The sequence below is a fragment of the Bacillus cereus group sp. MS39 genome, from assembly GCF_040448665.1.
Lineage (GTDB): Bacteria > Bacillota > Bacilli > Bacillales > Bacillaceae_G > Bacillus_A > Bacillus_A wiedmannii.
Window position 1 is genome coordinate 173,014 of record NZ_CP123058.1, and the last position, 115,343, is coordinate 288,356.

The window sequence follows — 115,343 nt, forward strand, 5'->3', positions numbered from 1 at the left end:
TGCAGGTATTGTAGATGGTGGTGCGACGGGAGTAGGTGTTGAATCGACTGTAATTGATTGTACGAGCGAGGTTCCAACGATATTACGCCCAGGTGGAATTACGAAAGAACAATTAGAAGCGGTAATTGGTACTGTTTCTTTAGATCCGGCTTTAAAGGACGAGAAGGAAAAACCGAAATCACCTGGAATGAAATATACACATTATGCACCGAAAGCGCCGCTTAGCATTGTTGAAGGTTCACGTGAATTTATTCAGCTTATTGTGGATAAGAAAAAGGAAGAAGGGTTTAAAGTAGGTGTATTAACGACGGAAGAATATCAGCATGTATATAGCGCGGATGTTGTATTATCTTGTGGTGTTCGAAGCGATTTAGCTAGCGTTGCGACTAAATTATATGATGTACTTAGAACGTTTGATGCAAGTGAAGTGGATGTTATTTTTAGTGAATCATTTCCAAATGAAGGAATAGGGAATGCCATTATGAATCGCTTAACGAAAGCAGCAGGACATCAGATTATTACTGAATCATAAGGTACGATTAGCAAACAGAATATTTCTCCTCGGATAAGCATATTTTGAAGTAGCACGTCCGAGGAGGGACATGAATGACGTTTGAACAGCTAATACCTTTAACAATTATGGCATTCGCCTTAGGGATGGATGCGTTCTCGGTGAGTCTTGGTATGGGAATGATGACCTTAAAGGTAAGACAAATTCTGTATATCGGTATGACGATAGGGATATTTCATATTATCATGCCATTTATAGGAATGATATTAGGTCGCTTTTTATCAGAACAGTATGGAGACATTGCGCATTTTGCAGGTGCTATTTTATTAATTGGACTAGGATTCTATATTATATATTCATCTATTTTGGAGAATGAAGAGACTAGAACGGCCCCTATTGGAATTAGTTTATTCGTATTTGCATTTGGCGTTAGTATAGATAGTTTTTCAGTAGGCCTTAGTCTTGGTATTTACGGGGCGCAGACAATTATTACGATATTACTTTTTGGATTTGTTAGTATGTTATTAGCGTGGATTGGTTTATTAATTGGTAGACATGCAAAAGATATGCTCGGTACATATGGTGAGATAGTAGGTGGTATCATTTTGGTTGGATTTGGATTATATCTCCTTTTTCCTATATAATTTTAAATAGGAGGGAGTTATGAATAAATTATTGGAATGGTATATTCGATTTTTAACTTTTTTCCCTAGGTGGTTAAGACGGCTTGTTATTTGGGGTATTATTTTGCAAATTTCAATTTTAGGTTGGATGAAGTTAATTCGCGAATGGTAAGATAGTTCCTTTCTGTGCATAGTTTTATTTATACTATACTGATTACACTAAAAAATTATAGATATAGAAAGGATGAGATAAATGACGAGATTGAAGCAAGTTTTTGGTATTATTATTAGTTTTTTTGTTTTTTGGTTTAGTATGCTCGGTGTACAAATGTTTGCTGAGTTTTTAGATATTGAGTCATTGAAGTTTGTGGCGGGAAAAACGGAGGCAGCGCGTGCCTTTTATTCTCCATATCCGTTTATAATCGTTTTTCTTATTACATTGCTTTCCCTATATTTCTTAGTAATTAAGCTTGGGAAACCGAAAAAAGAGAAAGTACCTACTTTAGAGGAAAAAAAGGAAGAATTACAATGATAAAATCCCTTGCTAAATAGCAGGGGATTTTATGTTTGAGTGATGGAAGGAATCGAGCCGCTTCCGCTTTTAAACTGGTCTTACCAACTCGAATTGTTCGCCTAGTTTAGCGTAGTTGTGTCCTGCTAGGCGGCTTACTGGTTTTAGTCCTTCTGCATGAATGCGGCCGTTTTCGTATAGGTGTTCTGCGACGTGGAAACGAACGACGCGTCCGATTAGTAGATCGCAAGCTGGTGAGTCTTCTGTTCCGCCAAGAGGGATTGCGCGTTCTAGTACGCATTCCATTCGAATATTAGCTTCTTTCACACCTGGAACGGAGATGACATCACTTTCAATTGGTGTTAGTTTTGCTAGTTCAATTTCACTTTCATTTGGCGGGAGGTTAGCCGCTGTTTCGTTAATTGCTTCTACGTAAGATTCATCAGAGATATGTACGACAAATTCACCTTTTTCAATTGCGTTTCGGGAAGTGTCCTTTCTTTCTCCGGCTTTTCGTTGTACAGAAACTGAGATAAGTGGTGGATTAGCAGCGACAATATTGAAATAGCTATACGGTGCTCCGTTTAATACGCCGTCTTTTGTTACAGAAGTAACGAATGCGACAGGGCGTGGAATGATACTTCCCGTTAATAATTTGTAATTCTCTTTTTCCGTTTGTTCATTTGGATTAATGGATAACATGCGTAAAATCCCCTTTCTAAATATGACGACTTATTGTTTGTTTACAAGATGTTAGTGGAAAACTCCTGCTGAAAATAATATTTTTATTACATAAAAAGAACTTACTTCATTGTGATTGAAGTAAGTTCCGTCTAAATAATCTCGAATTCAAGATAAAAATTATAATAAAACGTATGCACCAGGTCCGATTAAAGCTACCCCGATAGCAACGGCGATTAACATTAAGTTGTATTCATATCCGTTTTGGGTTACCCAGTAACCATTTTTCCCGTGAACAGTGAAGATTGCCATTAACATTGTTCCGACGATAAATAATGAACCGATTGCAGTGAAAATACCTGATGCGAATAAGAAACCACCTAATAATTCAGTTGCGCCAGCCATAAATGCCATAAATACACCAGGGCGTAAACCGATTGATTCCATCCAGCCACCTGTTCCTTTTAAACCGTAACCACCGAACCAACCAAATAATTTTTGAGCACCATGACCCATGAATGTAATACCTATAATAAGACGAATAATAAGAAGACCGAAATCCATCATTTTTGAAACCTCCTAAAAGTTATTAACTTACCTTATGTAAGTAATAATAAAATAGTTACTTACTTTAGTCAAGCGTATTTTGAAAAAAGTTTGAAAAAAATTTTACAAATTAAAAACAAAAAACAAAATGTAGTAAAGACCTCTAGACAAGTTGGGTAAAAAAAGAGAAAATATAAGTAGAAGTTAACTTCTTATTGTTATTCAGACAATCAGAATTGACTGGAATTTTGCAAAGAGCTACAATAAGAGTCTATTAGTAATGACGTAATTTATTTCGAAAGCGTTTTTACAGTATAATATTCGAAGTATGAAGTCTTACATGTATCCCGAGTTTTACTAGGGATTGCCCTATAAACTTTTAGGTAAATTATGAGGAGGACTATCCTATGTTTAAAAAATTATTCGGTTTTGGTTCAAAAACAAATGAAGAAACAATCGTAGCTCCATTAACTGGAGCAGTGAAAAATATTGAAGAAGTACCAGATCCAGTATTCGCTGGTCGTATGATGGGTGAAGGTGTTGCAATCGATCCTACTGAAGGTGTAGTTGTATCTCCAGTTGATGGTGAAATCGTACAGTTATTCCACACAAAACATGCTGTAGGAATTAAAGCGAAAAACGGTACAGAAATTTTAATCCACGTTGGATTAGAAACTGTAAAAATGGAAGGCGAAGGTTTCGAAGCTCACGTTTCTGAAGGCCAAGCTGTAAAAGCTGGAGATAAATTAATCTCATTCGACTTAGAATTAATCCGTGAAAAAGCGAAAAGTACAATTACCCCAATTGTTATTACAAACACAGATGCAGCTGAGTCTATTAAAACAACTGTAGGTGTAACAGCTACAAAAGGTTCAACAGAAGTAATGAAAGTTACAATGAAATAATTATTGTATAAGAGGAATCCGTTTCATATGAAATGGATTCCTTCTTTTGTTTTGTAGTACGCTTGCTATGTATGTTAAAATACTCTAGGCACTTGGAAATAGGGTTTCACATATATGTGGATAAGGCGCATTTTTCTTAGAAAAAATATAAGAGAAATGCGCCTTTCGTATATTCACATTTCTTTTGTTCTATTCTTATGTACGTTATGATGAAAGATAGGAAAAAGAAGAAAAGGGGTGGGTTTGGATGGAACGAGTGTTATTTATTTGCACTGGAAATACATGCCGTAGCCCGATGGCTGAGGCGTTACTTCGTCATCATGGAGAAGGGAAGTTTGAAGTGCAATCTGCTGGTGTTTTCGTCTATCCGGGAAGTGATGCGTCGATATATGCAAAGGAAGCTTTAGCTGAAAAGGGAATTACAATCGATCATGCTTCGCAACAGATAAATGAAGCTTTGATTGATTGGGCAGATATTGTAGTAACAATGACGGAAAACCATAAGCAAATTGTACTTGGGCATTATCCGAGTGTTGAAAAGAAAGTGGATACATTATATGGAGTAACTGAGGGGGTAAGTAAGGATATTTCAGATCCATTTGGCGGTTCACTTTCTATTTATAAAGAAACGTTAGAAGAGATGGAAAAACTTGTACAAACTTTACTGAAAAAACATTCAGAAGGTTGATGTTTCGTGTATAATACGATATTGGAGATTACTTCGTTCCGTTAAGGTAACGAGTGAGAAATGAAGATAATTGATTGAAACTTTGGAGGGGTAAAAATGAAAGTAGTAGTAGCATCTGATCACGGCGGTATGAATATCCGTAAAGAACTTGTAAGTTTATTAGAAGAGTTAAATATTGAATATATTGATTTAGGTTGTGAATGTGAAGCTGGTTCTGTTGATTACCCTGATTTTGCGTTTCCAGCAGCGGAAATGGTAGCGAATGGTGAAGTAGATCGTGGTATTTTAGTTTGTGGGACGGGCATCGGTATGTCAATTGCAGCAAACAAAGTAAATGGTATTCGTTGTGCATTAGTTCATGATACTTTCAGTGCGAAAGCAACGAGAGAGCATAATGATACGAACATGTTAGCAATGGGCGAGCGTGTAATTGGTGCAGGTCTAGCACGTGACATCGCAAAAATTTGGTTAACAACTGACTATGAAGGTGGTCGTCATGAAAACCGCGTAGGAAAAATTAAAACATACGAAACAAAGTAATAGATTCTAACTAGAAGTAGTATGAAATATAATTTGGTGAACCAACCTGTGAAAGGAAGAGGCGTAATGACAGAAATCGTAAAGGTAAGAGAACAGTTACAAATTTCGCTTGCTGATTTCCAAGAACAAGCTTCATTACAAAGTGGTCAAATTTTTGTAGTGGGGTGTAGCACGAGCGAAGTGCTAGGAGAAAGAATTGGGACATCAGGAACGATGGAAGTAGCAGAGGCGATTTTTTCTGAGTTAAAACAATTTCAAGAGCAAACAGGTATTGAGTTGGCGTTTCAATGTTGTGAGCATTTAAACCGTGCTTTAGTAGTTGAGAGAGAGTTGGCGATGAAATATCAATTTGAAATTGTAACAGTTACGCCTGTTAGATCAGCAGGTGGTGCATTAGCAACATATGCGTATCACAATTTGAAAGATCCGGTAGTAATTGAGTTTATTAAAGCAGATGCAGGAATGGATATTGGTGATACATTTATCGGTATGCATTTAAAGCATGTAGCTGTTCCGGTTCGTATAGGTGTGAAGGAAATTGGAAGTGCGCATGTAACGATGGCAACAACACGTGGAAAACTAATTGGTGGAGCACGTGCTGTTTATGCGGCGAAGGAAGAGACTATAACTTGCCGTTAGACATGAAAAATTATAAAGTCGCATAATAGCTTTATATCGAGAGATAAAAGGTATGTAGTCTGACTTTATAATAGAAGAAAGAAAAGACCGATTTTCGGTCTTTTTTTTCTTTTATGATATAGAAAGTCATGTTAGAATGTAGTTGAAAACATGAAGGTTCGAAAGAATTACAACCTGAATTTTCGTTTTTTCTGAATAAATGAGAAAAAACTATTGGGAATCGATGTAATTCGTTCAGAAAAGGGGGATTTTGGTGGATCATTTAAAACGTCAAGATGAAAAGGTATTTGCTGCAATTGAGGCAGAACTAGGAAGACAGCGTTCAAAGATTGAGTTAATTGCTTCAGAAAACTTCGTAAGTGAAGCAGTAATGGAGGCGCAAGGTTCTGTTTTAACGAATAAGTATGCTGAAGGATATCCTGGAAAACGCTACTATGGTGGCTGTGAGCACGTAGACGTAGTGGAAGATATCGCACGTGATCGCGCGAAAGAAATTTTTGGTGCAGAGCATGTAAATGTTCAACCACATTCTGGTGCACAAGCGAACATGGCAGTATACTTTACGATTTTAGAGCAAGGCGATACAGTACTTGGTATGAATTTATCTCATGGTGGTCACTTAACACACGGAAGCCCTGTTAACTTCAGTGGAGTACAATATAATTTCGTAGAATATGGTGTGGATGCTGAATCTCACCGTATTAATTACGATGATGTATTAGCAAAAGCGAAAGAACATAAACCAAAATTAATCGTTGCAGGTGCAAGTGCATATCCTCGTGTTATCGATTTCAAACGATTCCGTGAGATTGCAGATGAAGTGGGTGCATACTTTATGGTTGATATGGCACATATCGCTGGTTTAGTAGCTGCTGGTTTACATCCAAACCCAGTACCACACGCACATTTCGTTACAACGACAACACATAAAACATTACGTGGTCCACGTGGTGGTATGATTTTATGTGAAGAGCAATTTGCAAAACAAATTGATAAATCAATCTTCCCTGGTATTCAAGGTGGTCCACTTATGCACGTAATTGCCGCAAAAGCTGTTGCATTTGGTGAGACGCTACAAGATGATTTTAAAACATATGCACAAAATATCATTAATAATGCGAACCGCTTAGCTGAAGGTCTTCAAAAAGAAGGACTTACACTTGTTTCTGGTGGAACAGACAATCATTTAATCCTGATTGATGTTCGTAACTTAGAAATCACAGGTAAAGTAGCAGAGCACGTATTAGATGAAGTTGGTATTACAGTGAACAAAAATACAATTCCATTTGAAACAGCAAGCCCATTTGTAACAAGCGGTGTACGTATCGGTACGGCAGCTGTAACATCTCGTGGTTTCGGTTTAGAAGAAATGGATGAAATTGCGTCACTTATTGCTTACACATTAAAAAATCATGAAAATGAAGCTGCATTAGAAGAAGCAAGTAAGCGTGTAGAAGCGTTAACGAGCAAATTTCCAATGTACACAGACCTATAATAGATTAAAGAAGACTGCTGAGACATAATTGTTTTGGCAGTTTTTTTTTTGGACATATATTGTTCTTTAAGTATGTATACAAATGATGAATAAATTTTGGCGATATAATGAAGGATACAGCTCCCATAATTGGTAAAGATACTAGATAGATTCATCGTAAAATCATGATTTTGCCAAATTTGCCCTTGAATATTAGTAGCGTTTTCTTTACAATCGTAAATAGTGTAAAAAAGCGTGCAAACGCATGAATATCATCTAAAGGAGAGATTCACATGGGAAAACTGTATGTATTTGATCACCCGTTAATTCAACATAAGATTACATATATTCGCGATAAGAATACAGGTACGAAAGATTTTCGTGAATTAGTGGACGAAGTAGCAAGTTTAATGGCTTTCGAAATTACTCGCGATCTTCCACTTAAAGACATTGAAATTGAAACACCTGTAAGCAAAGCGACAACAAAAGTGATCGCTGGTAAAAAGCTTGGTTTAATTCCGATTTTACGTGCAGGTTTAGGAATGGTTGATGGAATTCTGAAATTAATTCCAGCAGCAAAAGTAGGACACGTTGGTTTATACCGTGACCCTAAAACGTTGCAACCGGTAGAATACTATGTGAAACTTCCAACGGATGTAGAAGAACGTGACTTTATCGTACTAGATCCGATGCTAGCAACAGGTGGTTCTGCAGCTGAAGCAATTAACTCTCTGAAAAAGCGCGGTGCAAAACAAATTAAATTAATGTGTATCGTTGCAGCTCCAGAAGGAGTAAAAGTAGTACAAGAAGAACATCCTGATGTTGATATTTATGTAGCAGCATTAGATGAGAAATTAAATGACCACGGATATGTAGTACCAGGTCTTGGTGATGCTGGTGACCGTTTATTCGGAACGAAGTAAGACAACTGACGAGAGGGGATTCCCCTCTCGTTTTTTTGTTCCGAGTAAGTAGGGGAGGGAGATAAATATACAGGCTATATACAACATAAGTTGTATACACACCACATATAATATAGAAGTCTTACGTCTAGCAAACACTATATATGGAAGGGGAGCGTTATATTTTAAAAATATAATAGTGACAAACTTGTGAACATTATCTTCTATTATAAATAGAAAACTGTTAGAAATTGCATATCTATAACCAGTATTTAGAAGGGTAACGTTTTCATTTTTGGGAGGAAATACCTGATACTCAAATTTTTTGATTTTTTACGATTTCTCGTTGACACTGTTAATACCCTATTGTATGCTAACAACGGGGATAGATGGTAGGGCTTTCAGTGACAAAAATACATCTATTCCGTGACGAAAATGTAAACTTTTTATTTTGTATAGGATTTATGCAAAAAAATGAGTTATTATTAACACATCGTGAATGAGGGTTACATATTGGAGGGATGAATCCTTGCAAAAAAACGATCGCAGCCATATAAAAGCTTATGCTTTAATGTCAGGTATTCTTGCTCAGTTAGTCGGTTCTATTCTTATTGGAATCTTTGGTGGGCAGTGGATTGATAGTAAGGTTGGAACGTTTCCATTGTTTCTTATTATAGGGTTATTACTCGGATTAGGAACAGGGATATACGCAATGATTCGACTCATTCGACATTACTATTCGGGAGAGCAATGATGATAGACGTACATGGACTTGTCCAAAGACAAAAGAAATATATGTACTACTTGCTTGCGCTTCTAGCGCTAGGATGGGGATTCACCTCTTACAAGGATGTATTTCTTGGACTGATTATCGGAACGATTTTCAGTTTTCTTAGTTTGCGCATCATTGCACGTAGAACAGACAAGCTGTTGGATCGCGTAACAAATGGAGAAAACGTGAAGTTTAAGGCGACAGCGGTAAGTACATATTCGAGATTCGCCACGATTGGGTTATTAATTTTATTTGCAGCCAAATATCAAGAGTTAATTGCGATGTGGGGCCTAGGTGTAGGATTGCTGACAGGATATCTTGTCATGATCATAGATTTTCTTTATTTAGAGTATAAGAGCAGGGAAGAGAGGTGAATTACTAGTGGAACACGGTAAATTAGTTGAATTTCTAGGTTTAACGTTCGATTTGTCATCAGTTATGATGGTTACTGTAGCAGCAGTTATTGTTTTCTTAATCGCTGTTATCGGAACTCGCAGTTTAGCCCTTCGCCCAACCGGGATGCAAAACTTCATGGAATGGGTGTTTGACTTCGTGAAAGGGATTATCAATAGTACGATGGATTGGAAAACAGGTGGACGTTTCTTAACGCTTGGCGTTACGCTTATCATGTTTATCATCGTATCGAACTTCCTTGGTTTACCATTCATGTATTCAACAGTTGAGGCTGGCGAACATATTGCATGGTGGAGATCACCAACGTCTGATCCAGCAGTTGCATTAACATTAGCCGTGATGGTAGTTACCCTCACCCATTATTATGGAATTAAGATGAAGGGTACGAAAGAATACGTAAAAGGTTATTTCCAACCTATGAAATTCTTATTCCCATTAAAGGTTATTGAGGAGTTTGCTAACACATTAACGTTAGGTCTTCGTTTATTCGGTAACATTTATGCAGGTGAGATCTTATTAGGATTACTTGCTAAGTTAGGCGGGGCATCATTCCTTGGAGCATTAGGTGCGCTTGTACCAATGTTAGCATGGATGGGATTCAGTGTATTCGTTGGATCAATCCAGTCATTTATTTTCGTTATGTTAACGATGGTTTATATGGCTCATAAAGTAAGCCATGACCATTAATATAATTTAAGTAAGAAAAAATTTATTTTTTTATAATACAAAGGAGGACAAATTAAATGAGTTTAGGTGTAATCGCAGCTGCAATTGCAATTGGTTTATCAGCATTAGGTGCAGGTATTGGTAACGGTCTTATCGTATCACGTACAATCGAAGGTGTTGCTCGTCAACCAGAATTAAAAGGCGCACTTCAAACAATTATGTTCATCGGGGTTGCTTTAGTTGAGGCACTTCCAATCATCGGTGTAGTTATTGCATTCATCGTAATGAACAAATAAGGGAGACTCCCCTTACATAGATGGCGAAGAGTGTTTTTCCGAACTTTCTTCGCCATTGCTTTATGAACGAAACGTATGTCTTTTTTTTTCATATGATCAATTTAGATATTTTGAAGGGAGTGAATCCTTGTGCCAACTTTATTATTAGGGGCTTCCATTCCATTTGGAACGATTGCTTATACATTGTTCATTTTCTTACTTCTATTAGTAATGCTACGCAAATTCGCGTGGGGTCCTTTAATGGGAATTATGAAAGAACGTGAAGAGCATGTTACTAATGAAATCGACGCTGCAGAAAGAAGTAATGCTGAAGCGAAGAAATTAGTAGAAGAACAACGTGAAATGTTAAAACAATCGCGTGTTGAAGCACAAGAGTTAATCGAAAGAGCGAAAAAACAAGCTGTAGATCAAAAGGATGTTATTGTTGCTGCTGCGAAAGAAGAAGCAGAATCAATTAAAGCATCTGCTGTACAAGAAATTCAACGCGAAAAAGAGCAAGCGATTGCTGCTTTACAAGAACAAGTCGCTTCTTTATCTGTTCAAATTGCTTCTAAAGTAATTGAAAAAGAGTTAAAAGAAGAAGATCAAGTTAAGTTAATTCGCGATTATATTAAAGAAGTAGGAGAAGCGCGATGAGCAATGGGATTGTAGCAAAACGTTATGCTGTCGCTCTTTTTAAAATTGCAAAAGAAAAACACGTATTAGAAATGTTTGAAGAGGAATTACGCCTTGTACAAAACGTTTATGTAAAGAACGAAGACCTACATAGCTTTTTAACGCAACCGAACATTTCAAAGGAACAAAAGAAAACGTTTCTTGCAAACGTATTCGGATCTGTTTCTGAATCTATTTTAAATACGTTATATATTTTAATTGATAACAAACGCATTGATATTTTACCTGAAATTGCAGATGAATATGTTGTTCTTGCTAATGAAGAACGTAACGTAGCCGACGCAACTGTATATTCTACTCGTCTTCTATCAGAAGAAGAGAAGCTTAACATTGCAGAAGCATTTGCAAAGAGAACGGGAAAAGATGCAATTCGCGTAAAAAATGTTGTAGATGAAGATTTACTAGGCGGCATTAAAGTACGTATTGGAAATCGCATTTACGATGGAAGCTTACAAGGAAAATTAGCACGTATTCAGCGTGAATTAATGAAGAATAGATAGGGGTGAAGCACATGAGCATCAGAGCTGAAGAAATTAGCGCACTGATAAAGCAACAAATCGAGAACTATCAGTCTGAAATCGAAGTTAGTGATGTTGGTACAGTTATCCAAGTTGGTGACGGTATTGCGCGTGCTCATGGTCTTGATAACGTTATGGCTGGTGAACTTGTAGAGTTCTCTAACGGCGTTATGGGGCTAGCACAAAACTTAGAGGAAAACAACGTAGGTATCATTATTTTAGGACCTTACACAGAAATTCGTGAAGGTGACGAAGTTCGTCGTACTGGTCGCATTATGCAAGTACCAGTAGGAAAAGAACTAATCGGTCGTGTTGTAAACCCATTAGGTCAACCAGTTGATGGTTTAGGCCCAATCAATACAACAAACACTCGTCCAATCGAAAGTCCAGCACCAGGTGTAATGGATCGTAAATCTGTTCATGAGCCACTTCAAACAGGTATTAAAGCGATCGATGCTCTTGTACCAATTGGCCGTGGTCAACGTGAGTTAATCATTGGTGACCGTCAAACAGGTAAAACAGCAGTTGCACTTGATACAATCATTAACCAAAAAGATGAAGATATGATTTGTATCTATGTAGCTATCGGACAAAAAGAATCAACTGTACGTAACGTAGTAGAAACACTACGTAAGCACGGTGCATTAGATTACACAATCGTTGTAACTGCATCAGCTTCTCAACCAGCTCCATTATTATACTTAGCTGCTTATGCTGGTGTAACAATGGGTGAAGAGTTCATGTACAATGGTAAACACGTATTAGTAGTATATGATGACTTATCAAAACAAGCAGCGGCTTACCGTGAGCTTTCATTACTATTACGTCGTCCTCCAGGTCGTGAAGCATATCCAGGGGATGTGTTCTACTTACATTCTCGCTTATTAGAGCGTGCAGCAAAATTAAGTGATGCAAAAGGCGGCGGTTCTTTAACTGCACTACCTTTCATCGAAACACAAGCAGGGGACGTATCAGCTTACATCCCAACAAACGTAATTTCTATTACGGATGGACAAATCTTCTTACAATCTGACCTATTCTTCTCTGGCGTACGTCCAGCGATCGATGCGGGTACTTCTGTATCTCGTGTAGGTGGATCTGCTCAGATTAAAGCAATGAGTAAAGTATCAGGTACACTTCGTCTTGACCTTGCATCTTACCGTGAGTTAGAAGCGTTCGCTCAGTTCGGTTCTGACCTTGATAAAGCAACTCAAGCGAAACTAAACCGTGGTGCTCGTACTGTTGAGGTATTAAAACAAGGATTACACAAACCATTACGTGTAGAGAAACAAGTTATCATTCTTTACGCTTTAACACGTGGATTCCTAGATGATATCCCGGTAGTAGATATCACTCGTTTCGAAGAAGAATTCCATGCTTGGTTAGATTCTAATGCGACTGACTTATTAGAAGAAATCCGCACAACTAAGAAACTTGCGGATGACGACAAATTTGCAGCGGCAATTAACGGATTTAAAAAAGTATTCGTAGCTTCTGAATAATAAAAGCGGAAGCGGCTCGTCCTGAATGTGAGGGGGGTGGAGCTTCTGACGAAGAGGCGGTCTTTGTCTCGTAGGAAGAAGTGAAGCCACCGAACATTCAAGCCGCTGGAGCTAGATAATATATAAAAGGCATCTCAAAATTTGAGATTGCTGACGGTTATGTAAAGGAAAAGAGTAGGTGCACCTATTCTTTTCCTTCAATCATGAGCAAGAATATCTTGCAACGTAGATTAGGAAGAGGATTCTTACTAATCGTGCCAACTTCTGGAAAAAAGGTGGTGAAAACCTGTGGCATCTTTACGCGATATAAAAGCGAAGATTACCTCGACAAAGAAAACGAGCCAAATTACGAAAGCGATGGAGATGGTATCTGCATCTAAGTTAAACCGTGCAGAGCAAAATGCTAAATCTTTCGTTCCGTATATGGAAAAGATTCAAGAAGTAGTAGCGAGCATTGCGCAAGGAAGTAAAGGGATTAATCACCCAATGTTAAATTCGCGCCCTGTAAAGCGTACAGGGTACATCGTTATTACATCTGATCGCGGACTAGCAGGTGGTTATAACAGTAACGTATTACGTACAGTAAGTAACGTAATTCGTGAACGTCATAATATGGATTCAAACCAATATTCAATTATTGTGCTTGGCCGACTAGGACGTGATTATTTAAAACGTCGCGGCTTTAACATCATTGATGAAGTAGTTGGATTATCTGACCACCCATCATTTACTGATATTAAAGACCTTGCTTCTCGAGCAATTGCGATGTTCGCAGATGGTGCTTATGATGAGCTGTATATTTACTACAACCATTACGTAAGTAAAATTTCACAAGAAGTAACGGAAAATAAAATTTTACCGCTTACTGATGTGGCGTCTGACAAACCGACGACAGCTTATGAATTCGAACCTTCTGAAGAAGAAATTTTAAAAGTATTATTGCCACAATACGCAGAAAGCTTAGTGTACGGTGCATTACTAGACGGTAAAGCAAGTGAACACGCAGCGCGTATGACAGCAATGAAGAGTGCTACAGACAACGCAATGGAAGTTATCGATTCACTTACACTTTCATTCAACCGTGCGCGTCAAGCAGCGATTACGCAAGAGATTACGGAAATCGTTGGTGGAGCAGCAGCGTTAGAATAGTATTAAAAAGTGGAAGCGGTTCTTTCAGGAGAACTGCGAAAGCTACACTAATAAAAAATTAAAAGCCGACTTCTCTTAGAAAGCTGGCTAATTAAAAGAAAGCTAGGAGGGAACCCGATGAATAAAGGGCGCGTTACGCAAATCATGGGTCCGGTTGTAGACGTTAAGTTTGATGGCGGAAAGCTACCAGAAATCTACAACGCCCTTACGGTAAAACAAAGCAACGAAAACGGAACAAGCATTAACTTAACATTTGAAGTTGCACTTCATTTAGGTGATGATACAGTTCGTACAGTTGCAATGTCTTCCACAGATGGACTTGTTCGTGGCACAGAAGTAGAAGATACTGGTAAAGCAATCTCTGTACCAGTTGGTGATGTAACACTTGGTCGCGTATTTAACGTATTAGGTGATGCAATTGACTTAGATGGTGAAGTTCCTGCGGATGTACGTCGTGATCCAATTCACCGTCAAGCACCTGCATTCGAAGAATTATCTACTAAAGTAGAAATTCTTGAAACTGGTATTAAAGTAGTAGACTTACTTGCTCCTTATATTAAGGGTGGTAAGATCGGTCTATTCGGTGGTGCCGGTGTAGGTAAAACTGTATTAATTCAGGAATTAATTAACAACATCGCACAAGAACACGGTGGTATCTCTGTATTCGCTGGTGTAGGTGAGCGTACTCGTGAGGGTAACGATTTATACCACGAAATGAGCGATTCTGGCGTAATTAAGAAAACTGCGATGGTATTCGGACAAATGAATGAGCCACCTGGAGCACGTCAACGTGTTGCATTAACAGGTTTAACAATGGCTGAACATTTCCGTGATGAGCAAGGACAAGACGTACTATTGTTCATCGATAATATCTTCCGTTTCACGCAAGCAGGTTCTGAAGTATCTGCCCTTCTTGGTCGTATGCCATCTGCGGTAGGTTACCAACCGACACTTGCAACAGAAATGGGTCAATTACAAGAGCGTATTACATCTACAAATAAAGGGTCTATCACGTCTATCCAAGCGGTATATGTACCAGCCGATGACTATACGGATCCAGCACCAGCTACAACGTTCGCTCACTTAGATGCAACAACAAACTTAGAGCGTCGTTTAACACAAATGGGTATTTACCCAGCCGTAGATCCATTAGCATCTACATCTCGTGCACTTTCTCCAGAAATCGTAGGAGAAGAGCATTATGAAGTAGCTCGTCAAGTACAGCAAACTTTACAGCGTTATAAAGAGCTTCAAGATATCATCGCTATCTTAGGTATGGATGAGTTATCTGAAGAAGATAAGTTAGTTGTACATCGTGCTCGTCGTATTCAATTCTTCTTATCTCAAAACTTCCACGTAGCTGAGCAGTTTACAGGTCAAAAAGGTTCTTACGTACCTGTAAAAAATACAGTTAGCGGATTTAAAGAAATTCTAGAAGGAAAATATGATGACCTTCCAGAAGATGCATTCCGTCTTGTAGGTGGTATTGAAGAAGTTATTGAAAACGCGAAGAAAATGATGGCGTAAGGCCTTAGGAGGGACGAATTATGAAGACATTTCCAGTCAGTATTGTAACTCCTGATGGACCGGTTTACGAAAAAGAAGTAGAAATGGTAAGCGTAAAAGCAGAGAGTGGGGAAATGGGGATCTTACCGGGTCACATTCCAACTGTTGCACCATTAAAAATTAGTGCAGTTCGTCTGAAACATGGTGGACACACTGATTATGTAGCAGTAAGCGGTGGCTTTATCGAAGTTCGTCCAGATAAAGTAACTGTATTATCATCATCTGCTGAAGAAGCAAACCATATCGATATCCATCGTGCAAATGAAGCGAAGCGTCGCGCTGAACAACGTATGCAAGATAAACAAGCACATGTTGACTTTAGACGTGCAGAAATGGCATTACAACGTGCTGTGAACCGTTTAAACGTTTCCGATATGAAATAAAAAATCCGTAAAGGCTTTGCCTTTACGGATTTTTTTGTGTAGTTCATGGATAATTTTACAAAAATGGTATACTTATATTGATGCTTGTATAAGTAGAGAATGTACAACAATTTATAAAGGGGATGAATAAATGATCGGTGAAATGAAACGAGAAGCGTTGCACTCTTTAAAGGGAAAATGGGGGCTAGGTGTTGGATCAACGATTTTATATTTTATTTTAAGTTATGTTGTTTCAATGGCTGCAATGCTTATAATGTTAATTCCAGGAATTATTATATTTTTCTTAGTTGTTAGCTTAACTGGATCAGTTGAAGAGGAAACGATGTCAATCGGAGCAGGTATTACATTTGGTATTTTTTATTGCATCATAATAATTTTGAGTAACGCATCGTATGGAATTACATCATACGGTTATACAAATGTATTTTTACAGATTAGTAAACGAGAAGGTGCTAAAGTAGATCACTTATTCGAAGGATTTCGTGGCTTTAAAAGAATGATGAAAACGATGTGGGCAATGCTTGCGATTTTATTATATACAGGTACATGGATTCCAATGTTGCTAGTAGCCTTATTCGCATTTTTCGGTGAAGAAGGAAATACGTCGTTTACTATCGCTTTCTTTGTACTATTAGCTATTTCAATCGTTGTTATGATTGTGATGTATTTTTCTTATGCGATGACGTACTATGTAATGATTGAAAATCCAGAGTATAGTGTGTCACGAGCAATGAAAGAAAGTAAGCATCTTATGAAGGGACATAAGTTAGATTTGTTTCTTTTATGGCTTAGTTTTATAGGATGGGGTATTTTAGCAATTCTTACACTTGGAATTGGTTTTCTTTGGCTTAGCCCGTATATGAGTACAACGACAGCGCATTTTTATCGTTATCTTTCAAAAGACGAATTGTAGTAGGAACATGCTATACTAATAGAGTTATTACGTATAGGAGGAACAATATGATTAGTGATTTAAAAGGAGAAGCGTTAGATTCATTAGAAGGGAAATGGGGATTAGCTGTCGGGGCAACATTACTGATTTCGATTCTTATTTTAGCTTTTAGCTTTAGTATTGATTTCATTTTCTCTCAATTTTGGGATTGGAAAGAAGTAAATAACTCACTTTCAGTAGACGTTATTACAATATTGATGGTAGGTCCATTAACGCTAGGTGGTTATCATTTAGCGCTACATATCATTCGTGAAAAGGAAGCGCGTATTGGGCATATATTCAGATGGTTTACAGAAGTAAGTAAGTTTATAAAGTCATTTTTATTATATATAGTAGTGAACATTTATATTTTCTTATGGTTTTTACTATTTATTATTCCAGGCATTATTAAATCATTTTCTTATGCGATGACGTACTTTATAATAAATGATCATCCTGAGTATTCCATAAATCAAGCTATTACAGAAAGCCGTCGTATGATGGATGGACATAAGATGGAGTATTTCATTTTATGTTTAAGCTTTATTGGTTGGTTTATATTAAGTTGTATTACGCTCGGGATTGGATTCCTATGGCTAATTCCATATTTTTATACGACGTCAGCAGCTTTTTATGAAGAAATTGCAGAGGAGTATTACGAGAAAACAATTCCGACACTATAAAAACACCCAGTATGAGCTATTGGTTCATACTGGGTGTTTTTTGTAGAAATTTTATAAATTGATGACTAGTAAGTGGTTTACTGAAATAGTAGCCTTGCATATATTTACAGTTGTTCTTTTGTAGAAACTTAAGTTGTTTTTCTGTTTCAATTCCTTCAGCAACGACAGAAAGGTTTAAAGTATTTGCAAGGGAAAGGATAGTGGAAACAATAGCTCGTTCCTCAGGCCGATGATCGGCTAGTTGTGTAAATTCTCTCGGTACTTTTAATGTATCTATAGGGAAAATTGATAAATAAGCGAGAGAAGAATAGCCGGTACCGAAGTCATCAATGGACGTTTGAATACCATATTCCTTTAATTGTTTTAGTCTTGATAATGTTTCTTTTTCGTTGATCATTGCAATTCGTTCTGTTAGCTCAAGTGTTACATGCTTTGGATCGACTTTAATGTCTGTTAGTATTTGTGAAATGTTCTCGATTAAATGATCTTGCTGGAACTCTTTTGCAGATAAGTTCACACTTATTTTTAAATCTGTGTAGCCGAAAGTATGCCATATTTTTAACTGGCGACAAGATTCTTTTAATACCCAATGACCGAGTGGAATGACTTGAGGCGTCTCTTCTACAATTGGAATGAACTCACATGGCGGAATGTCACCTAGGAGTGGGTGTTTCCAGCGTATTAATGATTCAGCACCAATAATCTTTTTCGTCGTAATATCAATTTGTGGTTGATAGACGAGATAAAACTCTTCGTTTACTAAAGCGAGTGGTAAATCTTTTTCAATTCGAGCTTTTCGTTCCATTTTTTTATACAATTCTTTCGTGTACAGAGAGCTACCATTTTTCCCTTTATTTTTTGCTTCGTACATGGCCATATCAGCATGCTGTAAAATGGACAATGGATCTTCACCTGCTTCAGGATATATTGCAATCCCGATGCTCGGTGAGATTTGTAAATGTTGACTTTCAATTTCGAATGGTTCGTTCATGGCTGCTACAATCGTATCAGCCATTTTTTTTACATCGGGTCTTTTTTTATAATTTTCGATAAGGATTGTGAACTCATCCCCAGCTAGCCGGGCGAGCTTCATATTTGGTGTCGATAGTCTTTCTAGTCTTTTTGCTACGGCAATTAATAGAAGGTCTCCTACCCTATGACCGAGGGTATCATTAATAACCTTAAAGCGGTCTAGGTCGAGAAACATAACAGCAAAAGGCCTTTTTGATATTTCGGATCGAGCAATTGCTTGTTCTACATATTGATGAAATGCACGGCGATTTGCAAGCTCTGTTAAAGTATCATGATATGCTAGAAAATTAATTTGTTCTTGTTGTTGTTTGCTTTCCGTAATATCTTTAATCATTAAATAAACACCAGAAATATGATCCTTTAAAAAGATAGGAACTGCTGTAACATGCAAGTAGTAAATATCCCTATTTTTATGATATGCCCGTACTTCTAAAGAAATAGATTTCCCCTTTTTTACCCGATGAAAGGCACTAATGATTTCTTCCAAATCTTCTTCATACATAAGTGAATAGTAAGGTTGATTTAATAATTCATTCGTTTGATAACCGAGCAAAGTAGTACCAGCGTTATTCACTTTGAGAAAATTACCGTACAAATCTAAGGTGAAGATTGGATCTGGATGATGCTCATATAAAGATTTAAACATCTGTTGGTTATGATATAGTTCATTTTTTTGTTCTACTAAATCTTCTGTACGCAGTTCAATTTGTTTTTCGAGTTCCGAGTTGAATTGCATTTGGGCTAGTAATAATATTTTATTTTGTTTTCGAACTAAACTATGGCGTATGAGAACGAAGGAGAAAGTTATTATAAGCCCGATTACTACAATAGGTGCAAAAACATATTCAACTAGTATAAAAACAATAAGCATTACTACAGAAATATAAGGTAATGACAATCTGATCGATTCCCCAAGTTTAGGTGTTAATAGTACTTGCTCTTGTTTTTCAGGTTCTTTTGTATGCAGAATACAGGCGATTGCTACTAGTACTAAAGTTACTTGATAGAGAGGAGTAACTGTAAACATAGAATACTCGGGTGTGAAGTATTTAATATAAGCATAAATCGCATCTGTAGTAGCATATAAAATTAAAGCACTGCCAAGAAGCGCACCAACTTTTTTGGATAATAAGGATAATGGCTTGAATAACAGATTGATTCCTATGAGAAGAAAGAGCAAATCGGCCATTGGATAGGTAAGTTGAACAAATATGTCGATATAGGATGTTGAAGAAACGTGAATGGTGCGTTCAATAAGTAAGTAGTAACTTAAAGTGAATTGTGCTGTAACAATAATACAAATATCACATATCATAAAAAGCTTTTCTAATAAATCGCGGTTATAGATGATTTCATATAGAAATGCAAATGCAAAGCTAATTAAAAAAAGTAAGTAAAAAAAATCGGACGGATCAACGAATGTATAGTAGTCCTTTAAAATTAAACGTTGATAGGCAACGACCATATCACCAATGAAATAAGAGAGGGTTCCAACACATAAAATGGTCCAAAATAAACGAGGTAACCCTTCTTTTCTATTTGAAAAATAAAGTATATAACTACAAGCGATAATATCAATGAATAAGGTACTCATTCCAATTAATATTTGAAAAGGAAATGAGTATTCATATAGAAAAGGCATTGCCACGTAATGAATCGCTATAGATAACAATATAATGCTTATAAGAATACTTACATGTGTTTGTTTTTTCATTTATCTCACCCACGGTATATACATATAAATTCCTCTTTTTATTTTTTATTGTTTCTTGAAACATATATATAATTTCTATACTTATTTTACACAGATATAGCGAGTTATAAAAATAGATTTTAATAATTCTCGTTTCGGTCCCCAATATATCGACATAGGAATTTGAAGTTTGCTATAATGATTAAAATAGTTGCATTATTTAGAAAAATTTAAAAATAATAATTACTGCAACTAGGACATATTGTTTACTAAGTGAACTTGTTCTTAATTCAGGGGGGAGGGTTTCACAATGGCAAGTGTATATGAAAATAGTTATATGATCGTTTTGATTTTCTTGCTATTAGGTATATTGCTGCCGGTAGTGGCTCTTACATTAGGAAAGATGCTGCGTCCAAACAAACCAAGTGCAGCGAAAGCGACGACGTATGAGAGTGGGATTGAGCCTTTTCATGATGCAAATATTCGGTTTCATGCTCGTTATTATATTTTTGCTTTATTGTTTGTCATCTTTGATGTAGAAACTTTATTTTTATATCCATGGGCTGTTGCATATGACAAGCTCGGTTTATTTGCACTAATTGAAATGCTCATCTTTGTTGTAATGTTGCTAGTTGGATTAGCGTATGCTTGGAAAAAGAAGGTGTTACAATGGTTATAAATTTTGAGGAATTACATCCAAATGAGCGGGCGGAATTAGAACGAAATATCTTTTTTTCTACATTGGAGCAGTTAAAAGGATGGGCACGAAGCAATTCTTTATGGCCGATGACATTCGGACTGGCATGCTGTGCAATTGAAATGATGGGAGTAGGTTCATCACATTACGATTTAGATCGATTTGGGTCATTTTTTCGGACATCGCCAAGGCAATCGGACGTTATGATTGTGTCGGGAACAGTAACGAAGAAGATGGCTCCTATTGTTCGGCGTTTATACGATCAAATGCCTGAACCAAAATGGGTGATTGCAATGGGATCTTGTGCGACAGCAGGTGGCCCATATGTAAATTCATACGCTGTTGTGAAAGGTGTGGATCAAATTGTACCAGTTGATGTGTATATTCCTGGTTGCCCACCCAATCCTGCTGCTTTAATTTATGGAATTAATAAATTGAAAGAAAAAATTCGTTACGAGGCAAAGACGGGAAAGCAGGTGACGAATAAATGAGTGATCCAAATAAAGACCTAGAGGATTTGAAAAGAGAAGCGGCTAGGCATGCGAAAGAAGAGGCGAGAAAGCGTCTCGTTGCGAAACATGATGCGGAAATAAGTAAACTTGAGGAAGAAAATCGAGAAAAAGAGAAAGCGCTACCAAAAAGTGATGGTATGACTGTGGAAGAAGTAAAACGACGTGCAGCAGCAGCCGCAAAAGCAAAAGCGGCAGCATTAGCAAAGCAAAAAAGAGAAGGAACAGAAGAGGTAACGGAAGAAGAAAAGGCAAAAGCGAAAGCGAAGGCAGCAGCAGCCGCAAAAGCAAAAGTGGCAGCGTTAGCGAAGCAAAAAAGAGAAGGAACAGAAGAGGTAACGGAAGAAGAAAAGGCAAAAGCGAAGGCGAAGGCAGCAGCAGCCGCGAAAGCAAAAGCGGCAGCATTAGCAAAGCAAAAAAGAGAAGGAACAGAAGAGGTAACGGAAGAAGAAAAGGCAAAAGCGAAGGCGAAGGCAGCAGCAGCCGCGAAAGCAAAAGCGGCAGCATTAGCAAAGCAAAAAAGAGAAGGAACCGAAGAAGTAACGGAAGAAGAAAGGGCCAAAGCGAAGGCGAAGGCCGTGGCGGTAGCAAAGGCAAAGGCAGCGGCTTTAGCGAAGCAGAAGGCCTCGCTAGGTGATGGGAAATCGGGAGATGAAAAGGCGAAGGCAATTGCAGCAGCGAAGGCAAAAGCGGCAGCAAGGGCGAAAACAAAGGGCGCTGAAGGTAAAGCGGAAGAGGAGCCGAAGCAGGAAGAGCCATCCGTGAATCAGCCGTATTTAAATCAGTATGTTGAAGTTATTAAGGGGAAAATTGGAGAGGATACGTTAGTAGATTCCTACATTAATAAACTTTCAAAAGACGTGCCAACTCTTGTGGTGGAGCCCTCAAAATATTATGAAGTAATGGAGTTACTGCGATTCCATGAGGGACTTGCTTTTGATTATATGTCAGAGCTACATGCGACGGATTTTGTGACACATATGGAAGTGTATGTTCATTTATTTTCATATGGAAAGAAACAGTCAGTAGCGGTGAAGGTGAAGTTGGATAGGGAAGCACCAGAAGTAGAGTCGGTTGCAGCGCTTTGGAAAGGAGCGGACTGGCCAGAGCGAGAAGCGTATGATTTGCTCGGCATTGTATTTAAGGGACATCCGAATTTATCACGTATTTTAATGCCTGATGATTGGATAGGGTATCCGCTTCGGAAAGATTATGAACCGTATGATGTGGAGGTGTAGCTTATGATCCGTACGGAAGAAATGCTTTTGAATGTAGGGCCTCAGCATCCGAGTACGCATGGTGTGTTCAGGCTTGTTATTAAGATTGACGGGGAAATTATTAAAGAAGCTACACCAGTTATTGGATATTTGCATCGCGGGACCGAAAAGATTGCCGAGAGCTTACAGTATACGCAAATTATCCCTTATACAGATCGAATGGACTATTTATCGGCCATGACGAATAATTACGTCATTTGCCATGCTGTAGAGACGATGATGGGGCTTGAAATCCCGGAGCGGGCCGAATACTTACGAGTACTTGCAATGGAGCTTGGAAGGATTGCGAGCCACCTCGTTTGGTGGGGGACAAATCTTCTTGATATAGGAGCGGTCAGCCCGTTTTTATACGCTTTTCGTGAACGAGAGATGATTATAAATTTATTAAACGAATTATGCGGTGCCCGTCTTACTTTTAACTATATGAGAGTCGGGGGTGTAAAGTGGGATGCGCCGGACGGTTGGATTGAAAAAGTGGAAGAGTTTGTTCCGTATATGCGAGAACAATTGGCAGGTTATCATGATCTCGTTAGCGGTAATGAGATTTTCTTAAATCGCGTAAAAGGCGTTGGTATATATAGCGCGGAAGAAGCGATTTCGTATTCTTTAAGCGGAGCGAATTTGCGGTGTACCGGAGTAAACTGGGATCTTCGCAAGGATGAACCGTACTCCATTTATGATCGTTTTGATTTCGATATTCCTGTTGGGAGTGTGGGAGATGCTTGGGATCGTTACGTTTGCCGCATGCAAGAGATTGAGGAGTCATTAAAAATTGTTGAGCAAGCTGTCCAGCAGTTCCCGAAAGACGGAGCTGTGCTAGCGAAAGTGCCGAAAATCATTAAGGCGCCTAAAGGGGAAGCGTTCGTCCGTATAGAATCGCCGCGAGGAGAGATTGGTTGCTATATTGCTAGTGATGGAAAGAAAGAGCCGTACCGCTTGAAGTTTCGCAGGCCGTCTTTTTACAATTTGCAAATTTTACCGAAGTTATTGAAAGGTGAAAACATCGCCAATTTAATTACGATTTTAGGTGGAGTTGATATTGTACTTGGGGAGGTTGATGGCTAATGATTGAAACGCTCTTACAATCACCTTCAAGCTGGACGAATTTCTTCATTTTTTTCGGATTAGCGGTGCTTCTATTATTTGCAGTCCTTGGCTTCGTTACATATGGTATTTTGGCAGAACGAAAAGTAATGGGTTTTATGCAAGGGCGGATTGGACCAAACCAAGTTGGGGGCCGGTTCGGTTTACTGCAAACGGTAGCTGATGTTTTAAAACTATTATTGAAAGAAGATAGTATTCCGAAAGCGGCAGATAAACCGTTGTTTATATTAGCGCCTGTCATTGCATTCGCACCGGCATTTATGGTGCTTGCAGTCATCCCGTTTACTGATAAATTTCAGTTCGCGGATATTGGCGTAGGCTTACTGTATTACATTGCTGTTTCTGGCATTACGACGATTGGTGTCGTAACCGGAGGATGGGCATCCAATAATAAATATTCCCTTTTAGGAGGGATGCGTGCGGCGGCGCAAATGATTTCTTATGAAATTCCGCTCGTAATGAGTGTAATTGGCGTCGTTTTGTTAGCTGGTAGCCTGAATTTAAATGAAATTGTAGCGGCACAGGAGAATGTTTGGTACATTTTCGTGCAGCCAATCGGTTTCGTCGTTTTCTTAATCGCGGCGGTAGCAGAGTTAAATAGGACGCCGTTTGATTTACCAGAAGCAGAATCGGAACTTGTTTCTGGATATCATACGGAATACTCAGGGTTTCGATGGGCGTTTTTCATGCTTTCAGAGTACGTATATTTCTTCGGAATGTCATCTTTAATTACAGTGCTCTTTTTAGGCGGATGGAATCCAGTTATGTTCCTTGGATTTATCCCGGGATCGGTATGGTTTGCTTTGAAATTTAGCAGTGTAGTCTTTCTATTAATTTGGTTCCGCGTTACGTTTCCGCGTATAAGAGGTGACCAGTTAATGGAGTTTGGCTGGAAAGTATTATTGCCAATTGCACTTGCGAATATTTTCTTAACGGCATTGATTAAGGAGTTATTCTTCTAATCTATGAGGGGGGTGCCAGTAAGAGATGAAAGGACTATTTAAAGGATTAAAATATACATTAAGCAATTTGAGTAAGAAGAAGGTGACTTACGATTATCCGAATCAACCGTTGCCGTTGCCAGACCGCTTTCGAGGTATTCAAAAGTTTTATCCGGAAAAGTGTATTGTTTGTAACCAATGCTCCAACATTTGTCCGACAGACTGTATTCAGTTAACAGGAAAAAAACATCCGGATCCTACGAAAAAAGGAAAAATTATCGACACGTACGATATTAATTTTGAAATTTGTATTCTGTGTGATTTATGTACAGAAGTTTGTCCGACAGAGGCGATTGTTATGACAAATAACTTTGAGCTCGCGGAATATTCACGTGATGATTTATTTAAAAATTTGCAATGGCTTGACGAAAACGACGAAAACGTCAGGAAGGAGAATAAAGCATGAATGGCGAGTTTGTAGCATTCTTTATACTATCCTTGTCTGCAATTATCGGCGGTGTTCTTATGTTGAACTTAACGAAAGTCATGCATATGATGCTAGCTCTCGTTCTGACATTTCTTAGTATCGCAGGTTTGTACTTTCTTTTATCGGCCGAATTTATCGGAGTTGCACAAATTTTACTTTACTCCGGTGCGATTACAATTATTATGATTTTTGGCATTATGTTAACGCAACATAACGCAGAAAATGAATTGCGTCTTACTCTTCGAAAATGGATTATCTTCTTTGCGGTTGTAGCATTTGGGGCAGTTATGTATTTCGCTGTTAACAATATTGATTTTGCAAATGAAAGCACACAAGGAAGTTTACCTCTCCATGAAAAAAACACACTTCAAATCGGTACACTTCTCTATTCGAAATATATTATTCCATTTGAGTTAACCTCAGTTATTTTACTTGTAGCACTTGTTGGCGCGATTATACTTGCGAAGAAGGATGAGAAAGAGGAGGATTCCAATGAGTAGTGTTCCAGCTTCTGCATATTTAACGCTTGCGATTATTTTGTTTTGCATCGGTTTGTTTGGAGCTTTAACGAAGCGAAATACAGTGATTGTATTAGTTTGTATTGAATTAATGCTAAACGCGGCCAATTTAAATTTAGTCGCGTTTAGTAAATTAGGTTTGTTCCCAAATTTAACAGGGCAAATTTTCTCTCTGTTTACGATGGCTGTAGCAGCAGCGGAGGCGGCGGTAGGACTCGCCATTTTAATTGCTTTGTATCGTAATCGTACGACGGTTCATGTAGATGAAATGGATACGCTCAAAGGATAACATTGTGACCGAAAAGGGGGAAGGAAACAATGATCGATTATGCATGGCTCATACCGCTTTTCCCGCTTGTTTCGTTTTTTTTATTACTTATATTCGGGAAGAAAATTAGAGAAGGAAGCAGTGTACTTAGTATTTTCCTCGTCTTTCTCTCCTTTATATTTGCGGTACTTGTATTAGTAGAACGGTTTTCGAAAGTAGGATTGAAGCATAAGTGGGTATGGCTTAGAACGGGAGATATTGATATATCATTTGGCTTTGAAGTGACTGCATTAGGGGCTTTAATGCTGTTTATCGTTACACTTGTGAGTTTACTTGTACATGTGTATTCGAAAGGTTATATGAAAGGTGATGAAAGATTACCAACCTTTTATGCCTATTTAGGGCTCTTCACATTTGCAATGCTCGGGCTCGTTATATCACCGAATTTATTACAGCTTTATATATTTTGGGAGTTAGTTGGCCTTGGTTCATTTTTACTCATCGGTTTTTATTTCTTTAAAGAAGAAGCGAAAGCTGCTGCGAAAAAGGCTTTTATTATGACTCGTATTGGAGATGTCGGTTTATTTATTGGGATGATCTTACTTTTTTGGCACGCGGGTAGTTTTGAATATGACGCAATATTTAGGGCGATTCGTACGGGTGATCTTACCCCTACGATGATTACAATAACAGCGATATTAATTTTTATCGGGGCGATGGGGAAGTCAGGTCAGTTCCCGCTTCATACGTGGTTACCAGATGCAATGGAGGGGCCTACGCCTGTTTCGGCACTTATTCATGCGGCGACGATGGTCGCAGCTGGCGTGTATTTAGTGGCGACGATGTTCCCGCTATTTTCAGCAAGTGCGGTGGCGATGCAGACAGTGGCAATCGTTGGAGCTTTCACGGCAATCTTTGCGGCTTCTATCGGTCTTGTACAAACGGATATAAAGAGAGTGCTTGCTTATTCTACGGTTAGCCAGCTAGGTTATATGATGCTCGCATTAGGATCTGCTGGTTATGTAGCTGGTGTTTTCCATTTAACGACACACGCCTTTTTTAAAGCGCTACTATTTTTGGCGGCAGGAAGTGTCATTCATGCAGTGCATACGCAAGACATTAATAAAATGGGCGGTTTACAGAAGAAGATGAAAGTAACGGGTGCACTATTTTTAATCGGTACACTTGCAATTAGTGGGGTTCCGCTCCTTTCTGGTTTCTTTAGTAAAGATGAAATTTTAGCGGTGACTTGGATGAATGGCAATTACGTTTTATTCATATTAGCAGTAATTGCAGCATTTTTAACAGCATTCTACATGTTCCGGCTCTACTTCCTTGTCTTTACTGGGGAAGCAAAGACAAAGGAAGATGTGCATGAATCGCCCCGCGTTATGACGTATCCGATGATCGTCCTTGGTGTTCTCGCCGTAGTGGCGGGTTATATGAATACACCATGGTTTGGGACATTCCTCGGGGATTGGCTTACGAAAGATGTAGCATTTAAAGTGCGAGAGGCACATGGACCAGTTTGGATTATGCTTGTTGCGACGCTCGTTTCCTTGGCTGGGATTGCTCTTGCATATTTCATATATGGCAAGAAATCTATTTCTAGAGATTGGGCTGGGGGCGATGGAACACCTCTTTATAACCTTTTGAAAGAAAAATATTATGTGGATGAACTATACAATATGACGGTGCTCCCTATTACGAAGGGAATCGCTCATGTGCTTCGCTTATTTGAGGTGTATGTAGTCGAAGGAATTGCCGTTTTAATAGGGAGTCTAGTTAAAGGGATAAGCGGACTCGGTTCTAGACTCCAAAACGGAAATGTACAAGTGTACGGCACTGTAACAGCTGTTTCGCTTGCAGTACTCGTCATTATTTTGCTCTATACGGGAGGGGATTTACGATGAATGATTTGTTATTAACGTTCTTCATTTTTTCCCCGCTTTTAGGAATTCTCTTACTTGTATTAACGCCAAAAAAAGAATCGCGTACTGTGCGAGCGCTTGGTTTATTTGGGACGGCGCTTCCATTTGGAATCGCTATCGTCCTCGCTTGTACATATGCTTCTGGAAAGAGTTTGTCGCTATTCGATGAAAAAGTGGAATGGATTAAATTTGGGGATTTTGCAGCGGTGGATAAAAGATGGTTTTCCATTTATTACGAGCTCGGCATTGATGGTTTATCGCTCGTTATGATGGTGCTGACAGCCCTTCTAGCGATGCTTGCAGCAATTGCGGCATTTACTATTAAAAGAAACTTGAAAGCCTTTTATATGCTGCTACTCATGTTAGAAATAGGGATGTTCGGCGTCTTCGCTGCTCAAAATTTAATGTTGTTCTTTATCTTCTTTGAAATTACGTTGCCGCCAATGTTTTTATTAATTGGAAAGTGGGGGAAATTGTCGAGTGAAAAGGCTGCTTATAGTTATTTAATATATAACGGTATTGGCTCCGCTATTTTACTCATCGTTTTCTCAGTTTTATTTGCAAAAACAGGTACAACAAATATTACAGAGCTTAAAGAAATATTAACGAGTGTAGGTGCTGGGGGAGGAATGGCTGTCTCAAGTAGCTTACAGTTCGGATTGTTTCTTGCCATAATGATTGCTTTTGCGATTAAACTACCCGTTTTCCCGTTACATCGCTGGATGGTCAATGTGCATATTGAAGCGCATCCGGCTGTAGTTATGCTTCACGCGGGCGTTTTACTGAAGATTGGGGCATACGGTATGATTCGTTTCGGAAAGGGGCTATTCCCGGAATACTTTCGCGAGTTTGCAACGCTTATTGCGATTTTAGGAGTCATCAATTTATTGTACGGAGCCTTCTTAGCGCTCATCCAAACGGATTTTCGGAAGGTGCTTGCTTACTCTAGTATTTCGCATATGGGCATCGTATTAATGGGCCTTGCGGCGTTAAATGCACCAGGTATACAAGGGGCACTATTCCAAGTTGTCTCTCACGGTTTAATTGCAGCCTTACTCTTTTTCTTACTGGGCGTTATAGAACAGCGCTTTGGAACGTCGGATATTACAGCGCTTGGCGGACTCGCAAAAAGTGTCCCGGTACTTAGCGGATTCTTCTTAGCAGGAGGAATGGCCTCGCTTGGATTGCCAGGAATGTCTGGATTTGTTAGTGAGTTTCTTGCCTTTCTCGGTTTATTCCAAGGGGAGCCAGTCATTGCTGCAGTCGGTGTACTTGGCATCATTTTAACCGCTGTATACGTATTGAGAGCAACGCTTCAAGTAACTTTTGGTAAGAAAGAGTGGGAGGCGAAAGCTGATATACACGGATGGGAGTATGTCCCTATATTGCTACTTATCTTCTGCATTATTGCAATTGGAGTAATGCCAGAAATACTAGGGGATCCGCTTCAAAATACATTGAAAACATTGGGGGTGAAGTAGGATGGATATGAATACGTTACTTAGCTTATCATGGCATCTCATGGTGCCAGAATTCATTATTCTCGGAGCTGCCATCCTTCTTTCCATATGTGATTTGTTTTTTAAGTTGAATCATAGATATGTAGCGCTTAGTGCAATCGCAGCCGTCATATTAGCAATCGTGTCGTTAATCACGCTATACGGTGAACCGACAGGAGATATTTTAAATGGATCGTTTGTGTTAGATGGTTTTTCAAAAGGGTTTAAAACGTTGTTATTAGGCGGAGCGGCCCTCATCTTATGCACCGCCATGAGCGATGATAAGAAGAATCCAATTGAAGATAAGGGAGAATATTATTACTTATTTTTAATGGCACTTCTTGGGGCTATGTTTATGGCTTCTAGTATCGACTTCATTACACTTTTCGTCGGTTTAGAATTGCTTTCACTTTCTTCATATATTTTAGTAGGAATACGAAAAAGGAACCGTGCGTCAAACGAGGCGGCCATGAAATATGTCATTAACGGAGGAATTGGAACGGCAATTACGCTCTTTGGAATGAGTTATTTATACGGTATTACAGGATCAACTAATATCGTGGATATGCAAAAAGTATTCGCAGGGGAGCTTGCTGGTGGTATTCAGTTATTGTTAGCTCTCGCATTTCTACTATTACTCGTTGGACTCTCGTTTAAAATTGCGACAGTGCCGTTTCATATGTGGGCACCAGATGTGTATGAGGGAGCGGCTACACCTGTTACTGCTTTTCTCGGGACGATTTCTAAAATTGCTGGATTCTTACTCATTATTCGTCTGTTTCTCATGGTTTTTGCAAGTGTATCGGTGCAAGGAGACATGCAATCTTTATACGGACGTATGAGCATATACATTGCAGTACTAGCGAGTATTACGATGATTATTGGAAACGTAATAGCGTTAAAGCAATATAACGTAAAACGCCTATTTGCCTATTCGGGAATCGCACATGCGGGGTATTTACTCGTTCCGCTTGTAGCATTATCACCATTTACGATGGATAGCATGTGGTTTTACATGCTTGCGTATATGCTTATGAATATAGGCGCATTTGCAATTATTCACGGCTTAATCTTACAAAGTAACAAAGAAAACATTACCATTTTTACCGGATTATATAAGCGATCGCCATTTACAGCGATAGTGATGACGATTTTTATATTATCGTTGGCCGGGATACCAGGAACAGCTGGTTTCATCGGGAAAATTAACATCTTTTTAGGTGCACTGCATGTAGAGCCAGCTCATTACGTACTAGCTTCTATTATGATGGGGACGACAGTCATCTCATTCGTATATTATTTCCGTATTCTACAGCAAATGTTTTTCCGGACGGGAGGAGTGGAAGAGAAAATTCGTTTGCCATTGAATATAAAGGTTGTTATGAGCCTTTGTGCAATCTCGATTGTAATACTAGGGATTATGCCGATGATTGGATACAATTTCTTTTATGAATATTTTCCATTAATGAAGGATTTCTTCTTCTTAGGGAACGTGGTACAATAGTGAAAATAAAAGGTGTGGAGTTGTTACTCTGCGCTTTTTATTTTGTGTGAATTATAATTGAAAATGCATGTAGGTATATGTTTTTTGAGAGCAAATTATGATGTGAAATGTAAGATGCTTATTTGTATTTGAAAAAGTGTGGCGCCTACTTATTATGGTATCGTTTTTATAGTATTTCGTAAGTAGTAGCTGGGTAAAAAGGGGTCGATTTTTTGGCACATCTTTTAGGGCAACAAGCACTGATTGCCATTGTTTCGCATTTATTGTTTATTACCATTACGTGGTGGGCCTTACAAGGTGTTCACATTGAGCGTTTAATGAAGTCTGGAAAGGTGATGCAGACGCGAGTGTTACTCATCCTAATTACAATTGCAATTGGGACATCTGTAAGTAACTTTTTCCTTGATTATTTAGGCTATTCAAAGAGTTTAACGTATTTAGTAAAGTAAGTGTATAGAACCTCATATCTCCGTTAACAATGGGGATAGGAGGGGATGAAATTGAAGCTTAAAGCCATTCTTATTGTTGTGATAAGTGTTGTTTTATTTTTGGTTGGATATAGAGAGATGAAACCGATCAGCGATGAACAGAAAATGGAGAGCATGATTGCAACTTTAGAGAAAAATGATGCTAAAGTAGAGAAGTGGTCATGGTTAGCGCGAGAAACAAAAACAATTTCTAATATACATATGTTTCAAAAGTTGTTAAACGATGTGAAGGACAAGGCGAATATTCAAAAGTGGGAATTAGAGCAATCTCCAGATGGATATAAAGCTACATCCTATAAAAAGTTTTCTTCTTATGAAGAACGAGTAGTAGTAACATGGAGTAAGGAAAATACTAAAGAAAACACTTTCATTATTTTTGAAGTAAGCGGGGCGAAATGGGACCCGAAGTACATTCAGAAAACAAATAAAATTTTTAGTGAAAAACCTATAATTTACACTTGTGTTCAAGGTGTACTGAATGATAAGATTGAAGGTGTTTTGCAAAATAAAACCAATCAGTTTTTGAAAGATCTTTCAGCAAGAGCGATCGAACAGATAGAAGAAAGAGCATTTGTATCAGTCTCCGCATACAATAAAAAGTGGGATGACGCTCTTTCAACAAATAGAGAGAAAATAAATGTGCAAATAGCAATACGTTCTACAGACAACAAAGATACAATTGTGGTTGGCACACCGATCATAACTTCTGAGTATTGAGTGAATAGATACTGAAAAAAGGACACGGAGGGGAATAATTTGGAAAAGATCATCGTCCGTGGCGGAAAGCGGTTAAACGGCACAGTGCGTGTTGAGGGCGCAAAAAATGCTGTATTACCTATAATCGCTGCAGCCCTATTAGCGAGTGATGGAAAGAATGTACTATCTGAAGTACCAGTTTTGTCTGATGTATACACAATTAATGAGGTATTACGTCATTTAAATGCTGAAGTCGTATTTGAAAATAACCAAGTAACAATCGATGCTTCTAAAGAACTAAACATTGAAGCACCATTTGAATATGTACGTAAAATGCGTGCATCTGTTCAAGTAATGGGACCATTACTTGCACGTAACGGCCGTGCTCGTATTGCACTTCCTGGTGGATGTGCAATTGGTTCACGTCCAATTGACCAACATTTAAAAGGCTTCGAAGCAATGGGAGCAAAAGTACAGGTTGGTAATGGTTTTGTTGAGGCATACGTTGAGGGAGAACTAAAAGGAGCTAAAATTTATTTAGACTTCCCAAGCGTGGGCGCGACAGAAAACATTATGTCTGCAGCTACATTAGCAAAAGGGACAACAATCCTTGAAAACGCAGCGAAAGAACCAGAAATCGTTGACTTAGCTAACTTCTTAAATGCGATGGGAGCGAAAGTACGCGGAGCTGGAACTGGAACGATTCGTATCGAAGGCGTTGATAAATTATATGGTGGAAACCACTCTATTATTCCTGACCGTATTGAAGCGGGAACATTCATGGTTGCAGCGGCAATTACTGGTGGAGACATCTTAATTGAAAATGCTGTACCTGAACATTTACGCTCAATTACAGCGAAAATGGAAGAAATGGGTGTTAAAGTTATTGAGGAAAATGAAGGTGTACGTGTTATCGGCCCAGATAAGTTAAAAGCGGTTGATATTAAAACTATGCCTCACCCAGGTTTCCCAACAGACATGCAATCACAAATGATGGCATTATTACTACAAGCTGATGGAACAAGTATGATTACAGAAACGGTATTCGAAAACCGCTTTATGCACGTTGAAGAATTCCGTCGTATGAATGCTGATATTAAAATCGAAGGTCGTTCTGTTATTATGAACGGTCCAAATAGCTTACAAGGTGCTGAAGTAGGCGCAACTGACTTACGTGCTGCTGCTGCATTAATCTTAGCTGGTTTAGTATCTGAAGGTTACACTCGTGTAACTGAGTTAAAGCATCTTGACCGTGGTTATGTAGATTTCCATAAGAAATTAGCTGCATTAGGTGCAACTATTGAACGTGTAAACGAAAAAGTAGAAGAAGTGAAAGAACAAGAAGTTTCTGATCTTCACGCTTAATTGAAATAGTCTCTACGTCTTTTGACGTAGGGACTATTTTTTTGGGTTATTACTGTTATAGTCAATAAATTCTATACTTATGCACGTACCAGTAAAAATATTTAGAAAATTTTCGTTTTAGCTGGTTCCCCTTAAGTATGTTCTAAAAGAAAGAGTTGTTCCATAAGAATGAATGGAGTAAAGCTTTTGGATATTGGGGGAAATAAGATGAAATTTTCAAAGCCACTTTTTATCACAGTAGCGCTTCTAATAGCGCTCGTTATCATTGTACCTGCTGCTCTTGTTATTCCGTTTGCGAAAGCAAAAGTAGGGGAAGAAGCAGCTTCTAAAACTCCTCCAGCGATAGAAAGTATACCAGCTCCAGGGAAAGTGGATACAGCGGTTCAAGTTGCTGTATATCGTGATCGGCAAAAGAAGGTAGAAACATTACCTGTGGAGGAGTATGTGACCGGTGTAGTAGCTTCTGAGATGAATGCCAGTTTTGAAATAGAGGCGCTAAAGGCGCAGGCATTAGCAGCGAGAACATTTGTGGTACAGCGTATGCTAAGCGGAGGTAAGAAAAACAATGCGGACGTGACCGATACGGTGAAAGATCAAGTGTACAAAAGTAAAGAAGAATTGAAGAAACAATGGGGCAATAACTACGAAAATAATTTGAAGAAAATCGAAGAAGCCGTTTCGAAAACCGCAGGACAAGTTTTAACGTACGATGGAAAACCAATCTCAGCATCCTTCTTCTCAACGAGTAATGGCCGGACAGAAAATGCAGCTGATTATTGGGGAAATGATTATCCGTATTTAAAGAGCGTAGATAGTCCGTGGGATCAAGCCTCTCCAAAATTTACGAGCGAGCAAACCTTTACAGTAGCTGACTTTCAAAAGCGTCTCGGTGTGAAGGTGTTGGCAGACGGGAAGGTTGGGAATATTAAAGATCTTACGGAAGGAAAGCGAGTAAAAGATGTAGCATTTCAAGGGAAAACATTAACAGGAAAGCAAGTTCGTGAAAAGTTAGATTTACGCTCTTCTGACTTCACATGGAAACAAGAAGGGGATAAAATCGTCGTTACAACGAAGGGATTCGGTCACGGCGTTGGCATGAGCCAATACGGAGCAAATGGCATGGCAGCGGAAGGAAAAAAATATACAGATATCGTTGCTCATTATTATAAGGGTGTCGAAATAAAGTCGATGAATGATTATGAAGGAAAGTTAATGGTGAAGAAGTAGGGGGAAAAGAAACCGTTCCAAGAGGTATATTGGGACGGTTTTCTTTTGTTAGTAGATAGGTTCCTTATCGAATCGTTGATATATTAAAAAAATCGTCAATGTTCAGTGGTGACAGAACTCTGTTTAAAGGGCCCATGGATCGTTGGAAGCTATTATAAGGATGAACGTACAGAAAAGAATCAATGAAAGACGGTTGGCTCTATACAGGAGACATTGTCATGGTTGATTCGGAAGGATGTATTAAGATTGCTGATTGTACGAAAGACTGAATTAAAAGTGGAGGCGAATGGATTTCTTCCGTAGATTTAGAAAATGCCTTAATGTCGCACGATAAAGTGTTAGAAGCATCTGTTGTGGCGGTGCCGCATGAAAAATGGCAAGAACGTCCCGTTGCTTGCGTTGTATTAAAAGAGGGACAAGCAGTAGAAAGGGAAGAGCTGTACGCTTTACTAGAAGCAGAATTTCCGAAATGGTGGATGCCAGGTGATATTTTATTTATAAACGAAATTTCGAAAACATCTGTAGGGAAATTCTTAAAGAAAGCGCTGCGTGATCAGCTCAAGACGTATATAGAGCAAAACTAGAGAAGAAGGCTATCCTTTCATTTGGATAGCCTTCTTTTTATGATACTTCATAAAATATCTAAATCTTCCATTAATTGTTTGGTATAATAGGATAAAAAGTATTTGGGGGAGACGGAATGGCACTACTGGAGTTGAAACAATTAGGAAAAACGAATCAGTTGCCGGCAGTTGAACTGAAGGTTGAGAAGGGACAATGTGTTGTTTTGCAATGTAATAACCATACAGCTAAAGTGTTGCACCGCATCATTATTGGTGAGGAAGAAGCTTCAACTGGTAATGTGCTATTTGAAGGTGAAGCGATTGGAAAGAAACATTATTCCCGCATCGGCTTTTGTTTCTTGAAAGATGAGGCATATGATCGTTTGAAGGTAAAGGAATACTTCAAGTTCTTAATAGGACTGTATGAATCAAATATGAGCACAGAAGAAGTAGTGCAATATGTCGGTCTCTTAGATAAGCTAAACGTTAAAATAGAAAAACTATCATTTTCAGAGAAACGTCGCCTTCATATCGGGCGTGTTATGATTCATAATCCAGACTTAGTTATTTTGGAAGAGCCAGAGCAAAATGTAGATACAGAGAGTACGATTATTATTCGAAAAGCGATTATGAAAATGAAAGACCAAGGAAAGGCGATTTTTATTACATCATCTTTCCTATCGGACGCCCTTTCGTTAACAGAAGATGTATACATATTAAACAATGATGGCGTGAAAAAAGTAGAAATCGAACAAGAAGAAGTGGAAGAGGTGGATGAAGAAAAGGTTGTTCAAATGATTCCGCAAATGAAGTTAGAAAGAATACCAGCGAAAGTGAATGATAAAATCATTTTACTTGATCCGATGGAAATTCATTTCATCGAAACGCAAAACGGAGTGACACATATTCATGTGCGTGAAGGTGATTTCGTATGTGCATTAACATTAAGTGAACTAGAAGCGAGATTAACAGGATTCGGGTTCTTTAGATGTCATCGCTCGTACCTTGTGAATTTACAAAGAGTGCGAGAAGTGATTACGTGGACTCGTAACAGTTTTAGTTTAATTTTGGATGACGAAAGAAAAAGTTCAATTCCGTTATCGAAAGGACGAATGGATGAATTAAAAGGTGTGATTGGGCTATAAAAATTGCTCCAATAAGCTTAAAATACGATTCATTCACCGGTAAAAATACTCCTTTTACCGGTATTTTACTGCGTAACTCCTTTGTTTTTCATATGATTGAGTCAAGAAAAGCGAAACAAACAAACGAAAAGCGCTAAAGCGACTTTCATCTATAAAAAGAAAAACAAAGGGGATGACGAGATGACATTGGCAATTGAAATGAAAGATGTAATGAAAAGTTTCAACGAAAAAACGGCACTTCGAAATGTAAATATTGAGGTGAAGCAAGGAGAAATTTTTGGATTCCTTGGACCGAGTGGATCTGGAAAAACAACAACAGTAAAGATTTTAACTTCTCAATTGCTGCATAGCGTTGGAACAGTGAGGGTACTAGGTAAAGATATTACAGGACCAAGCAGCATCGATTATAAACGAATTGGTATTTTAACAGACAACAGCGGTTTATATGAAAGACTTAGCATTTATGATAACTTACTATTATTTTGCGATTTATACGATTGTAAAAAAGAACGAATCGATGAAGTGCTAGCGCAAGTGAATCTATTAGATGATAAAAAAACATTAGTAAAGAAACTATCAAAAGGGATGAAGCAACGCGTTACACTAGCAAGGGCAGTCCTCCATAAACCAGATATCCTCTTCTTAGACGAACCAACATCTGCACTCGATCCAGTTAACGTACAAAACATTCATAAAGTCTTAAAAGATTTAAATAAAGAAGGAACGACGATTTTCTTAACGACTCACAATATGGAAGAAGCAGAGGCACTTTGTAACCGCATCGCCTTTCTATGTAGCGGAGAAATTGTAGCGCTTGATACACCAGAAAACCTTCGCTTACAATACGCGAAAGATCAAATACAAGTCGTATTAACAGATAAGAAGAAAGAAATAGTGCAAAAAGATGAATTAGGTGCAAAACGTATTTCAGAATGGATGAAAAAGGGCGAATTACTATCGATTCATTCACACGAACCAACGCTAGGCGATATCTTTATTGAAGTTACTGGGAGGGGATTATAATGACATTTTCAATGAGACGATTTTCAGCTATTTTCCGGAAAGAGGTTCAAGATATTAAAGCAAATGCATCAGTGCTTGTAATGGCGGCAATGCCAATTGTATTTTCTTTTGTTTATCAGCAGATGAGTGGACCGAAAGAGCAAATAGCTAATATGGTAACTTTAATGGCCTTAACGATGATAGGAAGCTTTGTTCAAGCAGCTTTAATTGCGGAAGAAAAAGAAAAACACACGCTACGTGTAATGATGTTATCGCCAGCATCATCGTTAGAAGTGTTACTAGGGAAAAGTGCATTAACAGGTCTTATTACATTCGTAATTTGTATTAGTAACTTTGCTATTTTAGGGGTAATGAAGGGGAATATGGTTTTAATCGTTCTATTTTTACTTGCTAGTATATTTTTCTTCCTTATGTTAGGTACGGCGATTGGGTTAATAGCTAAAACAACGGCGTCAACATCAGTAGTAGGTATGCCGATTCTATTTATTTTTCTTCTAGCTCCAATGTTAGGTGGATTTATTAAAAGTGAGTTTGTAAAAAAGGCAATCGATTTTCTTCCAACGAAACATCTTGCAGATGCAATGCCGAAGCTATTGGCTGGAAAAGGTTTTTCAACTGTTAGTGGCGATTTAATAAATATTATAATTTGGTGCGTGCTTTCAATTATTCTTTGCATTGTAGTTTACAAAAAGAAACAAATGGACTAAAAACTGAGCCGAAACGCTCAGTTTTTTCTATTTTCTATCATTTCCTCGGAAATTTTACAATTCCTATACATATTTTTACAGATTTTGTCGAAAAGTAATTAGTTATACGTTGTATAGGATACGTGAATATTGTTCAAAATGATTGCTGAGGTGATGATGGAATGCGAGGAAGAAATAATAAAAAGTCGCAAAAGGTAGTACATTTATTTCAAAAAAGATGGGTGTTTCCGGCACTATACATTGCTTGTGCAGCGGTAATTTTAATGGTTGCGCTATGGTTCCAAGGAGCTAATCCGAAGAAGACTCCGAACCATGATCAAGCAACACCGTATACACAAACGGAAGATCCAGCAGTACCAGTAACGAAATCTTCAGAAGTAGTGAAAATGCCAGCAGCCGCGAATGCGGAAGTAGTCGTACAGAAGAAATTCTATGAAGATGCAGCAACTGAGGCGGAACAAGAAAAAGCACTTGTCTTTTATAACAACACATATTCCCCAAATAAAGGAATTGACATTGCTGCGAAGAATGGAAAAGAATTCAATGTAGCTGCTGCTTTAAGCGGTACAGTAACGAAAGCTGAAAAAGATTCACTTCTTGGTTATGTTGTAACAGTTGATAGTGGAAATGGTGTAGCAGCTTCTTATCAAAGCTTAGGCAGTGTGAAAGTAGAAAAAGGTGCACGAGTTGTACAAGGTGAAGTATTAGGAAAATCCGGTCTAAGTGCAATGAATAAAGAAGCAGGTTCTCACGTTCACTTTGAAGTACGTAAAGACAACGTGGCTGTGAACCCTGAGCGCTACTTAAATAAGTCAGTAGCAGAAATTAAAGCTGATGCAGGTGCTGCAAAAGCAACGAATGCTTCTGGTAAAAAAGCTGATGACAAATCTCAAAAAGAAGAGAAGTCAACGAGCACGAAACCAGAAAATAAAACAGAAGACAAGTCTCAAAAAGAAGAGAAATCAACAAGCGGTTCGACTAGTGACAAAAAAGAAGAGCCGAAGAAAGAAGAAAAATCAACAAATGGTTCTACAGAATCATCTAACAGTTCTTCTTCACAAGAATAAGAAAGTGAAAAAATCAGTTCTCACTAGGAGAGCTGATTTTTTTACTTTTACCCCGCATTAACGGGGCAGTAAGACCCCTATTTCAAAATTCAGTGAAAGCTAAGAAGTTAGGTTAGGGGCAACTGCCCGTAAAAGCCCGATTGGTGAAGGCTAATAATCAGTGGGGGTGTCCCCCACTGATTAAAGTTTCATTTTATATAAAAATACTCAATTTCGAGAAAAAAGTTGCAATAACAAGGAAAAATGACGAGATTCTCGAATATATATTACAAAAGGGAGGGGATACTGTGTCATTTTTGTTTGTTCTGTCGACTGCTATTATTTTATTGTTTGTTTTATTCACTTTATATTATTATATCGCCGGTAAGAAAGAGGTTCCCCACCATCAATTGTTAGAAGAAGAGTTGGAAAGAGAAGAATGACGCCTTTTATGAAGGCGTTATTTTTTTATTATACTAGACGTATTTGTTGTTATCCTTATATAAAAATATTATTAAAAGTAACAACATTAGTTTTTTATAATACAAGTATCGAATATCTTTTGTTATAATTTGGTGTAATGTATTTAAGGAGGAGTAAGAATGTTAAAAAAAGCGATCGTCCCATTATTTTCTACAGTATTATTGATTTCTGGATGTGGAAATGAACCGTCTAAAGTGGATACGAAGGACAAAGTGGAGCAAAATAAAAAAGATGAAAAGAATAAAGAAGCTAAGCCTTTAGTAATTAATGAAGTGAAGATTAATAAAATAAATGAGAAGACATTAAAGGTTGATACAAAAATAGAGGGGGAGGGAGTAGAGTACGCTTATAATATTCATAAGAATAAAGAGGTTATCAAAAAGATAGGTTATCAATCAAATCCTTCTTTAACATATGATATAGAGGGATCTGGTACATATAGAGTTAAAGTATATGTAAGAGATAAGAATGGAAAAATGAATTCAAGATTTACAGAAGAAATAAAGATGGGTAAATAATGCTCATTTATTTTTTGAATGAAGCTGAACTAATATAACATATTAAACTTATATAGGGTTAAGAATATATTAGAAAAGGATTGATTTTTTTAGTGAAAATCAATCCTTTTTTTATGTTTAGCTAAAAGTAATAAAGAATGAATAAGTGTTTGTCGATTTATATGGTTATTCTAAATAGTATTGAACGTCAATAACAAAGGTTAGTCTAAGAAAAAGCTATGTAAACGGTCTATACAGGGGTTAGATATATTTTCGTCCTTAAAAATACTCAACTTGTAGCATATATCAGTAGTGCGGGCAATACAATGGTATAAACCAAAGCAAAGAGAGTGTTTGAGGTGAGAAATCGTGAATCATTTCATTATAAATCCAAGAATGTTTAACGCTTACAAACAGCACTCACATTTACTTCTTAGTCGTATGCAGCGAGGCTCATTTCACACTTCTCACATCCAATTTAGGGAGGCGAGTGGTGTGCACGATTACATCAAAGAGAGAACTATCAAGATTGGTAAGTATATCGTGGAGACAAGAAAGACAGTGCGTGTCATTGCAAAGGAATTTGGGGTATCAAAGAGTACAGTCCATAAAGATTTAACGGAACGTCTACCAGAAATTAATCCAGAGCTCGCAAATGAAGTGAAAGAAATTCTTGATTATCATAAGTCTATTCGTCATTTAAGAGGCGGAGAAGCAACAAAGCAAAAGTATAGAAAAGAAGATGTAGAAAAGCCGGTCCGTCAATAAATATGCGATCGCAAACATTCCGTTTCAATTCGGTAATATTTTTCAGAAGAATTCTTTTTGCGAATATTACGTTTCTGTTAAATTTATGATAAAATCAGAAATTAGGTGTAAAAGAATTCGGGTGTAACCTGATTTTGAATATCGAGGAGGAAATGACGGGAATGTTTGCGCGAGATATCGGAATTGACCTAGGTACGGCTAATGTATTAATTCATGTTAAAGGCAAAGGTATTGTATTAAATGAGCCATCTGTTGTGGCAATTGATCGTAACACAGGTAAAGTATTAGCAGTAGGTGAAGAAGCAAGAAGTATGGTGGGACGTACACCTGGTAATATTGTAGCAATTCGTCCGCTTAAAGATGGTGTAATCGCAGATTTCGAAATTACAGAAGCAATGTTAAAGTATTTCATTAACAAATTGGACGTGAAGAGCTTCTTTTCAAAACCTCGCATTTTAATTTGTTGTCCAACAAATATCACATCTGTAGAACAAAAAGCAATTCGTGAGGCTGCTGAACGTTCAGGTGGTAAAACAGTATTTTTAGAAGAAGAACCAAAAGTAGCCGCAGTTGGTGCTGGTATGGAAATCTTCCAACCAAGCGGTAACATGGTTGTTGATATTGGTGGAGGTACAACGGATATCGCTGTACTATCTATGGGTGATATTGTTACCTCTTCCTCTATCAAAATGGCTGGCGATAAGTTTGATATGGAGATCTTAAACTACGTTAAACGTAAGTATAAGCTATTAATTGGAGAACGTACTTCAGAAAATATTAAAATTAAAGTTGGTACAGTATTCCCAGGTGCACGTAGCGAAGAGCTTGAAATTCGCGGACGTGACATGGTAACGGGCTTACCACGTACAATTACAGTATGCTCTGAAGAAATTACAGAAGCACTAAAAGAAGACGCGGCTATCATTGTACAAGCTGCAAAAGGCGTACTAGAGCGCACGCCACCAGAATTATCTGCGGACATTATCGACCGCGGTGTTATTCTAACAGGCGGAGGAGCTTTATTACACGGTATCGACATGCTTCTAGCAGAAGAATTAAAGGTACCAGTATTAATTGCTGAAAACCCAATGCAATGTGTTGCGGTTGGTACAGGCATTATGTTAGAGAATATCGATAAATTACCACGTCGTGCGCTAAGATAGATTAAAGAAGACCTTTGCAGAACTTATTAAAAATTAAGTTCTGCAGGGGTCTTTTATTTGGAATAAAAGAGAACTTAAAGAAAGTTCTGGATTTATAAAAGTGTTTAATTCAAAGATAATTCATAGTATCCTATATTAAGGGAATAAATCTTACTTTTTAACACTGTTTTTTGAAAAAGTAGAGATTTATAATACATAAAATTAAAGAAACTGGCATCATAAGGTGACTGGAGATTATTTTGAAATGAAAAAGATTTTAATGATAACACAAAATTTTTACCCGGAAATTGGCAGTGCTGCGAATAGAATGAAGAATATATATTTAGAATTGAAAGAGCGAGGGTATGATGTAACTGTTTTAACATCAGAACCTAGTTATCCTAATCGTAATTTATATAAAGATTTAAGCTATTGGGACGATAAGAAAGTGGAAGAGGATATAATACGTATTCAGCCAAAAACAAGAAAGTATACTAGAAACCTTTTTCGAAGGTTAATTTTATATATAGAAATTGCTTTTAGGTTAATATTAAGTATTTGTAGAGATAAAGAGAAATACGACTATATTTTTGTGTCTACACCATCAATTTTCATTCCGATAGTTGGAATTTTTGCCAAAAAACGAAAAAAAGCAAAATTGATTTTAGATGTTCGAGATTTATGGCCAGATTCTTTCGTTGGAATTGGCTTTTTTGATAGTAAAATAATATTAAAGTTTGCTTACAAGTTAGAGCGCATTATTTATCATGCTGCAGACCATATTATTATCAATAGTAAAGGTTTTTTTGCTTATATTAAGGAAAAGGGTATTGCACCTCAGAAAATTTCGTTTATGCCAAATTCATTGACAGAAGAAGAACTATCCATGCCAATGAAGAAAAAAAATAGTGATGTTATTACTGTTATTTATACAGGGAATATAGGATTAGCCCAAAATATTAAGAAGTTAGTTGAAGTAGCAGAGTACTTAAAAGAGTTTAAGAATATTAAATTTAAAATTATTGGATATGGCTATAAAAAAAATGATATAAGTGAAGCTATTGAAAAGAATACCCTCCCAAACATTCAATTAATTACACCTAAAAATAGAAGGGATACATTAACCGAAGTTATGTCGGCAGATATAGCTTATGTTAGTTTGGTTGAAGAAGCTGCCTTTAACAAGGTGTTGCCAGGGAAAATTATTGATTATATGAGTATGAGTAAGCCCTTGATTGCGAGTGTTGATGGTTATGCTAAAGAAGTAATTGAAGAAGCTGGATGTGGAATGGTCGCTAAAGATCGTACAGTTGCTGAACTAGGAGAATTAATAAAAGTATTAGTGCAAGACAAAAAGTTACGGGAGAATTTAGGAAGTAATGGTTATCAGTATGCGTTTAGGATGTTACGTTGGAAAAAAAATATTGAAACACTGATTCAAGTTTTGGAGGAAGAAGATGGCGCAACAAAGAGTGTGCATGTTTGTTTGGAATCATTTCACAAATGATGCACGTGTATTGAGAGAATGTACAGCATTGGTGGAAAATGGATATGGAGTAGATTTAATCTGTATTCATGATTGGAAGCAGGAAAAGCTTTTAATGCAGGAACAACATCAAGGTGGTTTTACGGTAACTCGTGTGAAAAATAGAGTAATATTATTGCAAAAAGTTTTTGGGTTAGCAAGACGTGTTAAAAGAATAGCATTTAAAAATATTATTACAACATCTATATTCAGTCTCTTTATGTTGCTGGGGATTTGGAAATTCCCTTTAATAACAATGGGCTTAATACTATTAATGTTAGTACTTTCACAAAGAAAGGTAGCTACTTTGTTTGTGAGAGGAGCAATTTTCCTTAGAATGATTCAAGCTGGCTTGAGGCATAAATATGACATATATCATTCGAATGATTTAAATACCTTACCGCAAGGATGGATATGTGCAAAATTATTAAGAAGAAAAAAGCTGATTTATGATTCTCATGAAGTACAGACGAGTAGAACAGGTTATAACAGTAGTATTTATGGGCTTATGGAGAAGTTTTTCGTAAGGTTTTGTGATGTTATGATTGTAGAAAATCATACAAGAGCAAAGTACAATGAGGATTTGTATGGGTTTTATCCGAAAGTGATTCATAATTATCCATTTCTTTCTCATCCCGAACATAGTAAAACAATAGATTTACATGAGACTTTAAATATTTCACGCGATGAACCAATATTAATTTATCAAGGAGGAATTCAAATTGGACGTGGTCTTGATAAATTGATACAGGCGGTTCCTTTGTTTAAAAAAGGAGTTGTAGTATTTATTGGGGATGGTCGAATTAAATCTGAATTACAACAAATGGTACAAGAGATGAATTTAGAAAAAAGGGTGAAATTCTTACCAAAAGTACCAGTGCAAGAATTAATATATTACACTAAAAATGCATATTTAGGGTTTCAATTGTTAAATAATATTTGTTTTAATCACTATTCAGCGTCTTCTAATAAGTTGTTTGAATATATGATGAGTGGTGTGCCAGTAATTGCATGTAGTTTCCCTGAAATTCAAGGTATAGTTGAAAAAGAAAATACAGGAGTATGTGTTGATTCTCATGATCCCACTTCAATTGCAAATGGTGTAAATTATTTATTAGATTATCCAGAAAAACGCGAAGAAATGGGAGCAAATGCTTTTAATGCGAGATATATATATAATTGGGAATTGGAAAAAAAGCTTTTAATTCAAATTTATAAAGAAATACTTGATAAAAGTGTTAAGTAAATGAAAAAAGTTTATAAGAGCAAGTCACAGGGAGGAATTAAATAAAAATATGGAACAGGTAATTTCTGGTAAAAATAAGGAAGCGGCTATTTATAAAACAGCTAATACTACGGAATGGGTCTGCCGAAATATTACAGGGAAGAAAATACTAGATGTAAATTGTCAAAAAGGAGACATTTCAATTTCGCTTGGGAGAGAAGGAAAAGAAGTTTTTGGGATGGATGCTTCAAGTGGTTTGATTAATTATGCCAAAAAAAGACTTCATAAGGAATCTAATGATATAAAGAAACACGTGAATTTTAAGGTTGCTAAATTTTTAGGTTATCGTTTTAACAAACGTAAGTATGATAGTATCATTTTAGAAAATATAAAGAATTTAGATGTAGTTATTAAAAAAGCTATGCAATTATTAAATAATCACGGGACAATAATCCTTATAATCTCAAATGAAATGCATGAGTCAATAGATGATGAAAGCTATTCTTTAACTAATTTGTTTCAATTATTGGAAGAAGGTTTAGTAATTAATGATATTGAATTTTTTGGAGAATTAATGGGAGTAATTTTAAGCAAAAGTAGTGAAATATCTTGTGAAGCTTTATCTAATAAAGACGTAGTTAGAAAATTCGCGGATAATTATGTTGAGATTTTAATAGAAAAAAAAAGACAGGTTGATAAACTAACAAAGAAAGTATCCAATCTAGAGTTAGCAAATCAGGAACTTATAGATGCTAAATCTTCAAACGAACGTCTGCAAGAAGAGAATAAGCTATTACACAAGCGAGCGCAGGAACAAAAAGATTTCTATCAAACATTCAGTAATGACTTAGTGGAAAAGATTAATATAATTAATAAATTAAATAATATGATGGAAACTCAAGATACAGAAATTAAAAATTATAAAGAAACTCTCTTTAAGGCAGAAGATAGCATAAAGGAATTGCAAAAAAAATTAGAACATAAAGCTATGGTATTGGCAATTTCAAATAAAACAATTGCAGAAAAAGGAAATGAGATTAATGCATTACAACAGGCAATGAAGGGACAATCTTTAGAGTATGAAGCTTTAAATGAAAAAGTTATTTTTGCGTATAAGGAACTCACAAAAATGAGAAATATAATTTTAGAGCAAAAAGAAGCTACAATTGATTCACGTGAAAAAACTATAGGAATGCAAGATGAATTATTAGAATCCTATAAAAAGGAAGAAAAGTTACTGAAAAGCTATCAAAAATTATTAAATGAGCATGAAAAAATTTCAAAGAAATATCAGGCTTTAAGTCATTCAAAGTTGGGGAAAGCTACATTATCTTATTGGAAATGGCGTAAAAAGTGATTTTGGAGGTAAATGATTTGAATAACGATTCAATAAATCAGAGATTAAATAATATAAAAAAACGAAAAAAAACACTTCAATATGATATTATGTCTGAAACAAAATTATTAGAAATAGAAAAAGAAGAATTGCAATTATTTAAAAAAGAGTTATTGATCAAAGAAACAAAGACAAAACACTTTGAGAAAAATTCTATTTCTAATATTCAAGCTATAGAAACTCCAAAGGAAAAAGTAAAAGAGAAAGATAGCGAAGTTGAATATATTGAGTATCGTGATGAAAATTGTGATAAGGAATATTTCAATAGAATTAAATTCATGCTGGAGGAGCTTCCTGAGAGTGATGGAAGCAAATTTTATCCGAAAGCAAATGTGAATATTGGTATTATTGCGGATGAATTTTTATATAATTCTTTTAACGGTATCGCTAATTTTATCTATATTACACCTGAAAATTATCGAGATTATGCAAATAAATTAGATGTCTTTTTTATTGCAACGACTTGGAAAGGTTTAAATCTAGAATGGAAGGGTTTAGGTAATCCTAAATCACGTAAACGCCGTGAACAACTATTTGAAATTATTAAAGTATACAAAGAAAAAGGCGTGAAAGTTGTTTTCTATTCTAAGGAAGATCCGGTTAACTATGAACGGTTTATTGAAATAGCTCAAAATTGTGATTATATTTTTACTACTGCTGAAGAAGTTGTAGTGAATTATAAAAAGGATTGCGGAAATGAAAATGTAAATGTCTTAAGTTTTGGAGTAAATCCAATTTATCATAATCCAATAGGAATTAAAAAGTTTACTAAACAAAAAGAAGTTTTATTTGCTGGTTCTTGGTATGGAAAGTATCCTCATAGGCAAGAAGATACAAGAATGATATTCGATGGAATTATTAATGGAGAAGCAGGTATAAAAATTATTGATAGAAACTATGAGTTGAACAATGCTCAATACTTCTTCCCGAAAGAGTATACAAAATATGTTTCTCCTTCTATTGAACATGGCTATTTACAGAAGCTACATAAGCTATATGATTGGGCTATTAATTTGAATTCTGTAAAGTATAGTGAAACTATGTTTGCGAATCGCGTATATGAATTACAAGCATTAGGTAATATTCTCTTATCTAATTATAGTACCGCTATTAATAATAAATTTCCTAATGTATTTTTAGTTCATGATAAAAATGAGGCTCAGGATATATTAAATGGTTTTACTGAGGAAGAAAAATATAAGCATCAAATGTATGGTGTTCGTAAAGTGATGTCGAGTGAAACAACATTCCACCGTTTAGAGCAATTATTAGATACTATAGGTTACCCGTATGGGAAAGTTTTAAGAAAAGTTGCTGTAGTGGTTAAAACGAAATCTAGGCGTATTCAGAAAATGTTTGGAAAGCAAACATATCCAGATAAAGATTTAATTTTAGAAAGTGAATTTAATGAAAAAATCAAAAAACAGTATGATTTTGTAGCATTCTTTAGTGAGGATAAAGAATATAGAGACTTTTATCTGGAAGATATGATTAATGCATTTAAGTACACGAATTGTAATTACATTACAAAGGAAGCTTATTATGAAAAGGACATACTTGTATCCGGTGTGCAACATGACTATGTTACAACAATGTATGATAAAAATAGAACGGTATTTTGGGCTGAGGTATATGATGCAAAAGAATTATTAAGAATGACAGGTGCCGTAGAACTTCCGAATGGTTATAGTGTAGATTGTTTTGAGTTTAATAATCGTCCTTTAAAAGAGCAAATGCAAACTGAGAAGGATTATAAGTTATCTGTTATTATTCCTACATATAATAATGGTGATTATTTATTAAATAAATGTTTTAATAGTTTAAAACGTAGTAGTATATTCAATGATATGGAAATTATTATTGTTGATGATGGTTCAACTGATAATTATACACCCCAAATTGTTAGTCGGTTGACGGAGGACTACGGCAATGTTAGTTCTTATTTCTTTAATGATGGAGGAAGTGCTAGTGCTTCACGTCCACGTAATAAAGGATTTGAATTATCAACAGCACCATACATTACTTATTTAGACCCTGATAATGAGGCAGTAAATGATGCCTATCGAAAGCTTTATGATGAAATTAATAATAGTGATTATGATTTTGTTGTAGGGAATATATTCCGTTTGTCAGATAAAGCTATGCGTTTAAATTACTATAGAACAGTTGTCCAACATAATAATAAACAAGATACAATAGTAGGAAATACAAAAGAACTATTAATTAATAGTAAGTTTAAAGCTGCGAGTATTCAGGCGCTAGTAGTAAGAAGGGAAGTTATTGCTAATAATTCATTAAGTATGGTTGTCGGAGCAGCTGGACAAGATACGTTATTCTTCCATGAACTAATGTTGCATTCAGATAAAGTTAAGGCTGTTAACTTGGACGTACATGTTTATTACGCCGCTGTTTCGGGATCAACAGTAAATAGTATTTCAAAGAGATTCTACGAAAAATACTATGCTTTAGAACAGCGCAGAGTAGAGGCACTTAGAAGGCATGGTATTTTAGAGGGGTATCTAGAAAGAAGATTTGAGTATTATTTTAAAAATTGGTATTTAACCAAATTGCAAAAAGTTAAAAAGGACGAAGCAATAGAGTCAATTAAAATCATTGCTAAGATATTTAATTTGTATAAGGAAGATGTAAAATTAAAGGATCCTGATCTTATTCGCTTTGCAAAGTGGTGTGAGCATAAGGATTATATATCAATAAAAGAAAAATATGCAATTTTATAGTATTTTTATATAAAGATATAAGTTTGTTAACTTATATCTTTATTATTGTAATTAATAAGGATTTATAAGAAAGGAAGGTTTTTTGTGGAATATAATGTAAAACTAAGGGGATTGAAAACGAATCAAATTATAAAGATTTATAAAACATCTAAAGATACTTTAAGGGTCGCTAATCTTATTTTGGATAATAAATTTCACTTTTTTAATAGTTTGGATGTAATTGACTTTAAGGAAGGGATAGACTGGAACTATCGCCACCATACAGCACCAGATACATACCAATTATATATGCATGCTTTAAATGTTCTATGTCACTTATTAAATGCTTATGAACAAACAAATGATGAAGAGTATTTGGAAAAATCCAGGGAGATTTTCTTATCCTGGATAAATTATGAGAAACAAAAACCTAATAATAAAATGCTTTGGTATGATCATCCGACAGCTTATAGAACGCATAATTTGGTTTACTTAGCTTTAATAGCGAAAGAAAAATTACCTATTGAAGAAAAAGAGTATATTGAATTGTTGGTTACACATGGTAAATACCTTTTTGATGATAAAAATTATCATAAAAATAATCATGGAATTATGATGGACCGCGCCTTAATTATGTTAGGGATTATTTTAGATCATCCAGAATCGAATAGATGGATTGAAAAGGGAATTTGGCGTTTAAAAGATACATTTTATTTTAGTTATAGTCAACAAGGTGTACATTTAGAAAATTCTCCAGAGTATCATAGAATTGTAAGAAATTTATACAAGTCGATTGAAAATTTCTTAAATAAAAATGATTTAACTTTAGGTGAAGATGTAGTTACAAGACTGGAAATGTCAGATGAATACTTCAATTATATTGTAAAGCCTAATGGACTAACACCAGCTATTGGAGACTCAGGATTACTCCCGATAGGTGCACAAAATAAAATTTATGATAGTTTCCATGATCAAGTAGCTGGTATTACTGTCATGCAATCAAAAGATGAAGATAATCCAGAAAACTCCACTTGGTTATCGTTTGTCTGTGGATATGGTACTACCACGCATAAGCATTATGATGACTTATCAGTAAATATATTTTACAAGGGACACGACATTCTGGTTGACCCTGGAAAATATAGTTATGGACGTTCACCAGTAAGAAGTTATGTTATTTCACCACAAGCGCATAATACTATTGCTTTTCCTAATGAGAGGTATGTATTTGATAAATCTCAAGGTGTAAATCGAAAAATCAAAACAACTTCATTTGTTTCGACAAATAAAATGGATATGGTTCAAGGAATAAATGGAGGTTATAAAGATACATTATTTAAGCGAACGGTCATATTTTTAAAACCTAATTTGGTAATTTTTTTAGATGAGATTATAAGTGAAAATAGTGTAAAGGTATCACAATACTTTAATTTAGCTCCACATATAGAAGTAAAAGAGGTTATGGATTCAAAAATCCAGATAATTAGTGATAATGAAATTATAGAATTTGAGCAAATTAATGATGTAGATAGTGTGAATATTCATAAGGGACAAGCTAATCCACCTAAGGCTATTATTTCTGAACAATTTGGGAAAACAACAGAAATAAATCAGTTGGAATTCTCAAAAAATGTTAATTCTGACTATCTTCTTACTGCTATTAAACTTGGAAAGGAAGCTATTGATAGCTTTAATTTTGCGAGCTTTGATAAAATAAATCGTCTTATTTCTATCGAAATGAGTAATCAAAACATTCAATTCTATGTTTAGAAATAAGATGATTTATAATAAAGAAAGAGCTACTTTGACTATCATTTTAGGCCAGGGAAATATGATTAGGCCCTTTAAGAGGTTAGAGTCATTCAAGGGATATATTGTACGGGAAATTTATGATAATTCGCTAAACATACATAAAAATATAATCCTGCAAGGGTAAAAAATAAAGTTAAAGAGGTATGAGTTTAGAAGAGTACTGGCTTTATCCTTAAAAATGGCTTAATGAAATATTTCATTAAGCCATTTTTAGATTTAATTTTTTAAAAAGTAATATTTTATATAAATCAAAGGTTTTACATTGTACTTTGCAAATAATAGATACACCCAAATTTTATTCTTGATAATTAAGGTTTTACTTTATAAATATAGTATAATGTTTTTTCCAAATCTACTGGATTGTGATCTAGTTCTTTATCAAAATAAAAATCAAAATGTACTTGTTTAAAATTAGTAGTTTCATTTAAAGATTTTAATCCTGATATAAAAGGAGTTACATGATTTTTCATATCATGTCCACAAGCAATATTTTGTAAGTAGTAAATATCTGGAACGTGACTCAATTTTTTATATAGCTCTAAAATATTTAAACGTTCTGGGAATTTTTTTAATATTTCTCCTTTGCTTAATTGTGGATGTGAAAATTTAAATAAACGATTAACATGTGATTCGTAGTAATTACTTACAACTGTTTGAGGGTTGTTTACTAGAACTTTTGCTCCTTTAATAAACCCGCCGAGTGCCAGAGACATAAATCCTCCACCAGAACTTCCGTAAAATAAGACATGTTGAGACTTTATAGAGATTTTGTCCATTACGATTTGGATAATATCAGCAATGTCTTCTAGGTAAAATTTATCTGTTGTACCATGTCCCCACCCAAGATTCATTGGCCCTAAATATAATGTAGGATCATTATAAAAAATGGTTGAATCTTCGAAGTGATCAATCCATGAATGTCTTTGGAAAACAGGTGGTTTCATTTTTTGAGGATTGTATGCTCCAGAACCAAATACAAGTAAGTTTGAAGCATTTGGTTTTAAATTAATAAAAAATTCATATTTGGTGTTATTCCAATTTACTGTTAAGATAAACGGTTTGTTGTATATGAATTCTGATTTATATAATTCCTCATATTGTACAATTATATTTGTATAGTCTTTGAACAAATTTAATCAACCTTTCATTTTTTATTGATATGGGACTTTTTATCATAACTAAGTATACCGATATTTAAAAAACTAAAGCAATATAAAGTTGAAATTTGTCGAGGTTTAATAATTTTAATAATTTATATATTATTAAATATAGATAAAAAGTATATATTACATAATTTTGGAATTGTTTTTTTTTGGGTGATTATTGTCAGATTTATAGACTTATGACATTTAATTTGATTTAATAAATAATAGTTAACAAAATTGATATAATAATTTTATGGGGGTTATAAAAAGTGAAAATATGTACAATGGGCCTAGGCTATATTGGACTACCGACTTCAGCAATGTTTGCACAATATGGGGCAGAAGTAGTTGGAGTAGATATTCATCCAGAGGTAGTAGATAAATTAAACAACGGTGAAATACATATTGAAGAGCCAGGTCTTGGAGATGTAGTAAAAAAGGTTGTTACAGATGGGAAGTTTCGTGCGTCTTTAACACCTGAAGAAGCGGATGCTTTTATTATTTCTGTTCCAACACCAAACCATGATGATGAACATAAGTCTTGTGACTTAACATATGTTTTAACAGCTACAAAACAAGTATTACCATTTGTAAAAAAAGGTAATGTTATCATTGTAGAATCTACAATTGCACCACGTAGTATGGATGACTACGTAAAACCTTTAGTAGAAGAAGCTGGATTTACAGTTGGTGAAGATATTTATCTTGTTCATTGTCCAGAACGTGTTCTGCCAGGGCAAATTTTACATGAATTAGTATACAACAACCGTATTGTTGGTGGTGTTACTCCTACTTGTGCAGAAGCTGGTGCTCGTGTATATGGTGTATTTGTCCAGGGAGAGATCATAAAAACAAATGCGAAAACAGCGGAGATGTCCAAACTTATGGAAAACACATTCCGTGATGTAAATATTGCGCTTGCAAATGAATTAACAAAAGTTTGTAATTCATTAGATATTAACGTATTAGATGTAATTGAAATGGCTAATAAACATCCACGTGTAAACTTGCATTACCCAGGTCCAGGCGTAGGAGGACATTGTTTAGCAGTTGATCCATACTTCATTGTTGCAAAAGCCCCTGAATTAGCGAATATTATTAAACTCTCTCGAGAAACGAATGTTTCTATGCCACAATATGTAACTACGCAAGTAAAAGGTTTACTTAATGGTATAGAGTCTCCAAAGGTAGCAGCGTTTGGTGTTACATATAAAGGAAATGTTGATGATATGCGCGAAAGTCCTGCAATGGATGTAATTGATTTAATTCGTAACGAAGGAATTACAGTTGCAGCACATGATCCTCATGTAGAATCTGATTTCTTTGAACTACATTCAGCAGAAGAGGCTGTTAAGGATGCGCATTTAATTTTAATTTTAACGGACCATAGCGAATTTAAAACATTAGATTATGGAAAGTTAGCCCCTAGTATGAAACAAGCATTGGTATTTGATACACGCAACTGTGTGCAGGCAAATACAGATAGCAATATAAAAATCATTAATTTCGGAAATGTATATGAAGAAGTAAAAGGAAAAGTGGTTACACCATGAAATCGATAAAAACCATATTATCGGAGCAGCTTCAATATGCATATTTAATCCGTAGATTATCAATGTATGAATTAAAGAAAACATATGTAGCTAATATGTTGGGGATAGTATGGGTGTTTTTAAATCCTATAATTCAAATAGGTGTTTATTGGATAATATTTGGTTTGGGAATTCGAGGGGGAGCGCCGGTTAATGGCGTTCCTTACTTTGTTTGGATGATATCTGGTTTAGTTCCATGGTTTTATATAAGTTCATCTATTATACAAGGATCAAATTCTATTTATGCTCGATTAAGTGGAGTTTCTAAAATGAATTTTCCATTAAGTATTATTCCTTCATACGTGATACTTTCTAGATTATATACGCATTTGATATTAATGATGTTGTTAATCGTTATTGTTATCGTTAATCAAGGGATCAGCTCGGTGCATTTTCTAATATTAATCTATGGAATGTTATCTTTAACAATTTTTTTAATCGCGCTATCCTTTATTACTTCGACATTATCAACAATTGTAAGAGATGTTCATTTGTTAATTCAGTCAGTTACGAGAATGCTTTTCTTTATAACACCTATATTATGGGAACCTAAAGAGAATATGCCACAATTATTTTTAAGCTTAATGAAATTAAATCCTTTTTATTATGTGATAGAATTGTATAGAGAAGCATTAGTATATAATTCGACTTCTATTTTGTTCTCTGTTTATACATTATATTTTTGGGGAATCATTATTTTTATGTTTACTGTCGGCTCCTTGCTTCATGTGAGATTTCGTAGGCAGTTTATTGACTATTTATAAAAGGTGAATGATTGAATGAATTATAGAGTTAGATTTTCAAATGTTACAAAAAAGTATAAGATGTACAATAAGCCTTTAGATAAGTTGAAGGATTTATTTTTTAAAACTTCCAATGGAGAATATCATTATGCTTTAAATAATGTTTCGTTTGAAGTCGAAGAAGGAGAAATAGTTGGTATTATCGGTTTAAATGGTTCTGGAAAGAGTACGCTATCAAATTTAATAGCGGGAGTAACGATGCCCAGTAAAGGGACGATTGATATTAAGGGATCAGCAACATTAATTGCAATCTCATCTGGATTAAATGGTCAGTTGACGGGGCTTGAGAATATTGAATTAAAAGGTTTGATGATGGGTCTTAAGAAAGAGGAAATAAAGGAGATTACTCCTAAGGTTATTGAATTTGCGGAAATTGGTAAGTTCATTCATCAACCTGTTAAAACTTATTCAAGTGGTATGAAGTCTAGGTTAGGATTTGCGATTTCTGCACATGTTAATCCCGATATTTTAGTAATTGATGAGGCGCTTTCTGTAGGTGACCAAACATTTACAAAAAAATGTTTAGATAAAATGAATGAATTTAAAGAACAAGGGAAAACAATATTTTTTATTAGTCATTCGATTTCGCAAGTGAAAAGTTTTTGTACAAAAGCATTATGGATTCATTATGGACATGTGAGAGAATACGGAAATATTAAGGAAGTAGTTACTCATTATAATGATTTTTTAAAAGAGTATAATGGGATGAATAAGGAAGAGAAACAACGTTTTCGTGAAGAACAGATGATGCAGTTTCAACATGGGCTTTTACAAGAAGCCGCTACTGTGGAGTCGCATGGAAATTATGGAAAGCGTAATTTAAATCGTCCTAAAAGAAAAAAAGGCGTAATGATCGGGTGTTGTTTGGCTATGCTAGCAGGAATAATATCGACAGGTCTTTTTTATACGGGGATATTTTCAAAGAACAGAAATAATGTTGAGGTAGAAAATATTACTTCAAGTAAAAAATCGATTGAAACTACACCATTTGAGAAATTTTCAACTTATATAGTGAATAGTAATGAAATCAGTATTCGTGAAGAAGCGGATGCAAGCAGTAAACGATTATCTGTAGCCAACTTCGGGGATATTTTTAGTATATCTGATAATAATAAAAGCGAGAAAAAAGATGTTGAATGGATACAAGTTACATTATCAAGTGGTGAAATTGGATGGATAAGCACAAAGTTTATTGAACCATTTAAATCGAATAATAACATAATCGAGGATGCCAAGTTAGCAGATGTAACTGCGTTGTTAAAACGTGTATATGGAGGGAATATGGCAAGTGCCCCTACTTATTTTGGTAAAACATTAAATGAGTTAGAGACAACTTATCCTCAACCTTTAAATCCATTACCAAGTATGATGGGAAAAACGATTGTTAAAGATGGAAATATTCAATTTGGCATTTCACAGGATAAGGTAGTGGAGGTTGTATTCCAAGATATTTCAATGTCGATTGCAAAGTTACATGAATTATTAGGAAAAGAAAGCCTAAGTAATGATGCAGAGAAAAACTACTTCTATGAAACAACAAGTTACTATATTGCAGCCCGTTCAGATCAGACACATAAAGAAATTCAATCCATATCGATTGTAAAGAAATGATTAATAACAAAAAGAGCCAAATCGCATATGATTTGGCTCTTTTTTATTTACTTATTAAAGTGTTGTAAAATTGCTTCTACAATACGCTCTGATGCACGGCCATCACCGTAAGGATTAGATGCTTTTGACATCTTATCATGAGCTTCTTTATCTGATAACAACTCATCAGCAAGACTAAAGATTGTCTCTTCGTCTGTTCCTGCTAATTTCAATGTACCTGCGTCAATACCTTCTGGGCGCTCTGTTGTATCACGAAGAACAAGAACTGGCACGCCAAGTGATGGTGCTTCTTCTTGAACACCGCCAGAATCAGTTAACATTAAGTATGAACGAGCTGCAACATTATGGAAATCAATTACATCTAGCGGCTCGATTAAATGAATGCGGCTATGATCGCCTAAAATATCATTCGCTGTTTCACGAACAACTGGGTTCATATGAACCGGATACACAACTTGTACGTCTTCATGCTTATCAACAAGACGTTTAATTGCACGGAACATATTACGCATTGGCTCTCCTAAGTTTTCACGGCGGTGAGCTGTCATAAGTACAAGACGATCGTTTCCAAGTTTCTCTAGTACAGGATGACTATATGTTTCTTTTACAGTCGTTTTCAGTGCGTCAATCGCTGTATTTCCTGTTATGAAAATGCGTGACTCATCTTTATTTTCTTTCTGTAAGTTCGTTGCTGATTTTGTTGTAGGTGAGAAATGAAGATCTGCCATGACGCCTGTTAATTGGCGATTCATCTCTTCTGGGTATGGAGAATATTTATCCCATGTACGAAGTCCTGCTTCAACATGCCCTACTGGAATTTGATTGTAGAAAGCAGCTAAACTTGCAATAAATGTTGTCGTTGTATCACCATGTACAAGTACAATATCCGGCTTTGCTTCTTTCATTACTTTATCCAAACCTTCTAAACCACGCGTTGTAATATCAATTAAAGTTTGGCGGTCTTTCATAATATTCAAATCGAAATCTGGCGTAATTCCAAAGATACTTAATACTTGGTCTAACATTTGACGATGTTGCGCTGTTACAGTCACAATCGACTCAATTTTTTCTGGATGTTTTTGCAACTCTAACACAAGAGGTGCCATTTTAATTGCTTCTGGACGTGTCCCGAAAATTGTCATTACTTTTAAACGTTCAGTCATTTTATTGCCTCTTTCCTTTACCAATTAAAAATCTGGTAGTATTGTTACTGTATTATTATACATGAAAGTTATAAGGAAAAGGGGGCAATCACTCTTAATAGAGGATATTGAAATTTAATTGAATGGCATTTTTGTATAATGAAATCGAAGAGTACGAGAGATATTGATAGTAGATTGATTTTGTGAAAGCCATGTTAATAAATGAAAACCGTGTATAAAAGTGATAACGATAAGATAGCGTATTTTTTAATATTTTTATTTTAATGTTAAAATATAGTAATTTAAAGAAAATAGGAGATAAAAAGAGAAAATGCTAATAATTATCCTGAAAAAAAACAAAAAAGGTGTAATATTAGGTTTTTCTTTCAAGATTTTCTCCTATATAATGATTTATGAATACGACATTAAGGCTTAATATATTTGATATAATTTGCCTTTCCCTAACTTGGGTATACACTCTTTTCAACCTCCGTGTCAGTGATAATACATATTGAAAAGAGTGTATACATTTTTTTATTTAGAAGAGAAATCTTGACATCCTTTTTTATAATGACAAATGAGATTTAAAATGGGATAATGATAGTATAACTTCTGGTGGTATGACCAATCTTGTGTAAGGAGAGAAGTGTATGCTAGATATTCAACAAATTAAAGAAATAATTCCTCATCGCTATCCATTTCTACTAGTGGATAAAGTTTTAGAAGTAGAAGAGGGAAAGCGTGCTATTGGGATAAAGAATGTTACAGCTAATGAAGAATTTTTTAATGGACATTTTCCAGATTATCCTGTAATGCCAGGTGTTTTAATTGTGGAGGCTTTAGCGCAGGTTGGCGCTGTTGCTATGCTGAAAAAAGAGGAGAATCGTGGTCGTTTAGCATTTTTTGCAGGCATCGATAATTGCCGTTTTAAACGACAAGTCCGTCCAGGTGATCAGCTTCGTTTAGAAGTTGAAATGACGCGTATACGTGGAGCAATTGGAAAAGGAAAAGCAATTGCTACTGTAGATGGTGAAATTGCTTGTGAGACAGAAATAACGTTCGCTCTTGGAGATAAAAAAGAATAGTAAGCGTAAAATGTTTTTTATACAGATAGGTGGATACCAGGCTGAGTTTGTAGCCTTGTGTTCACCTATTTTATTTGCAAGTAGTAATATGTGATTTATTTAGCAAAGGGATTTAGTAGTAGGACTACTTTAGACTATTCATAAGAGCTTTAATTAAACAAGTAAAGGGTAATTTTGGAATAACAAGAAGGCAATTTATATAAATTTGAAGGTATTTATAGTGTGATGAAAGAATAAAGTAAAGGTAGGAATTTATACATTAAATTGTTAAGTGTATAGGGGGCAGAACTTTAAAAAAATTATAAAAGTTCACAGCGATTTCATAAGAAAAACACACCTTTTCAGTAAAAGAAATATAAAATAAGTTTATCAAAATAGAGAAAAGAGATGATGAATGTGAAGCTATACGAGGTTTTACATGATTATGAGAATGGAAAGTTTAAAGAAGGCGATATGTTTTTATATCAAAATAATCCAAGGATGATTGCAATTTTTAAATCGGGTAATTTTGTTTGGAGCGATGACCATATAGCTGTTAATTGCAAAGATATTTCAAAAGATATTTGGTATATCAGAGAAAAGTAGTGAAGGGCTAAAGGTACTATGCATAGGGGTTCATTCGGGTTAATTATCTGAATGTTAAGTTATTTTTCTTTAGTATGCGTGGAACAAGGGATTTATATAAATATAGAAGAAATCCATCTTAATGCGAGAGGATGGCCAAACTGAAAAATAATTAGAAATAAGAAGTGTGAATCTTTTTGTTTTATGGGGAAATTACACTTATATGAATATAGAAGATAATAAAAAACTTCATCATTTAATTGATGGAGTTTTTCTTGTTTTGATGGAAAATAATAATTGCTCTTTTTAATTTATCTTTTATTTTTAATCAAGAATAATGTAATATAGTGGGGAGTATGAAAATAGATATATTATTTTAAAATTTTGATAAAGAGGGTAAAGGTATGAAAAAGAAAATTTTATTTTGGGTACTCGGTATTCTTGGGGTACTAATCATAGGTGGAGGAATTTATGCCTATAATGTATATTCTTCTGTATCTAATACATTAAAGGAAGTTCATAAACCTTTAAAACGTGATCAAAACAACAGTGACGTTGGAGAAAAAGTTAGCAAGAGTGAACCAGTGTCAATTTTATTACTAGGGGCAGATGAGCGCGGTGATGATAAAGGACGTTCAGACTCTTTAATGGTAATTACATTAAATCCTAAAAATAACTCTATGAAAACAGTAAGTATTCCTCGTGATACTTATACAGAAATTGTTGGAAAAGGTAAAAGCGATAAAATCAATCATGCTTATGCATTCGGTGGAGTAGATATGTCTGTAGCGACCGTAGAAAACTTCTTGAATGTTCCTATTAATTATTATATTGAAGTGAACATGGAAGGCTTTAAAGATATCGTTGATGCAGTCGGTGGGGTAGATGTAACTAATGATTTAGAATTTACGCAGGATGGGCATCATTTTGCGAAAGGGAATATTCATTTAACAGGTGACCAGGCTCTAGCATTCACACGTATGCGTAAACAAGATCCACGTGGTGACTTTGGTCGTCAGATGCGCCAACGTCAAGTGATGCAAGGTGTTATCAAAAAAGGTGCAAGCTTCTCTTCTTTAACAGGTTATGGAGATGTATTAGCAGCAATTCAAAAGAATGTGAAGACAAACTTAACGCAAGATCAAATGTTTGATATGCAAAAGAACTATAAAGATTGCTTGAAAAATAGTGAGGATATCCAAATCCCAGGTGACGGTCACAAGGCTGCTGATGGCATTTGGTACTACTATGTTCCAGATGCAGCAAAACAAGATTTAACGAATAAATTAAGAGCGCATCTTGAAGTAACTAAGTAATAACCCAGCTCATTTAGACAGAGTTTGGTTTCCCAAGTGCTAAAGGCCATGAAGTTTGGGCATAATATGTAACGGATTATTTCGTTGCTAAGTAATAAAGGTACACAAAAGGTATACGAGCAATCGTATACCTTTTATAATTAAGAGAGTGAATAAGAAATCCTAATATATGTAGGAGGACGACAATGAACTCAATTCTAATCTGCGGCGGAGCTGGTTATATCGGTTCTCACGCTGTGAAAAAATTAGTAGACGAAGGTTTATCTGTAGTAGTAGTAGATAACTTACAAACTGGTCATGAGGATGCAATTACGGAAGGTGCGAAGTTTTATAATGGAGATCTTCGTGATAAAGCATTTTTAAGAGATGTTTTTAAACAAGAGAGTATTGAGGCGGTTATGCATTTCGCAGCTGATTCTTTAGTTGGAGTTAGTATGGAGAAGCCTCTTCAATATTACAATAACAATGTGTATGGTGCACTTTGCTTATTAGAGGTAATGGATGAGTTTAAGGTAGATAAGTTTATTTTCTCTTCTACTGCGGCAACGTATGGTGAGGTAGATGTAGACCTTATTACTGAGGAAACGATGACAAATCCAACGAATACATATGGAGAGACGAAGTTAGCAATCGAGAAGATGCTTCATTGGTATAGCCAAGCTTCTAATTTACGTTATAAGATTTTCAGATACTTTAACGTGGCTGGTGCAACTCCAAATGGTATTATTGGGGAAGATCACCGTCCAGAGACGCATTTAATTCCTCTTGTGCTGCAAGTGGCGTTAGGGCAACGTGAGAAGATTATGATGTTTGGTGAGGATTATAATACACCAGATGGTACTTGTATCCGTGATTATATTCATGTTGAAGATTTAGTGGCAGCTCACTTCTTAGGGCTTAAAGACCTACAGAACGGCGGAGAGAGTGATTTCTATAACTTAGGAAATGGTAATGGTTTCAGCGTGAAAGAAATCGTTGATGCAGTTCGTGAAGTTACAAATCATGAAATTCCAGCTGAGGTAGCACCACGTCGTGCAGGAGATCCAGCACGTTTAGTTGCTTCTTCTCAGAAGGCGAAAGAGAAGTTAGGATGGGATCCTCAGTATGTAAATGTGAAAACAATCATTGAGCATGCTTGGAATTGGCATCAGAAGCAACCTAATGGGTATGCTAAATAAAATATAATAAGTGAAAGAGAGGGTATCGTCGTTCAACATATGTTCGACAATACCCTCTCTTTTTTTATAGGATTTTTGCTATACTAAACTGTACTATAATACGGGATGGAAGGAGGAGAATAATGAAAATACTTGTAGTTGATGATGAATCGAGTATTCGTAATTTGATTCGGATGCAGTTGGAGATGGAAGGATATGAAGTGCTCACGGCGGCTGATGGAAGAGAAGCTTTAGAGAAATGGAATGAAGGACCGGATGTACTGATTTTGGATGTTATGCTTCCAGATACAGATGGGTATGAGTTGCTTCGCTTGTTCCGTGAGAAGAATAGGGATATTCCAGTGCTCATGTTAACTGCAAAGAGTCAGATGAATGATAAATTGCTTGGTCTGCAGCTTGGTGCGGATGATTATGTGACGAAGCCATTTAATTATGCCGAGCTTATTCTTCGGATTAAGAATATGACGCGGCGTGTGAAGAAGGCAGAGGTAACGGTAAGTCATGAAGTAATTGGAGCAGGAGAGATAACGATTTGTCCTAAGGAAAGAAAGGTACATGTTAGTGGACAAGAAATTCAGTTAACGTACCGAGAGTTTAATTTATGTCAGTTGTTTGTTTCAAATCCGCAGCGTGTATTTATGAGAGATGAGTTACTTGAGAAAGTATGGGGGTTTGAGTATATCGGAAATACGAGAGCGGTTGATATTATGGTGCAAAGACTGCGGAAGAAGCTAGGGAATAGCGGGGAATATATTAAGACGATTTATGGCGTTGGCTATAAACTAGATTGTTAAGTGGTGATGGTATGTCTTTAAAAAGGAATATGGTGTTTGGAATAGTGGGACTGTTAATCCCGATTTTTGTTCTTTTGTACGCAGTTGTTTATATTACGTTAGAAAAGAATATGTATCATAACGCGGCAAATTCTTTAGAAAAGTTAAGTGTAGAAGCACAAATTTATACGATGAATTATTTAGAGAAGGAAGCAGAGGTGGAGACACTCGGTCCGAATTCACTTTTAATTGCTTCGTATTTAGCAAAGCGCATGGATGTACGTGTACAGATGATTGGGAAGAATGGAGATGTTGTTGCGGATACGCAAAAGGGAGCACTTCTTCATCGGAACATTGATATTGAGAGCTCTTTGAAGGGGAAGAAGTCTTATGTTTTTGAAGAGGGAGATCCAGCTCCAATTCTTTTGTTTTCAAGCCCAGTTTATTATGGAAACGATGTCATCGGAAGTGTTCGTTTTATAAATGAGTTAACGGGTGAGAAGGAAGTTTTAACAAATGTTGGTTGGACGTTTTTAATGACGTCTCTTTGTCTAGTAGCTGCAGGTATTTTCTTTGCAATTCGTTTGGCGAAGTCTCTTCATAAGCCGATTGATCAGTTAAGACAAATGGCAAGGCGGCTTGCGAATGGGGATTATAAAAGCAAGATTGAGCTAAATGAATATGTGGAAATTGCTCAGCTTTCAGCATCTTTTAATGCGATGGCTGATGGAATTGAACTGCATATTAAGCAATTGAAAGAGGAGAAAGAGAAGCAGAAAGATTTCTTAGACCGCATTACGCATGAGTTAAAAACACCGTTAACGGCGATTATTGGCTATGTGGATTTAATTCCGAAGTTAAAGGCGAAGGAAGATGTAAAAGAGAGCCTGCGATATGTGGCTGTAGAGAGTGAGCGTTTATTATCACTTGTAGAGGAATTACTTAAGTCTTCAAAGTACGGGACGAGTACGTTTGAAGTATCACCTACAGTTGTGAACATAAAGGAATTAGCAGAAGAAGCAGTTTCAATTGTGAAACCTCGCCTGCAGAAATTCGAGATTGAAGTGATAAATGAGTTAACAGATGTACATGTTGTTGCAGATTTCGATAAGACGAAACAGATCTTCCTAAACGTACTTGATAATGCGATAAAATATAGCGATGCTACGCAAATTCGTATGAATGTAATTGTAAATGAACGTGAGGCAAAGGTTTTTGTTCATGATGATGGTATTGGTATAGATGACAGTGTACTTGCAGAGTGGAATGAATCGCCAGAAGGGAAAGTGCTTCCTTCTAGTTACGGGAATGGTTACGGTTTGTATATTTGTCAGGAGATTATGAATAAGCAGGGCGGAAGTATGCGAATTGAGAGTAGTGAAGAAATAGGCACTACAATATTTATTACATTCTTGCTTCCGAGACGGATGGAAGACATAAAAAACTTGAAAGCGGTTAAATGATACATTTATGAAACAATTATGCGGTATTTTCGAAACAACGTTTTTTTATCTTGGAGGTAGGCAGAAATGAAAAGGCTATCATTTCAAATTCTTATGTTTGTCCTTTGTATAATCGTTTCTCTTATTTTGTTCTATGTGATGGAGAAGCAAATATATAATCGAATCACAATAGTGAATGACAAACAAACTGTTTTACAAAGAGTGAATGAATCCCTGCCTACTGAAATGAAAGTTAGGCATGAAAAGTGGGGAGAAATTGTTATAACGGATGAAGTTCGTTTGCATACGATTGTTTCATTCTTTGACCGAATTCAAATAGAACCGAGAGAAGCTAATAATCAAGAACAAGTATTTACTGGAGAAGTAACGTACTTGAATGGACATAAACGTACTTTTGCAGTAGGTGACTTGTTCCAGTACGGGGCTGATATGTACGGAAAGAATGGTACGGACCCAATGATTTCAGCATTTCAAACGTATTTGTTAAGCCTGTATTACACACCAGAACGTATTAGTGATTTTTTTGCGTCAGCACAGGATGTCATAGTACGCCAAGGTGATGTAGAACGTGCGATGAATCTTACGCACATACTTGATTCGATTCGGTACGCAAAGCAAATTACAGATTACGGAGAAATACAGAAATTATTACAATCACAGAATGAACCGATTGCTTATATTACCGCTTATAAAACAGGGAAGCGTATAAAGAATGAGCGAGAAGACATTCTTACTATTTCTGTGTATCCATCGTACTTTGTTGTGCAATATCTCGGCGATAATAACGGGAATGTTATGTATATGAAAAGCTCCCTCGCAAATTTATTTGTAAAGGAGAATGTGTCATGAGAAAGATAGCCTTTTTCTTCTTTTTGCTAGTAATTGGAGGAGCGATGTCTAGTTGCTCTCGAGATACAACCTCTATTAAATATAATAAAAGTGGTCTCCCTGTTTTGGATGATCGTCATCTTGTTGCGTATGTAGCAGCCCGCGAGGAAGTTGGTGAAGCTTTGCTATCATCATTTTGTAAACCACGCGGCTGTACGTATGAATTTATTCGTCTTTCGACAGAAGAGCTTCTTCGGAGGGTAGAAGAGGAAGCTGGAAATCCGAAAGCGGATATTATTATTGGCGGTACGGTAGACGCGCATCAAATGATGAAGCAAAAAAATCTATCTATTCCTGTTACGAGTCAGCATGCGAACCGTATTTCAAAAACTGTTAAAGATAAAGACGGTTATTGGTACGGTTATGAAGTGGAGAAGCTGGCAATTGCGATCAATAAAGAGCGGTGGAATGAAGAAATAGCACCGCTCGGACTTCCTTATCCATCAAGGTGGCAAGATTTATTAAATCCAGTATATAAGGGAAAGATTGTAATGCCAGATCCAAATGTCTCAGGAACAGCATATACGTTTTTTCAATCACTTATTGATACTTTAGGTGAAGTGGAAGCGAAGGAATATGTGAAGAACCTTGCAGGGCAAGTTGGTGAAGTAACGGTGAATGGTTACATACCAGTAGAGCTTGTTGCGAGCGGTGAGTATATGATAGGCATCAATTTCATGGGAGATCAGAGAATGCTTCAAAAACGAGGCTTTCCAATTGTAAGTATTGTACCTGAGCAAACAGGTTTATCTGTTAATGCGATTTCGAAACTAAAACGTGCACCGAATGGTATTATTGCGGATTTATTTATTGATTATTGTTTATCAGAAGAAGCGGGTCACATTTTAGAAAAAGTTTCGTTTGGCGTACCAACGATGTTTGCGAAGAACGAGAAAGAAATAGAAGGACAGCCGGTTAGAAGAACGAACCAAAATATATCAAATAGCGGAATAATCGAGATATGGAATAGACAGCGTCTCTCTCAGAAGTGAGAAAAGGAGACAAAATATATGTTTAAATGGCTCAAGCCAGCACCTGCAATTGAGAGATTGCCAGCGGATATGATTGATCGAGTATACAAATTATTACGTATTCGTGTATTGATGGGAATTTCAGTTGGGTATGCTGCTTATTATTTAGTTCGTAGTAACTTTAATTTATCTACTACATATTTAGTAGATGAGTTCGGATTTAGCACGACACAAATTGGATTATTAGGCGCAGTAATGGCTGTTGTTTACGGACTTAGTAAATTCTTTATGGGTAATTTATCGGATAAAGCATTTGCTCAACGATTTATTGCAGTAGGTTTATTTTTATCTGGGCTTGTTAATATTTGTTTCGGTTATGCATCTTCCTTTGGGATGATTTTAACATTACTTGTTCTAAACGGTATTGTACAAGGTATGGGAGCACCACCTTGTAGTATTGTTATGACGAAATGGTTTTCAAAGAAAGAACGTGGCACGAAAACAGGTCTTTGGAATATTTCACATAACGTTGGTGCACTACTTGTTCCACCATTCATTGGAATTGGTGTAGGTATTTTCGGTGAAAGCCATTGGCAAGGCGGCGTATTTATTTTCCCAGCGATAATCGCTATGGTAATTGCAGTTCTAGTATGGATTAATGCGAAGGATACGCCAGAATCTGAAGGTCTTCCGCCAATTGATGAATATCGTAATGACTATGAAGATCTTGAAAAAGCAGATAATGCTAATAAGATGTCACCAAAAGAAATTTTAATGAAATATGTAGTGAAAAATAAATTTGTTTGGTTTTTATGTATTGCGAATGCATTTGTTTACTTAATTCGTTTCGGTGTTATTAACTGGGTACCAATTTACTTAACAACAGTGAAAGGTTTTACAAAAACAGAAGCGCATTTTGCGTATTCAATATTTGAAACAGCAGCGATTCCAAGTTCTTTAATTGTCGGCCTCTTAAGCGATAAATTATTCAAAGGAAAACGTATGCCATTATGTGTTATGAGTATGGCTGGGGTTGTTGTTGGAACAATCGTCTATTGGCAGGCAACTAATATTATTGTTGTGAGTGTTGCAGTTTCTATTATCGGTTGTTTAATTTATGTACCACAGTTCTTAATTGGTTTAAGTGCGATGGAATTAGTACCGAAATTTGCAGTAGGTACGACAGTTGGTATGTGTGGTCTGTTCGGTTATGTTGGAGGAAGTTTCATAGCAAACGCAGCAATTGGTATCATTGTTGATCGTTCTGGCTGGGATGGTTGCTTCATGTTACTGTTAGCAGGTGGCGTATTAGCAACGATATTCTTACTGATTGTTCAAATGGGACATGAGAGAAAAGCTTCTAAAGTTGCGTAATATTTTGTCTGAAAAGCTATCCAGTTGTTATATTGGATAGCTTTTATATTAGCAAAAATAAAAAGTATGTAAAATTGCAGTTTTATGTGTAAGTGATTTTTGTTAATTAGTATAATTTTTTTAGGTTTAATAAACCAATCATGTACATAGTTACACCGAAAAATATACCGCCGCAACTCCAAAGCCCAACATCAAATAAAGAAATAGAGATTTCTTCTGAACCTACATAGGGAAGGATATAATTCATAAAAACAAACATTTGAAAGCCCCAAAGTACACCTGCTTTTAAGCCCGCTTTTCTTAATTTTTTCTTATGTTGCAAATACTCTTCTTTTGTTGCACATTCAGTCTCATTTAAACCTTTTTTCTTAAGCTTAAATGTTAAATAATTAGCATAAATCATATTAGATAGAAAAACTAATATAGTTCCTATAGATATTGTGTGGTTCATAGTATCAACAAGTAACATAATAAGCATTACCAACATATTTAACCACCATAAACCAATTCCAGCTACAGATAATTCTTTATTGATTTCTTGTTTTTGATATTCATCTCTCTCACTCATTGTTCCAACAAAATTATTATAAACTCTTTCTTTCCATTCAATTTTCATCATTTAATCTCCCTCCCAAAATAGACTGTTTAAATCTGTTTTTAGTGCTTTTGCTAATTCGATACATAAGGCTAAAGAGGGGTTATATTTATTGTTTTCAATTAAGTTTATTGTCTGTCTCGCTACATTAACTTTTTTAGCTAATTCTAGCTGCGATAGACCTTCAGATTTTCGATATTGTTTAACGTTATTCAAATATAAACCTCCTATTAATAATTGTAGACCTCGTGCATTAGAAATGTCATTTATATATGACATTTTATAATTGAATAAATGAAATGTCAAATATATGTGACAAAAATGATAATGGTGCAATTAGGAAAATGATTTTAATAATTTATCTTGGTAAGGAGTTTATTAATAAGGAATGGCTTTTCTTATATTAATATAACCTTTCCTTAAATCTATCTTAAAAGACAAGATGTCATATTTCTAATCATTGGAATTTTTGTTACAATATAAATGGATGTGTAAAACTTTGTAAAAAGAATGTAATAATATGTAATTTGTTTTCAGAAAGTTTTATACAATTTTTATATTAAACTATTAAGTTATAAAGGGAGAGAGAATATGGTACCAAATACGGTTCGTACTCCAAACAAGAAGAAGAAATGGATTATTATCGGGGTTATTGCACTAATTGTTATTGTAGCAGCAGTTAATATTTTTATTATGCAAGGCAAGAAGAAGGGGGCAACAACGGCTGATGCTGTGAGCTTTGAGAAGGTAACGGAGCGAAAGCTTAATAATACGAAGTTAATTTCTGGTCAGGTGAAGCCTGGGAATATTGAAAGTTTTTATGCAGATCCAACTAAAGGAAAAGTGAAAGATATTGAGGTAAAAGAAGGACAAGAAGTAGAAAAAGGTGCGAAGCTATTCTCTTATGATAATGAAGAGATTAATTTACAAATGAAGCAAGCTGAGCTTGATCAGAAGATGGCGGATATGCGTTATGATCAAGGAAAGAAGAAAATTGATTCGTTGAAGAAAGAAATTAAGAAGGCAAAGGATAGCGGAGCTGGGAAAGAAGTAACAGATCCGATGGACGAGCAAGTAAGTGAGTTAGAGATGGCGCAAAAGACAACTGATCTTGAGAAGGAAAAAGGGAAGTTGCAGAAAGAAGAGTTAAGTAAAAAGCAGAAAGAGCTTACGATTTATAGTAACTTTACTGGTGTCGTTCAAAAGTTAGATAAAGATGCGGCGCAAAGTTCATCTCAAGCGTTAGGTGGTCAAGGGAAAGCATTTTTACAAGTGGCGTCTAAAGAACCATTCCAAATTCAAGGGACGTTAACTGAGCTTCAAAAGTCACAAATTCAATCAGATCAAACATTTACTGTAACTGCGAAAGCAAATAATAAGAAGAAGTGGACAGGTAAAATTACAGAGGTAAGTGAATTCCCAACGAGTGCAGAGATGGCTCAAGCTGGTGGTATGGGTGAAGCGACTCAAAATATGTCCCAATATACATATAAAGCAAGTCTTGATAGTCAAGATGGTTTATCTCCAGGTTATCATGTTTCATTGCAAGTAAATTTAGAGAATAAGACGATGATTGCTGTTCCAACTAAGAGTATTGTAGAAAAAGCTGATGATGCATTTGTTTATATTGAAGAGAAAGGGAAGCTTCGTAAACAAAATGTGAAAAAAGGTTCTACTGATGGAGATTGGACAGAGATTGTTGAAGGCGCAAAAGTGGGGCAAAAGGTGGTTAAAAATCCTTCCGACGACGTGTATGACGGAATGGAAGTGAAAGAGAAATGATTACGTTAAATAATATTGCTAAAACGTATTATCAAGGAAAGTTGGCAGTGCCAATCTTACATGATATTAGTGTAACGATTCAAAGCGGTGAGTTCGTTTCGATTATGGGACCGTCTGGTTCTGGTAAATCAACGCTTATGAATATTATCGGTTGTTTAGATCGTCCAACAGAAGGCGAATATATGCTGAATGATGTGAATATCTTAACAGCAGACGAGTCAAAGCTTGCTTTAATTCGTAATGAATATATCGGTTTTGTGTTTCAGCACTTTAATTTGCTGCCGCGTCTTTCAGCAGTAGAAAATGTTGAACTTCCGCTCGTATATGGTGGGGTGAAGAAAGCAGAGCGTCGTCAAAGGGCTCTGGAAGCGCTTAGTAAAGTCGGTTTGTCAGATAGGGTTCACCATTTACCGAATGAGTTATCAGGTGGACAGAAGCAGCGTGTAGCGATTGCAAGGTCGATTGCGAATAATCCAACGTTCATTATGGCCGATGAGCCTACAGGCGCGCTTGATACGAAGTCTGGTGAGCAAGTTATGGATATTTTCACGAAGCTTAATGCAGAAGGTACAACAATTGTTATGGTTACGCATGAAGAGGAAGTAGCAGCGTATTCTTCCCGCCGCATTGTACTGCGAGACGGGAAAATTACAGAAGATAGAAGGTGTGCGGTATGAGTTTACTAGATAGTATAAAAATTGCCCTATCTTCTATTTTAGCTCATAAACTGCGTTCAGCTCTTACGATGCTCGGTATTATTATCGGCGTTGGTTCTATTATTACTGTCGTTGCGATTGGGCAAGGCGGGGAAGCGATGCTGAAGTCGAAATTCGCAGGTTCTGGTGGTAATAACCTTATGCCAATTCAATTTAAACCAGATATGAATGATGAGTTTGCTATAGGCGGATTTGAAATACCGAAGTTAACGGAAGAGGATATTTTAGAAGTAAAACAAGTGAAAGATGTTTCACATGTTATTACGACAAATTCGACGACAGAGATACTAGATGTAAATGATAAAAAAGCAAATCTGAATGTTATTGGTCTTGATAATGAATATTTTGCGGTTAATAAAGTAAAGGTCGTAAAGGGACGTACTTTAAATGAATCAGATATTTCTCATGCAAATAACGTTGTGATGATTAGTACAAAAACAGAAAAGACGTTATTTAAGGACGTAAACCCAGTTGGGCAAATTATTGAGATGAAAGGACAACCGATGCAGATTGTCGGTGTGTATACATCTGATAATGAGTTTATGGGATTTGAAATGGAAGAAGCGTTAATCCCCCTTACATTATGGCCTGTTTTATTCGGAACAGATGATATTCAAAATATCGCAATTCAAGCTAAAAATGTAGACGATTTAGAAGCAGCTGGGAAACAAGCTGTTGATGTATTAAATAGTCGTAAGCCAAGTGAAATTCCAGGTAAATATGAACTAGTGAATTTAAAAGAATTCCAAGAAAATGTTTCTAAAGTAACTGGTATTATGACGATGATTATCGGTGGTATTGCGGGTATTTCATTAGTCGTTGGTGGTATTGGTGTTATGAACATTATGCTCGTATCTGTAACGGAGCGTACGCGTGAAATTGGGATACGTAAAGCGCTTGGGGCAACACGTAGTAAAATTTTATTACAGTTTTTAATTGAAGCAGTTATGTTAACGCTTCTAGGTGGTTTGATCGGAATTGGTCTTGGATATGGCGGGGCATATATCGTTTCCACATTTGCGAAATGGCCACCGCTCGTTTCATGGGAAGTTGTCGTTGGTGGCGTATTATTCTCGATGACACTCGGTATTATTTTCGGATTAATTCCAGCAAATAAAGCTGCGAAATTAGATCCAATTGAAGCATTACGTTATGAATAAGTTAGTAGTGTAATAGAGAGGGAGCTCTCTACTACACATTACCGTTCTAGTGGGCGGTTCGTAGCCTCTATGTTGAGGAAGTGAACCGCCCGTTAGAACGGGTTATATAAATAGAAGGAGGCGTTATAATGGAAGCTAATGTGAATACGCAAAAAGCTGGTGGAGAGAAGCCATCATTGTTTGGAATGATTACTTCTCCTGGTTTACAGTTTGAGAGAATGAAGACGACTGAGAAAGTTTGGGGTATGTTCTTCATAGTGGCGCTATTACAAGGACTTGTGGGTGGTTTAAATTCGTATATTACGTATACATCACCTGAGATGATTGAAATGCAAAAGAAATTAGGTGGTGCACTTGCAGAGCAGGGCTCGCTTGTATCAAATGTAATTTCTAGTACGATATGGGGAATAGTAGGTGTTATGATTGCAACATTAGTTGTTGCAGCTATTTATAAAGTGTTTATGATGTTTTACGGGAATGATACTTCTTATAAAAAAATAGTAATGATTATTGTATACGCGGATATTATTGTTATTATTGGTGGACTCATTAATGGTATTATAGCTTTAATTTTAGGTGCTGCACCAACTGCGTATACAAGTTTAGGTCCGTTATTTGAGAAAGGCTCACTTGTATATGGCATCGCTAATTCAATTGAAGTGTTCTATTTATGGAATTTAGTTTTAATTTGGTTAGGATTACAAGTTACAGCAGGATTAAGTAAAGTGAAAGCAGCTATTCCAATTATCGTTTTATTCATTATTAAGGCGGTATTCTTAGCTGCGATTGTTGTATTGATGGCAAAGTTTTTACCTGGTTTGCCGGTATAATATGATTGGACTAAAAGGTGACTCTCCCAAGAGTCACCTTTTTTATTTTTACCCTTATTTCAAATAAGACCAGCAGAATTTCAAATTCTACTTCGTGTAATTTCAAATTTCGGTGGTAGTATTTGAAATTACTCACAGTGAAATCGCTTCTTTATTTTTATATTGTGAAGGTACCGGCGGAATAACAAAGAGGTATACCTTTTAGAAACAGGTACTGTGTGAAGCCAACGACTTTTACAGAGACAGTTGTTTTGTATGAAGGAATGATTGTAAATCAAATAAAGAAGTTAGGTATTTATCAAGATCATGAAGAGTATTATCAATGTGGTTTAATTGGTCTTTGGCATGCGTATGAAAGGTATGATGCGGAGAAGGGAAGTTTTCCTGCATATGCAGTTATAACTGTGCGTGGTTATATATTAGAAAGATTGAAGAAAGAATTTGCAGTGCAAGAAAAGTGTGTATGTGTAGGGGAATATGAGGATATCTTCCATGTTGAAGATATTGAAATGAGAGCAAAGGATTTTATGAGTGTATTAGATGAGAAGGAGAAGTATATTATTTTCGAACGTTTTTTTGTAGGGAAGACGATGGGAGAGATCGCTAGCGAGATGGAAATGACCTATTATCAAGTGAGGTGGGTGTATCGGCAAGCACTTGACAAAATGCGAAATAGTTTAAGAGAATAAATATGATTATAAGAATGGAAGGCAATGGATATTGCTTTCCATTCTACTTATTCTGTTAAGGTAGTAAATGTAATAAGAGGTTTTTAAATTGTAGTGAATCTTGCATGTTCATACGTGATAATACGTATCCAGCTTTTAATAATTGCTGTTTTAACTTATGGGGACTGATATGTATTGTTGTAGTAGTGCCATTTGAAAAATGAATGTTAGCTTTTTTACTCTTTTTGAAAAATTCTATGTCATGTATATGGTTATAAAATAACCATATACAGTTTGGAGAAGAAGGAGATTCTGTCGGAAAAGCACAAATATATTCTCGATGATTAATCGGAATTGGGACATTTTGTTTAAATTTAAAGTTTGTTTGGACTGCATTACGTCTACCTTGATAAGTAGAGTGAACATTGGTTAGACAAGATTGCTTGATGAGTTGGAGCGCAGTTTGACAGGAGTAAAGATGGTTCCCGCTACTGTCAATAATTTTGGTGCGATAATAAGGGTGCTTGTAAGGTTCCAGCATCATTGTAGAATTAGAAATAATAATATCATTTTCTTCATTCATAAATTTGATTCCTCCCTTATAAATGATAGTAATACCAAATATAATTATATACGAATTAAGTAAATTAATTGTTAATATTCCGTTTCATATTGTAAATTTTGGCTATTCGTTTACAATCAATAGATGTTAGTCTTTCTAATTTGCATCGCTTGTACATATATATGAAAATAGAAAAGAGTAGGCGGTGAGATAGTATGAAGAAAAAGTATATTATTATGGCTCTAGTTGTCGTGCTTCTAGTATATTTAGCAAATAGTAATCCGAGTAAAGGTGAATATACGGATTGGGCAGCGAAGCAGTTTATGAAACGTAATGATGTAAGTAAGAAGCTAGACGAAGTTCAAAAGGAGAATGAAGAGGGTCTCCTTGGCGATTTAGCATCGGCTGGTAAGAAGTTGGCGAAAAAATATGTTGAGCCACAAGTTGGATTATTAATCGAGAATTATACAAAGCGAAATGATTATATTTTCTTCTCAACATATACGACCGAGTTTGATATAGGCGGAGAACATTATAAATATGTATGCGTCGGTTTTTCAAAAATCTTTATTCCGATTGAAATGCCGAAGAAAAAAGACGAATCTGCAAAATGATGCAGATTCGTCTTTTTGTTTATAAGTTAATTGGAACTTCAGATACATTCTTTTCTACGAGACGGGCTCCTTTTTTTCTGGTATTTTCATTAATTGATGAAAATACAGATGAGGCAAGGATGGTATCCATTACTTGATTTACGACTTGTGCATCGACGGGTGTGATCGGTTTTTCGATAGAAAAAACAACTGTTTTTCCATCTTCTTTCGCGAAAATTAATTCTAGTACTTGCATACTTTATTTCCTCCTTTTTATTTATCCCGCTATATTGCGGGCAGGGTAATTGGTGTTGGTTCATACTTAGCGGGGGATGAACATCCCCCCACTGAGTAAAGTTTAACCTTATAGGGTAGAAAGATCTGATGTGCTAACAAGTTGTATAGCGTGAAGCGGTGATGCTTGTAAAGAAGCAAGAGCACGTGCTACGTTTTGTACTTGCTCTAAGTTTGCGTTTGTTTTAACACGCTTAAATTGTTTTTGCTTAAAAGCTGTTTTTCCGTTCTTATCTAATCCACTGTTTAAGACAAGACGTAAAGTTAAGTCCGTTACGATTGTTTCGACTGCCATGTTTATCACCCCCTTTCACTTTATAAATAGGGTGCAAATGTCATGTTTTGGCGTGAAATTTATTCTTTTTTTTGGTACGCTTAAAAGACTAAGAGAGGGGTTTCGGAAGAATGAATCGTAAATGGTTATTTTGGATTCCTGTTTTACTATGGATGGGGTTGATTTTCTATTCCTCGGCACAACCATATAAAAAGCAGGATATGCGTTCGGATATTGAACAATATGTAAATGTTGAGTTTGTGGAAGAGCACTTTTCGTGGGTATCTATCGATTATGGTGGTGGTACACCTGTTAGCATTGCAAATAAAGGTGTAGGCGGATTTATTGAGTTTTTCCTTCGTAAAGGTGCTCATTTTATGGTGTTCTTTATGCTCGGTGCATTGACGTATTACGCTTTTCATCGATTGGGTTATTCGAGAAAAAGGTGTTTTATATACGCTCTCCTTTTCGTTGCGGGATATGCAACATTTGATGAAATTCATCAATGGACTACGGGAGATCGTACACCGATGTGGCAAGATTCATTATTGGATACGTGCGGCGGATTAACAGGGATTATAATAAGTAATTGGTTTTGGAATAGAAGAAGGAGCTAATCTTTTGAGATTAGCTCCTTCTGTTTATACACCAAGTAATTCTTTTAGTTCATCTGTAGATAGTTCGGTCATCCAACTATCGGTTGTAATGACGGCATTGTTTAAGGATTGTTTTCTTTCTAACATTTCATCAATTTTCTCTTCGAGTGTCCCCGTTGTAATAAGTTTATGAACGTGAACGAAGCGTTTTTGACCAATACGATATGCGCGGTCTGTTGCTTGGTTTTCTACAGCTGGATTCCACCAACGGTCGTAGTGAATGACATGGTTGGCAGCGGTTAAGTTTAAGCCAGTTCCACCTGCTTTTAACGATAAGATGAAAATGTCATACGTTCCGTTTTGGAACTGCTCGATCATTTTGTCACGTTCCTTCTTCGGTACACTACCGTTTAAGAAGAGGACGCGCTGACCGAAATGTTCTTCTAACACATTTTTTAGCATGTTCCCCATACCGATGTATTGTGTGAAGATTAAACAACTTTCATTTTGATCTTTTATATTTTCAATTAGTTCCATTAGCGTGCTCGTTTTCATGGAACGTTCGATGATGTCTTTTGGTTCTGTTTCTTTTAAATAAAGAGCAGGATGGTTACAAATTTGTTTAAGTTTGTTCAGCATGAGTAATATAAATCCGCGTCTTTCAATCCCGCTTAATCCTTCTACATTTTGCAATGTATCTTGAACAAGTTGTTCATATAAGGAAGCTTGTTCACCAGTAAGTGGACAGTACGCTTTCTGTTCTTGTTTATCAGGCAAGTTTAATGCGACGGTTTGATCTTTCTTCGTACGACGCAGTAAAAACGGCGAGATAAAACGTTGAACTTGTTGGATTTTTCCTTCGTCACGGTCCTTTTCAATTGGTGAGACGAAGCGGCGCTGGAATTGTCCTAAGCTGCCGAGATATCCATGATTAATGAAGTCAAAAATAGACCAAAGCTCGGCAAGTCGGTTTTCCATCGGTGTACCGGTTAAAGCGATTTTGTGATTTGCTGGCAAGTTTCGTACTGCTTTCGACTGTTTCGTATGTGGGTTTTTAATATTTTGTGCTTCATCCAAAATAACAGCATCCCAGCATAACGTACTAAGTTCTTCTTCATCAAGCTGAGCTAATGCATAAGATGTTAATACAACATCTGCTGATTGAAGGAAGTCTTTAAATGATTCGCCCTTCGCTCGGTTACCTCCATAATGTAACTGAACACGTAAATTTGGTGCGAAACGCTCAAATTCTTTTTGCCAATTTCCAAGAACAGATGTCGGTGCCACGATTAAAGCAGGGCCTGTTTGGAGATTGTTCTCTTTTATATATAGTAAGTAAGTGATCGTTTGAATGCTTTTTCCAAGTCCCATGTCGTCAGCTAATAATGCTCCGAATCCAAGCGTTCTTAAATATAATAACCACTCAATGCCATGTTGTTGATACGGACGGAGTGTTGCGTTTAGTGCAGAAGGGACATCTACTTTTGGAATATCTCCAATGTGCAATAGTTTTTGGAATAGCTCTTCATAATATCCATCTAGCTCGATTTCAATATCGGTAAATGGACTATCTTCTTCTACAATTTCTGTTTCAGCAGTGTTTGATAAATGTTGCTGAAGGACATCTTTCATTTCTAGTCCATATTTATCGGCACGGTTCATAAGCTTTCGTACTTCTTCAATAAAGGCTGGATCCAGTCTCATCCATTGACCATTTATATTGAATAACCGTTTGTTTTGTTCAACGAGTTCGAAAAATTCGCTTTCGGATAAATCAATGCCGTTCGTTGAAATGCGCCAGTCAAAGTTAACGAGTGTATTCATGCCGAAGAAAGATTGCGTTTGCGTAGCATTTTGCTTCAGCTGCACACGTAATTTTGGTTTTGTCGCTTTTAAATTTTGCCACCAGGATGGCAGTAAAATCGTAATACCTGCAGCGAGTAATTCGTTACTTGCTTCTGTTAAGAAGTTCCACGCTTCTGTTTCAAAGAGCTCACTTCGGAATGTATCGCCTTCTTTTAACCACGGTACGAGCTTACTGAATCCTTCTTGTGTTTCAAGAATACGTTCTTCATAATCGTGCCATCGTTTTGGCAAAGAATCGATACTTTCATATACATATATGCGATGTGCCCCGCGCTTTGGTGTAACAATTGTCTCAAGCTTCCACATTTCAAATTCTTCTTGTGGCTCTTGTAGCCGTAGTCCGATTGTAAACGGAAGGTCATCTTCAATGTAACCAATTTTTCGAAGCCAATCTTCTTCATGTAGTGCTGCATCCAATTGTCTTTTCGTAAAGTCGTAATGTTCATAAAGTCTCTTGGCATCTTCCCATCCATCGTTTGAACGGTTATCTTGTAATATGCTTTCATTTACCGCGGCCGAGAAAAGAGATGCCAATGTGTCATCTTCGATTGGGGTATTTTGCACTTTCCAAGATGGTTGTTTGGGCCAACGCTCCATATCAGGTACGAAGCTACCGCTTGTGAAGGCATCCCATAATTCGTTCGCATCTTTCGTAAGTGCTGTAATAGGGCCATTCATTTGAATATGGGCAAAGGAGTTCATCGGTTTATTAGCGATGTATTCAAATGCTTGTGCGTTTGTTAGCATAACACCTTGTTTTCCTTCAAAGGTCGCTTCTTTTAGAAACGTGCCGTAGAAGGAAGTGGAATGCCACGTAAATGCATTTCGTTTCCAACTTGTTACGGATAATGGAGTACCGCTGTCATTTTCTCCCCAAAGGAACCAACCTTGACTAACGTGCTGGAGCCTAATTGTTACTTCAGTTTGATTGATCATCGATTAATTTTCCTTTCCGTAATTCCTCTTGTAGTGCACGCAGACGTGAATGTAAGTTTGCGATGTGGATAATGAAAGCATCCCATTCATCAGTGCGCTTTAATCGTTTATATAATGTACGTAATTTCTTTAAGTAACGAACTGCACGTCTATATGATTTGCGGTTTCGCTCTTCAATGGCCTCGGTAGCAGCAAGGTGATAAAGAGGAAGGGCTGCTTCTGGTGCTTCCTTTTCAATATCTTTCAGCGGCTCTTTCAAAAGTTCAATTGCTTCAAACCCATGTAAGAGCTGAAGTTCTGCCCATGTACGATATTGCTTTTTCGCGAGTACGTATTGCTCATAGTTTGCGAAACTATATGGTAGTAGCTCTTGCAAAATCATTTCGAGTCCGGCTTGTTCATTTGTATGGGTTGCATACGTTTCATACATGATGACAAATAAGCGAACGATATCTTTTATGAAAATCGTATTTTCGTGCTCATGTATCGTTTTCTTCACTTGTTTATACGTAAAGGAAAGCCAGTTTTTCGCACGATCCCACTGCATTGTATTTAATAGCTCTTCTAACCAATAGAAGTACAGACTTACAACAGAAGCAGGCTGTTTTTTTAGTAAGTCCATCGCTAATAGGTCTTCGTCATTTAAAAAGAGTAGGTGAGAAGATGCTAATGCTTTGGAAAGTGGATTGATTTTCGTATCGATTCGCTTTTCTTCTTCTTGCAGTTTCTCTTTATTGTGTAAGAGTTCACTCCATATGTGACGATAAATAAAAAATCTTTCTTGCGTATAGGCATCGGTGGAGAAGAATACTTCGTGAACGAGACGAGCTGTTTCTTGCAAAATTGCTTCAGACTCTGAAGGAATCGCTTCTGATTGTAAGTCCCGAACGATGGATTCCACTTTATCTACAAATAAGCGAACGACGTTAACAGGCTGGTGATAAGAATACGTTTTATTTGCTTCGAAGTCCTGAATTTCTTCTAATAATTTTTGAAAGCAATAAAGCGCTGCGTGTAGCCTGAACAACTCATGTATCGCAACGATACGCGGAGCTTTCCGCTCGAGTTTCGTATAGAAGTCTGTAAAAATACTCATAAGAAAATACATTTGTTTATAAGTAAGCCGAGCTTGTTCTTTTTTAAATGATTCATATTCGTTGTCAAAATACGATTGCCAACTTTTATAATCCGTTTCTTCAAACGCTGATGATTGCAATACTTGTCTTGCAGTTCGAATAGGAGGAAGGGAAGGTTTCGTATTATTTTTAAATAAAGTTAATACATCTCCTACTTGCCCGAAACTAGATGCTGCAGATAGTAAAACAGCGAGCATATGCTCACATTGCGTTGGTGCAAAGCAATCGCAATAGCTTTCAGCGACGTTACGAATCGGGATATGGACGCTATATACGCTGCCTGCAGCATCTACAGTTCCTGATAGCGTATAACCATCAAAGTCAACGTTGTAGACAACACCACTACGATATAGGTGCCGAGCTGTAGCGACATGTTCCTGATCAGCTGTTTGCTGTGGATCTAGTCCTTGAACGAACTCATTCGCAATCATCATAATTTCATCTTTCGTAATTGAGTGTTGCAGCATAATATTCCTCCGTACACATATTTCTTTCCTTTACCATTATAAACAAAAAATGCTCAAAACAGAAAAAATGAAATTTGGATTATCATATTGTAACTGTGAATGGAGGTGGAAAGGTGTTTTTCAATATTTTTGAACGGCATCTTTTTTGTAGTTTACTTCTCTTGTCAATCTTTGTCAGTAAATCGATATTTCGTGTCGAACCGTTAATATATTTTTCTCTACTCATGTTTACGAAGGGAAAATAAAAAGGATATCACTTAGCCGAAAAAATTCGACGAGGTGATATCCTTTTTTACAATTATGAGCGCGTTTCCTTTAATATCGCTTGCACATATGGATCATGTAATATTTGTTCTATAATTGGTAACATGTTTTGTTCGAATGGAATATCGATAGGAAATGGCTTTTGTGAGCCGGGTTTGATTCCATATTGGACAATTTTGTAATGTGTATTTTCTTCAAAGCTGAGCACAATTAATCTATATCGATTGTCATCGCCAGCGAGTGAAAAGTCAATGGAAGTAGCGTCGTATGTTACTTCATCTTTATATATATACGGTTTTGGTGTACCGATCCAGTCTACTTTTGCTTGTACATTCATGAACATAACCTCCTTATAGTTATTATAAAAAAATAAAAGCCAGCTCTCAACAAAGAGAACCGGCTTTAGCATTCATTGGTTATTTTAAAATTTTCACTTTAACAGTTTTGCGTCCCCATTTTTGAGCAGCGCTATCTGATCCAAGTAGAATGTCGATACGGTTACCTTTAATTGCACCGCCAGTATCTCCAGCGATAGCTTCTCCATAACCTTCAACCCATACTTTAGATCCTAATGGAATTACTTTCGGGTCAACAGCGATCATTTTCATGTTTGGGTTCGCTGTTAAGTCATGACCCATTGCAGTTAATACACGGCCACCGTATGTGCCACCGTTTTCGCTTGGGTGAGCTGTATATGCTGTAGCTACAACTGTTAACTCACGACCACCAGAAGGTGTGTTAGTTTCAGCAGCTTTCACAGCAGGCTTAGCAGCTGGTTTTGCTTGTGCTGCAGGTGCTTGCGCTTTAGCTGGTGCTACAGTTTTAGCAGGAGCAGGTTGTTCTTGTTTCTCTATAACAGGTGCTGTACCTGTTAAGAAAGGAACGTGAACATAAGCTGTTTTCCCGTTATATTCAAATTGTAACCACTCATTTTGTACTTGGTTCGTTGTTTCGATCATATCGTCTTTCTTCAACGTTCCAAGAATTTCTGAGTTTGTGTTCGTTTCAGCACGTACGTTTAATACGTTAGCTGTTACGTAGTAGATGCTTTTTGTAAACTCTGTACTTACGAATGCGTCTTTACCATCTAAAGTGATTTTTGACCATCCGTTCTCTGTATTTTGAACATCTATTTTATTCCCGTTTAGTAATTTACCGACAACTTTTGATTCCGTAGTAGGGTTTTCGCGTACATTTAGTACGTCTGTTGTTACAACAGTTTCTGCATTAGCAGATGATGTGAAAATCCCAAGACCAAAAACTGCTGCTGTTGCTATTCCAATTAATTTTTTCATGATAGCCTCCATTGCGTTTGTTTTCGTGTCCTCATTATAGCAACAGATTTTTTCGGATTTGAGGAAAACACACAATTACAAACCATTCGTAATCAGTCGTTAACATCCTGTAATATAGCAAAAAATATAAGAAAGCGTTTTTCATTCTATATGATTAGTAGGTTTCTACTTATATTCAAAATATTTAATACAACATATTGTTTTCGGCGTAAATAAAAATATTACAGGAGTATTACATAATGTTTACTAAACGGTTACATTCCTTGAGTATTTTACCGTTTTATGGGTAATATAGTTATATAAACATAAACATTTCGTTTGTGAAACTATAAACACGTGCTATATACTAGCAAAAAAACCGCATAATTGTTACAAACAGAAAGGGTTGCAAGGAAGAAAAATGCCCTTTTTTACATCTGTAACACATCCTTTTTTGGGAAAACACATTCCCCATCCGCATTTTTCTCGCACAATTTGACAGCAGTATTTCGATCTTATAGCTCTTGCAGAGTAAAAAGATTATACGGAAGGTAAGGCTGTCCATAAGAATTCTAGTTGGTGAAGGTGAAAGTAAGAAAATCACCGTAAAATTATAGTTTTCTATCCGATTTTACATATCGGAATTTATGTTATTTACAAAAGTGAAACCTACGAAGGGGGATTTGATGAGGAAACTGACAAAAACATTCATCGTTTCATTAACATTATGTATTGCATTTACAATTTGGGGGATTATTCCCGAATCTATTATGGGAAAAGGTAGCTTAGGAAATGTAACAACCGCAATTCAAACTGCACTAGTTAGTAAGTTTGGATGGTTCTATATTATTTCTGTTTCTATTATTTTAGGTGTGTCTATCTTTTTAATTGTTTCGAAATACGGTTCTATTCGTTTAGGTAAAGATGATGATGAACCTGATTATAGTTATATGACATGGTTTGCTATGCTATTTAGCGCTGGTATGGGTATCGGTTTAGTTTTCTGGGGCGTTGCTGAACCATTAAACCATTTGTACGCACCTCCGTTTGGAGAAGGTGCAACTGAGGAAAGTGCGCGTCTTGCATTACGTTTTTCATTTTTCCATTGGGGATTACATCCGTGGGGACTATATGCATTTGTAGCGCTGTGTATTGCTTACTTTACTTTTAGAAAAGGAAAAGCAAGTACAATTAGTGCGACAGTAGGTCCGTTATTCAAAGACGGGGAACATGGACGTATTGCTCATTCATTTGATGTGTTAGCTGTTTTTGCAACTGTGTTTGGTGTCGCAACATCATTAGGTCTTGGTGCGAAACAAATTGCTGGTGGTGTTAGTTATTTAACATCTATCCCGAATTCATTGCCGACACAGTTAGTTATTATTGCAATCGTAACCGTGTTATTTATGTTATCTGCGCAAACAGGTCTTGATAAAGGAATTAAATATTTAAGTAATGCGAATATTATTTTGGCGTTTGCACTTATGATTATTGTATTATTTGCAGGTCCAACAAACTTTATTATGAATTACTTCACTTCAACAATCGGTTCTTATATTCAGGAATTGCCAAGCATGAGCTTCCGCTTAAGTCCATTAGATGAAGGTGGAAACCAATGGATTCAGTCGTGGACTATCTTCTATTGGGCATGGTGGATTGCATGGTCACCATTTGTAGGTACGTTTATTGCCCGTGTTTCACGAGGACGTACGATTCGTGAGTTCGTTATCGGTGTGTTACTCGTACCGACTGTAATCGGTGCGCTTTGGTTCTCTGTTTTCGGCGGGACGGGTATTCATATGGAGCTGTTCGGCGATGCACATATCTTTGAAAAAATTAAAGAGATGGGGACTGAAGTAGGATTGTTCGCTATGTTTGATCAGATGGGAAGCTTTGGATCAGCTTTATCTGTGCTAGCAATTCTTCTGATTTCTACATTCTTTATTACATCTGCAGATTCTGCGACATTTGTTTTAGGGATGTTAACGACACATGGTAGTTTAAATCCGCCGAACCGCATTAAAATGGTTTGGGGTATCGTTTTAGCCGCACTAGCTTCTATCTTATTATATGTAGGTGGATTAGAAGCCTTACAAACGGCAGCTATCATAGCAGCATTCCCATTCGTCTTCGTTATTTTCTTTATGATGGCAGCATTATTTAAAGAGTTACAAAAAGAAGGACGTATGAAGCGTCATTAATAATAGAAGGAAAAGGAGCTGATTATGTATCAGCTCTTTTTTATATAGAAGGAATTTTAACTGCAAGTCAGGGAAATAAAATACTTTACTATGTAAGTAGTATGCCTTTTATACGAAGATAAATCGATACATTTCGACAATGTTCGATATCTTGCGGATTCTATTTGTATTTTTGACAAAAAATTGTCGGAAATGTGTTGTCACGTTTATTTATATGTGCTATATTATTTCCTGTAAGCGATTTCAAATAGTTTTAAAGCGCATTCAAGGGGGACATCTAGAATAATGAAACGTTACGAAAGAAAGTGGAAGCATATTTGTTTGAAACGTGTGGCACATCGTAGTGTCCAAGAAAGCACGGAACCTAAGACTGAAACGCGCAAAGAACAGCAAGAGAAGCAATTGGTTCTACAAAAATAGCAATCACTTTTTCGTATATAAATGAAGGTCAATCGTTCGTTGGGGGATGGACGTGAAATTACTTTCAGCTAAGGGGTATTGTCTGATATATATAATTTATACGGCAATAAATCAGCACAGAGCATACGGCGCTCTGTGCTGATTTTTATTTACAAAATAAAAATCAGTGGGAGAACTCCCACTGATTAAAGTTTTACTTTTCTTTTTTGAATCGAACTGTTTTATCCCAGCCAATGACTTGTTTCTTGCTCTTTGCACGTAAGTATAAAATTAAGCTGCGAATGAATAAGTACGTAAAGAGCTGTGCGTACGTAAAGTACATGATAACACTAATAAAAATATTAGTTGGTGTAAAGGTTCGTTCCACACTCTGGGCACTAAATAATTGAGAAACATATGTAATATATGCGACATACCACATAAATAGTAGCGGAATGCTATATTGAATTTGGAATATCCCGAGTAACCCAATTACAAACCAAACGTTCGAGATGATTAAGAATAGCCAAAATACAACATACACTAAAACTTGTTGTAAGGAATGGACGAGAAGTTTTCCTTTAAAGAAACTTAAGGAAGAAAACATTTTTTCTAAAATGTACAAGTTCCCTTGGAGCCAACGTGTACGCTGCTTAATAAGGATTTTTAAATGCTCAGGTTCTTGTTCCCATGTAATCGATTCTGGAACGATCGGTAAGAGATAGCCTTTTTGTGTAATTCGTAATGTTAATTCAGCGTCTTCTGCAATTGCATACGGGTCATAGCCGCCAAGTTCTTCTAATGCAGAGCGACGAAGAAGCATATTTGTTCCTGTTAGTGAACCTGTTTGGAATAGTAACCAGCGTCCTGATTGCATAAGGAGCTGGAAGATTTGAAATTCTAATGAAATCATTCGTGTTAGCCAGTTTCTGTTTTCATTTACAGTACGAACGTGACCAACAGCTCCAACAGCATCCTCGGTTGTTTCAGCGTGTTCTACAAGCATTCGCAGTGCATGTGGTTCAGGCTGGTTATCTGCATCATACACACAGAAGTATTCACCATCTGAAATACTAAGACCATAGTTTAATACACGCGATTTCCCTTTTGGTTCACCCGCCGGAACACGAATGTGACGAATATGAGCATAAGCTTTGTCAAAATCGTCACCAATTTCAGGTGTCTCATCTTGAGAGTTATCGTTTAATAAATAAACAGTTAGTTTACCTGGATATTCAATCTTTGCCATCGCCTCTAAAGTATCTTTAATAACGACCCCTTCATTGTGGGCTGGTATTAAAATGTCGACGCTTGGATAATGTTCTAGCGTACGATCTTTTCGTTTACTATTTCGGTGAACTAAACCTGCGAGTGTTAAGAAAGAATAGTAAACAAGTAAGGCAGAGAATAGAAAGGCTGTAAAGATAAGTATATACTTAATCGAAAATGTGATACTAATCCAAAAAACGAGTACGCAAAACAGAAGGAATAAAAGCAGTATAACGAGTGTCATCATAATAACGTCTTTCCTTTGTTCCCAATTTGCTCGCGTGAAATTTGTATATCTTGGATCGCTTCAGCAGCAAGCCATTGCTCCATTTTTGGCTTTAGACGGTTCATTACAATGTCAGCACCGGCTTCATTTGTGTTTTGTAATAAAATAACTAGCTTATTATTATCGTATTCAGCAGCAAGATCAAAGTCATCTCTTATCGTTTCAACTAATAATGAAGCTACACGGTTCATAACACTTTCCTTTGTATATTTACTAAAGGAATTGAAATCAAAGTAAATAATAACACCTGTTTCATTACGACGATTCATTGCAGTGATTAATAATGCTTGTCGTCTTTCGAATTCTTGTCTTGTTAATAATTTTGATTCTCCAATGTATTGTTCTAATATTCTCACACGTTCGGTTAATTCTTTATTTTCATGAATAACCTTCTTTAATAAATGAGTGGAGATATATACGATGAAGAAGTTTGCTGCCATTAGGAAGTGAGTAATAATGTATTCCCATTGTTCTGATGTACTCCATAAGTAAAGCCATGCTTGGTAGAACAGATAGAATACCGAAGTAATGGTTGCTAATATAAAAAGAACAAATGCGGTTTTATCAGTTAATAATAGAAATAGTACATTAACAATTACATATATAATTGTAAAAATGAGAGCATGCTCATATTGCGTTACATGTACAGTTGTAAAATAAAATAAAATTTGTAAAATCCACATAGAGAGGACTTTATAGAAGTTATTTTTCACAAAACTTTCCTCCTTAAAGGTAATTCAATTCATGCAAGGATACTTGTAGTATGCGCAATTATTAAGAAATAGACCGGATGACTAGGTTATTTTGGAGAGCAACAACAAGTAGTATCTCTCTTTTGCAAGAAAAAATAAACAGACTTACTAATTATTGTATCATAATGTTCTTATATTTAAGCATAAAGTATTTAATATATACCGAAAAAATATACAACATATAATAAAAAGCCCCCTCTTTAGAAAGAGGAGACTTTGCGTCATTTTATAGGAACATCATACCTGCAACTGCTGCATTTAAGAAGTTTGCTAATGTACCAGCGATAACTGCTTTAATCCCTAACTGTGCAATTTGTTTACGGCGAGTAGGAGCTAACGTTCCTGTTACACCTAATTGAATTGCGATAGAAGAGAAGTTTGCGAATCCACAGATTGCGAATGTTAAAATTAAATTTGTTTTTGCAGAGAACTCTGCCATGTGTGGTCCTAAGTTTGCGTATGCAACGAATTCGTTGATTGCAAGTTTTTGACCGATAAAGCTTGCTGCTTGTATAGCTTCACCAGGAGAAACACCGATTAAGATTGCAAATGGTGATAGTAAGTAGCCGAAGATTAAATCAAGGCTCAGTTTAATATCGAACCAAGAACCAACCCATCCTAATAAGCCATTTAATAAAGCGATTAATGCGATGAAAGCCATTAACATTGCTGCTACGTTAATAACAAGTTGCATACCTTCAGATGCACCACGTGCAGCTGCGTCAATAACGTTTGCATCTTCACGTTCTGTAGAAAGTTCAACGTTATTATCTACTTTTTCTGTTTCTGGCATAATTAGTTTCGCGATTAATAAACTTGATGGAGCTGCCATAATTGCTGCTGCTAATAAGTGTTCTAACGGAATACCCATTGCTGCATAGCCGACAAGAACTGATCCGGCAACAGCTGTCATACCGCTTACCATAATAGTGAAGAATTCACTATTTGTTAAACGTGCTAAGTAAGGTTTAATTAAGATTGGAGCTTCAGTTTGTCCTAAAAATACAGTTGTTACTGAGTTTAAACTTTCTGCTTTAGAAGTTCCAAGAAGTTTACTTAATGCGCCACCAACGACACTAACAAATCTCTGCATAATACCGAAATGATATAAGATTGCAACTAATGAACTAATAAATACGATTGGAAGTAGTGCTTGAATGAAGAAAACAAATCCCCAAGGGCCTTTTGCGTTGACTAAATCCCCAGCAACGAACTTAATTCCCTCGTAAGAAAAATTAATTAATCCTTGAACGCCATCTGCAGCGTATTTTAAACCTGCTTTTCCGGCATCCCATCGTAATACGATAAATGAAAATGACATTTGTAATGCTAGCGCGATTAAAATTGTGCGCCAATTAATAGCTTTGCGGTTGGAAGATAGTAAGAAAGCAATTGCTAATACTCCAATCACGCCGCCAATTCCCCATAAAAGATTCATGCAGTGTATGCTCCTTCCTCATAGTAAAAAAAGTGTATAAACCAGTTGTCTATACGTTTACGAATATAACATCTTAAGTAACTTATCATAATGGACATCGGAGGTCAAACGTCTAACGAAAAGTTTAAATAAAAAGAAAATTCTTTAAAAAAACACATATAAAATGATTAAACATGAAATAGGTTATGTTTTTTATGTAAAAATATACATTATGATAACGTTATGGAGTGTTTTTGTAGAATATAGTGTATGAAATAGGGAAATAGATACATTATTTTTTCGGGGATATAGGTGACATATATTAAAAAGAGCCTTCTAGTAATCTAGAAGGCTCTAAAAATATAACTTAAGGTGCTTTCGTGTATCCTAAGAAATGGCTCTTCCAATAAGAGTTACTTAATGAAGCGATTGCTACACCTTTATCTCCGGCTTGGATAAATGATCCGCCTCCAAGGTAAATACCCATATGAGAAGGACCTGCTTTATAAGTATCTTTGAAATAAATTAAGTCACCTGGTTGTGGACTTGAAGTTTGTGGTAGGCTACTCCAATATCCTGCAACACTTTGACGACTAATGTTATGACCAAATTTCTTAAATACGTGGTAGATGTAACCACTGCAGTCAACACCAGTAGCAGAAGTACCGCCCCAAACGTACGGTACGCCTTGCATTCCTTTTGCATATGCAAGTATGGAAGAACTGTCGCCGCTATTATTACCTGTATTGTTATTGTTATTATTGTTATTATTGTTATTTTGGTTGTTGTTAGGCTTATTATCTACTGCGCCACCAACTGGTGTTTTAGAAAGGTAACGTGTTCCGATGTAACCAGTTTGACCGTTGTAGTTAATTTTGCTCCATCCAGAGTTTTCAGAGATTACTTGAACCTTCTGTCCTTGTGGAAGTGCCCCTATGATTCTATAATTTGTACCTTCGCCGCTACGTACGTTTAAGGCAGAAGCATTAATGTAGTAGTTGCCAATTGCACCTTGATCAGGTTGTTTTGGCTGTTCAGGAGTAGCAGTGCCACCTTTAACGAATTTTACAAACTCGCTACTAACGAAACCTGTTTTTCCTTGATAGTTTACTTTAAACCAACCGTTTTCAGATCCAACTACGTTTAATGTAGTCCCATTTAACACGCCACCAATTACACTATGGTAAGCAGCAGGGCCTGTACGAACGCGTAGAGATGTTGCGTTAACAACGTAAGTACCACCAGTTTGAACGGTTACATTATTATTTTGTTCTTGTTTGTTACCTTGTGTAACGTTGTCGCTAGAACCGCCTTTTGTTACGTAGTCTTTGCTTACGTAAGCAGCTTGTCCAGCGTAATTGATTTTGAACCAATCTTGAACTTCGCCAACAACTTGTACGACTTGTCCTTTTGTAACAGACCCTACAGTTGTGTGAGAAGTGCTAGGACCTGTACGAACACGAAGGGAAGATACATTTACTGTATAGTTTCCGCTTGCTGGTTTTACAGATTCTTGGTTGTTATTATTCGTATTGTTGTTTGAAGAACCTGCATTAGAAGAAACACCAGATACGAATTCGCCACTTACATAGCCAACTTGTCCATTATGGTTGATTTTCACCCAACCATTTTCTTGACCAATTACGTTTAATGCTTGTCCTTCATATACACGTCCTGAAACAGAACTAGAAGTGTTAGGAGCGGTACGTACACGTAATACATCAGCAGTAACTTTATTGTTTCCACCTGTTGTACTTACATTGGAATTGCTTGCACCATTTTTTGATACAAATTCACCGCTAACAAAGCCTGTTTTTCCATTAATGTTAATTTTGAACCAACCATTTTCTTCGCCAATCACGTTTAGTGATTGACCGTTATAAACGCGAGAGATGATGTCGTGAGAAGTACTTGATCCTGCACGAACATGTAATACACTAGCGTTTACCGTATAAGATGAGCTGTTTGATGCAGAAGCTTGGACAGTTGTAGCAGCTTTTTGTGTATTTTGTTCAGGGGCAGCTTGAACACTATCAAGTGTAGGTGCTGCTCCTCCTGCTACAGACACTGCCGCAAGACCGGCAAGGTATTTTTTCATAATTTGTCGATTCCTTTCTGTCTGTAATGTAGTTAAGAAATATTTACCAACTGTTAAAAATTCTAAAGAGCATGTCGATTACTGTCAAGACTTATGCGGGAATCTGAATATGACAAAAAGATTACAAGAAAAAATCAAGGCATAAATTACACCTTGATTTCCATTTAAATACATATATTGAATGTAGAAAGGTTAGAAATTATTCGTGTTTAAGAAGATGACATATTGGATTGTAACAAGCTTTGAGAAAAGGATCTTTGCAACATTTTTGTGATAGGGCCAACTTGACCATCTTGGATGGCAGTTCCATCAAGGTGAGTCATCGGCAAAATTTCAATCGTCGTTCCTGTAAAGAAACATTCATCCGCTTGATAAACATCGCGAATGCTAAACAGTTCTTCTTTTACCGGAATGCGAAGGGTTTTCGCTAAAGAAAGGACATACTGACGAATGATGCCATTTAAAATAAGGTGATTGGCTGGATGTGTGTAGAGAGTTCCGTTTTTTATGAGAAAGAAATTAGAATAGCTTCCCTCAGTTACAGTACCATTTCGTACGAAAAGAGCCTCTTTACAACCTTTACGTTCAGCTTTCGTAGCGGCTAATACATTGGGTAATAAATTTAATGATTTGATATCACAGCGTAGCCAGCGCGTATCTGGTTCTGATATAGCACGTACACCATATTCAATCCATAACGCTGGTCTTTCTTTCTTCGTAATATAGGCATAGATTGTAGGAGGGACGTCATATGAGAATGTGTGGGTACGAGCTTGTACACCACGAGATACTTGTAAATAAATCGTTCCATCTTCGTAGAAATTATTATTTTCAATTAGTTTGTAAAGTAGGATAATAAGTTCTGCTTTTGAGAAAGGGAGTGATAATTCTATTTCTTCCATGGAGCGATATAATCTTGTGATATGCGGATCTAATAAGTGAAAGTTTCCTTTATATAGGCGAATAACTTCGTAGACACCATCTCCAAACTGCAAGCCTCTTTCTTCAAGTTCTATGTACGCGCGATGTTTTGTTGTATCAATAACTGCATCATTCCATAGTACAAATCTTTCATATGCCAATTTCCGTCCCATCCTTTCGTAAGTGCATAAGTAAAGTGAAGCTTTCATTCGGAATAAAAATCACTATAGTAATTTCTATGTGAGTACTTCTTTACATATGACGTATATGTATTTGTAAATGGTAGAGAAGTAGTAATGATTTACAGCATTTTGTATATACAAATTCGAAAATGAGAAATAAGAATCCTGCTTTTGAATAAAAAAAAGCAACATTCTGATGGAATGCTGCACAAGGAGGGTAGCTATCTTTCATAGGGACATCGTCTTATTGAATGTTTTGTGTATGGAAACAAAACATAGTGAAAGACAATTATAAGAAAGTAGAAATAAACGATTCATATATTTCTTTAAGGGATCTTATTACAGATGAGAGATAAGAAATATATAGAACCTTGCTTACATATTTTATTATAGAGATGTTTCATTAATTTTATGTGAATATTTGGTAAAGGTTATGTAATGTTAAAGTTAATGAATATAAGTGATTGTATGGAGAAATATAAAAAAAAGAGGCTGAGATTACTCAGCGCTCTTCTTTTCTTCTTTAATAGCTGTCTTTACTTCACCAGTTTTGGTCTTATTACTTTCAGAGAAGCGAAGTAAGTCACCTTCAATGATTTTGTCAGACATGTTCAATTCATTTTGGGCACGATCAATGAGTGGTTGAGATTCTTCTTTTGGTAATTGTACAACTTCGCTAGTAGTACGGTCGTAGAATGTACTGTTCGTGTACATGTACTTATCTGTAATGAAGCTACCGTCACGAAGAACAACGAATCCTTTATTATCAGGTGAGAATACATCATGACCAAATTGAACTTGATTCGTAGAATCTACACCAAGTAAGTTTAGAATTGTTGGTTTAATGTCAATTTCACCAGTTGGTTTTGAAATTGTTTTACCTTCTTTTTGACCTGGAACGTGAATAAACATCGGTGTTTTTTGTAAGTTCATATGGTCAAATGCAGTGATTTCTTCTTTTCCTAAGAACTGTGCCATTGCACGGTTATGGTTTTCAGAAATACCGTAGTGATCACCGTAGAATACGATAACTGAGTTGTCGTAAATACCTTCTGCTTTTAGACGTTCAATAAAGTGTTTCATTGCTTCGTCTAAATAGCGAGCAGTTACCATGTAACGGTCAAATACGCCATCACCAGAATTGTATTCATCGATTAATTTCGTGCTGTCATCATAAGTGAATGGGTAATGGTTTGTTAAAGTAAGGAAGCGAGTATAGAACGGTTGCTTCACTTCTTTTAACATATCGATAGATTGATCGAAGTATTCGATATCTTTTAATCCCCAATTCAATTTCGTTTCTGGCGTAATCTTGTAGTCAAGCTCGTTGTAGTAACGATCATAACCAAGTGCCGGATACATAATGTTACGGTTCCAGAATGTTGCGTTGTTCGCGTGGAATACTGATGTATGGTATCCTTGCTCACGTAAAATTTCTGGAGTTGCTGTATATTCGTTATTACCGTGTGTGAAGAATACAGCACCACGGTCTAGTGGATACATTGAAGTATCTACTAAGAATTCAGCATCAGATGTTTTTCCTTGCCCAGTTTGATGGAAGAAGTTATCAAAGTAATAACTTTCTTTCGTAAATTGGTTTAAGAATGGTGTAACTTCTTGTCCGTTAACTGTTGCACCAATTAAGAATGTTTGTAATGACTCAAGAGAGACAACAATTACGTTTTTCCCTTTTGCCGTACCAAACATATTTGGATCTGGTTTGCTTTGCGTTGTTTTTACGTAGTTCTCTGTTTCCTGTAATTTACTACCGTCAGCAAAAGCTTTTTGTGAACTTGATTTTGCTTGTAAGCCAAGATCATACACTTGGTGTACATATAAACCTAAGTTTTTAACAAGCATAACGCGGTCGAATGAACGTGTTAATAGTTCAGGACGCTCAGCTTCTGCAAGTCCTAAGTTTGCGAAGAAAATAGCAACTGTTGACACGAAGTATAGGGAACGCATTGGGCGTGCTACACGTTCTGTCGGTGCAAAATTCTTCATCTTCTTCAATAAAATGAAGAATACAATAATATCAGCAAATGCAAGGATAATTTTGTAGTTAAACAATTCTTTCACACTAGAACCTAAACTTCCAAAGTTAGATGTTTGTCCTAGTACTGGTAAAGTAACGAAGTCATTGTAGAATCCGTAGAACATTACGTTACCAACAAGAACGATTGTTAAAACAAAATTAATTCCAAGTGCTATATAGTTACGTTTTTTCCCTTTTGCAAATAATGCAAGACCAACAAGCAGTAATGATGCTGCTAATGGGCTAAGGAATAAAATGAATTCTTGCATGAAAGATTCAAGTTTTAAATCAAAGCTTGTGCGTGTAATAAGATACGTCTTCAGCCATAAAGCTAAAGCTACGAATACAGTGAAACGCACATTTTGAAATTGTGATTTCAAGGTTTCTTTCATTCATTTCCACCCTTTCTCTATCAGGCTTGGTCGATTTTGGAGCGAAAAATGCTAAAATAAAAAATACATAGTTTTCTTGGCCATAATTAGAGGTTCTATATTCACCCATATACGACTATAACTATGCATACCCTTTTGGTTTCTTGTGCTGCTCATAAGCATAACGTCATTTCTGTATTATACAACAAAATTCATTTCTGAGAAACACTATAACATTTTACATTTTTTGTATGAGATTTGTCACTACCAGAGAAAACTTTAACATTCGTTTATATGTCCGTCAACTAGAAAATATAACAAAGGTAGAGCAGAATGTTAAGTGAAAGTGAAAATTTTCTTGTTGAGAAATAAGAAATGACAATGGGTGAGTGGTTATCTAGAAACCTATTATATGAAGGGAAGTATGTAAAAATTAACGAACACTTGTTCTTTTTTCGTTTGTTTGTTACAATGAAAGTTCATTGATAGATTATGTGTAATTTTGATGAACTTTTACTGATAACATATTGTAGCTTATTTCTTTAAAAAAATAGGGAGGCTTTTACATGGAACAAAAATTTTCAGTTGAAGCGTTTTGGAAGAAAGCAAAACATGTTGCAAAGCAAGCGGGACAGTCGGTCATTTATGCAAGTTTATTATTGTTTTATGTTTTGCAAAGACCTGATGTTCCAAAGCGAGTGAAAATTATTGTGATTGGAGCACTTGCTTATTTTATTGCACCAATTGATGCCATCCCAGATTTCATTGCTGGAGTTGGTTATACAGATGATTTAGGGGCGTTAATGGCTGCTCTATTACAAGCGTCGTTATACGTCAATGAAGAGGTGAAAGATAAGGCGCGAGTGAAGTTGGCAGAATGGTTTGGTTCGGATATAGACACATCCTTTATCGATCAGAAATTAGATCAATAGGTGAGAACTGTCATATGGTGACAGGGCGAACGTAAGCGAGGAAGTGCATTATGCCATCAGGAAGAACGCATACGAAAATAAATTTAATATCCCTTCCGGTTGTTTTGTTTATGCTCTTTTCGTATGGATTAACAAACTTGGATTTTTTATTAACTTTTGCAATTGGCTTTTTAGTAGGTACTTCATTTTTAACGCCGGATTTAGATACATATAGTAATGCGTATAATAAATGGGGGTTCCTACGTATATTTTGGTATCCGTATAAGAAGGTCATGCCGCATCGCTCCTTCTTTACACATACAATTATACTTGGTGATGTGATTCGTATTGCATACATGTTAATTGTATTTTCTCCGTTTTTATTCCTATTAAATATAATCGTGTTTGACGGGAATTTAATAGAAATTGCGAAGGAACATGAGGTTGAAATTGTAACGTTCATAATGGGAATTGTTGTGGCAAGCACGCTTCACATTATAGCGGATAAAGTGAATACGCGCCGCAAGAAAATGATGAGAAAAAAGAAGAAGCGCAGAAGATAAAAAAACCGTCCCAAAAGGTATTTTGGGACGGTTTTTTCTTATTAAAAGATTGTCGTATTGCCGATAAAATTTCATTTATTATGATGCGTGCTGTTTTAATCAAACGTTTGTTTAAACTTAAGCTTTCAGCACTTTAATACCTTTTACGATGTTCCAAATGAAGTAGTATAAGCTAATAATTCCGCAAATACATAAGACAATCATTGCTCCAATTCCAAGTGTTACATCTGGCTGGTCAGATCCGATACCCATAATTCCTAGAATAGTTACGCCGATGAATGTAGCGATACTTGGAATAATGTGTGTCCATAGAGCACGTTTTGCATGTGGTTTTGTTTCAGCATCGCCTACAATCCAAACGATAATAGGGAATAAGATAGGGGCAAATAGTACACTAAAGTATGATAAAGCAGCTAATATTTTGTTTCCATTCATATATATCACCTCATGAATAATGTCTGTTGTTATACTATTATTATGCAATAGTTTTGGCAAGCTTTCTATCGATGAACATTACAGGAACGTGACGATTTTGTAAGATTTCCTGTTAAATAATAAAATTTTCAAAAAAATCTTTTTAAATGAAAATTGTTATGGTAGAATTAATGAAAACGTTTTCTTGGGCGTTTTTTTATTTTAGACTTAAAGGTATGATGACCTGATAGTCTATTGATGAGGTTATTCTATTTAAAAGGGGATTCTTTAGGGGGAGAGAACAATGAACACATGGACACAAGTTTATGATCCGTTCGGAAATATTTGGATTTCGGCAGCGGTCGCACTTATTCCGATTATCTTTTTTTTCTTAGCTTTAGCAGTTTTCCGCATGAAGGGGTATGTGGCAGGATTTATTACAGTTGTACTTACAATTTTAGTGGCTTTATTCGCTTATAAGATGCCGTTCACGATGGCGATGGCAGCGACGGGATATGGTTTCTTATACGGACTATGGCCAATTGCTTGGATTATCATTATGTCGGTATTTTTATATAAAATATCTGTGAAAACGGGTCAATTCGATGTGATTCGTGCATCTGTATTATCCATTACGAATGACCATCGTTTACTCGTTATTTTAATCGGTTTTTCATTTGGAGCATTTTTGGAAGGGGCAGCAGGATTTGGTGCACCAGTAGCAATTACGGCAGCACTTCTTGCAGGTCTTGGGTTAAATCCTTTATATGCAGCGGGTCTGTGTTTAATCGCAAATACGGCACCAGTAGCGTTCGGAGCGATGGGAATTCCGATTACAGTTGCTGGACAAGTAACAGGTATTGATCCACATAAAATTGGACAAATGGCTGGACATCAATTACCGTTCTTATCATTATTTGTTCCGTTCTTTATCGTATTTTTAATGGATGGATTTAAAGGAGTAAGACAAACATGGCCGGCTCTATTTGTAGCAGGTAGCTCATTTGCAATTACGCAGTTCATTACAGCGACGTTCTTAGGACCAGAACTTCCGGATATTACGTCAGCACTTGTAAGTTTAGTGAGTTTATCGCTATTCTTAAAAGTTTGGCAGCCGAAAGAAATCTATCAGTCTAAAGAAGCAAATAGTGAAGTAGCAGCAACGGCGATATCTATGCCAAAACTAACGGTAGGAAAAGTAGTAAAAGCATGGTCTCCATTCATTATTTTAACTGTGATGGTAGTCATTTGGAGCCAAAGTTTCTTTAAAGCATTATTTGCTTCAGGCGGTGCTTTGGAAAGCCTTGTGTTTAAGTTTGAAGTTCCAGGCTTACACAATTTAGTAATGAAAGCAGAGCCAATTGTAAATAAACCGACGCCTTATGAAGCAATCTTGAAATTAGATATTTTATCAGCGACGGGAACAGCAATTTTAATTGCTTGTATCATTTCTATCTTTATTTTGAAAATGAGTGCAAAAGATGCAGTAGTAACATTTAAAGAAACGTTAAATGAGCTTAAGATGCCAATTCTATCTATCGGATTCGTATTAGGATTCGCGTTTATCGCAAACTATTCTGGTCTATCTTCTACATTAGCATTAGCACTTGCAGGAACTGGCGGACTATTCCCGTTCTTCTCACCATTCCTAGGCTGGATCGGTGTATTTTTAACAGGGTCCGATACGTCAGCGAATGCACTGTTCTCGAATTTACAAGCGATTACAGCGCAGCAAGTCGGTGTATCTGAAGTACTTCTCGTTGCAGCAAATACAACGGGCGGCGTAACAGGAAAAATGATTTCTCCGCAATCGATTGCAATTGCTTGTGCGGCAGTTGGACTTGCTGGAAAAGAATCAGATTTATTCCGCTTTACAGTGAAGCATAGTTTATTCTTCGTAATTATTGTTGGTATTATGACGTATGTACAGGCATATTATTTAACGTGGATGATTCCATAAACAACAAAAGAAATAAACTTTGCATTTTTCAGATTATCGTGTATGATGGGAAAGTATTGAAAATTAAATCAGTGATAAACTAGGGGTGCCTAACGTATGCGTAGGCTGAGAGAGAAGCGTGTGAACTTCTTAACCCTTTGGACCTGATCTGGCTCGTACCAGCGTAGGGAAGTTAACGGCTTTACATAATGATGTCTTTATGAGCCAGGTCCTTATTTTTTTATGGACCTGGCTCTTTTTATTTTGGCATACGCTGGCCATATCTTGTCCTTGTCACGTACAGGGGGGCAACAAAGGTTATGAAACAGTCTGTTTCAGCTGAGCAAATTGAATTGAAATCGAGTTTACCAGGAAGTAAGAAAGTGTATGTGGATGGACCACGCGCGGGTATGAAAGTGCCGATGCGCGAGATTGAACAAAGCGAAACGAACGGTATTCCGAATCCGCCAATTCGTGTATATGATACGAGCGGTCCTTATACAGATCCTGCGTATAAAGTGGAACTGGAAAAGGGATTGCAGGCGCCGCGCCACTCTTGGATCCTGGAGCGCGGAGATGTAGAAGCATACGAAGGGCGCGAAGTAAAACCAGAGGATGACGGTGTGAAAGTGGCTTTGAAACATACGCCTGTTTTCCCGCAAATGGATCGTCAGCCGCTTAGAGCAAAGCAAGGTGGAAATGTTACGCAAATGCATTATGCACGTAAGGGTATCATTACGTCTGAGATGGAATATGTTGCGATTCGTGAAGGAGTAGAGCCTGAGTTTGTTCGTAAGGAAATCGCGGAAGGTCGTGCCATTTTACCAGCGAATATTAACCATCCGGAAGCAGAACCGATGATTATCGGCCGTAACTTTCACGTGAAGGTCAATGCAAATATCGGAAACTCTGCTGTATCTTCTTCAATTGCAGAAGAAGTAGAGAAGATGACGTGGGCAACGCGTTGGGGTGCGGATACGATTATGGATTTATCTACAGGTAAAAATATTCATACGACGCGTGAGTGGATTATTCGTAACGCGCCTGTACCAGTTGGAACTGTACCGATCTATCAAGCGCTGGAAAAAGTAAACGGAATTGCAGAAGATTTAACGTGGGAAGTGTATCGTGATACGTTAATTGAGCAAGCGGAGCAAGGCGTTGATTACTTTACAATTCACGCTGGCGTATTACTTCGTTACATTCCGATTACTGCAAAGCGTACGACAGGTATCGTTTCACGCGGTGGTTCAATTATGGCACAGTGGTGTTTATTCCATCATAAAGAAAACTTCTTATACACTCATTTTGAAGAGATATGTGAAATTATGAAGCAGTATGACGTTTCGTTCTCTCTTGGAGATGGATTACGTCCAGGTTCGATTGCAGATGCAAATGACGAAGCACAGTTTTCTGAGCTTGAAACACTTGGTGAATTAACGAAGATTGCTTGGAAACATGATGTGCAAGTGATGATTGAAGGACCTGGGCATGTACCGATGCATTTAATTAAAGAGAATATGGAGAAAGAGCTTGATATTTGTCAGGGCGCGCCGTTCTATACACTTGGGCCGTTAACGACAGATATTGCACCAGGTTATGACCATATTACATCGGCAATTGGAGCGGCGATGATTGGCTGGTTTGGAACGGCGATGCTTTGTTATGTAACGCCGAAAGAACATTTAGGTTTGCCGAATAAAGATGATGTTCGCACGGGGGTTATTACGTACAAAATTGCTGCACATGCAGCTGATCTTGCGAAAGGGCACAAAACGGCTCATCAGCGTGATGATGCACTTTCAAAAGCTCGCTTTGAATTCCGTTGGCGCGATCAATTTAATTTATCTTTAGATCCTGAACGTGCGATGGAATATCACGATGAAACATTGCCAGCAGAAGGCGCGAAAACGGCTCATTTCTGTTCAATGTGTGGACCGAAGTTTTGTAGTATGAGAATTTCACATGATATTCGTGAATATGCGAAAGACAATGATTTAGAAACGACAGAAGCAATTGAAAAAGGGATGAAAGAGAAAGCGAAAGAATTTAAAGACACTGGTAGTCATTTATACCAATAATACGTTACACCTCTTTACTTGATTGATCACACTGTAGTACCTAACTTAAATATAGAAGAAGCCCCCTTTGCTAAGACGGTAGCAAAGGGGGCTTCTATTTTCTATAAGGCGAAGAATAATTGTACCCAGTAGTATAAGAGGAATAATGTGACGGCTGTTGTGAGTGGGATTACGATGAGAGATACGCTTAAATAATCTTTCCATTTCACTTTAATTTTGTTTTGTCTTAGGATATACATCCAAATGAGGGAAGCTAGCGTACCGATTGGTAATAATAGTGAACCGATGTCACTACCAATAATGTTTGCCAGGTAGATAGTTTTTAATGTGACTGGGTCTAGTCCCATTTCTGTTAATGTGATTGTACCAATCATAAGTGCAGGGTGATTATTGAAGATGTTAGAGAGGATAGATACAAGTCCGCCCATTGCAAAGCTAGCATAGAGTAGATGCTGACTTACAACTGGCTCAAGCCAATTTACAAGTGCTGTTGTTAATCCTGCGTTGTGAAGTCCGTAAATAATGACATACATAGAGAAAGCGAAAATTAAAATGTGCCACGGTGTCTTTTTCAAAATATCGACTGGGTTTGTTCGTAAGTAGTACCATCTCCAGATGAGAAGAACGAGTGAACCGAGTACAGCAACAATTTCGATTGGAATCGATAAGAAGGATGCAACGAATAGAAGACAGCGCATAAGAAAGACGAAACCTAATACTTTTAACATGAATTTTGTACGTTTTTGTTTCGTATTAACAGATTTTGTTCCTTTAAGTGGATGGAAGTTTTTTGTGAAGAATATTTCTTCGATATCATATGAAGAAACAGGTAATCTTTCTGGTAGTTTTTTCTTTAAAACTGTGTACATAAGCCATGACATAAACAATAGTCCTAATGTTGCAGGTACAAACATCATAGCAGTATGCATGTAAAGAGTCATATTAACGATATTTAATGCGATTAAGTTTACGATATTACTTACACCAATTGGTGCACTAGATGCAGTAGCGATTAAAGCACCACTTAATAAATAAGGAATTTGTTGATGTGGTTTTAATTGAAGGTTTTTTAGAAGAAGAATTAAAATTGGAGTTGTAATTAAAATACTACCGTCGTTATTAAATAAAAGAGTCATAAGAAAACATAATAATTGAATATACCAGTATAGACGGCGACCAGAGCCTTTTGCTAAATTTGCAAGTTTCGCTGCGGACCAGTGGAAGAAGCCGAAGCTTTCTAATATAACCGCCATAACGATGGTCGCTAATATTGTTATAGAGGCACCGCCAATTTTACTAATAATATCTATGACGTCTGGTCTTGATACAAGTCCAGTAATCAAGATAATGCCAGCGCCAATTGCTGCCGGCCAAGCCTCATTTAAGCCACGGGGTCGCCAAAAGATAACAATCATCGTTAAGAAGAATACAATAATAGTAATCCATATTTCAATGCTCATATTTTACCTACCTTTCTAATTTTCCTTAAACCAATGTAGCTTGTCTCAAGGTCTGTATTGGTAGTATATTCAGCAAAAAATAAGAAGAACTAGGCATATAATGGAATGAAGTGAATATGTGTTTTTCAAGCGAAAGGACAAGTGTCACGAATAGTGAAATAACTATTATGAGAGGAGTCTATAAATTAGCGTGGCAGTAAGATAGTAAATGAAATTTATATGGGCGATTATGGAGATATATTGGTGCAACTTAAAATATATCAACGATTTTTAAAATATATCGACTTATCAACAAAATATGACAAAAGGAGCCCATCCAAAATGCCTTTTGGAACAGACTCCCCCGAATATATTATTTTTCCTTCAAAAAAGTTCGATCCTTCAAGAATAAATTCCAGAAGAAAATAAATCCTGGTAGTAAAATTGCGATTCCAATTGCGTATAGGATAAGCAATGCATAGAATGTTTCTGTCGTTGTAAAACTTGTAAATACAGTTACATCAGGATAAATGATATAAGGTAAATGCGCGACACCGTAAGCGTAACTTGCAAATGCATATTGAGCGACGACCGCTAAAACGGCAATGCGAGGGTATCCTAGTGTGCCATACTTCTTGTTTGTCCACCAAAGAGAAGAGTACCCGATAACGAATAAAACGATAGAAACTGTAAACCATGGGAATTGCTTTATGAGTCCTTGCATAAGCCAGTGTGTTTCCGGGTCCATTACAACGAGGGCGATAATCGCCGTAACAAGTGTTGCAGGACCAAGTATGATGGCGTTTCTTCTGTAAATTCTATACGAATCTTCTGAACCTTGCTCTCTCGCAAAATCAGCAAGAAAGAGAGAGGAGAGAAATAGTTCCGAAGTTAGCCCAAAGAACATATAGCAGTAGATAACCGGGCTAGAAAGAAGTTTTCCATACAGGAGTACTTCTTTTCCTTCAGAGATTGTAATATAAGCCCCCTCTGTAACGGGTAAAACAGTAATTAATAAGGCTGGAATTAAGAGCCCAGTAATACCTGAAATCACCCGAAGGAGGAATTGATACTTTGGCAGAGAGTAAGCAAATACCATGAATGTACTGCGAATTGCAATGAGTATTAAAATTAACATAACTGGCACGAACATCACTGTTGCAAGGGTGAAAGCAGCTTTCGGAAAGAAACCGAGAAAAGCGACAACGACAAAAACGAGAAATGTATTTGTTACTTCCCAAGTTGGTGATAAGTATCGATTGGCAAGTTTGGCAGCGAGCGTTGGATGTTTTGCGTATACCATGCCCCAAAAACCTGCTCCAAAATCGATGGACCCTAATATACTGTATACGAAAATAAGAGCCCATAAGATGATGATTGCAATACTTTCCTCATGCACGAGAATCGCCTCCTTCGTGATGTAAATCATTTGTAAGCGGATGTTTCTTAAAGAATGTCCGTAGTACAAAAACTGTTAAAATGCCGAGTCCAATATATAAAATGATGAATAGAATAAATAAAGGACCGACAAAATCAGCGCGTGTAGAAGCGTCGACTGTCCGTTGCATACCATAAATGGTCCATGGTTGACGACCACTACAGCTGAAAATCCACCCGAATTCAATACCGAGCATCATAATTGGTCCACATGCTGCAGCTCCCCAAAGAAGCCACTTCGGTAATTCTGCACCTTTTTTTCGGTAAACAAAGTACCAATATAAGAGGGCGATTGCTGCAACTGCAAAAGTAAAGGCAGCGGTGCCGACCATTAAGTTGAATAGTGTATGTGTGTAAAATGGTGGCCATGTTTCTTGTGGGAATTCCTTTAGTCCTTTTACGACGGTGCTAGGGTCGAGTCCCACTAGTAGGCTAAGCATGTTCGGAATTTCTAGTGCATAGTTTAGTTCAAGTGTGTTAGGGTCTACAACTCCGCCAATTGATAACGGTGCATGTGATGTCGTTTCAAATAAAGCTTCAGCAGATGCAAGCTTTTCAGGAGAATGCTTATGTAAGGCAATCGCCGATTCGTGTCCCGAAAGCCACATCGTAGCACCTGTAATAAATGTCACGACGAGTCCTAACAGTAGTCCCTTTTTATGATAAGCAATTTCGCGTTTACTTAAGTTCTTCTTTAATAATTTAAATCCAGCGATAGAGGCAATGACGGCAGCTCCAGTTGCATAGGCAGTAATAACAACATGAAATGCGCTTGTACCAAAACTCGGATTAAAGAAGGCTTTCCATGGATCAACGTTAAAAACTGATCCATCTGGTCCCATTGAAAAGCCCGCGGGTGTATTCATCCATGTATTTGCTGATGTAATAAGCACGGCGGATGCCGTGGCACCAATCATGACGAAGAATAGCGAGATTAATCTCATGAATGGAGGTAGTTTGTCAGCTGCATATACATAAATAGACATGAACAACGCCTCTAAAAAGAAGGCGAAAATCTCAATTTGAAAGGGAACAGAAATAACCTGCCCAACAATTTTGGCAAAACCAGGCCAAAGAAGTGAAATTTGCACACCAACAATTGTACCAGTTGGAATTGCTACACCGAGAAGGATGGCAAAAGCCTTCGTCCATCTTTTCGCCATAATGGCGTAATCGGAATCTTTCTTCCAGTGATAGAGTATTTCACTTATAAAAATCATTAATGAAAGTCCGACACCAAGTGTTGCAAAGATAATGTGAAATGCTAATGAAGAACCAAAAAATGCTCTTGCTAATGTTACCGTATCCATATGTAAACTCCTCTTCTTTTTGCCATTATTTTCTGATTGAATTGGAAGATTTATTCAGAAAAACTACCAAAAATATATATGTATTTAAAAAGTGGATATGGTAATATAATGTTTGAATATTCTAAATAGAAAGAAGTTAATGTTTAATAATATTTTGTTTGTTTTTTAGTAAGGAATATTTTATAATCTTTTATGCGAACATAAGTTCTGTTTTTCGAAGTGAAGAAGTTTATGTGAAATGGAGAGGATGTTTTATGTATCCTGAAGTCATTAAAAAGATGGCATTTTCAAAAGAGCATAGAGATTTATTATTGAAGCTGTATAATAAAGAGATTACGCGTCGTGAATATGATCGACTTGTGGCATCGCTATATAGACCTTCTAAAGAGGCTTGTGAGGGATAGAGGCAAGGGAGACAATCTAATAGATTGTCTTTTTTAATTTTACGTATGTTCTGGTAAAATTAAGGCTAGCCTTATTAGGGAGGTGAAAAGATTGCGGAAACGTTTATATATAGGGATTGGAGTTATTCTCTTAATCGCTTTAGGTGGAATTGTATTTTGGTCAGCTTTGCAAGGAAACCGTACGGAACATTTTATTTTAAGACATATGGTAAATGAAAATGGGACGCTTGCTACATATCGTTTAGCAGATACAAAGGCAGGTACGGGTGAAGCGAAGGGCCGTGAAGCTTTATCAGAATCGGCAGGACTGTGGCTACAATATACATTGGATAAAGACGATCAAGCGTTATTCGATGAACAAGTTAAGGTTATTCAAAATAACTTTGTACATAAGGACCAAATTGTTTTATGGAAAATCTCTGAAAAGGGAGAAGTGCAGTCAGCTACAAATGCACTTATAGATGATCTTCGTATTATAGAACAATTATATCGTGCTTATGAAATGTACAAGGAAGAGCGTTATAAAAACTTGGCAGATCAATTGAGTGACGCTGTAATTCGTTATAATAAGAAAGATAATTATTACGTCGATTATTATGATGCAGATGCAGGGAAACAAAATAATTTTGCAACGACATCATACTTAAATCCGCACGCATTCTCGTATATGAAAAAGTACGGGAAAGTTTCTGATCAGCAATATCAGGAAGTTGTTCAATTTTTAGCGGATTATCCAAGGCATGGCTGGGCATTCCCAAAAGAGTATAAAGAAGATGGTACATTTACGTACGATAAAGAAGTGAATCTTATTGACCAATCATACGTTGCATATCATCGAAGTTTAGGTGGCCTTTCATCAGATGCTTATTTGGAATTTATCAAGAAGAAGTTCCAGGAAGATGGAAAGCTATACGGTCGTTACAATTTAGAAACGGGAAAACAAACTGTGAATTATGAATCGCCAGCTGCATACGGACTAACGATCTTGTACGTACTACAAACAGGTGATACAAAGTTTGCAAAGGAATTATATGATCATATGGCCACATTCCGAAATAACAATATATTTAGTAGATATTACGGTGGATACGTAACAGGCGAAAATAATAATACGCACATTTTCGATAACGTATTGCCGCTTTTAGCGGAAATGGAATTGGAGAAGAGTAAGAAATAGAAGGTGCCATCCTCTGGAGATGGCACCTTTTATTTTTTACTAAGTCGATATAATTTTACGTTCTAATACTGGAGAAGTAGTCAATTACGAATTTACGAAATTGCTGAGCAGTTTTCGATAAGTAGCGTTTCTTCGACCAACTCAATCCGATAGTCCGCTCGCAATTGGGTTCAATAATACGTAACTTATTTAATGCTAAAGTAGAGTTTTTTAATAAAGTTAAACTTGGGACAAAGGCAATGCCGAGACCTTGCTTAATAAGGTCGCTAATCACGGTTGGTTCATCTACTTCAAAAGCGATATGTGGAGTGAAGCCAGCTTCTTTACAAAATTTATCCGTTAAGTGCCGAAATCCGTAACCAGTGTTCATACTAATAAATGGTTCGTCTTTTACTTCATGCAGATGGATACTTTCGCGTCCTGATAAACGATGACCTGAAGGGACAACTAAGAAAATTTCTTCTGTAATAAGTGGTTCCCACATAATTTCCTCGCCTTCAATTGGCACAGAAGAAATGCAAAAGTCAATTTCTATATTATCTAGTTGTCGCTTCATAGAAGGAGTAGATGCGAGAAATTGCTGGAATCGAACGTTAGGATGTTCTAGTAAAAAAGAGCCGAGTAGTTCTGGTAATATTCTCGGGATAGAAACTGCCAGTGTAATAGAGCTTTGTTGTAATTCAGCTAAATCTTTAATTTCTCTTTCGCCTTCACTTAATTCATGAAAAATGCGCTCTACTCGTTTTAAAAATACTTTTCCAAAAGAGTTTAATGTAATCTGTCGACCTTGGCGATCAAATAACGGGACGCCTAAGTCCTTTTCTAATCTAGCAATTGTTTTGCTAAGCGAAGGTTGTGCGATATGTAGTTCTTCAGCGGCTTTTGTCATATGTTCTAATCGTGCGACTGCCTGAAAGTATTTTAGTTGAAGAAGTTCCATTTTGACTCTCCTTTCTATAGACCAAAAGGAATGAATTGATAATTAAAGATGTATTATACAGTATGAAAATGGGCGTGTATAGTAAATCTGTTAAACCATTCGAAGGGTGTTAAATTAGGAGAAGGAGTATGTTTCATGAAGGGTATTAAACTTATATTTAAAGATTGGAAAGCGATGTGGCATCATAAACATGGACGTATCGCTTTAATTTTTTTATTAATCGTTCCGTTAATTTATTCAGGATTCTTTTTAGCTGGATATTGGGATCCGTACGGACGATTAGATAAATTACCTGTTGCAATTGTAAATTTAGATAAAGGTGCTGCGATGGATGAAAAAACAATTCATGCAGGAGAAGATTTTGTTAAAAATTTAAAAGAGAATAAGGAACTAGCTTTTCATTTCGTATCAGAAAAAAATGCTGATGAAGGGTTAAAAGAAGATAAGTATTATATGGTCGTTACGATTCCAGAGGATTTCTCTAAAAAGGTAAGTACACTTATGGATGAGAAACCAGAGCCAGCGCAGCTTCGGTACAAAGTAAATCCAGGTAAAAACTTTGTAGCAGCGCAAATTGGAACGACAGCTGTCGAAAATATGAAAACAAAAATCTCAAATAGTATTACGAAATCTTATACAGAAGGTGTCTTTTCAAAGTTTCAAGACTTAGCACAAGGATTGAGTGATGCAAGTAACGGTGCTGAGAAGCTGCATGAAGGAACGACAGATGCAAGAAATGGAGCAAATGAGCTTGCAGGTGGTATTCATCGTTTAAGTGACGGGACATCGAAATTGAAAGAGGGAAGTGACAAGCTTGCATCCAGCCAATCTGCCTTAACAGGGGGAGCAAATGAGCTGAGTCAAGGAGCAAACTCACTTTATAGTGGTATGGAGTTATTAGCGCAAGGTGAAAAAACATTACAATCAGGAGTTAGTGAATTAAGTGCTGGTACAAATGAATGGGTGAATGGAAGTGAGAAGCTTGCTGAAGGGCAAGTAAAAGCGGATGATGCAGCTAATAGTGTAAAACAACAATTAGAAGAGTACGTGAAAAGTCATCCGGAAGTGCAGCAAGATCCTGCTTTTCAAAAACTCGTTGCTACTTCTAACGGATTAGCTAAAGCAACAAACGCTTTAAATGGTGGCCAACAACAATTGACACAAGGTGCGAAGAAGCTTGCTGACGGTCAGAATAAGATTGAAGAAGGTATGAATACATTCGGAGTTAAGTTAAGCGAAGCTACTGCTGGAATGAAAAAGATAGCAGATGGTGCTGCGAATGTAGCTAATGGATTTACGAAGTGGGGAAATGGATTTACAACATTACAAGAAGGTGTAAATCACCTTGCGATTGGCGGAACAGAGCTGAATCATGGTGCTGATAAGTTAGCAGACGGACTTGTTAAACTTGACGATGGTGCGAAAGAACTTTCTACGAAATTAGGAGAGGGCGCAGAGAAGATAGCGGACGTTCGCAATGATGATACACGCAATACGATGTTCTCAGAGCCGGTTCAATTAGTGAAGTCGACAGTTTCTGATGTGCCTAATTACGGTTCAGGTATTGCACCATATTTTTTATCGCTTGCATTTTATGTTGGCGGAATTATGGCATCAAATATTTTACCTCTTGGTCGTAGACAAAATATGAAGGTAAGTGGAACGGTACATTTTATTAATAAACTAGGATTAGTATATTTAATTGGACTTATTCAAGCATTACTTGTAGATGTGGTTGTGCTAGGAGTTATGAAATTAGAAGTTGCAAGTGTGCCACTCTTTGTTTTATCAAGTATCGTTATTTCCTTTACGTTCATGACATTTATTCTTATGCTAGTAACGGTATTTGGTCTTGTTGGAAAGTTCTTAGCAGTAACGCTTCTCGTCCTGCAATTAGCGACGAGCGGGGGTACTTTCCCAGGAGAATTAAATATAGCTGTTCTTAGCAAAATTGGACAGTTTCTCCCAATGTCCCATTCTCTTAGAGGATTACAAGATGTTATCTCTTTAGGGGATTGGTCGCAATTACAAACGCAAATTTTAATATTGTTATGCTATCTCGTTATTGCTGGCGGAATTGCTTGGATCACGAGTCATATACAACATAGGGAAACGAATGCAGAACAAGTTTCTTAAAATGAAAGAAGCTATCCGTTTTTTTAGGATAGCTTCTTTTTTATTTACGCTCCATTACCGCAAAGTAATTGTTTTCATTATCAGCAAAGTTGAATGCTCTACCTGTAGGTAAATCTACAACTTGTCCAACTGTAACGTTTTTCTCAGAAAGATCTTTATACAGTTGATCTAAGTTGTTAGAGAAGAACATAAGTGAAGGTGTATGTAAGTTTAACTCAGGTTGCATCTTTGCAATTAACGCTTTATCGTGAAGGACAATGCTTGTGCCTGCTTCTTTTGACGGCGCAATTTCAATCCAACGAAAACCTTGTCCGTTATTTTCTTCCGCAATAATTTGGAATCCTACTGTCTCAGTCCAAAATTGTACTGCTTCATCTTGATTATTTACATATAGCATAATTTGTCCAATTTGATTAATCATAGGTGTGTCCTACTTTCTTTTCGTGTATGGAATTCTATTATATCAAAGATATGGTTTGAATACCTTTTCGTGATTTTTTCGAAGTACAATCTTAGCCCACTTCACATTTGTCGTCGGGGAAGGTCCTGTAATCCACGTATGAAGTGGTAGTGTACTGCAAATGACCATTGCTGAAATCGAGATTGTGGCTGTCATTGTAAATAATAATAGGCTATATAATATTGTGTTTTCTTGCAGTGTGAACAAAGAAAGGAATTTTGTACATAGTTGCAAGAAGAAAAAGTGAGCTAAATAAGCACCATACGTATAATTCCCGATAAATCGTAAAGCTTTATATAAGAAACCGCGTCTCTGTACGATTGTAATAGAAAGCACGTAAAGTATGATAATTTCGCATACGATATATAAAAACATAGACGGTTTTAAATAAGTCGAAACGGTTAAATGAATAGAGTTTGCTCCGTAAAAACTAAATAACTCATAATTGATGAATAGAAATAAGACGAAAAATAACATTGTTATAAGCGGGATATGCTTCATGACAAATAAACGCCATGTTTTTAGTGCGACAGCAGCGATTCCTCCCATGACGAAATAGAATGAGTAGAAGAAGAAGGAACGATCTGTATAATGTAAAATGGTTGAGCTAGTCAATTTCTCTCCATTAAAAATGTAGTGGGAAGAATACCACATTAAGAGGAAATATAGACAAGCAAAGATGGTCATATATTTATATATGTCTTTTTTATTTTCTGTTCGTTTTTGAAACCAATAAAATAGTGTGCATAGCAAAGGGAACAATAAGTGAATTTGGAACATCATAATAACGTACCAAAGATGGGGCGCAGCTGTTCCGAGTAATAAACTTTTGATTCCGCTTTGTAGTGTAATCATATCGTTTGTTGTTAATAAGTAAAGAATAGACCAGAAGAAATAAGGAATGAGTAAATGTGCGGCTTTTTCATAAATATATTCTGTGTAGGCCAGTTGCTTCGTATATTGCCGAATTAAGTGAAAGCCAACGATAAATATGAATGCAGGTGCCGAAAATTTTGCAAGGTTGAATAGCATGCCCATAATGAGGGATTGCTCAAGTAAGACATTTCCTTGATTCATTGTATATAATAAGGAACTTTGCAAAACGACAGCAAGGAATGCAATGCTTTGCAAAACTTTAAATTCTGGTGCGCTTTGTGTCATTGTGTCCATCTCCTTTTCCATACATGATTATAGTACGGAGAATGGATGATAGGTGTGGAATATTTGTGAAGATTTTAACAAATTTGTGGCGGGAGGAGATATCAACGATTTTTCGGATATATCTATTATAACTTCAAATATATCAACGATTTTTTCAATATATCGACTTATCAACAAATAACGAAAAAAAGAGGATGCTCCAAACGAGCATCCTCTTTCTATTTATTAAGCAAATTTGTTTTTGATCCAGTTCTTACCTTCTACAAGGCGAGCTGTCATTACGGCACAAGCGTTATCTGCTGTTACGTTTAACATCGTTGCAGGAGGATCAATGATTGTACTAATTGCTGCGATAATTGGCAATGCTTCTGGCGGGAAGCCGTATAGAGAAACGATTAACATTTCACCAATCATACCACCACCTGGAATAGCGCCCATTACTGTTCCTACTAATAGAGAAACAACAAGTGCAATTGCTAATGTTTTCGGTCCTTCGAATTCCATGTTGAAAATACCGAATAAGAAAGCAATTTTTAATACGCCACCTAAAACAGATCCGTCTTTATGAAGTGTAGATCCAAGAAGGACAACTGTTTCACGAACGTCAGAAGAGATCCCCATTTTCTTCGTTGCTTCCAAGTTCGCTGGAATACTAGCAGCACTACTACAAGTTGCTAGTGATGTAACTGTAGGAGAGACCATGTTCTTCCAAAAAATTTGTACACCTTGCTTGCGACCCGCAAGGTATGCATAGAACGTAAAGAATACAAAGAAGTAAATTAGAGACGCTGGATAGTATACCATTGCTGCTCGGAAGTAAGTTCCAAGAAGTTGTGGTCCGAATTCACCAACTAATGCCGCGAAGTAAGCAGCGAGTCCGATTGGAGCGTAGTACATAATGAAAGATACAACTTTCATTGAAATTTCTGCACCAGCTTGTAAGAATGTAGCGAATGGCTTTCCTTTTTCACCAACTGCTGAAGTTGCAACCCCCATTAAAATAGAGAAGAAAATAAGAGCTAACATATTTTCACGAGATAGTAACTTTGAGAAGTCAGATACTGTTATAATACCAACAATTTGATCAGCAACACTAACAGCTTTGTCAGCCTTGTCAGGTTGTGTTAGTTCTAATACAACACCTTGTGCTGGCGGGAATACTTTCACGACAATAATCATAAAAATAGCAGCTAAAATACTTGTAAATAAGAAAGTCCCAGCCATACTAGACATAATTTTACCGAAACGTTTTAATCCATCCATATTAGCAATAGATGATGCGATGCTAAAGAACACTAACGGTACAACAATCGTAAACATTAAGTTTAAGAAAATGTCACCAAGCGGCTTTAAAGCAACTGCATCGGCACCCATGAAATAACCAATGAAACCACCAATTAGGATAGAAGATAATAAAATAAGTGGAAAGCGATATGCCTTCATAAATATATCCTCCTATCAATTAAAAAAATCATACTGAATTATTATAGCGAGTTAGAGTCCTCTTTACTAGGAGAATAATGATAGATGGAATAGCGTGAAAACCGAGAAATTTTTGTTTTTAAGCTCGGCATACAGCAGGAAATCTAGACATATATATTTGTAACCTAGTGGTGGCAAGGAATGCACCGTGGCTTAGGTTTAGAAAAAGGGGAGGGGAAAGGGATGAATATTTTACTTTGCTGTGCAGCGGGAATGTCTTCCAGTTTGATTGTTACAAAAATGGAGAAAGCAGCAGAGGCAAGAGGGATAGAGGTAAAGATTTGGGCTGTATCAGGTTCTGAAGTAAATAGTCACATAGATGAAGCTGATGTACTTTTACTTGGACCGCAAGTACGTTATTTATTACCGAAAATGAAAGAGTTATGTAAGGAGAAGGGAGTACCTGTGGATGTCATTCAATCCGTCCATTACGGGCTTTGTAATGGAGAAGCTATCTTACAAGCAGCTTTGTCAATGAAACCATGAGGAGAGTGGGATAGATGATACGGTTTTTAGAGAAATATGTAATGCCAGTAGCGGGAAAGGTTGCAGAACAGAGGCATTTGCAAGCAATTCGTGATGGAATTATTTTGACAATGCCGTTCTTAATTATTGGATCATTTTTCCTTATCATTAGTGCGCTACCAATACCAGGGTATAATGATTTTATGGCAGGGTTGTTTGGGGAGAATTGGCAGAGGGCTTTGGGGTATCCAGTTAGTGCAACTTTTAATATAATGGCTTTAATAGCTGTTTTTGGAATCGCTTACAGGCTTGGAGAATATTATAAAGTGGATGCTTTAGCATCCGGGGCATTGTCGCTTGTGACGTTTTTACTTGCAACTCCCTTTCAAGTTGCATATATCATACCAAGCACGAAGGAAAGTGTAATTGTAGACGGAGCAATCCCAGCTGCATTAATGGGAAGCCAAGGACTGTTTGTGGCGATGATTATTGCAATCATATCTACTGAAATTTACCGATTTATTGTGCAGAAAAAGATGATTATAAAAATGCCTGAGACAGTTCCACCAGCAGTAACGCGTTCATTTGCAGCACTTATTCCGGGATTTATTGTTGTGACAGTTGTTTGGATCATTAGACTGATTTTTGAACAAACGACTTTCGGTAGTATTCATAATGTTGTAGGGAAGTTGCTGCAAGAGCCGCTTAGTGTACTGGGAGCTAGTCTTTGGGGTGCAGTAATTGCAGTTATCATTGTCCATGTTCTTTGGGCATGCGGAATTCATGGTGCTGCAATTGTTGGTGGTGTAATGAGCCCAATTTGGTTATCGTTAATGGATCAAAACCGAGTTGCTTTTCAAGCGGGTCAAGATGTACCGAATACGATTACTGCACAGTTTTTTGATTTATGGATTTATATGGGCGGTTCTGGTGCAACACTAGCTTTAGTTGTCGGAATGTTATTGTTTGCGCGAAGTCAGCAATTAAAAAGTATAGGCCGATTGTCGATTGCACCTGGTATTTTTAATATTAATGAAATGGTGACTTTCGGTATGCCAATTGTCATGAATCCACTTTTACTTATTCCATTTATAGTAGTTCCGGTTGTATTAACGATTGTTTCTTACTTTGCGATGGAATGGGGGCTAGTTGCCCGTCCGAGCGGAGCTGCTGTACCTTGGACGACACCGATTCTGTTTAGTGGATATTTGGGATCAGGCGGAAAAATTTCAGGTGTTATTTTGCAACTCGTTAACTTTGCACTAGCATTCTTCATTTATTTACCGTTCTTAAAAATATGGGATAAACAAAAGTTAGCGGAAGAAAAGGGGGAGTAAAGAACTAAAATGGATACGATAGAAACGAAGGCTTTTCACTTAATTTTGCATGGGGGAAATGCGAGAAGTTGTTCAATGGAAGCAATTGATTGCGCAAAGCGTGGAGAATTTACAGAAGCAGAAGCGAAATTACAAGAAGCGTTAGAGGAATTAAAAGAGGCGCACCGTGTACAAACGGAGCTCATACAGAAAGAAGCGGGTGGTGAAAAGACCGAAGTTACCCTTCTGATGGTGCACGCGCAAGATCATTTAATGAATGCAATTACGGTGAAGGAATTAGCGAGTGAATTTGTAGAATTATATAGGAAGATGTCAGTATCGGAATGAACCTTGCGTATGCAAGGTTTTTTTATGTATGTGTCTGTACCATCAGTGGAGTGTTCGTTCCACTGATGGTATTTACAATCCTCCTTTTTACAAATGAGTAAGAGTGATATTTAATCGGTAGTAACAATTTCTCCTATACCACGAATTAGTTTCTTTATATGCATCTCATTTGGTTTTAATAAACTTACGATATAATCAATCGCTATTTGCGGTTCAACGGTCGTACCACACGTATAACAGTCAATGGCTGCAAAGTTTTTTTCTGGATAAGTGTGAATAGAAAGGTGGCTTTCAGATAGTAAAACTAAAATAGTAACACCATGCGGATCGAATTCTTTTGTACTTACGTTTAAAACGTGAGCACCAGATTGATCAGCAGCGTTAACTAAATGATATTCTAAAAAGTAAATATCATCTAATAGAGAAAAATCCACTCCCCATAAATCTACTATTATATGCTTACCGAAAGTAGAGTATTCCATAAGGTAGCACTCCTTACTATAATGTTGTTAAAATTCCATTTCCTGTTTGTAACATTGATGTAGGATAAGATTCGATTCTGAGTTTAAAAGAGCGAGATTACGTTGTTCTAAATGTTCTTCTTTAAATTGAAATAAAGGAGAAAGAAGAGAAGGTAATGTTCGAGGAGTTGGTACTACGTATAATTGCTCAATTTGATTGAGTACATTGGCAGAATTAGCGGCAATATGAAATCCCCAGTCAGTTCCGAAAGAAGGAACGATTGTATGATAACTTTTCACAGTCAATCCAGCATGTTCGATTGTGTTACCAATGCTCCAATATACAAGAGGTGCATCAGCAGGTGAATTAGATTGGCAGACGAATGCTCCGCCTTCTGTTAAGAATGTAGCTATACGAGCAAAGAGTTCGCTTGTATATAAAGTACTTAACAACTCTGTCGCTGGGTCTGGAAAATCAATAATGATTACATCGTATAAAGAAGAAGGAGAGCTTAAAAATTCTTTTGCATCACATACGTGTGTATTTACACGATTATCAAAAAATGCATTTTTGTTTAAAGAAACTAATTCAGGAACATTACGAGCCATATCAATCATCGATCCATCTAAGTCAACAAGGTCTACATGTAGTACAGTTTCATATTTTAAAACTTCTCGCAGGGCAAGACCATCGCCACCGCCTAATATGAGAACACGTTTTGGATCAATTACTTTTGACATAAGTGGATGCACAAGTGCTTCATGATAAATTTGCTCATCGACGGAACTGAATTGTAGTTGCTTGTCCAAATATAAACGGATATCGCTAACTTGCAACAAAGCAATATTTTGATAATTACTTTGTTCTGCAAATAAACTCGTATGTTCACCAGCTTGTATTTCCTTTAGAGAAATTTCATCCCATATATCTAAGTTGTGTGAATCTGTGGGTACTATGACTACATTTTCCGATTGTACTTGATTATCTTGATTATCTTGCTTGTCTTGTTTGTCTTGTTTGTCTTGTTTGTCTTGTTTGTCTTGTTTGTCTTGTTTGTCTTGTTTGTCTTGTTTGTCTTGTTTGTCTTGTTTGTCTTGTTTGTCTTGTTTGTCTTCTTTGCCCTGCTTGTCCTGCTTATTTTCTACCTCCTGCTGTTCTAGTTCAAATTTGTTAGAGTCTAATTCAGAACGTTTGTCTTTTTTATAGCTTGTTATTCTATAAATCTTTATTTTGCTTTGTTTTCTATGTTTTGGCATAGGAATCCCCTTTCGAATTGTGTTATTTTATTCTATTCTATGTAATTTAGTAGAGTTTGCTTGGACAATAGATAGAAGAGTGTGTTCAAGAGAGTTTTATTTTTTTACTAGATTTTCAAGCTGAAAAAAATTTTTTAGTGTTTTTTTGGTTTAAACACAACTAGACAACTAAACACTAATCTATTTTCATACAGTTATGTGTTAAAAGCGTGTTGTTTTATAACACACTGTGTGTTTTTTGGTCGACACACTAATTGAAAGCGTTAACACACAAAGAAAACAGTCGAAAAAGTGCTGATTTTAGTGGTTTTGAAAAGTTGGCACGCTAATTGCATTAATAAATAGCGTAAAGAAAAATAAATAAACATAAATTTTTTATACTACACAAGGGGGATTTTCAAATGAATATTTTATTATGTTGCTCAGCAGGGATGTCTACAAGTTTACTAGTTACAAAAATGGAAGCGGCTGCAAAAGCTCGAGGTCTAGAAGGAAAGATTTGGGCTGTATCTGGGGATGCAGTAAAAACAAATATCGATCAAGCAGATGTATTATTACTAGGACCACAAGTTCGTTACATGCTTTCTTCAATGAAAACGCTTGCTGATGAGAGAAACGTTGGAATCGACGTTATCAATCCAATGCACTACGGCATGATGAATGGAGAAGCAGTTTTAGATCACGCGTTAACACTTAAAAAATAATTAGGGGGGAAGCGAAATGCAAAAGTTTATTGCATTCATGGAGAAATATATTGTTCCTGTCGCTGGTAAAATCGGATCGCAACGTCACTTAGCTGCGATCCGTGATGGATTTATTGCAGTTATGCCACTTATTTTAGTTGGTGCACTGGCATCACTAATTAATGGTTTTCCGTCTGAAGCTTTCCAAGAGTTCATGAAAGGTTTGTTTGGTGAAACGTGGAAACAAGTT

The 115,343-nt window shown here is 36.5% G+C and carries 113 protein-coding genes, 1 pseudogene and 1 riboswitch (2 of these 115 only partly in view); of the genes and pseudogenes, 84 read left to right on the top strand and 30 right to left on the bottom strand.

What is annotated here, in order from left to right; translation table 11 throughout:
• The 4 genes from QEP67_RS00800 to QEP67_RS00815 form a co-directional block, all read left to right on the top strand.
• On the top strand, positions 1 to 532 hold the 3' portion of the coding sequence (locus tag QEP67_RS00800; protein ID WP_000557344.1) for an L-threonylcarbamoyladenylate synthase. 512 nt of this gene lie to the left of the window's left edge; only the last 532 of its 1,044 coding nucleotides appear in the window; its start codon lies beyond the left edge, outside the window; its stop codon occupies positions 530 to 532.
• Positions 533 to 606: 74 nt separating this feature from the next.
• The gene (locus QEP67_RS00805) at positions 607 to 1,155 is read left to right on the top strand and encodes a manganese efflux pump MntP family protein (RefSeq protein WP_000142486.1); all 549 of its coding nucleotides are present in this window, start codon (positions 607 to 609) and stop codon (positions 1,153 to 1,155) included.
• A gap of 19 nt (positions 1,156 to 1,174) precedes the next feature.
• Positions 1,175 to 1,306, top strand: a complete 132-nt coding sequence (locus QEP67_RS00810) for a hypothetical protein (RefSeq protein ID WP_001037624.1) — start codon at positions 1,175 to 1,177, stop codon at positions 1,304 to 1,306.
• Positions 1,307 to 1,387: 81 nt separating this feature from the next.
• Complete coding sequence (locus tag QEP67_RS00815) at positions 1,388 to 1,666, top strand: DUF3935 domain-containing protein (RefSeq protein WP_000197467.1); 279 nt, start codon at positions 1,388 to 1,390, stop codon at positions 1,664 to 1,666.
• A 69-nt stretch (positions 1,667 to 1,735) separates the two neighbouring features.
• On the opposite strand, the gene QEP67_RS00820 is transcribed toward QEP67_RS00815, so the two are convergent.
• Together QEP67_RS00820 and QEP67_RS00825 are read right to left on the bottom strand one after the other, a co-directional pair.
• Positions 1,736 to 2,347, bottom strand: coding sequence for a flavin reductase family protein (locus QEP67_RS00820; RefSeq protein WP_000949075.1), 612 nt, complete (start codon positions 2,345 to 2,347; stop codon positions 1,736 to 1,738).
• Positions 2,348 to 2,506: 159 nt separating this feature from the next.
• Positions 2,507 to 2,893, bottom strand: a complete 387-nt coding sequence (locus tag QEP67_RS00825; RefSeq protein WP_000968618.1) for a DoxX family protein — start codon at positions 2,891 to 2,893, stop codon at positions 2,507 to 2,509.
• A gap of 386 nt (positions 2,894 to 3,279) precedes the next feature.
• Here QEP67_RS00825 and QEP67_RS00830 point away from each other — a divergent pair, with 386 nt between their 5' ends.
• The 19 genes from QEP67_RS00830 (at position 3,280) to QEP67_RS00920 (ending at position 17,575) form a co-directional block, all read left to right on the top strand.
• Positions 3,280 to 3,777 (top strand): PTS glucose transporter subunit IIA, encoded by a 498-nt coding sequence (locus tag QEP67_RS00830; protein ID WP_000473649.1) that lies wholly within the window; start codon positions 3,280 to 3,282, stop codon positions 3,775 to 3,777.
• 247 nt (positions 3,778 to 4,024) lie between these two features.
• Complete coding sequence (locus tag QEP67_RS00835; RefSeq protein ID WP_064460129.1) at positions 4,025 to 4,465, top strand: low molecular weight protein arginine phosphatase; 441 nt, start codon at positions 4,025 to 4,027, stop codon at positions 4,463 to 4,465.
• Between the two features lie 96 nt (positions 4,466 to 4,561).
• Positions 4,562 to 5,005 carry a ribose 5-phosphate isomerase B gene (gene rpiB / locus QEP67_RS00840; protein WP_000869917.1) on the top strand — a complete coding sequence of 148 codons (444 nt, stop codon included), beginning with the start codon at positions 4,562 to 4,564 and terminating at the stop codon, positions 5,003 to 5,005.
• 21 nt (positions 5,006 to 5,026) lie between these two features.
• Positions 5,027 to 5,644: a TIGR01440 family protein gene (locus tag QEP67_RS00845; protein WP_074651707.1), complete on the top strand. Its 618-nt coding sequence runs from the start codon at positions 5,027 to 5,029 to the stop codon at positions 5,642 to 5,644.
• 253 nt (positions 5,645 to 5,897) lie between these two features.
• Positions 5,898 to 7,139 (top strand): serine hydroxymethyltransferase, encoded by a 1,242-nt coding sequence (gene glyA, locus QEP67_RS00850; RefSeq protein ID WP_000349796.1) that lies wholly within the window; start codon positions 5,898 to 5,900, stop codon positions 7,137 to 7,139.
• A 272-nt stretch (positions 7,140 to 7,411) separates the two neighbouring features.
• Positions 7,412 to 8,041 carry a uracil phosphoribosyltransferase gene (gene upp, locus QEP67_RS00855; protein WP_000517539.1) on the top strand — a complete coding sequence of 210 codons (630 nt, stop codon included), beginning with the start codon at positions 7,412 to 7,414 and terminating at the stop codon, positions 8,039 to 8,041.
• 368 nt (positions 8,042 to 8,409) lie between these two features.
• Positions 8,410 to 8,523 carry a DUF4024 domain-containing protein gene (locus QEP67_RS00860; protein ID WP_000232961.1) on the top strand — a complete coding sequence of 38 codons (114 nt, stop codon included), beginning with the start codon at positions 8,410 to 8,412 and terminating at the stop codon, positions 8,521 to 8,523.
• Between the two features lie 26 nt (positions 8,524 to 8,549).
• Complete coding sequence (locus QEP67_RS00865; protein ID WP_001171220.1) at positions 8,550 to 8,774, top strand: AtpZ/AtpI family protein; 225 nt, start codon at positions 8,550 to 8,552, stop codon at positions 8,772 to 8,774.
• Positions 8,774 to 9,166: an ATP synthase subunit I gene (locus tag QEP67_RS00870; protein ID WP_064460128.1), complete on the top strand. Its 393-nt coding sequence runs from the start codon at positions 8,774 to 8,776 to the stop codon at positions 9,164 to 9,166. Before QEP67_RS00865 ends, QEP67_RS00870 begins: the two co-directional genes overlap by 1 nt.
• 7 nt (positions 9,167 to 9,173) lie before the next feature.
• Positions 9,174 to 9,893 carry a F0F1 ATP synthase subunit A gene (gene atpB / locus QEP67_RS00875; protein ID WP_000399874.1) on the top strand — a complete coding sequence of 240 codons (720 nt, stop codon included), beginning with the start codon at positions 9,174 to 9,176 and terminating at the stop codon, positions 9,891 to 9,893.
• 56 nt (positions 9,894 to 9,949) lie between these two features.
• Entirely contained in the window at positions 9,950 to 10,168 is a 219-nt protein-coding gene (atpE, locus tag QEP67_RS00880; RefSeq protein WP_000052064.1) for a F0F1 ATP synthase subunit C, read from the top strand.
• Positions 10,169 to 10,297: 129 nt separating this feature from the next.
• The gene (gene atpF, locus QEP67_RS00885; protein ID WP_001142625.1) at positions 10,298 to 10,804 is read left to right on the top strand and encodes a F0F1 ATP synthase subunit B; all 507 of its coding nucleotides are present in this window, start codon (positions 10,298 to 10,300) and stop codon (positions 10,802 to 10,804) included.
• The gene (gene atpH / locus QEP67_RS00890) at positions 10,801 to 11,343 is read left to right on the top strand and encodes a F0F1 ATP synthase subunit delta (RefSeq protein WP_000064681.1); all 543 of its coding nucleotides are present in this window, start codon (positions 10,801 to 10,803) and stop codon (positions 11,341 to 11,343) included. The genes atpF and atpH overlap by 4 nt, the downstream gene beginning before the upstream one ends.
• A gap of 11 nt (positions 11,344 to 11,354) precedes the next feature.
• Positions 11,355 to 12,863: a F0F1 ATP synthase subunit alpha gene (gene atpA / locus QEP67_RS00895; protein ID WP_000027510.1), complete on the top strand. Its 1,509-nt coding sequence runs from the start codon at positions 11,355 to 11,357 to the stop codon at positions 12,861 to 12,863.
• 288 nt (positions 12,864 to 13,151) lie between these two features.
• The gene (gene atpG, locus QEP67_RS00900) at positions 13,152 to 14,012 is read left to right on the top strand and encodes a F0F1 ATP synthase subunit gamma (RefSeq protein ID WP_000157704.1); all 861 of its coding nucleotides are present in this window, start codon (positions 13,152 to 13,154) and stop codon (positions 14,010 to 14,012) included.
• A gap of 117 nt (positions 14,013 to 14,129) precedes the next feature.
• Positions 14,130 to 15,539: a F0F1 ATP synthase subunit beta gene (gene atpD, locus QEP67_RS00905; RefSeq protein WP_046960137.1), complete on the top strand. Its 1,410-nt coding sequence runs from the start codon at positions 14,130 to 14,132 to the stop codon at positions 15,537 to 15,539.
• A gap of 20 nt (positions 15,540 to 15,559) precedes the next feature.
• Complete coding sequence (gene atpC / locus QEP67_RS00910) at positions 15,560 to 15,961, top strand: F0F1 ATP synthase subunit epsilon (protein WP_000847206.1); 402 nt, start codon at positions 15,560 to 15,562, stop codon at positions 15,959 to 15,961.
• A 130-nt stretch (positions 15,962 to 16,091) separates the two neighbouring features.
• A complete protein-coding gene (locus tag QEP67_RS00915; RefSeq protein ID WP_000578786.1) occupies positions 16,092 to 16,874 on the top strand; it encodes a DUF975 family protein in 783 nt (260 codons plus the stop codon).
• Between the two features lie 47 nt (positions 16,875 to 16,921).
• Positions 16,922 to 17,575 (top strand): DUF975 family protein, encoded by a 654-nt coding sequence (locus QEP67_RS00920; RefSeq protein ID WP_048566715.1) that lies wholly within the window; start codon positions 16,922 to 16,924, stop codon positions 17,573 to 17,575.
• A gap of 16 nt (positions 17,576 to 17,591) precedes the next feature.
• On the opposite strand, the gene QEP67_RS00925 is transcribed toward QEP67_RS00920, so the two are convergent.
• Positions 17,592 to 20,321 (bottom strand): EAL domain-containing protein, encoded by a 2,730-nt coding sequence (locus tag QEP67_RS00925; RefSeq protein ID WP_353706496.1) that lies wholly within the window; start codon positions 20,319 to 20,321, stop codon positions 17,592 to 17,594.
• A gap of 289 nt (positions 20,322 to 20,610) precedes the next feature.
• On the opposite strand from QEP67_RS00925, the gene nuoA reads away from it, so the two are divergent.
• The 29 genes and pseudogenes from nuoA to QEP67_RS01070 all read left to right on the top strand — a co-directional run bounded on the left by nuoA (position 20,611) and on the right by QEP67_RS01070 (position 50,818).
• Entirely contained in the window at positions 20,611 to 20,979 is a 369-nt protein-coding gene (nuoA, locus tag QEP67_RS00930; RefSeq protein ID WP_000179270.1) for an NADH-quinone oxidoreductase subunit NuoA, read from the top strand.
• A complete protein-coding gene (gene nuoB, locus QEP67_RS00935) occupies positions 20,970 to 21,488 on the top strand; it encodes an NADH-quinone oxidoreductase subunit NuoB (RefSeq protein WP_000236331.1) in 519 nt (172 codons plus the stop codon). The genes nuoA and nuoB overlap by 10 nt, the downstream gene beginning before the upstream one ends.
• A complete protein-coding gene (locus QEP67_RS00940) occupies positions 21,485 to 22,744 on the top strand; it encodes an NADH-quinone oxidoreductase subunit C (RefSeq protein ID WP_071743645.1) in 1,260 nt (419 codons plus the stop codon). Before nuoB ends, QEP67_RS00940 begins: the two co-directional genes overlap by 4 nt.
• Before the next feature lie 3 nt (positions 22,745 to 22,747).
• Positions 22,748 to 23,848 (top strand): NADH-quinone oxidoreductase subunit NuoD, encoded by a 1,101-nt coding sequence (gene nuoD, locus QEP67_RS00945; RefSeq protein ID WP_000621434.1) that lies wholly within the window; start codon positions 22,748 to 22,750, stop codon positions 23,846 to 23,848.
• Positions 23,848 to 24,849 (top strand): NADH-quinone oxidoreductase subunit NuoH, encoded by a 1,002-nt coding sequence (gene nuoH, locus QEP67_RS00950; RefSeq protein ID WP_048566712.1) that lies wholly within the window; start codon positions 23,848 to 23,850, stop codon positions 24,847 to 24,849. The genes nuoD and nuoH overlap by 1 nt, the downstream gene beginning before the upstream one ends.
• A 25-nt stretch (positions 24,850 to 24,874) precedes the next feature.
• Positions 24,875 to 25,294 carry an NADH-quinone oxidoreductase subunit NuoI gene (gene nuoI / locus QEP67_RS00955; RefSeq protein ID WP_000677191.1) on the top strand — a complete coding sequence of 140 codons (420 nt, stop codon included), beginning with the start codon at positions 24,875 to 24,877 and terminating at the stop codon, positions 25,292 to 25,294.
• Positions 25,291 to 25,815: an NADH-quinone oxidoreductase subunit J gene (locus tag QEP67_RS00960; RefSeq protein ID WP_073517184.1), complete on the top strand. Its 525-nt coding sequence runs from the start codon at positions 25,291 to 25,293 to the stop codon at positions 25,813 to 25,815. Before nuoI ends, QEP67_RS00960 begins: the two co-directional genes overlap by 4 nt.
• Entirely contained in the window at positions 25,808 to 26,122 is a 315-nt protein-coding gene (gene nuoK, locus QEP67_RS00965) for an NADH-quinone oxidoreductase subunit NuoK (protein ID WP_000100078.1), read from the top strand. Before QEP67_RS00960 ends, nuoK begins: the two co-directional genes overlap by 8 nt.
• A 29-nt stretch (positions 26,123 to 26,151) precedes the next feature.
• Positions 26,152 to 28,014, top strand: a complete 1,863-nt coding sequence (gene nuoL, locus QEP67_RS00970) for an NADH-quinone oxidoreductase subunit L (RefSeq protein ID WP_074651571.1) — start codon at positions 26,152 to 26,154, stop codon at positions 28,012 to 28,014.
• The gene (locus QEP67_RS00975) at positions 28,011 to 29,513 is read left to right on the top strand and encodes an NADH-quinone oxidoreductase subunit M (RefSeq protein ID WP_000998945.1); all 1,503 of its coding nucleotides are present in this window, start codon (positions 28,011 to 28,013) and stop codon (positions 29,511 to 29,513) included. The genes nuoL and QEP67_RS00975 overlap by 4 nt, the downstream gene beginning before the upstream one ends.
• A 7-nt stretch (positions 29,514 to 29,520) precedes the next feature.
• On the top strand, positions 29,521 to 31,035 hold the full coding sequence (nuoN, locus tag QEP67_RS00980; RefSeq protein WP_342355822.1) for an NADH-quinone oxidoreductase subunit NuoN: 1,515 nt from the start codon (positions 29,521 to 29,523) through the stop codon (positions 31,033 to 31,035).
• Between the two features lie 212 nt (positions 31,036 to 31,247).
• On the top strand, positions 31,248 to 31,484 hold the full coding sequence (locus tag QEP67_RS00985; RefSeq protein ID WP_000940744.1) for a DUF1146 family protein: 237 nt from the start codon (positions 31,248 to 31,250) through the stop codon (positions 31,482 to 31,484).
• Between the two features lie 45 nt (positions 31,485 to 31,529).
• The gene (locus QEP67_RS00990; RefSeq protein WP_033658933.1) at positions 31,530 to 32,240 is read left to right on the top strand and encodes a YwmB family TATA-box binding protein; all 711 of its coding nucleotides are present in this window, start codon (positions 31,530 to 31,532) and stop codon (positions 32,238 to 32,240) included.
• Positions 32,241 to 32,279: 39 nt separating this feature from the next.
• The gene (murA, locus tag QEP67_RS00995; RefSeq protein WP_000411269.1) at positions 32,280 to 33,584 is read left to right on the top strand and encodes a UDP-N-acetylglucosamine 1-carboxyvinyltransferase; all 1,305 of its coding nucleotides are present in this window, start codon (positions 32,280 to 32,282) and stop codon (positions 33,582 to 33,584) included.
• Between the two features lie 207 nt (positions 33,585 to 33,791).
• The gene (spoIID, locus tag QEP67_RS01000; protein WP_353706497.1) at positions 33,792 to 34,811 is read left to right on the top strand and encodes a stage II sporulation protein D; all 1,020 of its coding nucleotides are present in this window, start codon (positions 33,792 to 33,794) and stop codon (positions 34,809 to 34,811) included.
• Positions 34,812 to 34,919: 108 nt separating this feature from the next.
• Positions 34,920 to 35,395, top strand: a pseudogene (locus QEP67_RS01005) (fatty-acid--CoA ligase); the annotation flags it as partial.
• A gap of 116 nt (positions 35,396 to 35,511) precedes the next feature.
• Positions 35,512 to 36,519, top strand: a complete 1,008-nt coding sequence (locus QEP67_RS01010) for a LytTR family transcriptional regulator DNA-binding domain-containing protein (protein WP_064449565.1) — start codon at positions 35,512 to 35,514, stop codon at positions 36,517 to 36,519.
• A 180-nt stretch (positions 36,520 to 36,699) separates the two neighbouring features.
• Positions 36,700 to 37,542, top strand: coding sequence for an ABC transporter ATP-binding protein (locus tag QEP67_RS01015; protein ID WP_088091860.1), 843 nt, complete (start codon positions 36,700 to 36,702; stop codon positions 37,540 to 37,542).
• A complete protein-coding gene (locus tag QEP67_RS01020) occupies positions 37,542 to 38,249 on the top strand; it encodes an ABC transporter permease (RefSeq protein ID WP_048566706.1) in 708 nt (235 codons plus the stop codon). Before QEP67_RS01015 ends, QEP67_RS01020 begins: the two co-directional genes overlap by 1 nt.
• Positions 38,250 to 38,410: 161 nt before the next feature.
• The gene (locus QEP67_RS01025) at positions 38,411 to 39,316 is read left to right on the top strand and encodes a M23 family metallopeptidase (protein WP_282895334.1); all 906 of its coding nucleotides are present in this window, start codon (positions 38,411 to 38,413) and stop codon (positions 39,314 to 39,316) included.
• A 287-nt stretch (positions 39,317 to 39,603) separates the two neighbouring features.
• Positions 39,604 to 39,738, top strand: a complete 135-nt coding sequence (locus QEP67_RS01030) for a hypothetical protein (RefSeq protein ID WP_000008903.1) — start codon at positions 39,604 to 39,606, stop codon at positions 39,736 to 39,738.
• A 159-nt stretch (positions 39,739 to 39,897) separates the two neighbouring features.
• A complete protein-coding gene (locus QEP67_RS01035) occupies positions 39,898 to 40,296 on the top strand; it encodes a triple tyrosine motif-containing protein (RefSeq protein WP_098058430.1) in 399 nt (132 codons plus the stop codon).
• Positions 40,297 to 40,770: 474 nt separating this feature from the next.
• Positions 40,771 to 41,043: a sporulation transcriptional regulator SpoIIID gene (gene spoIIID, locus QEP67_RS01040; RefSeq protein WP_000544012.1), complete on the top strand. Its 273-nt coding sequence runs from the start codon at positions 40,771 to 40,773 to the stop codon at positions 41,041 to 41,043.
• Between the two features lie 161 nt (positions 41,044 to 41,204).
• A complete protein-coding gene (locus QEP67_RS01045) occupies positions 41,205 to 42,206 on the top strand; it encodes a rod shape-determining protein (RefSeq protein WP_048542658.1) in 1,002 nt (333 codons plus the stop codon).
• A gap of 244 nt (positions 42,207 to 42,450) precedes the next feature.
• On the top strand, positions 42,451 to 43,692 hold the full coding sequence (locus QEP67_RS01050; RefSeq protein ID WP_098058428.1) for a glycosyltransferase family 4 protein: 1,242 nt from the start codon (positions 42,451 to 42,453) through the stop codon (positions 43,690 to 43,692).
• Complete coding sequence (locus QEP67_RS01055; RefSeq protein ID WP_353706498.1) at positions 43,643 to 44,956, top strand: glycosyltransferase; 1,314 nt, start codon at positions 43,643 to 43,645, stop codon at positions 44,954 to 44,956. Before QEP67_RS01050 ends, QEP67_RS01055 begins: the two co-directional genes overlap by 50 nt.
• A gap of 49 nt (positions 44,957 to 45,005) precedes the next feature.
• Positions 45,006 to 46,292: a methyltransferase domain-containing protein gene (locus QEP67_RS01060; protein ID WP_064469956.1), complete on the top strand. Its 1,287-nt coding sequence runs from the start codon at positions 45,006 to 45,008 to the stop codon at positions 46,290 to 46,292.
• Positions 46,293 to 46,309: 17 nt separating this feature from the next.
• Positions 46,310 to 49,069 carry a glycosyltransferase gene (locus QEP67_RS01065; protein ID WP_064469957.1) on the top strand — a complete coding sequence of 920 codons (2,760 nt, stop codon included), beginning with the start codon at positions 46,310 to 46,312 and terminating at the stop codon, positions 49,067 to 49,069.
• Between the two features lie 84 nt (positions 49,070 to 49,153).
• Positions 49,154 to 50,818, top strand: coding sequence for a heparinase II/III family protein (locus QEP67_RS01070; protein ID WP_353706499.1), 1,665 nt, complete (start codon positions 49,154 to 49,156; stop codon positions 50,816 to 50,818).
• Between the two features lie 350 nt (positions 50,819 to 51,168).
• On the opposite strand, the gene QEP67_RS01075 is transcribed toward QEP67_RS01070, so the two are convergent.
• Positions 51,169 to 51,990 (bottom strand): glycosyl transferase family 2, encoded by an 822-nt coding sequence (locus QEP67_RS01075; protein WP_098058425.1) that lies wholly within the window; start codon positions 51,988 to 51,990, stop codon positions 51,169 to 51,171.
• 284 nt (positions 51,991 to 52,274) lie between these two features.
• Here QEP67_RS01075 and QEP67_RS01080 point away from each other — a divergent pair, with 284 nt between their 5' ends.
• From QEP67_RS01080 to tagH, 3 genes are read left to right on the top strand one after another with little or no spacing between them, the layout of a single operon-like run.
• A complete protein-coding gene (locus QEP67_RS01080; protein WP_029441050.1) occupies positions 52,275 to 53,558 on the top strand; it encodes a nucleotide sugar dehydrogenase in 1,284 nt (427 codons plus the stop codon).
• Positions 53,555 to 54,361 carry an ABC transporter permease gene (locus QEP67_RS01085; protein ID WP_064469960.1) on the top strand — a complete coding sequence of 269 codons (807 nt, stop codon included), beginning with the start codon at positions 53,555 to 53,557 and terminating at the stop codon, positions 54,359 to 54,361. Before QEP67_RS01080 ends, QEP67_RS01085 begins: the two co-directional genes overlap by 4 nt.
• 15 nt (positions 54,362 to 54,376) lie before the next feature.
• Positions 54,377 to 56,011: a teichoic acids export ABC transporter ATP-binding subunit TagH gene (gene tagH / locus QEP67_RS01090; RefSeq protein ID WP_064469961.1), complete on the top strand. Its 1,635-nt coding sequence runs from the start codon at positions 54,377 to 54,379 to the stop codon at positions 56,009 to 56,011.
• A gap of 47 nt (positions 56,012 to 56,058) precedes the next feature.
• Here tagH and wecB read toward each other — a convergent pair whose 3' ends face one another.
• A complete protein-coding gene (wecB, locus tag QEP67_RS01095) occupies positions 56,059 to 57,174 on the bottom strand; it encodes a UDP-N-acetylglucosamine 2-epimerase (non-hydrolyzing) (RefSeq protein ID WP_064469962.1) in 1,116 nt (371 codons plus the stop codon).
• A gap of 629 nt (positions 57,175 to 57,803) precedes the next feature.
• On the opposite strand from wecB, the gene fabZ reads away from it, so the two are divergent.
• The 9 genes from fabZ to QEP67_RS01140 all read left to right on the top strand — a co-directional run bounded on the left by fabZ (position 57,804) and on the right by QEP67_RS01140 (position 66,765).
• Positions 57,804 to 58,238, top strand: coding sequence for a 3-hydroxyacyl-ACP dehydratase FabZ (fabZ, locus tag QEP67_RS01100; protein ID WP_098058568.1), 435 nt, complete (start codon positions 57,804 to 57,806; stop codon positions 58,236 to 58,238).
• Positions 58,239 to 58,625: 387 nt separating this feature from the next.
• Entirely contained in the window at positions 58,626 to 58,823 is a 198-nt protein-coding gene (locus QEP67_RS01105; protein ID WP_098058567.1) for a hypothetical protein, read from the top strand.
• Between the two features lie 383 nt (positions 58,824 to 59,206).
• Positions 59,207 to 60,118 (top strand): transcription antiterminator LytR, encoded by a 912-nt coding sequence (gene lytR, locus QEP67_RS01110; RefSeq protein ID WP_061673562.1) that lies wholly within the window; start codon positions 59,207 to 59,209, stop codon positions 60,116 to 60,118.
• 185 nt (positions 60,119 to 60,303) lie between these two features.
• Positions 60,304 to 61,296 carry a UDP-glucose 4-epimerase GalE gene (galE, locus tag QEP67_RS01115; protein WP_088123773.1) on the top strand — a complete coding sequence of 331 codons (993 nt, stop codon included), beginning with the start codon at positions 60,304 to 60,306 and terminating at the stop codon, positions 61,294 to 61,296.
• Between the two features lie 122 nt (positions 61,297 to 61,418).
• A complete protein-coding gene (locus QEP67_RS01120) occupies positions 61,419 to 62,090 on the top strand; it encodes a response regulator transcription factor (RefSeq protein ID WP_000699565.1) in 672 nt (223 codons plus the stop codon).
• A gap of 11 nt (positions 62,091 to 62,101) precedes the next feature.
• Complete coding sequence (locus QEP67_RS01125; protein WP_064057294.1) at positions 62,102 to 63,532, top strand: HAMP domain-containing sensor histidine kinase; 1,431 nt, start codon at positions 62,102 to 62,104, stop codon at positions 63,530 to 63,532.
• Positions 63,533 to 63,598: 66 nt separating this feature from the next.
• Positions 63,599 to 64,381 (top strand): DUF3919 family protein, encoded by a 783-nt coding sequence (locus QEP67_RS01130; RefSeq protein WP_048566692.1) that lies wholly within the window; start codon positions 63,599 to 63,601, stop codon positions 64,379 to 64,381.
• Positions 64,378 to 65,412 (top strand): ABC transporter substrate-binding protein, encoded by a 1,035-nt coding sequence (locus QEP67_RS01135; RefSeq protein WP_064057295.1) that lies wholly within the window; start codon positions 64,378 to 64,380, stop codon positions 65,410 to 65,412. The genes QEP67_RS01130 and QEP67_RS01135 overlap by 4 nt, the downstream gene beginning before the upstream one ends.
• An 18-nt stretch (positions 65,413 to 65,430) precedes the next feature.
• Entirely contained in the window at positions 65,431 to 66,765 is a 1,335-nt protein-coding gene (locus QEP67_RS01140; protein WP_048566690.1) for an MFS transporter, read from the top strand.
• A gap of 106 nt (positions 66,766 to 66,871) precedes the next feature.
• Here QEP67_RS01140 and QEP67_RS01145 read toward each other — a convergent pair whose 3' ends face one another.
• Together QEP67_RS01145 and QEP67_RS01150 are read right to left on the bottom strand one after the other, a co-directional pair.
• A complete protein-coding gene (locus QEP67_RS01145; protein WP_048560327.1) occupies positions 66,872 to 67,384 on the bottom strand; it encodes a DUF3278 domain-containing protein in 513 nt (170 codons plus the stop codon).
• A complete protein-coding gene (locus QEP67_RS01150) occupies positions 67,385 to 67,576 on the bottom strand; it encodes a helix-turn-helix transcriptional regulator (protein ID WP_001067016.1) in 192 nt (63 codons plus the stop codon).
• A 375-nt stretch (positions 67,577 to 67,951) separates the two neighbouring features.
• Here QEP67_RS01150 and QEP67_RS01155 point away from each other — a divergent pair, with 375 nt between their 5' ends.
• The 5 genes from QEP67_RS01155 (at position 67,952) to QEP67_RS01175 (ending at position 72,537) form a co-directional block, all read left to right on the top strand.
• The gene (locus QEP67_RS01155; protein ID WP_064057297.1) at positions 67,952 to 69,142 is read left to right on the top strand and encodes a biotin/lipoyl-binding protein; all 1,191 of its coding nucleotides are present in this window, start codon (positions 67,952 to 67,954) and stop codon (positions 69,140 to 69,142) included.
• Positions 69,139 to 69,819, top strand: coding sequence for an ABC transporter ATP-binding protein (locus tag QEP67_RS01160; protein ID WP_048566688.1), 681 nt, complete (start codon positions 69,139 to 69,141; stop codon positions 69,817 to 69,819). The genes QEP67_RS01155 and QEP67_RS01160 overlap by 4 nt, the downstream gene beginning before the upstream one ends.
• On the top strand, positions 69,816 to 71,018 hold the full coding sequence (locus QEP67_RS01165) for an ABC transporter permease (protein WP_000054368.1): 1,203 nt from the start codon (positions 69,816 to 69,818) through the stop codon (positions 71,016 to 71,018). The genes QEP67_RS01160 and QEP67_RS01165 overlap by 4 nt, the downstream gene beginning before the upstream one ends.
• A gap of 128 nt (positions 71,019 to 71,146) precedes the next feature.
• Positions 71,147 to 71,848, top strand: coding sequence for a Yip1 family protein (locus QEP67_RS01170; RefSeq protein ID WP_353706500.1), 702 nt, complete (start codon positions 71,147 to 71,149; stop codon positions 71,846 to 71,848).
• Positions 71,849 to 72,066: 218 nt separating this feature from the next.
• Complete coding sequence (locus QEP67_RS01175; RefSeq protein ID WP_048566686.1) at positions 72,067 to 72,537, top strand: sigma-70 family RNA polymerase sigma factor; 471 nt, start codon at positions 72,067 to 72,069, stop codon at positions 72,535 to 72,537.
• A gap of 55 nt (positions 72,538 to 72,592) precedes the next feature.
• On the opposite strand, the gene QEP67_RS01180 is transcribed toward QEP67_RS01175, so the two are convergent.
• Positions 72,593 to 73,099: a competence protein ComK gene (locus tag QEP67_RS01180; protein ID WP_048566685.1), complete on the bottom strand. Its 507-nt coding sequence runs from the start codon at positions 73,097 to 73,099 to the stop codon at positions 72,593 to 72,595.
• 194 nt (positions 73,100 to 73,293) lie between these two features.
• Here QEP67_RS01180 and QEP67_RS01185 point away from each other — a divergent pair, with 194 nt between their 5' ends.
• Positions 73,294 to 73,692 (top strand): DUF4359 domain-containing protein, encoded by a 399-nt coding sequence (locus tag QEP67_RS01185; protein ID WP_000731403.1) that lies wholly within the window; start codon positions 73,294 to 73,296, stop codon positions 73,690 to 73,692.
• A gap of 19 nt (positions 73,693 to 73,711) precedes the next feature.
• Here QEP67_RS01185 and QEP67_RS01190 read toward each other — a convergent pair whose 3' ends face one another.
• Together QEP67_RS01190 and QEP67_RS01195 are read right to left on the bottom strand one after the other, a co-directional pair.
• A complete protein-coding gene (locus tag QEP67_RS01190; protein ID WP_001197599.1) occupies positions 73,712 to 73,927 on the bottom strand; it encodes a DUF2922 domain-containing protein in 216 nt (71 codons plus the stop codon).
• Between the two features lie 108 nt (positions 73,928 to 74,035).
• Entirely contained in the window at positions 74,036 to 74,260 is a 225-nt protein-coding gene (locus tag QEP67_RS01195) for a DUF1659 domain-containing protein (RefSeq protein ID WP_000257711.1), read from the bottom strand.
• Between the two features lie 110 nt (positions 74,261 to 74,370).
• Between QEP67_RS01195 and QEP67_RS01200 the strand changes: the two genes are divergently transcribed.
• Complete coding sequence (locus tag QEP67_RS01200; protein ID WP_048566684.1) at positions 74,371 to 74,856, top strand: VanZ family protein; 486 nt, start codon at positions 74,371 to 74,373, stop codon at positions 74,854 to 74,856.
• A 24-nt stretch (positions 74,857 to 74,880) separates the two neighbouring features.
• Here QEP67_RS01200 and QEP67_RS01205 read toward each other — a convergent pair whose 3' ends face one another.
• The 4 genes from QEP67_RS01205 to QEP67_RS01220 all read right to left on the bottom strand — a co-directional run bounded on the left by QEP67_RS01205 (position 74,881) and on the right by QEP67_RS01220 (position 80,799).
• The gene (locus QEP67_RS01205) at positions 74,881 to 77,637 is read right to left on the bottom strand and encodes a DEAD/DEAH box helicase (RefSeq protein ID WP_353706501.1); all 2,757 of its coding nucleotides are present in this window, start codon (positions 77,635 to 77,637) and stop codon (positions 74,881 to 74,883) included.
• Positions 77,621 to 79,240, bottom strand: coding sequence for a hypothetical protein (locus QEP67_RS01210; protein ID WP_000939124.1), 1,620 nt, complete (start codon positions 79,238 to 79,240; stop codon positions 77,621 to 77,623). Before QEP67_RS01210 ends, QEP67_RS01205 begins: the two co-directional genes overlap by 17 nt.
• Positions 79,241 to 79,538: 298 nt before the next feature.
• Entirely contained in the window at positions 79,539 to 79,841 is a 303-nt protein-coding gene (locus QEP67_RS01215) for a DUF3910 family protein (protein WP_001102531.1), read from the bottom strand.
• Between the two features lie 79 nt (positions 79,842 to 79,920).
• Complete coding sequence (locus tag QEP67_RS01220) at positions 79,921 to 80,799, bottom strand: cell wall-binding protein EntA (protein ID WP_048566682.1); 879 nt, start codon at positions 80,797 to 80,799, stop codon at positions 79,921 to 79,923.
• A gap of 665 nt (positions 80,800 to 81,464) precedes the next feature.
• Here QEP67_RS01220 and opuD point away from each other — a divergent pair.
• Positions 81,465 to 82,979 carry a glycine betaine transporter OpuD gene (gene opuD, locus QEP67_RS01225; protein WP_048566681.1) on the top strand — a complete coding sequence of 505 codons (1,515 nt, stop codon included), beginning with the start codon at positions 81,465 to 81,467 and terminating at the stop codon, positions 82,977 to 82,979.
• Between the two features lie 613 nt (positions 82,980 to 83,592).
• On the opposite strand, the gene QEP67_RS01230 is transcribed toward opuD, so the two are convergent.
• The 6 genes from QEP67_RS01230 to QEP67_RS01255 form a co-directional block, all read right to left on the bottom strand.
• Entirely contained in the window at positions 83,593 to 84,894 is a 1,302-nt protein-coding gene (locus tag QEP67_RS01230) for a glycosyltransferase (RefSeq protein WP_000988744.1), read from the bottom strand.
• Positions 84,891 to 85,646, bottom strand: a complete 756-nt coding sequence (locus QEP67_RS01235) for a diguanylate cyclase (protein ID WP_048566680.1) — start codon at positions 85,644 to 85,646, stop codon at positions 84,891 to 84,893. Before QEP67_RS01235 ends, QEP67_RS01230 begins: the two co-directional genes overlap by 4 nt.
• 265 nt (positions 85,647 to 85,911) lie before the next feature.
• On the bottom strand, positions 85,912 to 87,123 hold the full coding sequence (locus QEP67_RS01240; RefSeq protein ID WP_001051033.1) for a NupC/NupG family nucleoside CNT transporter: 1,212 nt from the start codon (positions 87,121 to 87,123) through the stop codon (positions 85,912 to 85,914).
• Positions 87,124 to 87,469: 346 nt separating this feature from the next.
• Positions 87,470 to 89,200 (bottom strand): SH3 domain-containing protein, encoded by a 1,731-nt coding sequence (locus QEP67_RS01245; RefSeq protein ID WP_000760298.1) that lies wholly within the window; start codon positions 89,198 to 89,200, stop codon positions 87,470 to 87,472.
• Positions 89,201 to 89,409: 209 nt separating this feature from the next.
• On the bottom strand, positions 89,410 to 90,294 hold the full coding sequence (locus QEP67_RS01250; protein WP_061673549.1) for a D-amino-acid transaminase: 885 nt from the start codon (positions 90,292 to 90,294) through the stop codon (positions 89,410 to 89,412).
• A 507-nt stretch (positions 90,295 to 90,801) separates the two neighbouring features.
• On the bottom strand, positions 90,802 to 92,730 hold the full coding sequence (locus QEP67_RS01255; RefSeq protein ID WP_000665354.1) for an LTA synthase family protein: 1,929 nt from the start codon (positions 92,728 to 92,730) through the stop codon (positions 90,802 to 90,804).
• 545 nt (positions 92,731 to 93,275) lie between these two features.
• Between QEP67_RS01255 and QEP67_RS01260 the strand changes: the two genes are divergently transcribed.
• On the top strand, positions 93,276 to 93,641 hold the full coding sequence (locus QEP67_RS01260) for a YkvA family protein (protein ID WP_000435500.1): 366 nt from the start codon (positions 93,276 to 93,278) through the stop codon (positions 93,639 to 93,641).
• A 50-nt stretch (positions 93,642 to 93,691) separates the two neighbouring features.
• Positions 93,692 to 94,183, top strand: a complete 492-nt coding sequence (locus QEP67_RS01265; protein WP_001139086.1) for a metal-binding protein — start codon at positions 93,692 to 93,694, stop codon at positions 94,181 to 94,183.
• Positions 94,184 to 94,300: 117 nt separating this feature from the next.
• On the opposite strand, the gene QEP67_RS01270 is transcribed toward QEP67_RS01265, so the two are convergent.
• The gene (locus tag QEP67_RS01270; protein WP_001014097.1) at positions 94,301 to 94,618 is read right to left on the bottom strand and encodes a DUF4870 domain-containing protein; all 318 of its coding nucleotides are present in this window, start codon (positions 94,616 to 94,618) and stop codon (positions 94,301 to 94,303) included.
• A 283-nt stretch (positions 94,619 to 94,901) separates the two neighbouring features.
• On the opposite strand from QEP67_RS01270, the gene lldP reads away from it, so the two are divergent.
• The gene (gene lldP, locus QEP67_RS01275; RefSeq protein ID WP_001099314.1) at positions 94,902 to 96,557 is read left to right on the top strand and encodes an L-lactate permease; all 1,656 of its coding nucleotides are present in this window, start codon (positions 94,902 to 94,904) and stop codon (positions 96,555 to 96,557) included.
• A gap of 71 nt (positions 96,558 to 96,628) precedes the next feature.
• Positions 96,629 to 96,744: riboswitch (TPP riboswitch) on the top strand.
• Between the two features lie 112 nt (positions 96,745 to 96,856).
• Complete coding sequence (gene thiC, locus QEP67_RS01280; protein WP_000814449.1) at positions 96,857 to 98,617, top strand: phosphomethylpyrimidine synthase ThiC; 1,761 nt, start codon at positions 96,857 to 96,859, stop codon at positions 98,615 to 98,617.
• Between the two features lie 101 nt (positions 98,618 to 98,718).
• Here the strand turns inward: thiC and QEP67_RS01285 are convergent, their stop codons facing one another.
• The 3 genes from QEP67_RS01285 to cydA all read right to left on the bottom strand — a co-directional run bounded on the left by QEP67_RS01285 (position 98,719) and on the right by cydA (position 102,803).
• The gene (locus QEP67_RS01285; protein ID WP_000021139.1) at positions 98,719 to 100,077 is read right to left on the bottom strand and encodes an arsenic transporter; all 1,359 of its coding nucleotides are present in this window, start codon (positions 100,075 to 100,077) and stop codon (positions 98,719 to 98,721) included.
• A gap of 352 nt (positions 100,078 to 100,429) precedes the next feature.
• A complete protein-coding gene (locus QEP67_RS01290) occupies positions 100,430 to 101,455 on the bottom strand; it encodes a cytochrome d ubiquinol oxidase subunit II (protein ID WP_341057129.1) in 1,026 nt (341 codons plus the stop codon).
• A complete protein-coding gene (gene cydA / locus QEP67_RS01295; protein ID WP_000381956.1) occupies positions 101,448 to 102,803 on the bottom strand; it encodes a cytochrome ubiquinol oxidase subunit I in 1,356 nt (451 codons plus the stop codon). The genes QEP67_RS01290 and cydA overlap by 8 nt, the downstream gene beginning before the upstream one ends.
• 254 nt (positions 102,804 to 103,057) lie before the next feature.
• Between cydA and QEP67_RS01300 the strand changes: the two genes are divergently transcribed.
• Positions 103,058 to 103,207 (top strand): hypothetical protein, encoded by a 150-nt coding sequence (locus QEP67_RS01300; protein WP_000283173.1) that lies wholly within the window; start codon positions 103,058 to 103,060, stop codon positions 103,205 to 103,207.
• Between the two features lie 91 nt (positions 103,208 to 103,298).
• Positions 103,299 to 104,384 (top strand): glycosyl hydrolase family 8, encoded by a 1,086-nt coding sequence (locus QEP67_RS01305; protein WP_064460091.1) that lies wholly within the window; start codon positions 103,299 to 103,301, stop codon positions 104,382 to 104,384.
• Positions 104,385 to 104,439: 55 nt separating this feature from the next.
• Here QEP67_RS01305 and QEP67_RS01310 read toward each other — a convergent pair whose 3' ends face one another.
• Positions 104,440 to 105,324 (bottom strand): LysR family transcriptional regulator, encoded by an 885-nt coding sequence (locus QEP67_RS01310; protein ID WP_000421893.1) that lies wholly within the window; start codon positions 105,322 to 105,324, stop codon positions 104,440 to 104,442.
• A gap of 135 nt (positions 105,325 to 105,459) precedes the next feature.
• On the opposite strand from QEP67_RS01310, the gene QEP67_RS01315 reads away from it, so the two are divergent.
• Positions 105,460 to 107,460: a YhgE/Pip domain-containing protein gene (locus tag QEP67_RS01315; protein ID WP_353706502.1), complete on the top strand. Its 2,001-nt coding sequence runs from the start codon at positions 105,460 to 105,462 to the stop codon at positions 107,458 to 107,460.
• A 40-nt stretch (positions 107,461 to 107,500) separates the two neighbouring features.
• Here QEP67_RS01315 and QEP67_RS01320 read toward each other — a convergent pair whose 3' ends face one another.
• The 3 genes from QEP67_RS01320 to QEP67_RS01330 all read right to left on the bottom strand — a co-directional run bounded on the left by QEP67_RS01320 (position 107,501) and on the right by QEP67_RS01330 (position 110,524).
• The gene (locus tag QEP67_RS01320; RefSeq protein WP_048566675.1) at positions 107,501 to 107,881 is read right to left on the bottom strand and encodes a VOC family protein; all 381 of its coding nucleotides are present in this window, start codon (positions 107,879 to 107,881) and stop codon (positions 107,501 to 107,503) included.
• A gap of 42 nt (positions 107,882 to 107,923) precedes the next feature.
• Complete coding sequence (locus QEP67_RS01325) at positions 107,924 to 109,081, bottom strand: acyltransferase (RefSeq protein WP_000194349.1); 1,158 nt, start codon at positions 109,079 to 109,081, stop codon at positions 107,924 to 107,926.
• 225 nt (positions 109,082 to 109,306) lie between these two features.
• Positions 109,307 to 110,524 carry a dicarboxylate/amino acid:cation symporter gene (locus tag QEP67_RS01330; protein ID WP_000649364.1) on the bottom strand — a complete coding sequence of 406 codons (1,218 nt, stop codon included), beginning with the start codon at positions 110,522 to 110,524 and terminating at the stop codon, positions 109,307 to 109,309.
• A 222-nt stretch (positions 110,525 to 110,746) separates the two neighbouring features.
• On the opposite strand from QEP67_RS01330, the gene QEP67_RS01335 reads away from it, so the two are divergent.
• The 3 genes from QEP67_RS01335 to QEP67_RS01345 are packed head-to-tail and all read left to right on the top strand — an operon-like array spanning position 110,747 to position 112,692.
• Entirely contained in the window at positions 110,747 to 111,049 is a 303-nt protein-coding gene (locus tag QEP67_RS01335) for a PTS sugar transporter subunit IIB (protein WP_001023539.1), read from the top strand.
• Positions 111,050 to 111,063: 14 nt separating this feature from the next.
• On the top strand, positions 111,064 to 112,365 hold the full coding sequence (gene celB / locus QEP67_RS01340) for a PTS cellobiose transporter subunit IIC (protein ID WP_000617779.1): 1,302 nt from the start codon (positions 111,064 to 111,066) through the stop codon (positions 112,363 to 112,365).
• Between the two features lie 9 nt (positions 112,366 to 112,374).
• Positions 112,375 to 112,692 (top strand): PTS lactose/cellobiose transporter subunit IIA, encoded by a 318-nt coding sequence (locus tag QEP67_RS01345; RefSeq protein ID WP_000379646.1) that lies wholly within the window; start codon positions 112,375 to 112,377, stop codon positions 112,690 to 112,692.
• A 110-nt stretch (positions 112,693 to 112,802) separates the two neighbouring features.
• Here QEP67_RS01345 and speD read toward each other — a convergent pair whose 3' ends face one another.
• Together speD and QEP67_RS01355 are read right to left on the bottom strand one after the other, a co-directional pair.
• Complete coding sequence (speD, locus tag QEP67_RS01350; RefSeq protein ID WP_064057306.1) at positions 112,803 to 113,174, bottom strand: adenosylmethionine decarboxylase; 372 nt, start codon at positions 113,172 to 113,174, stop codon at positions 112,803 to 112,805.
• A 27-nt stretch (positions 113,175 to 113,201) separates the two neighbouring features.
• Entirely contained in the window at positions 113,202 to 114,410 is a 1,209-nt protein-coding gene (locus QEP67_RS01355) for a polyamine aminopropyltransferase (RefSeq protein ID WP_353706503.1), read from the bottom strand.
• A gap of 401 nt (positions 114,411 to 114,811) precedes the next feature.
• Here QEP67_RS01355 and QEP67_RS01360 point away from each other — a divergent pair, with 401 nt between their 5' ends.
• Together QEP67_RS01360 and celB (QEP67_RS01365) are read left to right on the top strand one after the other, a co-directional pair.
• Entirely contained in the window at positions 114,812 to 115,114 is a 303-nt protein-coding gene (locus tag QEP67_RS01360; protein WP_001023569.1) for a PTS sugar transporter subunit IIB, read from the top strand.
• A 16-nt stretch (positions 115,115 to 115,130) separates the two neighbouring features.
• Positions 115,131 to 115,343, top strand: partial view of a PTS cellobiose transporter subunit IIC gene (gene celB / locus QEP67_RS01365; RefSeq protein WP_074651391.1) — the 5' portion only. The gene runs 1,095 nt beyond the window's last position; only the first 213 of its 1,308 coding nucleotides appear in the window; it begins with the start codon at positions 115,131 to 115,133; the stop codon falls past the right edge of the window.

Bases quoted from the DNA above. Each gene is read 5' to 3' on its own strand.
- QEP67_RS01230 (WP_000988744.1), bottom strand. From the start codon at position 84,894: ATGATGACACTCGTTATACTGCTTTTATTCCTTCTGTTTTGCGTACTC.
- QEP67_RS01355 (WP_353706503.1), bottom strand. From the start codon at position 114,410: ATGCCAAAACATAGAAAACAAAGCAAAATAAAGATTTATAGAATAACA.
- QEP67_RS01205 (WP_353706501.1), bottom strand. From the start codon at position 77,637: ATGATCAATCAAACTGAAGTAACAATTAGGCTCCAGCACGTTAGTCAA.
- QEP67_RS01125 (WP_064057294.1), top strand. From the start codon at position 62,102: ATGTCTTTAAAAAGGAATATGGTGTTTGGAATAGTGGGACTGTTAATC.
- nuoI (WP_000677191.1), top strand. From the start codon at position 24,875: ATGAAAGGACTATTTAAAGGATTAAAATATACATTAAGCAATTTGAGT.
- QEP67_RS01130 (WP_048566692.1), top strand. From the start codon at position 63,599: ATGAAAAGGCTATCATTTCAAATTCTTATGTTTGTCCTTTGTATAATC.
- cydA (WP_000381956.1), bottom strand. From the start codon at position 102,803: ATGGATACGGTAACATTAGCAAGAGCATTTTTTGGTTCTTCATTAGCA.
- QEP67_RS00820 (WP_000949075.1), bottom strand. From the start codon at position 2,347: ATGTTATCCATTAATCCAAATGAACAAACGGAAAAAGAGAATTACAAA.
- QEP67_RS01285 (WP_000021139.1), bottom strand. From the start codon at position 100,077: ATGAGCATTGAAATATGGATTACTATTATTGTATTCTTCTTAACGATG.
- QEP67_RS01015 (WP_088091860.1), top strand. From the start codon at position 36,700: ATGACATTGGCAATTGAAATGAAAGATGTAATGAAAAGTTTCAACGAA.
- QEP67_RS01155 (WP_064057297.1), top strand. From the start codon at position 67,952: ATGGTACCAAATACGGTTCGTACTCCAAACAAGAAGAAGAAATGGATT.
- QEP67_RS01320 (WP_048566675.1), bottom strand. From the start codon at position 107,881: ATGATTAATCAAATTGGACAAATTATGCTATATGTAAATAATCAAGAT.
- QEP67_RS01135 (WP_064057295.1), top strand. From the start codon at position 64,378: ATGAGAAAGATAGCCTTTTTCTTCTTTTTGCTAGTAATTGGAGGAGCG.
- nuoL (WP_074651571.1), top strand. From the start codon at position 26,152: ATGATCGATTATGCATGGCTCATACCGCTTTTCCCGCTTGTTTCGTTT.
- QEP67_RS01170 (WP_353706500.1), top strand. From the start codon at position 71,147: ATGGAAGCTAATGTGAATACGCAAAAAGCTGGTGGAGAGAAGCCATCA.
- nuoH (WP_048566712.1), top strand. From the start codon at position 23,848: ATGATTGAAACGCTCTTACAATCACCTTCAAGCTGGACGAATTTCTTC.
- QEP67_RS00835 (WP_064460129.1), top strand. From the start codon at position 4,025: ATGGAACGAGTGTTATTTATTTGCACTGGAAATACATGCCGTAGCCCG.
- QEP67_RS00825 (WP_000968618.1), bottom strand. From the start codon at position 2,893: ATGATGGATTTCGGTCTTCTTATTATTCGTCTTATTATAGGTATTACA.
- QEP67_RS00860 (WP_000232961.1), top strand. From the start codon at position 8,410: ATGGTAGGGCTTTCAGTGACAAAAATACATCTATTCCGTGACGAAAAT.
- QEP67_RS01360 (WP_001023569.1), top strand. From the start codon at position 114,812: ATGAATATTTTATTATGTTGCTCAGCAGGGATGTCTACAAGTTTACTA.
- wecB (WP_064469962.1), bottom strand. From the start codon at position 57,174: ATGACTGAACGTTTAAAAGTAATGACAATTTTCGGGACACGTCCAGAA.
- QEP67_RS01245 (WP_000760298.1), bottom strand. From the start codon at position 89,200: ATGAAAAAATACCTTGCCGGTCTTGCGGCAGTGTCTGTAGCAGGAGGA.
- QEP67_RS00960 (WP_073517184.1), top strand. From the start codon at position 25,291: ATGAATGGCGAGTTTGTAGCATTCTTTATACTATCCTTGTCTGCAATT.
- QEP67_RS01055 (WP_353706498.1), top strand. From the start codon at position 43,643: ATGGCGCAACAAAGAGTGTGCATGTTTGTTTGGAATCATTTCACAAAT.
- atpE (WP_000052064.1), top strand. From the start codon at position 9,950: ATGAGTTTAGGTGTAATCGCAGCTGCAATTGCAATTGGTTTATCAGCA.
- QEP67_RS01335 (WP_001023539.1), top strand. From the start codon at position 110,747: ATGAATATTTTACTTTGCTGTGCAGCGGGAATGTCTTCCAGTTTGATT.
- QEP67_RS01255 (WP_000665354.1), bottom strand. From the start codon at position 92,730: ATGAAAGAAACCTTGAAATCACAATTTCAAAATGTGCGTTTCACTGTA.
- QEP67_RS00830 (WP_000473649.1), top strand. From the start codon at position 3,280: ATGTTTAAAAAATTATTCGGTTTTGGTTCAAAAACAAATGAAGAAACA.
- atpD (WP_046960137.1), top strand. From the start codon at position 14,130: ATGAATAAAGGGCGCGTTACGCAAATCATGGGTCCGGTTGTAGACGTT.
- atpH (WP_000064681.1), top strand. From the start codon at position 10,801: ATGAGCAATGGGATTGTAGCAAAACGTTATGCTGTCGCTCTTTTTAAA.
- QEP67_RS01240 (WP_001051033.1), bottom strand. From the start codon at position 87,123: ATGAATCTTTTATGGGGAATTGGCGGCGTGATTGGAGTATTAGCAATT.
- QEP67_RS01315 (WP_353706502.1), top strand. From the start codon at position 105,460: ATGAAGGGTATTAAACTTATATTTAAAGATTGGAAAGCGATGTGGCAT.
- QEP67_RS00925 (WP_353706496.1), bottom strand. From the start codon at position 20,321: ATGAAAAAACAAACACATGTAAGTATTCTTATAAGCATTATATTGTTA.
- QEP67_RS01025 (WP_282895334.1), top strand. From the start codon at position 38,411: ATGCGAGGAAGAAATAATAAAAAGTCGCAAAAGGTAGTACATTTATTT.
- QEP67_RS00915 (WP_000578786.1), top strand. From the start codon at position 16,092: ATGATCGGTGAAATGAAACGAGAAGCGTTGCACTCTTTAAAGGGAAAA.
- QEP67_RS00845 (WP_074651707.1), top strand. From the start codon at position 5,027: ATGAAATATAATTTGGTGAACCAACCTGTGAAAGGAAGAGGCGTAATG.
- nuoN (WP_342355822.1), top strand. From the start codon at position 29,521: ATGAATACGTTACTTAGCTTATCATGGCATCTCATGGTGCCAGAATTC.
- QEP67_RS00975 (WP_000998945.1), top strand. From the start codon at position 28,011: ATGAATGATTTGTTATTAACGTTCTTCATTTTTTCCCCGCTTTTAGGA.
- QEP67_RS01265 (WP_001139086.1), top strand. From the start codon at position 93,692: ATGCCATCAGGAAGAACGCATACGAAAATAAATTTAATATCCCTTCCG.
- QEP67_RS01195 (WP_000257711.1), bottom strand. From the start codon at position 74,260: ATGGCAGTCGAAACAATCGTAACGGACTTAACTTTACGTCTTGTCTTA.
- QEP67_RS01165 (WP_000054368.1), top strand. From the start codon at position 69,816: ATGAGTTTACTAGATAGTATAAAAATTGCCCTATCTTCTATTTTAGCT.
- QEP67_RS00805 (WP_000142486.1), top strand. From the start codon at position 607: ATGACGTTTGAACAGCTAATACCTTTAACAATTATGGCATTCGCCTTA.
- lldP (WP_001099314.1), top strand. From the start codon at position 94,902: ATGAACACATGGACACAAGTTTATGATCCGTTCGGAAATATTTGGATT.
- QEP67_RS01185 (WP_000731403.1), top strand. From the start codon at position 73,294: ATGAAGAAAAAGTATATTATTATGGCTCTAGTTGTCGTGCTTCTAGTA.
- QEP67_RS00990 (WP_033658933.1), top strand. From the start codon at position 31,530: ATGAAATTGAAGCTTAAAGCCATTCTTATTGTTGTGATAAGTGTTGTT.
- QEP67_RS01200 (WP_048566684.1), top strand. From the start codon at position 74,371: ATGAATCGTAAATGGTTATTTTGGATTCCTGTTTTACTATGGATGGGG.
- QEP67_RS01180 (WP_048566685.1), bottom strand. From the start codon at position 73,099: ATGAATGAAGAAAATGATATTATTATTTCTAATTCTACAATGATGCTG.
- atpC (WP_000847206.1), top strand. From the start codon at position 15,560: ATGAAGACATTTCCAGTCAGTATTGTAACTCCTGATGGACCGGTTTAC.
- speD (WP_064057306.1), bottom strand. From the start codon at position 113,174: ATGGAATACTCTACTTTCGGTAAGCATATAATAGTAGATTTATGGGGA.
- upp (WP_000517539.1), top strand. From the start codon at position 7,412: ATGGGAAAACTGTATGTATTTGATCACCCGTTAATTCAACATAAGATT.
- QEP67_RS01105 (WP_098058567.1), top strand. From the start codon at position 58,626: ATGATGAATGTGAAGCTATACGAGGTTTTACATGATTATGAGAATGGA.
- QEP67_RS01330 (WP_000649364.1), bottom strand. From the start codon at position 110,524: ATGAAGGCATATCGCTTTCCACTTATTTTATTATCTTCTATCCTAATT.
- opuD (WP_048566681.1), top strand. From the start codon at position 81,465: ATGAGGAAACTGACAAAAACATTCATCGTTTCATTAACATTATGTATT.
- QEP67_RS01035 (WP_098058430.1), top strand. From the start codon at position 39,898: ATGTTAAAAAAAGCGATCGTCCCATTATTTTCTACAGTATTATTGATT.
- QEP67_RS01310 (WP_000421893.1), bottom strand. From the start codon at position 105,324: ATGGAACTTCTTCAACTAAAATACTTTCAGGCAGTCGCACGATTAGAA.
- tagH (WP_064469961.1), top strand. From the start codon at position 54,377: ATGAATTATAGAGTTAGATTTTCAAATGTTACAAAAAAGTATAAGATG.
- QEP67_RS01060 (WP_064469956.1), top strand. From the start codon at position 45,006: ATGGAACAGGTAATTTCTGGTAAAAATAAGGAAGCGGCTATTTATAAA.
- QEP67_RS00815 (WP_000197467.1), top strand. From the start codon at position 1,388: ATGACGAGATTGAAGCAAGTTTTTGGTATTATTATTAGTTTTTTTGTT.
- nuoB (WP_000236331.1), top strand. From the start codon at position 20,970: ATGGTTATAAATTTTGAGGAATTACATCCAAATGAGCGGGCGGAATTA.
- QEP67_RS01250 (WP_061673549.1), bottom strand. From the start codon at position 90,294: ATGGGACGGAAATTGGCATATGAAAGATTTGTACTATGGAATGATGCA.
- QEP67_RS01145 (WP_048560327.1), bottom strand. From the start codon at position 67,384: ATGATGAAAATTGAATGGAAAGAAAGAGTTTATAATAATTTTGTTGGA.
- QEP67_RS01215 (WP_001102531.1), bottom strand. From the start codon at position 79,841: ATGAATGTACAAGCAAAAGTAGACTGGATCGGTACACCAAAACCGTAT.
- QEP67_RS01140 (WP_048566690.1), top strand. From the start codon at position 65,431: ATGTTTAAATGGCTCAAGCCAGCACCTGCAATTGAGAGATTGCCAGCG.
- QEP67_RS01210 (WP_000939124.1), bottom strand. From the start codon at position 79,240: ATGCTGCAACACTCAATTACGAAAGATGAAATTATGATGATTGCGAAT.
- atpA (WP_000027510.1), top strand. From the start codon at position 11,355: ATGAGCATCAGAGCTGAAGAAATTAGCGCACTGATAAAGCAACAAATC.
- galE (WP_088123773.1), top strand. From the start codon at position 60,304: ATGAACTCAATTCTAATCTGCGGCGGAGCTGGTTATATCGGTTCTCAC.
- nuoK (WP_000100078.1), top strand. From the start codon at position 25,808: ATGAGTAGTGTTCCAGCTTCTGCATATTTAACGCTTGCGATTATTTTG.
- nuoA (WP_000179270.1), top strand. From the start codon at position 20,611: ATGGCAAGTGTATATGAAAATAGTTATATGATCGTTTTGATTTTCTTG.
- QEP67_RS01120 (WP_000699565.1), top strand. From the start codon at position 61,419: ATGAAAATACTTGTAGTTGATGATGAATCGAGTATTCGTAATTTGATT.
- lytR (WP_061673562.1), top strand. From the start codon at position 59,207: ATGAAAAAGAAAATTTTATTTTGGGTACTCGGTATTCTTGGGGTACTA.
- QEP67_RS01300 (WP_000283173.1), top strand. From the start codon at position 103,058: ATGTATCCTGAAGTCATTAAAAAGATGGCATTTTCAAAAGAGCATAGA.
- QEP67_RS01020 (WP_048566706.1), top strand. From the start codon at position 37,542: ATGACATTTTCAATGAGACGATTTTCAGCTATTTTCCGGAAAGAGGTT.
- thiC (WP_000814449.1), top strand. From the start codon at position 96,857: ATGAAACAGTCTGTTTCAGCTGAGCAAATTGAATTGAAATCGAGTTTA.
- QEP67_RS01345 (WP_000379646.1), top strand. From the start codon at position 112,375: ATGGATACGATAGAAACGAAGGCTTTTCACTTAATTTTGCATGGGGGA.
- spoIID (WP_353706497.1), top strand. From the start codon at position 33,792: ATGAAATTTTCAAAGCCACTTTTTATCACAGTAGCGCTTCTAATAGCG.
- QEP67_RS01270 (WP_001014097.1), bottom strand. From the start codon at position 94,618: ATGAATGGAAACAAAATATTAGCTGCTTTATCATACTTTAGTGTACTA.
- QEP67_RS01010 (WP_064449565.1), top strand. From the start codon at position 35,512: ATGGCACTACTGGAGTTGAAACAATTAGGAAAAACGAATCAGTTGCCG.
- QEP67_RS01045 (WP_048542658.1), top strand. From the start codon at position 41,205: ATGTTTGCGCGAGATATCGGAATTGACCTAGGTACGGCTAATGTATTA.
- nuoD (WP_000621434.1), top strand. From the start codon at position 22,748: ATGATCCGTACGGAAGAAATGCTTTTGAATGTAGGGCCTCAGCATCCG.
- QEP67_RS01085 (WP_064469960.1), top strand. From the start codon at position 53,555: ATGAAATCGATAAAAACCATATTATCGGAGCAGCTTCAATATGCATAT.
- fabZ (WP_098058568.1), top strand. From the start codon at position 57,804: ATGCTAGATATTCAACAAATTAAAGAAATAATTCCTCATCGCTATCCA.
- QEP67_RS00940 (WP_071743645.1), top strand. From the start codon at position 21,485: ATGAGTGATCCAAATAAAGACCTAGAGGATTTGAAAAGAGAAGCGGCT.
- QEP67_RS01220 (WP_048566682.1), bottom strand. From the start codon at position 80,799: ATGAAAAAATTAATTGGAATAGCAACAGCAGCAGTTTTTGGTCTTGGG.
- QEP67_RS00920 (WP_048566715.1), top strand. From the start codon at position 16,922: ATGATTAGTGATTTAAAAGGAGAAGCGTTAGATTCATTAGAAGGGAAA.
- QEP67_RS01325 (WP_000194349.1), bottom strand. From the start codon at position 109,081: ATGACACAAAGCGCACCAGAATTTAAAGTTTTGCAAAGCATTGCATTC.
- QEP67_RS01190 (WP_001197599.1), bottom strand. From the start codon at position 73,927: ATGCAAGTACTAGAATTAATTTTCGCGAAAGAAGATGGAAAAACAGTT.
- rpiB (WP_000869917.1), top strand. From the start codon at position 4,562: ATGAAAGTAGTAGTAGCATCTGATCACGGCGGTATGAATATCCGTAAA.
- QEP67_RS01260 (WP_000435500.1), top strand. From the start codon at position 93,276: ATGGAACAAAAATTTTCAGTTGAAGCGTTTTGGAAGAAAGCAAAACAT.
- QEP67_RS01050 (WP_098058428.1), top strand. From the start codon at position 42,451: ATGAAAAAGATTTTAATGATAACACAAAATTTTTACCCGGAAATTGGC.
- QEP67_RS01160 (WP_048566688.1), top strand. From the start codon at position 69,139: ATGATTACGTTAAATAATATTGCTAAAACGTATTATCAAGGAAAGTTG.
- QEP67_RS00870 (WP_064460128.1), top strand. From the start codon at position 8,774: ATGATAGACGTACATGGACTTGTCCAAAGACAAAAGAAATATATGTAC.
- QEP67_RS00810 (WP_001037624.1), top strand. From the start codon at position 1,175: ATGAATAAATTATTGGAATGGTATATTCGATTTTTAACTTTTTTCCCT.
- celB (WP_000617779.1), top strand. From the start codon at position 111,064: ATGATACGGTTTTTAGAGAAATATGTAATGCCAGTAGCGGGAAAGGTT.